Annotated in this window: 103 protein-coding genes, 1 tRNA gene and 1 other RNA gene (1 of these 105 running past the window's edge); 50 read left to right on the top strand and 55 right to left on the bottom strand. The window is 40.7% G+C overall.

The genetic code is table 11. The annotated features are described in order from the left end of the window. Positions 1 to 407: 407 nt before the first annotated feature. The 4 genes from IE056_RS09145 to IE056_RS09160 all read right to left on the bottom strand — a co-directional run bounded on the left by IE056_RS09145 (position 408) and on the right by IE056_RS09160 (position 4,750). Positions 408 to 1,373 (bottom strand): bile acid:sodium symporter family protein, encoded by a 966-nt coding sequence (locus IE056_RS09145; protein ID WP_189604411.1) that lies wholly within the window; start codon positions 1,371 to 1,373, stop codon positions 408 to 410. A gap of 1 nt (position 1,374) precedes the next feature. Beyond that, positions 1,375 to 1,914: an acyl-CoA thioesterase gene (locus tag IE056_RS09150; RefSeq protein ID WP_189604412.1), complete on the bottom strand. Its 540-nt coding sequence runs from the start codon at positions 1,912 to 1,914 to the stop codon at positions 1,375 to 1,377. Positions 1,915 to 2,118: 204 nt separating this feature from the next. Next, the gene (locus tag IE056_RS09155) at positions 2,119 to 3,270 is read right to left on the bottom strand and encodes a serine hydrolase domain-containing protein (protein WP_189604413.1); all 1,152 of its coding nucleotides are present in this window, start codon (positions 3,268 to 3,270) and stop codon (positions 2,119 to 2,121) included. A gap of 76 nt (positions 3,271 to 3,346) precedes the next feature. Continuing rightward, entirely contained in the window at positions 3,347 to 4,750 is a 1,404-nt protein-coding gene (locus IE056_RS09160; protein WP_189604414.1) for a DNA recombination protein RmuC, read from the bottom strand. Positions 4,751 to 4,892: 142 nt separating this feature from the next. On the opposite strand from IE056_RS09160, the gene IE056_RS18615 reads away from it, so the two are divergent. From IE056_RS18615 to IE056_RS09200, 9 genes are all read left to right on the top strand, one after another. Then, the gene (locus tag IE056_RS18615; protein WP_262891447.1) at positions 4,893 to 5,021 is read left to right on the top strand and encodes a hypothetical protein; all 129 of its coding nucleotides are present in this window, start codon (positions 4,893 to 4,895) and stop codon (positions 5,019 to 5,021) included. A gap of 78 nt (positions 5,022 to 5,099) precedes the next feature. Then, positions 5,100 to 6,752, top strand: a complete 1,653-nt coding sequence (gene recN / locus IE056_RS09165) for a DNA repair protein RecN (protein ID WP_189604415.1) — start codon at positions 5,100 to 5,102, stop codon at positions 6,750 to 6,752. Positions 6,753 to 6,798: 46 nt separating this feature from the next. Next, positions 6,799 to 7,626, top strand: a complete 828-nt coding sequence (locus IE056_RS09170) for an enoyl-ACP reductase FabI (protein WP_189604416.1) — start codon at positions 6,799 to 6,801, stop codon at positions 7,624 to 7,626. A 325-nt stretch (positions 7,627 to 7,951) separates the two neighbouring features. Next, positions 7,952 to 8,992 (top strand): glycosyltransferase family 2 protein, encoded by a 1,041-nt coding sequence (locus IE056_RS09175; RefSeq protein ID WP_189604417.1) that lies wholly within the window; start codon positions 7,952 to 7,954, stop codon positions 8,990 to 8,992. Continuing rightward, positions 8,952 to 9,911, top strand: coding sequence for a CdaR family protein (locus IE056_RS09180; RefSeq protein ID WP_189604418.1), 960 nt, complete (start codon positions 8,952 to 8,954; stop codon positions 9,909 to 9,911). The genes IE056_RS09175 and IE056_RS09180 overlap by 41 nt, the downstream gene beginning before the upstream one ends. Beyond that, complete coding sequence (gene coaE, locus IE056_RS09185; RefSeq protein WP_189604419.1) at positions 9,908 to 10,492, top strand: dephospho-CoA kinase; 585 nt, start codon at positions 9,908 to 9,910, stop codon at positions 10,490 to 10,492. The genes IE056_RS09180 and coaE overlap by 4 nt, the downstream gene beginning before the upstream one ends. Before the next feature lie 73 nt (positions 10,493 to 10,565). Further along, entirely contained in the window at positions 10,566 to 12,137 is a 1,572-nt protein-coding gene (locus tag IE056_RS09190) for a sensor histidine kinase (RefSeq protein ID WP_189604420.1), read from the top strand. A gap of 2 nt (positions 12,138 to 12,139) precedes the next feature. Beyond that, on the top strand, positions 12,140 to 12,862 hold the full coding sequence (locus tag IE056_RS09195; protein WP_189604421.1) for a response regulator transcription factor: 723 nt from the start codon (positions 12,140 to 12,142) through the stop codon (positions 12,860 to 12,862). A 138-nt stretch (positions 12,863 to 13,000) separates the two neighbouring features. Beyond that, entirely contained in the window at positions 13,001 to 17,230 is a 4,230-nt protein-coding gene (locus IE056_RS09200; protein WP_189604422.1) for an HYR domain-containing protein, read from the top strand. Here the strand turns inward: IE056_RS09200 and miaA are convergent. The 8 genes from miaA to IE056_RS09240 form a co-directional block, all read right to left on the bottom strand. Continuing rightward, entirely contained in the window at positions 17,227 to 18,135 is a 909-nt protein-coding gene (gene miaA, locus IE056_RS09205; RefSeq protein ID WP_189604423.1) for a tRNA (adenosine(37)-N6)-dimethylallyltransferase MiaA, read from the bottom strand. The two genes, IE056_RS09200 and miaA, sit on opposite strands and share 4 nt — an antisense overlap. Then, positions 18,128 to 18,964 (bottom strand): ion transporter, encoded by an 837-nt coding sequence (locus IE056_RS09210; RefSeq protein ID WP_189604424.1) that lies wholly within the window; start codon positions 18,962 to 18,964, stop codon positions 18,128 to 18,130. The genes miaA and IE056_RS09210 overlap by 8 nt, the downstream gene beginning before the upstream one ends. Positions 18,965 to 18,994: 30 nt before the next feature. Next, positions 18,995 to 20,968, bottom strand: coding sequence for a DUF3858 domain-containing protein (locus tag IE056_RS09215; protein WP_189604425.1), 1,974 nt, complete (start codon positions 20,966 to 20,968; stop codon positions 18,995 to 18,997). After that, entirely contained in the window at positions 20,961 to 22,334 is a 1,374-nt protein-coding gene (locus IE056_RS09220) for an exonuclease domain-containing protein (protein WP_189604426.1), read from the bottom strand. Before IE056_RS09220 ends, IE056_RS09215 begins: the two co-directional genes overlap by 8 nt. A gap of 15 nt (positions 22,335 to 22,349) precedes the next feature. Further along, positions 22,350 to 23,009 carry a YggS family pyridoxal phosphate-dependent enzyme gene (locus IE056_RS09225; protein ID WP_229793720.1) on the bottom strand — a complete coding sequence of 220 codons (660 nt, stop codon included), beginning with the start codon at positions 23,007 to 23,009 and terminating at the stop codon, positions 22,350 to 22,352. A 50-nt stretch (positions 23,010 to 23,059) separates the two neighbouring features. Beyond that, positions 23,060 to 24,295 carry a DUF1015 domain-containing protein gene (locus tag IE056_RS09230; RefSeq protein WP_189604427.1) on the bottom strand — a complete coding sequence of 412 codons (1,236 nt, stop codon included), beginning with the start codon at positions 24,293 to 24,295 and terminating at the stop codon, positions 23,060 to 23,062. 379 nt (positions 24,296 to 24,674) lie between these two features. Continuing rightward, on the bottom strand, positions 24,675 to 25,562 hold the full coding sequence (locus tag IE056_RS09235) for a 3-hydroxyacyl-CoA dehydrogenase family protein (RefSeq protein WP_189604554.1): 888 nt from the start codon (positions 25,560 to 25,562) through the stop codon (positions 24,675 to 24,677). A gap of 7 nt (positions 25,563 to 25,569) precedes the next feature. Then, positions 25,570 to 26,535: a Gfo/Idh/MocA family protein gene (locus IE056_RS09240; RefSeq protein ID WP_189604428.1), complete on the bottom strand. Its 966-nt coding sequence runs from the start codon at positions 26,533 to 26,535 to the stop codon at positions 25,570 to 25,572. 134 nt (positions 26,536 to 26,669) lie between these two features. Here IE056_RS09240 and IE056_RS09245 point away from each other — a divergent pair, with 134 nt between their 5' ends. Then, positions 26,670 to 27,320: a protein-L-isoaspartate(D-aspartate) O-methyltransferase gene (locus IE056_RS09245; protein WP_373297305.1), complete on the top strand. Its 651-nt coding sequence runs from the start codon at positions 26,670 to 26,672 to the stop codon at positions 27,318 to 27,320. Positions 27,321 to 27,445: 125 nt separating this feature from the next. On the opposite strand, the gene IE056_RS09250 is transcribed toward IE056_RS09245, so the two are convergent. Next, positions 27,446 to 29,926, bottom strand: a complete 2,481-nt coding sequence (locus tag IE056_RS09250) for a DUF5686 and carboxypeptidase regulatory-like domain-containing protein (RefSeq protein ID WP_189604430.1) — start codon at positions 29,924 to 29,926, stop codon at positions 27,446 to 27,448. Positions 29,927 to 29,940: 14 nt separating this feature from the next. Then, positions 29,941 to 30,396 (bottom strand): SsrA-binding protein SmpB, encoded by a 456-nt coding sequence (smpB, locus tag IE056_RS09255; protein ID WP_189604431.1) that lies wholly within the window; start codon positions 30,394 to 30,396, stop codon positions 29,941 to 29,943. 173 nt (positions 30,397 to 30,569) lie between these two features. Here smpB and IE056_RS09260 point away from each other — a divergent pair, with 173 nt between their 5' ends. Continuing rightward, positions 30,570 to 31,319, top strand: a complete 750-nt coding sequence (locus tag IE056_RS09260; protein ID WP_189604432.1) for a DUF6503 family protein — start codon at positions 30,570 to 30,572, stop codon at positions 31,317 to 31,319. A gap of 9 nt (positions 31,320 to 31,328) precedes the next feature. Here the strand turns inward: IE056_RS09260 and IE056_RS09265 are convergent, their stop codons facing one another. From IE056_RS09265 to IE056_RS09275, 3 genes are all read right to left on the bottom strand, one after another. Beyond that, on the bottom strand, positions 31,329 to 31,853 hold the full coding sequence (locus IE056_RS09265) for a glycosyl-4,4'-diaponeurosporenoate acyltransferase CrtO family protein (RefSeq protein WP_189604433.1): 525 nt from the start codon (positions 31,851 to 31,853) through the stop codon (positions 31,329 to 31,331). Positions 31,854 to 31,992: 139 nt separating this feature from the next. Continuing rightward, entirely contained in the window at positions 31,993 to 32,496 is a 504-nt protein-coding gene (locus IE056_RS09270; protein ID WP_189604434.1) for a SixA phosphatase family protein, read from the bottom strand. Positions 32,497 to 32,500: 4 nt separating this feature from the next. Next, on the bottom strand, positions 32,501 to 33,601 hold the full coding sequence (locus IE056_RS09275; RefSeq protein ID WP_189604435.1) for an esterase-like activity of phytase family protein: 1,101 nt from the start codon (positions 33,599 to 33,601) through the stop codon (positions 32,501 to 32,503). A 103-nt stretch (positions 33,602 to 33,704) separates the two neighbouring features. Between IE056_RS09275 and IE056_RS09280 the strand changes: the two genes are divergently transcribed. Then, complete coding sequence (locus tag IE056_RS09280; RefSeq protein WP_189604436.1) at positions 33,705 to 33,890, top strand: CsbD family protein; 186 nt, start codon at positions 33,705 to 33,707, stop codon at positions 33,888 to 33,890. Positions 33,891 to 34,002: 112 nt separating this feature from the next. On the opposite strand, the gene clpB is transcribed toward IE056_RS09280, so the two are convergent. After that, positions 34,003 to 36,603 (bottom strand): ATP-dependent chaperone ClpB, encoded by a 2,601-nt coding sequence (gene clpB / locus IE056_RS09285; protein ID WP_189604437.1) that lies wholly within the window; start codon positions 36,601 to 36,603, stop codon positions 34,003 to 34,005. 203 nt (positions 36,604 to 36,806) lie between these two features. Here clpB and ytxJ point away from each other — a divergent pair, with 203 nt between their 5' ends. Together ytxJ and IE056_RS09295 are read left to right on the top strand one after the other, a co-directional pair. Beyond that, complete coding sequence (gene ytxJ / locus IE056_RS09290; protein ID WP_189604438.1) at positions 36,807 to 37,205, top strand: bacillithiol system redox-active protein YtxJ; 399 nt, start codon at positions 36,807 to 36,809, stop codon at positions 37,203 to 37,205. A 143-nt stretch (positions 37,206 to 37,348) separates the two neighbouring features. Beyond that, positions 37,349 to 37,507, top strand: coding sequence for a hypothetical protein (locus IE056_RS09295; protein WP_189604439.1), 159 nt, complete (start codon positions 37,349 to 37,351; stop codon positions 37,505 to 37,507). A gap of 71 nt (positions 37,508 to 37,578) precedes the next feature. Here IE056_RS09295 and fahA read toward each other — a convergent pair whose 3' ends face one another. Then, on the bottom strand, positions 37,579 to 38,871 hold the full coding sequence (gene fahA / locus IE056_RS09300) for a fumarylacetoacetase (RefSeq protein ID WP_189604440.1): 1,293 nt from the start codon (positions 38,869 to 38,871) through the stop codon (positions 37,579 to 37,581). A 112-nt stretch (positions 38,872 to 38,983) separates the two neighbouring features. Between fahA and glyA the strand changes: the two genes are divergently transcribed. Beyond that, a complete protein-coding gene (glyA, locus tag IE056_RS09305; RefSeq protein WP_189604441.1) occupies positions 38,984 to 40,258 on the top strand; it encodes a serine hydroxymethyltransferase in 1,275 nt (424 codons plus the stop codon). A 131-nt stretch (positions 40,259 to 40,389) separates the two neighbouring features. On the opposite strand, the gene IE056_RS09310 is transcribed toward glyA, so the two are convergent. Genes IE056_RS09310 through IE056_RS09320 form a run of 3 tightly spaced genes read right to left on the bottom strand, consistent with a single transcriptional unit; the run spans position 40,390 to position 43,405 of the window. Then, the gene (locus IE056_RS09310; RefSeq protein WP_189604442.1) at positions 40,390 to 41,928 is read right to left on the bottom strand and encodes a right-handed parallel beta-helix repeat-containing protein; all 1,539 of its coding nucleotides are present in this window, start codon (positions 41,926 to 41,928) and stop codon (positions 40,390 to 40,392) included. Next, positions 41,925 to 42,341: an acyl-CoA thioesterase gene (locus IE056_RS09315; RefSeq protein ID WP_189604443.1), complete on the bottom strand. Its 417-nt coding sequence runs from the start codon at positions 42,339 to 42,341 to the stop codon at positions 41,925 to 41,927. The genes IE056_RS09310 and IE056_RS09315 overlap by 4 nt, the downstream gene beginning before the upstream one ends. Further along, positions 42,338 to 43,405 carry a glutaminyl-peptide cyclotransferase gene (locus tag IE056_RS09320; RefSeq protein ID WP_189604444.1) on the bottom strand — a complete coding sequence of 356 codons (1,068 nt, stop codon included), beginning with the start codon at positions 43,403 to 43,405 and terminating at the stop codon, positions 42,338 to 42,340. Before IE056_RS09320 ends, IE056_RS09315 begins: the two co-directional genes overlap by 4 nt. 87 nt (positions 43,406 to 43,492) lie before the next feature. On the opposite strand from IE056_RS09320, the gene ffs reads away from it, so the two are divergent. From ffs to fsa, 3 genes are all read left to right on the top strand, one after another. Further along, positions 43,493 to 43,591: signal recognition particle sRNA small type (ffs, locus tag IE056_RS09325), an RNA gene on the top strand. A 41-nt stretch (positions 43,592 to 43,632) separates the two neighbouring features. After that, the gene (locus tag IE056_RS09330) at positions 43,633 to 44,451 is read left to right on the top strand and encodes an SDR family oxidoreductase (RefSeq protein ID WP_189604445.1); all 819 of its coding nucleotides are present in this window, start codon (positions 43,633 to 43,635) and stop codon (positions 44,449 to 44,451) included. A gap of 65 nt (positions 44,452 to 44,516) precedes the next feature. Then, positions 44,517 to 45,173: a fructose-6-phosphate aldolase gene (gene fsa, locus IE056_RS09335; RefSeq protein WP_189604446.1), complete on the top strand. Its 657-nt coding sequence runs from the start codon at positions 44,517 to 44,519 to the stop codon at positions 45,171 to 45,173. A gap of 54 nt (positions 45,174 to 45,227) precedes the next feature. Here fsa and IE056_RS09340 read toward each other — a convergent pair whose 3' ends face one another. After that, entirely contained in the window at positions 45,228 to 46,631 is a 1,404-nt protein-coding gene (locus IE056_RS09340; RefSeq protein WP_189604447.1) for a TlpA family protein disulfide reductase, read from the bottom strand. A 178-nt stretch (positions 46,632 to 46,809) separates the two neighbouring features. On the opposite strand from IE056_RS09340, the gene IE056_RS09345 reads away from it, so the two are divergent. Next, positions 46,810 to 48,444 carry an ABC-F family ATP-binding cassette domain-containing protein gene (locus IE056_RS09345; RefSeq protein ID WP_189604448.1) on the top strand — a complete coding sequence of 545 codons (1,635 nt, stop codon included), beginning with the start codon at positions 46,810 to 46,812 and terminating at the stop codon, positions 48,442 to 48,444. 163 nt (positions 48,445 to 48,607) lie between these two features. Here the strand turns inward: IE056_RS09345 and IE056_RS09350 are convergent, their stop codons facing one another. The 3 genes from IE056_RS09350 to IE056_RS09360 form a co-directional block, all read right to left on the bottom strand. Next, positions 48,608 to 48,832, bottom strand: coding sequence for a hypothetical protein (locus tag IE056_RS09350; protein WP_189604449.1), 225 nt, complete (start codon positions 48,830 to 48,832; stop codon positions 48,608 to 48,610). After that, a complete protein-coding gene (locus IE056_RS09355; RefSeq protein ID WP_189604450.1) occupies positions 48,819 to 49,064 on the bottom strand; it encodes a putative signal transducing protein in 246 nt (81 codons plus the stop codon). The genes IE056_RS09350 and IE056_RS09355 overlap by 14 nt, the downstream gene beginning before the upstream one ends. A gap of 75 nt (positions 49,065 to 49,139) precedes the next feature. Beyond that, positions 49,140 to 49,859, bottom strand: coding sequence for a hypothetical protein (locus tag IE056_RS09360; protein ID WP_189604451.1), 720 nt, complete (start codon positions 49,857 to 49,859; stop codon positions 49,140 to 49,142). A 185-nt stretch (positions 49,860 to 50,044) separates the two neighbouring features. Between IE056_RS09360 and IE056_RS09365 the strand changes: the two genes are divergently transcribed. Then, complete coding sequence (locus tag IE056_RS09365) at positions 50,045 to 50,632, top strand: DUF4136 domain-containing protein (RefSeq protein ID WP_189604452.1); 588 nt, start codon at positions 50,045 to 50,047, stop codon at positions 50,630 to 50,632. An 82-nt stretch (positions 50,633 to 50,714) separates the two neighbouring features. Here IE056_RS09365 and pheT read toward each other — a convergent pair whose 3' ends face one another. Beyond that, positions 50,715 to 53,141 (bottom strand): phenylalanine--tRNA ligase subunit beta, encoded by a 2,427-nt coding sequence (gene pheT, locus IE056_RS09370; protein WP_189604453.1) that lies wholly within the window; start codon positions 53,139 to 53,141, stop codon positions 50,715 to 50,717. 394 nt (positions 53,142 to 53,535) lie between these two features. Here pheT and IE056_RS09375 point away from each other — a divergent pair, with 394 nt between their 5' ends. From IE056_RS09375 to IE056_RS09385, 3 genes are all read left to right on the top strand, one after another. Next, positions 53,536 to 54,603 carry a hypothetical protein gene (locus tag IE056_RS09375; RefSeq protein WP_189604454.1) on the top strand — a complete coding sequence of 356 codons (1,068 nt, stop codon included), beginning with the start codon at positions 53,536 to 53,538 and terminating at the stop codon, positions 54,601 to 54,603. 160 nt (positions 54,604 to 54,763) lie between these two features. After that, a complete protein-coding gene (gene dinB / locus IE056_RS09380) occupies positions 54,764 to 55,981 on the top strand; it encodes a DNA polymerase IV (protein ID WP_189604455.1) in 1,218 nt (405 codons plus the stop codon). Between the two features lie 104 nt (positions 55,982 to 56,085). Beyond that, positions 56,086 to 59,064 carry a DNA polymerase III subunit alpha gene (locus tag IE056_RS09385; protein WP_189604456.1) on the top strand — a complete coding sequence of 993 codons (2,979 nt, stop codon included), beginning with the start codon at positions 56,086 to 56,088 and terminating at the stop codon, positions 59,062 to 59,064. A gap of 10 nt (positions 59,065 to 59,074) precedes the next feature. Here IE056_RS09385 and IE056_RS09390 read toward each other — a convergent pair whose 3' ends face one another. Further along, positions 59,075 to 59,977 carry an AEC family transporter gene (locus tag IE056_RS09390; protein WP_189604457.1) on the bottom strand — a complete coding sequence of 301 codons (903 nt, stop codon included), beginning with the start codon at positions 59,975 to 59,977 and terminating at the stop codon, positions 59,075 to 59,077. A gap of 3 nt (positions 59,978 to 59,980) precedes the next feature. Next, complete coding sequence (gene recG, locus IE056_RS09395; protein WP_189604458.1) at positions 59,981 to 62,086, bottom strand: ATP-dependent DNA helicase RecG; 2,106 nt, start codon at positions 62,084 to 62,086, stop codon at positions 59,981 to 59,983. A 106-nt stretch (positions 62,087 to 62,192) separates the two neighbouring features. On the opposite strand from recG, the gene IE056_RS09400 reads away from it, so the two are divergent. Next, positions 62,193 to 64,313 (top strand): M1 family metallopeptidase, encoded by a 2,121-nt coding sequence (locus IE056_RS09400; RefSeq protein ID WP_189604459.1) that lies wholly within the window; start codon positions 62,193 to 62,195, stop codon positions 64,311 to 64,313. A gap of 6 nt (positions 64,314 to 64,319) precedes the next feature. On the opposite strand, the gene IE056_RS09405 is transcribed toward IE056_RS09400, so the two are convergent. The 3 genes from IE056_RS09405 to IE056_RS09415 are packed head-to-tail and all read right to left on the bottom strand — an operon-like array spanning position 64,320 to position 67,745. Continuing rightward, positions 64,320 to 64,841 carry a DUF7935 family protein gene (locus IE056_RS09405; protein WP_189604460.1) on the bottom strand — a complete coding sequence of 174 codons (522 nt, stop codon included), beginning with the start codon at positions 64,839 to 64,841 and terminating at the stop codon, positions 64,320 to 64,322. Further along, complete coding sequence (locus tag IE056_RS09410; protein WP_189604461.1) at positions 64,838 to 66,463, bottom strand: FMN-binding glutamate synthase family protein; 1,626 nt, start codon at positions 66,461 to 66,463, stop codon at positions 64,838 to 64,840. The genes IE056_RS09405 and IE056_RS09410 overlap by 4 nt, the downstream gene beginning before the upstream one ends. A gap of 1 nt (position 66,464) precedes the next feature. Then, entirely contained in the window at positions 66,465 to 67,745 is a 1,281-nt protein-coding gene (locus IE056_RS09415; protein WP_189604462.1) for an amidohydrolase, read from the bottom strand. Positions 67,746 to 67,914: 169 nt separating this feature from the next. Here IE056_RS09415 and IE056_RS09420 point away from each other — a divergent pair, with 169 nt between their 5' ends. From IE056_RS09420 to IE056_RS09430, 3 genes are all read left to right on the top strand, one after another. Further along, on the top strand, positions 67,915 to 70,242 hold the full coding sequence (locus IE056_RS09420) for an ATP-dependent helicase (protein ID WP_189604463.1): 2,328 nt from the start codon (positions 67,915 to 67,917) through the stop codon (positions 70,240 to 70,242). Between the two features lie 73 nt (positions 70,243 to 70,315). Next, positions 70,316 to 70,528, top strand: coding sequence for a hypervirulence associated TUDOR domain-containing protein (locus IE056_RS09425; RefSeq protein ID WP_189604464.1), 213 nt, complete (start codon positions 70,316 to 70,318; stop codon positions 70,526 to 70,528). A 69-nt stretch (positions 70,529 to 70,597) separates the two neighbouring features. Beyond that, positions 70,598 to 71,218 (top strand): L-threonylcarbamoyladenylate synthase, encoded by a 621-nt coding sequence (locus tag IE056_RS09430; protein ID WP_189604465.1) that lies wholly within the window; start codon positions 70,598 to 70,600, stop codon positions 71,216 to 71,218. A gap of 106 nt (positions 71,219 to 71,324) precedes the next feature. On the opposite strand, the gene IE056_RS09435 is transcribed toward IE056_RS09430, so the two are convergent. The 3 genes from IE056_RS09435 to IE056_RS09445 form a co-directional block, all read right to left on the bottom strand. Beyond that, positions 71,325 to 72,158 carry an OmpA family protein gene (locus IE056_RS09435; RefSeq protein WP_189604466.1) on the bottom strand — a complete coding sequence of 278 codons (834 nt, stop codon included), beginning with the start codon at positions 72,156 to 72,158 and terminating at the stop codon, positions 71,325 to 71,327. A gap of 99 nt (positions 72,159 to 72,257) precedes the next feature. Continuing rightward, positions 72,258 to 73,250, bottom strand: a complete 993-nt coding sequence (locus tag IE056_RS09440) for a glycosyltransferase family 2 protein (RefSeq protein WP_189604467.1) — start codon at positions 73,248 to 73,250, stop codon at positions 72,258 to 72,260. Between the two features lie 176 nt (positions 73,251 to 73,426). Then, positions 73,427 to 73,870, bottom strand: coding sequence for a type I restriction enzyme HsdR N-terminal domain-containing protein (locus tag IE056_RS09445; RefSeq protein ID WP_189604468.1), 444 nt, complete (start codon positions 73,868 to 73,870; stop codon positions 73,427 to 73,429). 89 nt (positions 73,871 to 73,959) lie between these two features. Here IE056_RS09445 and holA point away from each other — a divergent pair, with 89 nt between their 5' ends. The 6 genes from holA to IE056_RS09475 all read left to right on the top strand — a co-directional run bounded on the left by holA (position 73,960) and on the right by IE056_RS09475 (position 79,781). Then, positions 73,960 to 74,964, top strand: a complete 1,005-nt coding sequence (gene holA, locus IE056_RS09450) for a DNA polymerase III subunit delta (RefSeq protein ID WP_189604469.1) — start codon at positions 73,960 to 73,962, stop codon at positions 74,962 to 74,964. Then, positions 74,964 to 75,866: a 1,4-dihydroxy-2-naphthoate octaprenyltransferase gene (gene menA, locus IE056_RS09455; protein WP_189604470.1), complete on the top strand. Its 903-nt coding sequence runs from the start codon at positions 74,964 to 74,966 to the stop codon at positions 75,864 to 75,866. The genes holA and menA overlap by 1 nt, the downstream gene beginning before the upstream one ends. Positions 75,867 to 75,938: 72 nt before the next feature. Next, positions 75,939 to 76,619 carry a metal-dependent hydrolase gene (locus IE056_RS09460; RefSeq protein WP_189604471.1) on the top strand — a complete coding sequence of 227 codons (681 nt, stop codon included), beginning with the start codon at positions 75,939 to 75,941 and terminating at the stop codon, positions 76,617 to 76,619. Positions 76,620 to 76,633: 14 nt separating this feature from the next. Next, on the top strand, positions 76,634 to 77,668 hold the full coding sequence (locus IE056_RS09465; RefSeq protein ID WP_189604472.1) for an o-succinylbenzoate synthase: 1,035 nt from the start codon (positions 76,634 to 76,636) through the stop codon (positions 77,666 to 77,668). Positions 77,669 to 77,673: 5 nt separating this feature from the next. Continuing rightward, positions 77,674 to 78,627, top strand: coding sequence for a CPBP family intramembrane glutamic endopeptidase (locus tag IE056_RS09470; protein WP_189604473.1), 954 nt, complete (start codon positions 77,674 to 77,676; stop codon positions 78,625 to 78,627). Positions 78,628 to 78,683: 56 nt separating this feature from the next. Then, on the top strand, positions 78,684 to 79,781 hold the full coding sequence (locus IE056_RS09475) for an AMP-binding protein (protein WP_189604474.1): 1,098 nt from the start codon (positions 78,684 to 78,686) through the stop codon (positions 79,779 to 79,781). Between the two features lies 1 nt (position 79,782). Here the strand turns inward: IE056_RS09475 and IE056_RS09480 are convergent, their stop codons facing one another. Further along, positions 79,783 to 81,420, bottom strand: coding sequence for a M1 family metallopeptidase (locus tag IE056_RS09480; RefSeq protein ID WP_189604475.1), 1,638 nt, complete (start codon positions 81,418 to 81,420; stop codon positions 79,783 to 79,785). Positions 81,421 to 81,481: 61 nt separating this feature from the next. Next, positions 81,482 to 83,110, bottom strand: coding sequence for an acyl-CoA carboxylase subunit beta (locus IE056_RS09485; protein ID WP_189604476.1), 1,629 nt, complete (start codon positions 83,108 to 83,110; stop codon positions 81,482 to 81,484). A 215-nt stretch (positions 83,111 to 83,325) separates the two neighbouring features. Between IE056_RS09485 and IE056_RS09490 the strand changes: the two genes are divergently transcribed. From IE056_RS09490 to ettA, 3 genes are all read left to right on the top strand, one after another. Beyond that, positions 83,326 to 83,505, top strand: coding sequence for a CAL67264 family membrane protein (locus IE056_RS09490; protein ID WP_189604477.1), 180 nt, complete (start codon positions 83,326 to 83,328; stop codon positions 83,503 to 83,505). Positions 83,506 to 83,606: 101 nt separating this feature from the next. Beyond that, positions 83,607 to 84,077: a DinB family protein gene (locus tag IE056_RS09495; protein ID WP_189604478.1), complete on the top strand. Its 471-nt coding sequence runs from the start codon at positions 83,607 to 83,609 to the stop codon at positions 84,075 to 84,077. A gap of 119 nt (positions 84,078 to 84,196) precedes the next feature. Next, a complete protein-coding gene (ettA, locus tag IE056_RS09500; RefSeq protein ID WP_189604479.1) occupies positions 84,197 to 85,888 on the top strand; it encodes an energy-dependent translational throttle protein EttA in 1,692 nt (563 codons plus the stop codon). A 175-nt stretch (positions 85,889 to 86,063) separates the two neighbouring features. Here the strand turns inward: ettA and IE056_RS09505 are convergent, their stop codons facing one another. The 5 genes from IE056_RS09505 to hutI all read right to left on the bottom strand — a co-directional run bounded on the left by IE056_RS09505 (position 86,064) and on the right by hutI (position 89,979). Then, positions 86,064 to 86,876 carry an MBL fold metallo-hydrolase gene (locus IE056_RS09505; protein WP_189604480.1) on the bottom strand — a complete coding sequence of 271 codons (813 nt, stop codon included), beginning with the start codon at positions 86,874 to 86,876 and terminating at the stop codon, positions 86,064 to 86,066. A 64-nt stretch (positions 86,877 to 86,940) separates the two neighbouring features. Next, on the bottom strand, positions 86,941 to 87,399 hold the full coding sequence (locus IE056_RS09510; protein WP_189604481.1) for a GNAT family N-acetyltransferase: 459 nt from the start codon (positions 87,397 to 87,399) through the stop codon (positions 86,941 to 86,943). Further along, the gene (locus IE056_RS09515) at positions 87,400 to 87,753 is read right to left on the bottom strand and encodes a DUF1622 domain-containing protein (protein WP_189604482.1); all 354 of its coding nucleotides are present in this window, start codon (positions 87,751 to 87,753) and stop codon (positions 87,400 to 87,402) included. Beyond that, on the bottom strand, positions 87,746 to 88,741 hold the full coding sequence (locus IE056_RS09520) for a formimidoylglutamase (protein WP_189604483.1): 996 nt from the start codon (positions 88,739 to 88,741) through the stop codon (positions 87,746 to 87,748). The genes IE056_RS09515 and IE056_RS09520 overlap by 8 nt, the downstream gene beginning before the upstream one ends. 2 nt (positions 88,742 to 88,743) lie before the next feature. Then, positions 88,744 to 89,979: an imidazolonepropionase gene (gene hutI, locus IE056_RS09525; RefSeq protein ID WP_189604484.1), complete on the bottom strand. Its 1,236-nt coding sequence runs from the start codon at positions 89,977 to 89,979 to the stop codon at positions 88,744 to 88,746. A 151-nt stretch (positions 89,980 to 90,130) separates the two neighbouring features. Between hutI and IE056_RS09530 the strand changes: the two genes are divergently transcribed. The 3 genes from IE056_RS09530 to IE056_RS09540 all read left to right on the top strand — a co-directional run bounded on the left by IE056_RS09530 (position 90,131) and on the right by IE056_RS09540 (position 92,252). Beyond that, the gene (locus IE056_RS09530; protein WP_189604485.1) at positions 90,131 to 91,282 is read left to right on the top strand and encodes a trans-sulfuration enzyme family protein; all 1,152 of its coding nucleotides are present in this window, start codon (positions 90,131 to 90,133) and stop codon (positions 91,280 to 91,282) included. Between the two features lie 116 nt (positions 91,283 to 91,398). After that, complete coding sequence (gene bshB1 / locus IE056_RS09535) at positions 91,399 to 92,115, top strand: bacillithiol biosynthesis deacetylase BshB1 (protein ID WP_189604486.1); 717 nt, start codon at positions 91,399 to 91,401, stop codon at positions 92,113 to 92,115. Positions 92,116 to 92,176: 61 nt separating this feature from the next. Next, positions 92,177 to 92,252: transfer RNA gene (locus IE056_RS09540), tRNA-His, on the top strand. A gap of 452 nt (positions 92,253 to 92,704) precedes the next feature. Here IE056_RS09540 and IE056_RS09545 read toward each other — a convergent pair. From IE056_RS09545 to IE056_RS09555, 3 genes are all read right to left on the bottom strand, one after another. Continuing rightward, positions 92,705 to 93,730: a M28 family metallopeptidase gene (locus tag IE056_RS09545; RefSeq protein WP_189604487.1), complete on the bottom strand. Its 1,026-nt coding sequence runs from the start codon at positions 93,728 to 93,730 to the stop codon at positions 92,705 to 92,707. A 117-nt stretch (positions 93,731 to 93,847) separates the two neighbouring features. Beyond that, on the bottom strand, positions 93,848 to 94,942 hold the full coding sequence (gene namA / locus IE056_RS09550) for an NADPH dehydrogenase NamA (protein ID WP_189604488.1): 1,095 nt from the start codon (positions 94,940 to 94,942) through the stop codon (positions 93,848 to 93,850). Positions 94,943 to 95,194: 252 nt separating this feature from the next. Then, positions 95,195 to 95,503: a hypothetical protein gene (locus tag IE056_RS09555; protein WP_189604489.1), complete on the bottom strand. Its 309-nt coding sequence runs from the start codon at positions 95,501 to 95,503 to the stop codon at positions 95,195 to 95,197. A gap of 331 nt (positions 95,504 to 95,834) precedes the next feature. On the opposite strand from IE056_RS09555, the gene IE056_RS09560 reads away from it, so the two are divergent. The 3 genes from IE056_RS09560 (at position 95,835) to IE056_RS09570 (ending at position 97,404) form a co-directional block, all read left to right on the top strand. Continuing rightward, positions 95,835 to 96,467 carry a Crp/Fnr family transcriptional regulator gene (locus IE056_RS09560; protein ID WP_189604490.1) on the top strand — a complete coding sequence of 211 codons (633 nt, stop codon included), beginning with the start codon at positions 95,835 to 95,837 and terminating at the stop codon, positions 96,465 to 96,467. 89 nt (positions 96,468 to 96,556) lie between these two features. Continuing rightward, positions 96,557 to 97,168 carry a class I SAM-dependent methyltransferase gene (locus IE056_RS09565; protein WP_308427622.1) on the top strand — a complete coding sequence of 204 codons (612 nt, stop codon included), beginning with the start codon at positions 96,557 to 96,559 and terminating at the stop codon, positions 97,166 to 97,168. 83 nt (positions 97,169 to 97,251) lie between these two features. Beyond that, complete coding sequence (locus tag IE056_RS09570; protein ID WP_189604491.1) at positions 97,252 to 97,404, top strand: hypothetical protein; 153 nt, start codon at positions 97,252 to 97,254, stop codon at positions 97,402 to 97,404. 67 nt (positions 97,405 to 97,471) lie between these two features. On the opposite strand, the gene IE056_RS09575 is transcribed toward IE056_RS09570, so the two are convergent. Continuing rightward, entirely contained in the window at positions 97,472 to 97,906 is a 435-nt protein-coding gene (locus IE056_RS09575; RefSeq protein ID WP_189604492.1) for a PepSY-like domain-containing protein, read from the bottom strand. Between the two features lie 342 nt (positions 97,907 to 98,248). Here IE056_RS09575 and IE056_RS09580 point away from each other — a divergent pair, with 342 nt between their 5' ends. Together IE056_RS09580 and IE056_RS09585 are read left to right on the top strand one after the other, a co-directional pair. Further along, positions 98,249 to 98,698, top strand: coding sequence for an OsmC family protein (locus tag IE056_RS09580; RefSeq protein ID WP_189604493.1), 450 nt, complete (start codon positions 98,249 to 98,251; stop codon positions 98,696 to 98,698). Between the two features lie 256 nt (positions 98,699 to 98,954). Then, complete coding sequence (locus IE056_RS09585; protein WP_189604494.1) at positions 98,955 to 99,479, top strand: O-acetyl-ADP-ribose deacetylase; 525 nt, start codon at positions 98,955 to 98,957, stop codon at positions 99,477 to 99,479. 41 nt (positions 99,480 to 99,520) lie between these two features. Here IE056_RS09585 and IE056_RS09590 read toward each other — a convergent pair whose 3' ends face one another. The 7 genes from IE056_RS09590 to IE056_RS09620 form a co-directional block, all read right to left on the bottom strand. Further along, positions 99,521 to 99,904: a DUF3037 domain-containing protein gene (locus IE056_RS09590; RefSeq protein ID WP_189604495.1), complete on the bottom strand. Its 384-nt coding sequence runs from the start codon at positions 99,902 to 99,904 to the stop codon at positions 99,521 to 99,523. Further along, positions 99,882 to 100,673: a HipA family kinase gene (locus tag IE056_RS09595; RefSeq protein ID WP_189604496.1), complete on the bottom strand. Its 792-nt coding sequence runs from the start codon at positions 100,671 to 100,673 to the stop codon at positions 99,882 to 99,884. The genes IE056_RS09590 and IE056_RS09595 overlap by 23 nt, the downstream gene beginning before the upstream one ends. A gap of 130 nt (positions 100,674 to 100,803) precedes the next feature. Further along, complete coding sequence (locus tag IE056_RS09600; protein WP_189604497.1) at positions 100,804 to 101,877, bottom strand: ArsO family NAD(P)H-dependent flavin-containing monooxygenase; 1,074 nt, start codon at positions 101,875 to 101,877, stop codon at positions 100,804 to 100,806. 77 nt (positions 101,878 to 101,954) lie between these two features. Then, positions 101,955 to 103,034 carry an ACR3 family arsenite efflux transporter gene (gene arsB, locus IE056_RS09605; RefSeq protein WP_229793721.1) on the bottom strand — a complete coding sequence of 360 codons (1,080 nt, stop codon included), beginning with the start codon at positions 103,032 to 103,034 and terminating at the stop codon, positions 101,955 to 101,957. A gap of 5 nt (positions 103,035 to 103,039) precedes the next feature. Beyond that, on the bottom strand, positions 103,040 to 103,663 hold the full coding sequence (locus IE056_RS09610; RefSeq protein ID WP_189604498.1) for a low molecular weight phosphatase family protein: 624 nt from the start codon (positions 103,661 to 103,663) through the stop codon (positions 103,040 to 103,042). 10 nt (positions 103,664 to 103,673) lie between these two features. Further along, positions 103,674 to 104,555 (bottom strand): arsenite methyltransferase, encoded by an 882-nt coding sequence (locus IE056_RS09615; protein ID WP_189604499.1) that lies wholly within the window; start codon positions 104,553 to 104,555, stop codon positions 103,674 to 103,676. Between the two features lie 68 nt (positions 104,556 to 104,623). Then, a complete protein-coding gene (locus IE056_RS09620) occupies positions 104,624 to 104,959 on the bottom strand; it encodes an ArsR/SmtB family transcription factor (protein ID WP_189604500.1) in 336 nt (111 codons plus the stop codon). A 313-nt stretch (positions 104,960 to 105,272) separates the two neighbouring features. Here IE056_RS09620 and serA point away from each other — a divergent pair, with 313 nt between their 5' ends. Then, positions 105,273 to 107,165: a phosphoglycerate dehydrogenase gene (gene serA, locus IE056_RS09625; RefSeq protein ID WP_189604501.1), complete on the top strand. Its 1,893-nt coding sequence runs from the start codon at positions 105,273 to 105,275 to the stop codon at positions 107,163 to 107,165. Between the two features lie 170 nt (positions 107,166 to 107,335). Beyond that, positions 107,336 to 109,459, top strand: a complete 2,124-nt coding sequence (locus IE056_RS09630; protein WP_189604557.1) for a glycoside hydrolase family 97 protein — start codon at positions 107,336 to 107,338, stop codon at positions 109,457 to 109,459. Positions 109,460 to 109,580: 121 nt separating this feature from the next. On the opposite strand, the gene IE056_RS09635 is transcribed toward IE056_RS09630, so the two are convergent. After that, complete coding sequence (locus IE056_RS09635; RefSeq protein ID WP_189604502.1) at positions 109,581 to 110,435, bottom strand: universal stress protein; 855 nt, start codon at positions 110,433 to 110,435, stop codon at positions 109,581 to 109,583. 383 nt (positions 110,436 to 110,818) lie between these two features. Further along, positions 110,819 to 111,862, bottom strand: a complete 1,044-nt coding sequence (locus tag IE056_RS09640; RefSeq protein ID WP_189604503.1) for a response regulator — start codon at positions 111,860 to 111,862, stop codon at positions 110,819 to 110,821. 340 nt (positions 111,863 to 112,202) lie between these two features. Between IE056_RS09640 and IE056_RS18485 the strand changes: the two genes are divergently transcribed. The 4 genes from IE056_RS18485 to otsB all read left to right on the top strand — a co-directional run. Further along, a complete protein-coding gene (locus IE056_RS18485) occupies positions 112,203 to 112,880 on the top strand; it encodes a zinc ribbon domain-containing protein (RefSeq protein ID WP_229793722.1) in 678 nt (225 codons plus the stop codon). A gap of 169 nt (positions 112,881 to 113,049) precedes the next feature. Then, positions 113,050 to 113,613: an azurin gene (gene azu, locus IE056_RS09650; RefSeq protein WP_189604504.1), complete on the top strand. Its 564-nt coding sequence runs from the start codon at positions 113,050 to 113,052 to the stop codon at positions 113,611 to 113,613. A gap of 185 nt (positions 113,614 to 113,798) precedes the next feature. Next, positions 113,799 to 114,728: a 1-phosphofructokinase family hexose kinase gene (locus IE056_RS09655; protein ID WP_189604505.1), complete on the top strand. Its 930-nt coding sequence runs from the start codon at positions 113,799 to 113,801 to the stop codon at positions 114,726 to 114,728. A gap of 32 nt (positions 114,729 to 114,760) precedes the next feature. After that, positions 114,761 to 115,343, top strand: partial view of a trehalose-phosphatase gene (otsB, locus tag IE056_RS09660; protein WP_189604506.1) — the 5' portion only. The gene runs 218 nt beyond the window's last position; the window shows 583 of its 801 coding nt (coding positions 1–583); the start codon lies at positions 114,761 to 114,763; its stop codon lies off the right edge, out of view.

Below are 115,343 nucleotides of genomic sequence, written 5' to 3' on the forward strand. Positions count from 1 at the left end.
TAAAACCCCTATAAACGAGCTTTTTATGAATATAGATTATAGTAATGTCAAAGAACTTGATTATAACCAACTGTCACTCAGTCTCTTTTAACTGGACAGTACTGAAATCAGGATTATTATAATTCATACTGCCATAGTGTAAGGTGGTATCATAGCCTAATGATTCGGCAATAACGATGTGTCCGTATTCATGGCTTATAGTTCCTATTGCAGTGAATAATACAAATGTGAGTGACAGAAAAATGAGGGGCTTTATTCTAACTGAGAAATCCATTTAAAACTGGCTGAAGTCGTGAGTAATATCCTGCAACTGATTCTGTATTAAAGCTATATGAATTTTGTAAACTTAACAATATATTCAATATAGTAGCCAGTCCTTCAGATAAGCTTTTTCTTTAGACTTAACTTTAATTCCCCGATTCCTCCCTCAACTCCCTTTTCCTGTATTTTTCAGCAAATATGGCAATGACCAGTAACTGAGTCGTATGGTAGAGCATGATAGGGAGAAGGAGCAATCCTGTATTTGCTGCATTTCCAAAGATGATGTTTACCATGACTGATGCGTGTACCAAAGATTTTTTGGTTCCGCAGAATTTTGCGGTGATGGTATCTTCAATGCTGAAGCCGAATATTTTACAGATATAACCTATTCCGTAGTAAACAACGAAAAACAGAACGATCACAGCGGCGAATAATTTTATTAGGTTTAACGCACTCACCGATGCAAAAAAGTCGGACGCGAAGGAGGTGCTAAAGCTGGAATACACGATCAACAGGATGATGCTTTTGTCAAACAAGCTAAGTTGTTTGCTGTATCGTTTGGCCAGTTCGCCCAGGAAGCGCTGTAGAAATAAACCTATCACCAGGGGCAGTACAATTTGTATAAAGAGCTTTAAAATAACATCTCCAAAATGAAATTCCGATGAATTTCCCAAAAAGAAACTCAGCCACAAGGGAGTGGCTACAATACCAATTAATCCCGATAAACTGGCATTAAAAATGGCAGTTGGCAGGTTTCCTCGGGCCAGGGAAACCATAACGATCGAGGAGGAAACTGTAGATGGCAGAGCTCCCAGGAAAAACAAAGCAATCCAGAAATCTGATGCTGTTCCACCCTCAAAAAGCGGAATAAATAACAGGATCAATAACGGAAAAACAATAAATGTGGTAACCTGTATGAGGATGTGTGATTTGTAGTTCAGGAAACCCAACCGGAATTCTGCCGGAGATAATTTTAATCCGTAGAAAAAGAAAATGAAGCCTATCCCGATATCAGTGATGGTTTTTAGCGGGAGCAGGTCGTTTCCCTGCGGAAAGAAATAGGCAACCACAATGGCCAGCAGCAGCGAAGCTATAAATCCGTTGAACTTCAAATTACATCTCTATTTTCACGTTATCAAGCTCCTGAATATGCAGGTATTCTTCCGAAATAAAATCGGTGTCATTGAATTCTTTCCGGCGCTTTACCTTGTTTTCAAGACGTTTCAGGCTTTTGGCAAAACGTCTTAGCTCTTCCCTGGATTTTAACATGAGTCCGGGTACGGGAACAGATTTTCCTTCCTCGTTCTTTGCCACCATCGTAAAATAGGATGAATTACAATGTTTTTTCTCACCTGTCCTGATGTTCTCGGCCTCCACCCGAATCCCAATTACCATGGAGCTGGAACCAATCGAATTAACCGATGCTTTCATCGTAACCAGTTCCCCGATTTCGATAGGTTTCAAAAAATCCACCGTATCCACGCTTGCAGTAACGCAATAAGCGCCCGAATGTTTGGAGGCGCAGGCGAATGCAATCTGATCCAGAAGCGATAAAATATATCCTCCGTGGATCTTTCCGTTAAAGTTGGAATGGGAGGGAAGCATTAATTCTGAAATGGTTACCTGGGAATCTTCTACTTTTTTAAATGTCATTGTTCGTTGTGTTTTTTTATTGAGGACTTGCCCCCAAACCACCTGAAGGTGCTGTAATTGTTGGTTTTATTTTCATGCAAAAGGTCAGAGATTTTTGCAAAGGGAGCAAAGGAAGAAATTCCAATTAGAAAATTCTAAATTTCCAGGACAATATTGAAATTGAAATAACTTTTCTCTTTCCTCTTTTTCTTTTCCCTCTAACCTCTAACCTCTAACCTCAGAATATATTCTGTTAAGGAACTCCTCGATCTTTGAAGGTTCCAGCCAGCGCGTTACGATCACCAGGCCGTTTTCCTGGTCTACAATGATGAAATTACCACCAAATCCTGCAGCATAGAAAACGTGTTCCGGAACATTTTCCCAGTTTCTTGATCCCTGCCGATTCAGCCACCACATATATCCGTAATTTGGATTTACTTCTGAAGGAACCATCGCTTGCTTCACTAATTCCTCAGGAATTAGCTGATTTCCGTTCCAGTTTCCGTTGTTCAGGAAGAGAAGTCCGAAGCGTGCCATGTCTTCGGTATTAATAAACATTCCGCCGCCCGAATGTCCGCCGCCGCTTACCGACTGCATTTTGAGTCCGTCGATGGTCACCCATGAATTTTCATAGCCGTACCAGCGCCAGGTTGAGGAACCACCGATGGGATCCATAATTTCCTCTTGTAATACTTGCGGAAGAGGTTTTCTGAAAACATTCAGCAGCGAATACGCCAGCACGTTCACGCGGACATCGTTATATTTGTAATGAGTTCCTGGTTCATTCAGTTCCCGAGCCCTCCAGCTGTCAATCGTTCCCGAAGAAGGTGGACGGTCGGCCCAGTCGAACGAATTCCAAAGTTCTCCACTCCAGTCAGAAGTCTGGTGCAGTAAATGTTCCCAGGTAATTCTGCCGTTGTGCTCTCCCTCAAAAGTATCATCCCAAATGTATTTTGCCACCGGCTCATTGACTTCAAAAAGTCCTTCTTCCATGGCTAAAAGTGCTGTTGTGGAAAGAAAACTTTTGGTGACGCTAAAAGTCATATCCACCCTTTTCGTATCTCCCCAACTAGAGATGAGGTATCCGTTTTTAAGGATCATTCCGGCAGGTCCGCCGCGCCTCTTCGTTGGTCCTAAAATTTCGTGGAAAGGTTCATTTTGAAAACCTTTCAGGATAGCCTGTCGCAGGTCCCTGGATTCTGAATATTCGTTTTCCTCTGCAAACTGAATGGCTCCAGAAAAATCAAGATCATAGGTAGATGCCGCTCTTTCTTCCCAGGTTCCTTCTGAAGGAAAGTAAATTTCCTGTGCCGAAAGGTTCAGCATTAAAAAGAAAATCAGAATTACAGAAAAAAGGTTCTTATAAGTAGTGCTCATCTTTACTTTTGATTTAGTTGTTTATTAACCTACGGATGCACTTATATTCAAGTTGCTGCCGCGGTATGTAAAAATATTAATTCAAAGTCTTTTCCTCATTTTCTTCACTAGCTCTTCTCACCACAGATTCCGGAAGGGATTTTTTGGCTTTTGCACCCATTCTTTTCAGTTTTTCTACACGGGTGATGAGGTTTCCGGTACCGTCAAAAAGTTTGTTCATGGCAGATTTATAGCCGTCTTTGGCTTCATCTATTTTCTTTCCAACGGTGGTAAGATCGGTCATTAATCCGTGGAATTTATCGTACAGGGCGCCTGCCTGTCGGGCAATCTCCAAGGCATTCCGTTGTTGCTTTTCATTGGTCCACATACTGTCAATCGTCCGCAGGGTGGCCAGCAGCGTCGCCGGAGTCACAATAACGATATTTTTCTCAAAAGCCCAGTTGTAAAAGCTGTTGTCGTGGTTGATAGCCACGGCAAAAGCCGGTTCTATTGGCACGAAAAGCAGGACAAACGACGGACTTTCGATTTTGTACAGGTCGTGATAATTTTTGGAGCTGAGTTGCTCAATGTGGCGCTTCAGGGAATTGATATGATCTCTTAAGTGCTTTGCCCGCAGATCCTCGTCCTCCTCATTCACAAAACGCTCGTAAGCACTTAAAGAAACTTTGGAATCAATGATCATTTTCTTGTTGTCGGGCAGGTGGATCACCACATCGGGAAGCACTCTTTTTCCATCTTCGGTGGTAAATCCTGTTTGAACAAAATATTCCCGGTCCTTCTCGAGTCCCGATTTCTCCAGAACCCGTTCCAGCACCAGTTCGCCCCAGTTTCCCTGCATTTTGCTGTCGCCTTTCAGGGCTTTGGTGAGGTTTACAGCCTCCTTGCTCATTTGCTCATTCAGCTCTTTAAGTCCGCGAATTTGCTCCTGAAGCTGGGAATTCCTGCCTATACTGTCTTTATGAGTGTCTTCCACGCGTTTCTCGAAACTCAGGATCTTCTCCTGCAACGGCGTCAGGATATTCTGAAGGTTTTCTTTATTCTGAAGGGTGAATTTTTCTGATTTCTGGTCCAGGATCTTGTTTGCCAGATTCTCAAATTCTTTAGTGAATTTCTCCTGAAGCTTTTCCACTTCAGCTTTCTGCTCCTGATTTCTTTGGTAAAGATTCTCGAATTCGGAATTTCTGCGGGTGAGTTCGTTGTTCAGAAAGTCTTTTTCTTTCCTGATCTCTTCCCGCTCGCCGCAAACATCATCCAGCTGTTTCTCTACAGATTTTTTTGCTTCCTGCGATTGCAGCCTAAGTTCTTCCAGCTGCTGCTGCACCTGATGCTTATAATTTTCAAACTGAATATTAAGCTGACTGTTTCTTTCCTCTAACGCACTCTGGGCACTTTTACTTTTCAAATTGGCAATAAAAATCCCAATAAAGGCACCGACTGCAAAGACAATTAAAAAGCCGGCAATTAATATAAGTTCATTCATTCATAACAGTTTTTTCAAAGATAATTATTTTTGGGAAGGAGGTTTGTTGAAAAGGTAGAAGTACGAGGGACGAAATGAGAGGTGTGAGAATAAATTCTTTTTGGAATATCAATTTAATTGGTGTTGGGCTAAAGCCCCATATATGTACGATATTGACCCTCTGGCTAAAGCCGGAGGCAATGAACGCTACCGTGATGACTTTTTCAATTTGGTTTTCAGCCCAAATCACAAAGGAGCAAAACTTCCCTCTTTGGGTGCCAGGAGGCTTTAACCTTTTAAACAACAAACAGAAAACGATCTTTGATTCAGAAAAAAATCTCACGTATCTTTATCCAAAATTTTAAATCCATTGCTTACAACGCTTTCTATAAAGAATTACGCTCTCATTGAGGATATAAAAATCGATCTTCAGGAGGGGTTTACTATTATAACCGGGGAAACCGGTGCCGGGAAATCTATTATGCTGGGTGCTCTTTCCCTTTTATTGGGGAAAAGGGCAGATTACAGCGCGATTCGTGATAATGAGAAGAAATGTGTGATAGAAGGAACTTTTAATGTGTCTGCCTACCAGTTACAGCCACTTTTTACTTCCGAAGATCTGGATTACGAAGAGCAAACCATCATTAGAAGGGAGATTTTACCTTCCGGAAAATCCCGGGCTTTTGTCAATGACACGCCGGCAAACCTGAATTCACTTCAAGCACTGGGGGAGCATCTTCTTGATATTCACAGTCAGCATGAAACCCAGAGTCTTGGGGATAATGACTATCAATTTATGGTGGTAGACGTGCTTGCGAAAAATGCTGCACATTTAAAGAAATACCGGAAATCTTTACTGGAATACAAAGCTTTTCAAAAGGAGCTGGAGGTTTTAAAAGAGGCCCAGGCGCAGGCTACCAAAGAATATGATTACAATCTGTTTCTTCTGAATGAGATACGCTCAGCAAAACTGGAAGACGGAATGCAGGAGGAGCTGGAAGAACGTTATGAGGAGCTCAGCAATGTGGAAGAACTGAAGGAGCAGTTGGGCGCAGCAGTGAATTCGATTCAACAGGAAGAAATTGGGACGGTAAATACGTTGAAAGAAGCCAAAAACAGTCTTCAGAAAATATCTCTGATTTCGGCGTCTTACCAGCAGTTGTTTGAGCGGCTGCAAAGCGTGTTCATTGAACTGGATGACATTGCGGTAGAACTGGAAAATGCATTAGAAAAAGTAGAAGCAAATCCCGAGGAGCTGGAGCAGGTAAATGCAAGACTTCAGTTGTTATACAACCTTCAGAAGAAGCACATGGTCTCTACAGTTTCAGAATTAAAGGAGATCGAAAAAGAGCTTTCTGAAAAAGTAGCAGTTTCAGAAAATGCAGAAGAAGAGATCGCAAAAGCCGAAAAAAATATTTCAGCTAAGAAAAAGGAGCTGGAAGAACTGGCGAAGGTGCTACACGACAATCGAAAAGCTGTTATTCCGGAGTTTATTAAAAAGATCGAAACTATCCTGGCAGATCTTGGCATGCCTAATGCCAACCTTAAGATTCAGCTGGAACGGCAGCAGGAAGTCTATACCAATGGGCAGGACAAACTTTCCTGGCTGCTGGCGGCCAACAAAGGCGGCAGTTTTAATGAGATGAAAAAAGCAGCTTCGGGCGGGGAAATGTCCCGGATCATGCTGGCTGTAAAAAGCATCCTGGCCACGTACAGCAATTTACCGACTATTATTTTTGATGAGATCGACACCGGGGTTTCGGGGGATATCGCACAGAAAATGGCGGGAATTCTTCAGAAAATGGGTAATGTGATGCAGGTGATCGCCATTACACATTTACCGCAAATTGCCGGGAAAGGAGCTAGTCATTTCAAGATCTATAAAGAGGATGCGGTGAACAGCACCATCACTAACATTAAAGAGCTCAAAGGAGAGGATAGGATACAGGAGCTAGCTATGATGCTGGGCGGTAACAACATGAGCGAATCGGCGGTTGCGCACGCAAAAGCTTTACTAAATTAAAATGTTTGCTATCTTTACACGCTTATAATAAATCAAATAATCAACCATGTCATATAATCTACTAAAAGGAAAAAAAGGAATTATTTTCGGGGCTTTAGATGAAAACTCCATCGCCTGGAAAACAGCCGAACGTGTTCACGAAGAGGGTGGACAATTTGTTTTAACCAATGCTCCTATCGCTATGAGAATGGGAAATATCAAAGAACTTGCTGAAAAGACAGGTGCCGAGATTATTCCTGCAGATGCCACCAAAGTAGAGGATCTGGACAACCTTGTAGAAAAGGCTATGGAAATTTTAGGTGGAAAACTTGATTTTGTGCTTCACTCCATCGGGATGTCTGTAAACGTTCGTAAAGGGAATCATTATACCGATATGAACTACGATTTCACCGCTAAAGGATGGGACGTTTCTGCGGTTTCTTTCCATAAAACCATGCAAAGCCTTTATAAAAAGGATGCCATGAACGAGTGGGGAAGCATTATGGCGCTTTCTTATATTGCCGCTCAAAAAGTTTTTCCAGATTATAATGATATGGCAGATAACAAAGCTTATCTGGAATCTATCGCCCGCAGTTTCGGATATTTCTTCGGGAAAGAAAAGAATGTTCGTGTGAACACCATTTCCCAGTCTCCAACGCCAACCACTGCCGGAACCGGAGTGAAAGGTTTCGACGGATTCATCGCTTATGCAGATAAGATGTCTCCGCTTGGGAATGCTACGGGAATGGACTGTGCCAATTATATTATTACACTTTTCTCTGATCTTACCAAAAGAGTTACCCTTCAAAACCTGTACAACGACGGCGGATTCTCTAACATGGGAGTAAGTCAGCAGGTGATGGAAGCCTTTATTGACGGGCAGAAAGAAGAGTAGTTTCTTTAAAAATTGCTTCGGAAGGAATTCTTCTGAAAAAAGTAAGGCTGTTTAGAAAAAATGTCGAAGCTGCCTGAAAAGCTCTTAATCGTCCTTCTGAATTTATTCCGGAACTAACTAGAACCTGAAACAAGTTCAGGTGGACATGAAAAGTGCTTTTCAGACAGTTTCATTGCACTTGAAAAATTTCAATTTGTGCTATCCTGAAACAAGTTCAGGTTGACGTGTGAAGTTCTTTCTAAACAGCCTCATTTCATGCTCTTTCTTTGTTACAAACTGTAGCTTCTCTCCACCTTCCAACGAAATTTCTTTCTACATTTACTACATGGAAATCTCTTTTTCTTTTATAATTCCTGTGCTCAACAGGCCGGATGAGATCAGGGAATTGCTGCTGAGTATGGAGCAACTGGATTTTAAAAAGCCGTTCGAAGTAGTGATCATTGAAGATGGCTCTTCCATTAATTCCAGGGATGTGGCGAATTGTTTTTCAGGGAATCTCAATGTTAGCTACTATGAAAAAGATAATTCTGGTCCCGGGGATTCCCGGAACTACGGAATGCAGATGGCTAAGGGAAACTACTTCCTGATACTTGATTCCGACGTGATCCTGCCACCCGATTACCTTAAAATTGTTGAAACGGAATTAAACCGAAGCTTCACTCATTGTTTTGGTGGCCCTGATGCTGCACACGAGAGTTTTTCATCGGTACAGAAAGCCATCAATTATGCCATGACTTCTTTTTTTACCACAGGAGGCATCAGGGGAAATAAGAAAACGGTGGATAAATTTCAGCCGCGGAGTTTCAATATGGGACTTTCGGCCGAAGCTTTCAAAACCAGCGGCGGTTTTGGCAACATCCATCCCGGTGAAGACCCCGATCTCGCCCTTAGGTTACAAAAAGCCGGATATGATACAAGATTATTTCCGGAGGCTGAGGTGTTCCACAAACGAAGAATCGATTGGGTAAAATTTTACCGGCAGGTCTATAAATTTGGACTTGTACGTCCTATACTTAACAGCTGGCATCCGGAATCCAACAAAATTACTTACTGGTTCCCAACGCTTTTTTCAGCAGGATTGGTAGTGGCAGTGATCCTCAGTTTTTTGGGGTATATGCCGTTCCTGTGCCTTTACGTAGCTTACTTTATTGTAATTTTTATAGATGCTTCGGTACAGAATAAAAGTGTAGGAATCGGGTTTAAAGCAGTTTGGGCCACTCTTATCCAGTTTTTGGGGTATGGGTTTGGTTTCTGCCGTTCTACCTGCTATATTAGGCTATTGAATAAAAACCCCCGCGAAGGATTTCCGAAGTTATTTTTTAAAAATGCTAGATACTCTAACAGCCCTCACCAGGACACGATTTAAGAAGACGAATTTTAATGCCTTCCTGTTTTTTCTCTTTTTTGCAGTCATTGTCTGGATATTTGTTCAATTTTCTAAAGAGTATAACCAGATCATTGAGATCCCCGTGGAATATGTCAATGTACCACCTAATAAAGTGATTGCAGAAGATAATCCCGAAGAACTCCAGTTAAGAATGATCGAAAATGGTTTCAGGATTGCCTGGTTTTCCATGTTTGCGCCCACACTTTCCATTGATGTGGCAGGACTCACAGAAGAGGAGGAGCGGCTGGTATATGTGATCGATGAACACAGAACTGAAATTCAGCAACAACTCAATATTAATTTTGAAGATAGTCGGTTTTTGCGGGATGTGCTATATATTGATTACCGCCAGCGAAAAGAGAAGACAATTCCCGTTTTCTCCAGGATCAATGTAGATTTTGGAGCAGGATATGCTGCAACCAATGATTTTCAATTAGAGCCCGATTCTATTACGGTGAGCGGGCCCGATAATATCCTTGATACACTTAATCAATTGCAAACCATTCCGCTAAACATAGACAATGTTAAATATGACCTTTCGGGTACGGTAGGGATTGATACTTCCCGGTTGAAAAAGGTACATGTATATCAAAACCGGGTTACTTACTTCCTGGATGTAGAAAAATTTACAGAAGGAAGTGTGGAGGTGCCCGTGGAGATGATCAATGTACCTGCCGGATTGAATGTGGTGATCTTTCCCAAGGAGATTCTGGTGTTTTACCAGGTGAACCTTAAAGATTTCAGCAAGGTGGAGGCATCAGATTTTAAGGTGGTCGGAGATTTCAGCCGGGTGAGTGGAAATCAGGATTTCGTCATTCCGCGCATCGTGGAACAGCCCGATTTTGTGAAGAACCTGCGCCTCAATGAAAAGAAAATCCAGTTTATTATAAAAAAATGAAAGTAGTAGGACTTACCGGCGGAATAGGAAGCGGAAAGACCACCGTTGCAAATTTTTTTGCAGAGCTGGGGGTACCGGTCTACATTGCCGATGTGGAGGCAAAGAAACTTCAGAATGAATCTGAAATTATTAAGGAACAAATCACTGCTCTTTTTGGCCCTGAAGCTTATAAAAACGGAATTTTAGACCGAAAGTTTGTCTCCGGAAAAGTATTCAATGATCCCGAAAAACTAGAAGCGCTTAATAATATAGTACATCCACAGGTTGCTCTTCATTTCGACCGCTGGAAAGAACATCAGCATTCTGAGTATGTACTCTATGAAGCTGCTATTCTTTTTGAAAAGGGCGGCTACAGGAAATGCGATTATACCATTCTCGTGGTTGCAGACCATGAAGCAAAAATTGACCGGCTCAAAAAAAGAGATAAGTCAGAAATTTCTGAAATAAAAGCCCGGATGGATACTCAGTGGCCCGATGAAAAAAAGCTAAACCTTGCCGATTTTGTTATTGAAAATAGAGATCTCGCAGATACCCGTCGGGAAGTTGTGAGAATTCATCAAATTCTTCTTAAGACCTCGTAAAATCTACCTTTCTTTTGTTAACTTTTGGTTAAAGGGTTTAAGATGTAAATGTTAAAATCATACTTTTGACGATATGAACAAAAGGTTGTTTTTTCTTCTGGTGGTTCTCATGAGCCTCTCTCTTATAGGAATTATATTTGTTCAGGGATACTGGATTAAAAACACTGTTGAAACAAAGGAGGAGCAGTTTTCTTTTAATGCAAAACAGATATTACGAAAGGTTTCAAGTGAGCTTCAGCAAAAGGAATTAGAAAGTTATTATTTCGCGCTTCAGGATATGATTGACAGCCTGGGTGTAACCACAGATACAACTTCTGTTAGCGAGATCTTTAGGGTTGAACAGGATGAATATTCAGGGGAAATATTTATCTTTTCTAATGGAATTATTGAAGAAAATCACAAGCTTTCAACAGCTTTTCTCGATGCTACCAACGATACCGTAAAGTTTAAAGAATTGATAAACAGCAAGGCTGCAGAGTTCGTGAAGAATGATAGTGTTAGTGAAAGCTCCAGTGTCTCTCAAAATCGGTTGCAGAATATGTTCCAGATGAATGAGATGGAGAAGGAGTTAATCCGGGAAACCGTGATGAACTACACCGGAAAAATGCCAATCCATCAACGAATTTCTGAACCTTTCCTGGAGGAGCTGCTTACAACCGAACTTAAAAGAAGAGAATTAAATACCTCTTTTGAATACGGAATTTATGATGACGGACTGGCTACGAAAGTAAGATCAGAAGATTTTGATCTTGATTCGCCTGCCACCTATCGGGTTTCCATTTTCTCTGATGACCAGGGCACGAACAATTATCAATTATTCGTGAATTTCACCGGAAAGAAACAGGTAGTACTGTCTTCCATTACATTAATGGCGGCACTTTCTATTATTTTTACGCTCATTATAGTGATCGCATATTCCAGCGCATTGTCGCAGTTAATACGCCAAAGACAGATATCTGAAATTAAAACAGATTTTATAAATAACATGACCCACGAGTTCAAAACACCCATAGCTACTATTAATTTAGCTCTGGATGCTATCAAGAACCCTAAGGTTTCGGGTAATCCCGAAAAAGTTGCACATTATCATAAGATGATACGCGACGAGAACAGGAGAATGCACGCACAGGTAGAAAATGTGCTTCGTATTTCACGGCTGGAGAAGAATGAACTAGACCTTAACAAGGAACGACTCGACCTTCATGATCTTATCATGGAAGCAATCACACACATTGAATTGATTGTTGAAGACAACGGCGGATATGTAAAAACGCATCTAGGGGCGCTTAAAGCTTCTGTACTGGCAAACCAGACCCATTTTACCAATGTGATTGTAAACATTCTTGATAATGCAGTAAAATATTCTCCCGGGGAGCCGAAGATCGATATTTATACCGAAAACGTACGGAATAATATTGTGATGAAAGTGCGGGACCAGGGTAGCGGAATGAGCAAAGTAGTTCAGAAAAAAGTTTTTGAAAAATTTTACCGGGAACATACCGGCGATATACATAACGTAAAAGGGCACGGCCTCGGTCTTGCTTACGTAAAAAGAATTGTTGACGATCACCACGGGCAAATTAGCGTGGTGAGCGAAAAAGGAAAAGGAAGTACATTTATAATTAAATTACCACTAATATCTTAAATATGGAAACTGAAAATAAAAAGATTTTACTTGTAGAAGACGATCCAAACTTTGGAACTGTGCTTAAAGATTACCTGGCGATGAACGACTATGAAGTGACGCACGCCAAAAACGGAATGGAAGGTTTTGAAAAATTCAAAAAAGATGATTTTGATCTTTGTATTCTGGATGTGATGATGCCGTATAAAGATGGGTTCACCCTGGCGAAGGAGATCCGGGAAAAGAATGAAGAAATCCCTATTATTTTCCTTACGGCCAAAGCCATGAAAGAAGATGTGCTTAAAGGTTATAAGGTTGGGGCAGATGATTACCTGAACAAACCTTTTGACAGTGAGGTGCTGTTGATGAAGATTAAAGCCATCATGCAACGCAAAGCGACCGATAGTGTTGCAGATAGCAAACAATTTGAATTCCAGATTGGTGGTTTCCACCTGAATTCTAAATTAAGGTTCTTAACCTTTAGAGATGAGGAACCATCCAAACTTTCTCCAAAAGAGAACGAATTACTGCGCCTTTTGGCTCTTCATGAAAATGACCTGATGCCAAGAGAGCTTGCGCTTACTAAGATATGGAGAGATGACAACTATTTCACCTCCCGTAGTATGGACGTGTATATCGCCAAACTTCGTAAGTACCTTAAAAAGGATGAAAATGTGGAGATCCTCAACATTCACGGGGAAGGTTTCCGACTTGTGATTAGAAATAAAGAAGAAGCGGAAAGCTAGAACCTAAGTTTTTCAGTTTCTACAAAATATTACCACAATAAATCTGTTATTGTGGTAATGTTTTGTATTACTATGTTAACACTTCATTTTAAGAGTCTTCCATTACTATCTCTATCTTTGTAAGATAACCTACGTTTAATGAGAGGACCCCACGCCCTACCAGGATCTTTCTTATGTGCCCGTTCATGTCGGCACTCTAGTCGTGTGGGCAAAAATGCCTTTTCGGCGGTTTTATTTCTTGTTCTTTTCTTCTTTTTCTCTATTCAGAAGGTTGCCGGGCAGAATCGGGAGGATGAGATTCCCGAGTATGAATGGATTGATGATCAAGCTTTACCAAATGTTAGTTTACTCTCAGGATTAAATACTGATGTTATTACAATAGCTGTTGCCACAGATCCTGATAATTTTGTTTATACACTTACATTTGGAGAGGGAGTAACAAAAAGGAACCCTGATGGAACTGTGGTTGAAGCAGGATTTATCACTGGATTAAGTAGTCCACTAGACATGGCAATTGACGATGAAGGTTATTTTTACATCGCCGACTATCTCGCAAGCGGGAATACTTCTGCTGATAATGGAAAGATTAAAATTTTTGATCCACAAGGGAATCCTGTTTCTGAAAGGACAATTTTAACTGGGTTTTATCGTCCTATTGGTTTAGATGTTGATCAAGAGAATGTTTATGTCGCAGAATATAATGATGGAAGTCAAGGTCCTGAAAGAGATCAATTAAGTAGACTAAGCATTTATAATAAATTTAGTGGCAATCGCAATGCCCATACCGACAAAGTGGATGGACCTTTCCGGATTGCAGTTAATTCCCAAAAGAAAATATATGTAAGTCAAGCAGGGGATGGACAGAATATTTCACCTGCCCTAAAAGTTTTTAGTCAAAATTTACAATTAATTGATGAATTAGAAGATATAGAATCCCCTGGCAGTATCGTAATAGATGCCTTTGATTATATTCATGTAATTGAATATTCGGGCAGAGTAAATTTCGGGGAATTTATAAATTTCGAATCATTAGGAATTAGTGAAATTCAAGATTTAGCAGAAGATATTGATAATGGCATTGAGGCAGGGTCAAAAACTTTTAAATTAAAAGTTTTTGACCCTCAAGGTAATTATAAATATTCTTATGAGGAAAGAATCGAATTTCCTGTTGATATAGCACTGAATTATTGTAATAAAATGTATATCAACGATGCAGATGTAATTGGTGAAAGATACCCATTTGTTGGTTATTTACCTGAAAGGATAACCTTCAACCTCGAAATCTATGAAAGAACGCCTTCCGCAGATGTTACCCCTCCAGTAGCAATTTGTGTAGGAGATTATGAGATTACCTTAAAAGCTAGTGAAGGAGCGGTAGCAATAACAGCAGAGGATATTGATGATGGTTCGTATGATCTATGTGGGGAGGAGATAGAACTTGATATAGATATTACAGAATTCACTGCGGAAGATGAAGGAGATAATAACGTGACCTTAACAGTCACAGACGAATTTGGGTATAAAAGCACCTGTGAAGTTACAATTACTATTATTGTTGAAGAAGAGGAGGAAACCGATACAGAAGATCCTCAAATCTTTTGTCCATCTAATATTAACCAAAATGTAAATCCGGAAAGCTGTAACACGATTGTGACTTATGCACTTCCGACTGTTTCAGACAATTCCGGTGAAGAAATAACACCTGTACTTACTGAAGGTTTTGCTTCTGGAGAAGTTTTTCCGATAGGGGAAACGACAGTAACATATAGAGCAACGGACGGGGCAGGAAATTTTGATGAATGCAGTTTTACGGTAACCGTTGATGACAATGAAGATCCTGAAATAATTTGTCCATCCAATATTACGACCACCACAGATCCTGGAGAGAATTATGCCACTGTAACTTTTCCAAATGCGACCGCTACAGATAATTGTTCAGCCAGTGTTGCTCAAACCGGTGGATCTACTTCAGGAAGTCAGTTTCCTGTTGGTACACATACCATCACGTTTACAGCCACAGACCCATCTGGTAACAGCTTTGATTGTAGTTTTGAAATTACTGTAACAGAGGAAGAAACTGCTTCTTTTGAAGATTGTCCTTCGAACATCAGGATGAACAATGACGCCGGAGTTTGTGGTTCAGAAGTTGTTTTTGCCACACCGACAGCTTCAGATGGAAGCGGAAATCTGCAGGTTACTCAAACTCAAGGTCCGGAATCAGGTGAAGTGTTTCCCGTAGGAGCCACCACAGTAACTTTTGAAGCTGTTGGTTCCAATGGTGAAACGATTGAATGTAGTTTTACGGTAACCGTTGATGACAATGAAGATCCTGAAATAATTTGTCCATCAAATATTACGACCACCACAGATCCTGGAGAGAATTATGCCACGGTAACTTTTCCGGATGCGACCGCTACGGATAATTGTTCAGCCAGTGTTGCCCAAACCGGTGGATCTACTTCAGGAAGTCAGTTTCCTGTTGGTACACATACCATCACGTTTACAGCCACAGACCCATCTGGTAACAGCTTTGATTGTAGTTTTGAAATTACTGTAACAGAGGAAGAAACTGCTTCTTTTGAAGATTGTCCTTCGAACTTCAGGATGAACAATGACGCCGGAGTTTGTGGTGCAGAAGTTATTTTTGCCACTCCAACAGCTTCAGATGAAAGCGGAAATCTGCAGGTTTCTCAAACCGAAGGTCCGGAATCAGGTGAAGTATTTCCTTTAGGGTCCACAACAGTAACTTTTGAAGCTGCCGGTTCCAATGGTGAAACGATTGAATGTAGTTTTACGGTAACGGTTGATGACCAGGAATCGCCTCAGGCTAAATGTCTGGCTCCTTTTTCGGTTGAACTTGATGAAAACGGGAATGCCTCTATTACTATAGCTGAAGTAGACAATAACTCCACAGATAATTGCGAAATCGAAAGTATGTCTTTAAGCAAAACCCAATTTACAACTGCAGATATTGGAGAACAGGATGTCACCCTTACAGTTAGAGATGCTTTTGGAAATTCAGATGATTGTACAACTACAATCACGGTAAGACCCTATGTTGGTCCTGGTGAAAACACTCCGCCCCAGGCACGACAGGATTCCTATTTCACCCAGGTAAATGTTCCGCTTAACGTACCGGAGGAGGAGGGGTTGCTGTTAAATGACAGTGATATTGACGATGATGAACTGGAAGTCCGACTAATTTCTGATGTTTCCTATGGTACCCTTACATTAGCATCAGATGGATCATTTACCTATACTCCCAACGAGGATTATGTAGGACAGGATACTTTTCTCTATAAAGTTTTTGACGGACAGGATGTTTCCAATAATGCATTGGTAACCATAAACGTATTGGCCGATATTAATTGTCCGGCCCCCGAAACCTTTGCTTTAGATGAAAATGGAGAGGTAAACCTATCTCTATCCTGGCGGGAAGAATATGACGTGACGTTTAATGTAGAGAAAGAATATTTTACTTGTGCAGATATAGGCACGCATACCTTAAGAGTAGATTATTCCGGGGATTTTAACGGTACCTGTTTTGTAGAGGTAACTATTGTTGATGATTTACCCCCGCAGGTAAATTGTGTTTCCGGTTTCGATCTTGAGCTGGATGAGGATGGCAATGCCACTCTTACTGCCGAAGATCTCGGTATAGTCGCCACCGATAATTGTAGGGTAGATGAAATTTCCCTAAGCAGGACGAATTTCGGACCTGCCGACATAGGGGAGCAGGAAGTGACGGTCACTGTAAGCGATAGTTCGGGTAATGAAGCGACCTGTCTCACTACAATAAATGTCACTTCAAATGATTTCCCGGCGCCCGGCTTATCTTGTGTCGGTTCTGTTACATTGCCACTTAATAATGATGGCGAAGCTTATTTACAGCCCGAAGATATCCTTACCTCTAATGGGGAGGTTCCGGAAAATCTGGAATTAAGCCGGTCCTTTTTTACCTGTGAAGACATTGGGGTGACAGAGATAACTCTTACAGCAAACAATACAGGCGGGTACAATGAAAGCTGTACTATTCTTGTAACCATTACAGATCCTGAAGAATACTGTGCCTCTATTCCGGTAGATCCCAATCCTTCTGAAGACGGGGAGTATGTGATCATTTATCCAAACCCCGGAAAAGGCATTGTTAACGTGAAAACATCTGAAGGTATAAACCTTCTAAGGGCTGAGGTTTTTGATATGCGTGGCAGGTTCATTTTTGATAAGGATTTTTTTGCTCCTTTGAACAATTCACAAATTGATACCGCACTGGATCTTCGAAGCTACGAATCGGGCGTGTACACCATCATTTATTATTCAGATGAAGAAGAGCAGTATATAAGAAGGGCAATTATCAATCCCGATTAAGCAGAAATTTTTTCCTGCAGGAATGCAATGATTTCTGAAGAAGGGGTAGTATGGTCAAACCAGTGGATTTCGGGATCTTTTCTAAACCAGGTAAGCTGGCGTTTGGCAAAGCGGCGGGTATTTTTCTGGATTTCGAATATGGCTTCTTCCAGGCTCCATTTTCCTTCCAAAAATTGAAAAAGTTCTTTATAGCCCACGGTATTTAGTGCATTCAGGTGTTTTTTGGGAAGTAGCTTTTCTGCCTCTTCCAGTAAACCTTCTTGCATCATAAGGTCCACTCTTCGGTTGATCCTGTCATAGATAACTTCCCTTTGGGCCGTTAGTCCAATAGAAATGGTTTTGAAGCCACGTGGTTCTTTTTTCCGGTTTTTGAAGGCGGAGTAAGGTTTTCCTGTACCAATGCAAATTTCCAGCGCCCTGATGAGCCTGTGCGGATTCTCCTTATCTACTTCTGAAAAATACTCCGGATCCAGCTTTTTCAGCTTCTCCTGAAGCGGATTTATTCCCGAGGTCTCCAGGTCTGTGTTCAGCTGTTTTCTTATTTCGCGATCAACTTCCGGAAAATCATCCAAACCTTCAGTAACCGCTTTTACGTAAAGTCCGCTGCCGCCCACCATCACTACAGGATCATGGACTTGAAATAAATGCTTCAGTTTATGTAAAGCCTCTCTTTCAAAATCCCCCACAGAATAATTTTCCTCTATAGACCTGTGCTGAATGAAATGATGGGGTGCCGCAGCCAGTTCAGCTTCCGAAGGAACAGCAGTTCCAATTGACATTTCTTTAAAAAACTGCCTGGAATCGGCAGAAATTATTTCTGTATTAAAATGCTGTGCAATGGCAACAGCCAGTGAGGTTTTACCAATTGCAGTAGGCCCAACAACGCTTATCAGGTACTTACTCATTCAGTTTATTTCCGCAGTTATGGCAAAATTCGGCCTTATCCAGATGTTTTGTTTCGTTGCAGTAACGGCACACCTGGGTATTGGTGGGAATAGGTTTACTGCCGCCCATGCTTCTTGAATATTCTGCACTTACAATTCCGGTAGGTACTGCAATGATGCCATAACCCGTGATCATGATGATAGAAGCAATGAACTGTCCCAGCGGGGTTACTGGATGAATGTCCCCAAAACCCACTGTTGTAAGGGTTACAATACACCAATAGATCCCAATGGGAATGCTTGTATATCCATTTTCGGGCCCTTCCACAAGATACATTACAGTGCCCATAATAATACAAAGTACAAAAACCGCAAAAAGAAACACCAGGATCTTGGCCTTGCTGTCCCGTAAAGCTCTTAGAAGTTTGTTGGATTCCCCAATATAGCGGGTGATCTTCAGGATCCTGAAAACCCTCAGCAATCGCAAAGAACGTACAGCAAATAACAGGTTATGGCCACCTCCCAAAAAGGCTAGGTAAGTAGGAATCGTGGAAAGTAGATCTACTATCCCGTAGAAACTAAAAATGTACCTGAAAGGCTTATTTATGGCAATGATCCTTAAAAAATATTCTATGCTGAAGATGATCGTGATGATCCATTCTGCCGTATAAAACTGCCAGTAGTATCTTTCATTCACATGCGGAATGCTTTCCAGCATCACGAGGATGATACTCAGGACGATCACAAATAGCAGAGCAACATCAAAGAATTTACCTGCAGGAGTATCTGCTTCGTAAATGATCTCGTGCAGTTTATTTCTCCAGCCAGATGTTGATCCTGTTGTCTTCAAACTTAAGATAAATTTTATTGTTCCTGCAATTTAGCTTTTTTGCCTGATTACAATAAGAGATTGCTTCTGAATATCAATCATCTCATTAAAAAATTCTTTTAAATAAGGGTAGTAGCCCGCAGCATACACAGCCTTTGGAAAAGTAACGCGGCAATGGATATTCACAATGTTTTCATCTAGCTGTTGTACTACAAAATTAAGTGTACCTCCGTTTTCCGGCAACCTTAACAGCTTCTGTTCCGGTAGCTCGATCACTTCGTGTCCTTCAGGGATCTCCAAATGAATACTGTAGGAATAGGCATCCTTATAGCCAAAATCAATAGGGTAGTGGCGTTCCTTCAGCTGGAAAGGATTCTCTCCAAAAAAGGCAAAACTGAAAGGGTTTACGTAAATAAGATCATTGATCTTCTGTGATTCATTGTTCAGGTCAAAATTAAGGTCCAAAGCTTCTGCAGTGTAATTTTTAAGCAGGTATTTTACATTTTTGCTCCTTGTATGGGGATTAGGAGTGGTAAGGGTGTTGAAAATTTCTGCATTGGAAAGGTCATCCAGCTTTTCCCGGGCTATGATAGCGTGATATCCCGAAAAAGAATGCTGTGATATTCCTGTGGAGGTACCATCGCTGTTGACAATGATGGAATCCCTCACTGCAATCACTGAAAAATTATCTGGTTCAATATCTACCCAGGAACTTTCGTCTTTGAAATCCAGAAGTCGGGCATAAGAGTTGAGGCAGCGGTAAGGCAGGTTTCCAAAATCAAGATATTTTTCGGTTGCATCCAGGAAGTACTTTTCACCTTCTACTTCCAGCTGTACAGTGAGGTAATTGAATTCGCTTAAAACCGGATAAAGTTTGGTAGGCAATCCATTGGCACGGGTAGAATTTAATACCGGCCATACCTTGTATCCCTGCTCCTGGTAAATATTATGCAACAGTCCATTAATACCTGACACATTTCCAGATTGCTCTTTCAAAACATCTTTTATGCTCATGTCACCAAAGATCTTATAGTCGCCGTTCCACTTGTAGTTGTCTTTGACGAAAGCGTAGATTTTTTGGGCTTTTTCCAGATTGTTGGGCATATTCTGGATATCCTCCGGAAGGACATTTTTTACTGCAGAAGTTTTTTTAAGTTGCCGGCCAAGATCTCCATCTGTACGTATTTCTTTATCGACATCTTTCCAGGTCTTGGTGTATTTTGTCACCCGGCCGTCAAGTGCAGTGACTTCCATAAGCTCATATTCAATACGGGTAATGAAGTTGTACCGGGAGGTAAGGTAATTTTCTTCCACAAAGGCAGGAATATGTTCCATTAAATATACCGTATTCACGCAGGATCCGGGATTTGTAGCGTCTTTAAAGAAACAGTTCTTTACAAGTTCTGCATCGTGTTTGGTGAATTGCTGTGTACCTACTTTTTTAATGTTGTAGTTAAAATTCCCCGGAATCTCACTCACGAATTTGCTGTAGATCTTAGGAATATCTTCCTGAAACCACCAGGTTTGGAACTTATAGAAAAAAGGAGATTCCAGTTCGTAGGAGTAGACGATCACAGCTCCCGGACGTAGTGCGGGGAAGGTGAATTTTACGAGATCATAATCGGGATTTTCTTCCGTATAGATCTTAGAGGCTTCGAGGATTTCCTGCTTTATGCTCCCGTTCTCCATATAATAGGTGGCGGCCTGGAGTTTATTTAATTTTTCCTTTGTCTGGCTGTTCTTTGAAAGCCTGATTTTAATATCGGCATGTTCGTAGCCTTCTGTATTAAGGATCTTCACCTTTGCAGTGTAATCTGTAATAAGTTTTAGAGTATTTCCTTCACGAAACCTGGTAAAACCTTCTTCATAGATGTAAAAGGCATTTGCAGTAGAATCTTTGGAGTAGCTGTTGGAGTTTAAGTCTCCGGCAGTTACGATGGCATCCTGTATTCTGAAGTTTTCTTCCTGTGCCTGCAGAAGTGTAAATGAGAAGAAAAGCAGTAGGAGAGGTAAAAATTTATTCATTTGCAGAGAGTTCTATGATCTTTAATTTGTTGTTTTTTCTCAGGTAACTTTGAATAATGTGTTGCGCATCCCTGTCACTTTTCATTGGGGTGATGATGGACTTGATGATGTCAATATTATTAAGCTGATAATTAAGGTTGAAATAACCAATACCTTTGAACTCTCCTTCTTCTACAAGCAATGCGCTTTTTTCATCGATATCCCGTCCCCGGTCAATTACGAGCATGTTTTTGTTTTCATAGCTGTATCTCGCTATAACTTCTTCCACTCTTTGGTTATAATCTTCGGGAGTTTCTTTTTCTGCACAGGCTCCCTTACATTCCTGTATACTGTAATTAAAACAGGCTCCGTTACCCGAATATAATCCGGTGTATCGCTGGCACAAATTATAATTGCTTACAATTTCGGTCAAAACAGCTTTTGCCTGCTGAAGATTGGTAAAAGTGGTAATGTTTTTTTTACGTCCGTCTGCTTTTCCTATTTTCAAATGAATGTAACCATTGGTATCAACAGTTTTGTAAAGCGCGTAACTAAATATCGTTTTGGTAAGGGATTTATTGAATTTAGGTTTGTTCCGTTTAATCTCTTCGTTTTCCTTTAAAAGAGCATTAAGTTCATTTCCAGTAGCTTCATAAGTGATGGAAACCACCTCTTTCTGAATTTCCAGAGATTTGCGGTTGTCACTTGTAAAATGCTGATTAACCCGTTTTTTGATGTTCCTGCTTTTTCCAATGTAAATGATATCCCCTTCAGAGTTATGGAGATAATATACTCCTGTAATCGACGGAAGGTCCTCCAGCAAATGCACCAGTTTCGTATCCATTGTATTTTTGGGAGTGCTCCTTACCATGCTGCGAAGGATCTCTTTTTCGGTATCCTTAGCCAGTAGCATTTTAAAAAGCTTCACGGTTGCCTGTGCATCCCCATTCGCCCGGTGACGGTCACTCAGCGGAATTCCCAGCGCTCGAACCAGTTTTCCAAGGCTATAGGATTTTTGCCCGGGAATCAGTTTTTTAGATAATTCCACCGTACAAAGGCTTTGTCGCTCGTAATCGAAGCCAAGGCGCATGTACTCTGTCCTTAAGATCCGGTAATCGAATTTGGCGTTATGGGCCACCAGAATGCAGTCTCGGGTAATTTCCACAATTCTCCTGGCCACCTCAAAAAATTTGGGAGCATTACGGAGCATTTCATTATTGATCCCCGTAAGTCCAACCACGAATGGCTGAATGGGTATTTCGGGATTGATAAGGCTTATATACTGGTCTACGACCTTATGGCCGTCAAATTTATAAATGGCAATTTCTGTGATCCCCTCTTCATTATACTTCCCGCCGGTAGTTTCTATGTCTAAAATTGCGTACAAAAGTGTGGTTCGATATTAATTATAATTCCTTTCTCCAAAAATGGAACTCCCTACCCGTATCATCGTGCTTCCACATTCCAGGGCTATTTTATAGTCCCCGCTCATGCCCATAGAAAGGGTAGTGAAATCTTCCTGTTCTTGCTTAAAAGCCTCAAATGTAGTCCTTAAAAACGAAAATTCAGATTTTATCTTGTCTTCGTTTTCTGTTAAAGTAGCCATCCCCATCAATCCGGTGATCTTTACATGAGGAAGTTTGCGTAATTCTTCAGATTGAAGGATTTCTTTAGCAGCTGCAACATCCAGGCCATATTTGCTATCTTCTTCTGCTATTTTTATCTGTAATAGGCATTTAATGAGTCGGTTATGTTTTTCTGCCTGTTTGTTTATTTCTTTCAGAAGTTTCAGACTGTCTACTGCATGAATTAGCTCCACAAATTCTGCCATATATTTCACCTTGTTCCGCTGAACGTGACCCACCATGTGCCATTCAATATCCTTTGGGAGGTCTTCCCATTTTTGGGTCATTTCCTGGATCTTATTCTCCCCAAAAATGCGCTGGCCGGCATCGTATGCCTCCATCAGGTCTTCATTGGGTTTGGTTTTTGAAATAGCAACCAGGGATACTTCTGAAGGAATTTCAGCTTTGATTTTCTTTATGTTTTCTGAAATACTCATTTTTATCTTCTTTTGAATTTCTTCTGAAAAATTTCTTTTTCCTGAAATTATTAAAATTCATATACAGTTAATCCGCTTCTTAATTTTGGTTCAATATAAGTGCTTTTAGGGGGCATGATCGAACCTTCGTCAGAGATCTGTTTGACTTCTTCGATGGTTGGCGGAAGCATCCCGAAACCAACTATGAAATCACCTTCATCCACAGCTTTTTTTACCTCAAAAGGCTCATTTTTACCTGGAAGATAGGCTATCCTGCGGTCATTTTTCAAATCTGAAATGCCGAGCAAAGGCTGCAATATTTTAATGTAGAGGATATAAGGATCCAATTCGCTGAGGGAATTAGTAAACTCGTAATTGGTTTTTCTAAGATACAACGAATAAAATTCTCCGTCAAGATACATGGAAAAATGATGTTTTTTGGAAGGTTTGTACAAATCTTCCCCACGGTTCTCAATCCTGAACCATTCATCCAGTAACATTAAAAATTCCTTTTTTGAAAGTCCGTTGAGATCCCGCACCAGTCGGTTGAATTCGTAAAGTTTAAGGCTGCTTTCTGCAATTAGATAGCTTAAAAAATAATTGTAAGGCTCTTCTCCGGTATGGTTGGGATTATTTTCTTTAGATTCTTTGGCAAGCAGGGAGGAGGAAGCGCTGCGATGATGCCCGTCTGCAATATAAACCGCTTTCATTTTTTCAAACTCCGATTTTATCTGGGCTGCGGTTTTGGGATCATTTACCACCCATAAACGATTGGTTTCTTTATTGAGCGAAGTAAATTCATATTCCGGACGCTGCTGCATTGTTTCAGAAATGATCTGGTTCACCAGCTCGCTGTCGGGATACGTCAAAAGAACGGGTTCGGTATTAAAACCAACAATCTTGAGGTAATCTTTAAAAAGCCTTTCCCGGTGGGAAATCGTGTCTTCGTGCTTTTTTATAATGTCATTTTCGTAATCTTCCACACTGGCAGCCGCTATAATTCCGCAGTATTTCTGGTGACGGGACTGGGTTTCATAGATGTAGTAACACGGAAGTTCATCCTGAATAAAAATGCCTTCTTCCTTAAATTCGGAATAGCGGTTTTTTACCAATCTAAATTTCTTTTCGCCCGTAATATCTTCATGAAATTTGTATCCCGGATTGATAATATGCAAAAATGAATACGGATTGTGATCCAGCTGAAACTTTAGTTCTTCCACCGAATACTCCTGATAGGGACGGGATGACACCAGCCCCACTTTGTCCCTGGAAGGCCTGACTGCTTTAAACGGAATTATTTTTGCCAATATTTGTAGTTAAAATTCAATATTTCTGGTTTTCTTGAAAAAAGGTTGCAGGTTGTAAATTCCAAAAGGCCAGGCTGCAATTAAATCCGCTTTTCCTGTTTTGTGAAATTTGAAGGGATCAGAAAAAAGTAGTAAGATCCAATTCTCAACCCCAATACTTTTATAAGTTCAGGAATTCCTTTTTTTTTATGAAATGTCTTGCTATTAGTCTATGCCATCCACGCAAAGGCGCAGTGATTTTCGCTAATTTCGCAAAGAAAAAATCCAGTATTAAAAATCGCAAATCCCAAATTCCAGAAAAGGTTTTCTTATCTCTCTTCTCTTTCTTCTGGTTCCTCACAAACCAAAAATCTCTAATCTCACATCTAAGATTTCAAATCTAAATAAACTGCTTCGAAACCTTTTCAGCTTTTCTGCTTTCGGAATAATCATAAAAACCTTCACCCGATTTCACACCGAATTTTCCTGCCTGCACCATGTTTACCAATAGTGGAGAAGGGGCGTATTTCGGATTTTTGAATCCGTTGTACATCACTTCCAGGATGGACAGGCATACATCCAGTCCGATGAAATCTGCCAGCTGAAGGGGACCCATAGGATGTGCCATTCCGAGTTTCATTACGGTGTCGATCTCCTGAACTCCTGCAACTCCGTTATAAAGAGTTTCAATCGATTCATTGATCATTGGCATCAGGATACGGTTGGCTACAAAGCCGGGATAGTCATTTACTTCTACAGGAACTTTATTCAGTTTTTCTGAAAGACTCATAATAGATTTTGTAATCTCATCACTGGTATTATAACCGCGAATGATTTCCACGAGCTTCATTACCGGCACCGGATTCATAAAATGCATCCCAATCACCCGCTGCGGATTCGAAACCACAGAAGCTATTTTAGTAATAGAAATAGAAGAGGTGTTGGAAGCTAGCACGGTATCTTCAGAACAAATGTCATCCAGCTCCTTGAAAATGGACAGTTTAAGATCCACATTTTCAGTGGCTGCTTCCACCACAAGATCCACATTTTTGGCTCCTTCAGGAATGCTGGTAAACGTGGTAATATTGTTGAGGGTGTTGTTTTTATCTTCTTCAGAAATTTTTTCTTTAGCCACCATTCTATCCAGATTTTTGGAAATGGTTTGCATTCCTTTTTCTAAAGATTTTTCTGAAATGTCAATTAAATGTGTTTTGTATCCAAATTGAGCAAAAGTGTGGGCGATTCCGTTACCCATAGTTCCTGCTCCAATGACTGCAATATTTTTCATAGTTGATTTACTCATTAAATGCGTTTATAACTTGTTTGGCAACCTTTAAAGCTTCTGTTCCCTGTTCCAGGCTAACCACCGGTGTGGTATTGTTCCTTATTGCATCTGCAAAAGAGTTCAATTCGTCAAGAATGGCATTATTGGGACTCACAGTAGGATTGTCAAAATAGATCTGTTTTTTGATGCCCTCTGCGTTTTGCAGGATCATGTCAAAATCTCCCGCCTCTTTGGGAGCATCTTTCATTTTTACCACCTCACATTTTTTCTCCAGGTAATCTACCGAGATATACGCATCCCGCTGAAAAAATCTTGATTTCCGCATATTCTTCAGGGAAATCCTGCTGGCTGTAAGGTTAGCGACACACCCGTTTTCAAACTCAATACGGGCATTCGCAATATCGGGGGTTTCACTTATTACTGAAACTCCGCTGGCACTAATCTTTTTTACCTTGGATTTTACCACACTCAGAATAGCATCAATATCGTGGATCATCAAATCCAGCACCACGGGAACGTCTGTTCCCCGGGGATTAAATTCTGCCAGCCTGTGGGCTTCAATGAACATGGGGTTTTCAATTTTAGAGCTAACTGCGCTAAAAGCAGGATTGAACCGTTCCACATGTCCTACCTGACCTTTAACTCCATATTCTTTTGCGAGCGCCACAAGTTGATCTGCTTCCTCCACTGTGTTGGTGATAGGTTTTTCAATAAAAAGGTGCTTCCCGGCGGTGATTGCTTTTTTTCCTGCTTCAAAATGAGACATGGTGGGAGTGACCACATCTACAACATCTACAGCCTTTATAAGTTCATCTATGTTTTTGAAGTAAGTATATCCGAATTCTTTTTCGATCTCTTTGCCGTAGTCTTCATTGATATCATGAAATCCAATAAGATCATATTCTGTCGATTCCTGTAGTAGGCGAAGATGGATTTTCCCCAAATGTCCCGCGCCCAATACGCCTGCCTTTAGCATAATTTACGTTTTCAACAAAAATAAGATTTCTTAGCTTAAAGCCAATGAGAGTTTTATGATAAAAGCTTTTTTACTGTGGCTTTTTTTCTTCATCAATTGTTAAGGTTTGCTTAATTTTGGTCCTTTCAAAAACAGTGAAGGTGCGAAGTGATACGTTAAAACATCAGGGAAAAAGACAGCAGCTGGCAAATATTGTTGCCGGAAAAGGTATAAAGGATGATCGCGTTTTGGCGGCGATCAAAAAGATCCCCAGACATCTTTTTATGGACAGCAGTTTTGAAGATCATGCTTACCAGGATAAAGCCTTTCCTATTGCTGCAGATCAAACCATTTCGCAGCCCTATACTGTGGCGTACCAAACGGAACTTTTGCAGGTTTCCAAAGGGGAAACTGTACTGGAAATAGGGACGGGGAGCGGATACCAGACTGCCGTACTGTGTGAAATGGGCGCTAAAGTTTACAGCATCGAGCGGCAGCAGGAACTTTTCCGGAAAACGAAGATGTTTCTTTCTAAAATCGGTTACCGGCCAAGGTACCTGGGATTCGGAGACGGTTATAAAGGTCTTCCCGACTATGCACCCTTCGACAGGATCATCGTCACCGCTGGAGCGCCTTATGTTCCGAATCCATTGCTGAGTCAGTTGAAAGTAGGTGGAAGAATGGTGATTCCCGTAGGTAAAGACGTGCAGGTAATGACCTTGTTTGAACGCAAATCTGCCAACGAATTCCAAAAAAGCGAATACGATGATTTTAGGTTTGTGCCTTTGTTGGAAGACAGAAACTGAATTCAGCATTCAGGTTTTTAGTATTCCAGTATTCAGTCCAATGTCACCCTGAGCCCGACCGTGGGGAGGAAAAATCGAAGCGCTTTTAAAAACAGACGCTGGTCTGATATAAAAATTTTATTTAATTAAAGAATATTCAAAAACTTCAGCCCAAAAATAAAAGCTCCTTCCCGATTTCCTTCATATTCCGAAACCACATAATCCAATCGTAAAAAACGGAATTTTCCGAAGCCAAGATTATCAAGTCCTACAGAATATTCATTATAAGGCTGTCTTCCTTCAGTAGTAAGGGCGTGTGCTCCAATCACCAGGTTATAATTTAGTCGGTTTATCAAGGGGATTTTTCCTAGGATCCAGCCCTGGAAATCATGTTCCACGTGAGCTTCGGCATAATTATTACTGGTGCTTAGCGCGTAATAAGGCAGTAAATTAAACTTTCCGAGGTAATTGGAAGAAGTGCCTATTCTTGTTTGGTTTCCGTTAAAATGCCGGTAATCTACATAAGAAACCTCTTCATCATTAAAAAAGGTGCCTCCGGTAAGGCTGTAACCAAGTTCTCCTTTATTTCCAACGGTAATTTCCTGTTGCAGGCCAGCTCTTAAGTGGTCATAATTATATGCAGAGATGTCTGAGCCAAAACCTTTGTCATAGACTATGGTAAGGCTGGGATATTTCTCGTTGGGGACATTGTATTTTCCGTCGGGATAACTAATATATTTTTGTCCGAATTTTATGCTGGCCGCAAGAGAGAATTTAAAGATCTCGTGTTCAGAAAACGGAGCTGAATTCTCATTTTCTGGTTGCAACGGATTGTTGGAAGTGAATTCCCGGTCATCCCAATTGATGAGAAATGCTTTGTCGCGGTGATTAAATAACGGACTTCTATTCTCATAACTTATAGAGGATTTTGCTGAAAATCCATTAAAAATTTCCTGTTGATAAGCGACTTTTGCGAAATCCAGTTCGTAAAGCTTCAGGTAATTGCGCTCGAAAAAAGCAGTGGTAATATTGTTTAAAGTAGCAGTAATTGGCTGCCGACTATTAATCTGTTCCACCGTACTTCCCCCTGAAACCGTTAAAACTGGGTTGGAAGTATTGTTGAATTTCTGCTGAAAACCTCCGGAGAATCTGAATTTCTCTTCTGCAAGTCCATAATTCATTTTACTGAAGATCCTCCAGTAAGTTCCGTAGTTTTCGTCGGTGTTTTGGCGGAAAGAAGCTTTAAGGGACGTATTATAACCCTGCACTGTATTGATGTTGGTATTGAAAACAGGAGAACCAATGTTCAGCGACCATTTTTCATAAGAATTGCTGTAGGTATAACCGGTGATCAAGTTGCCCAGGCTAAATTTATTGTAGACGTTGTCCAGGGAATCGAGATAAGGTTTAGAATTTCTCAATTCCTGAAGACTATCTTTCCTTATATAATCATTCTGTTCTTCCTGTGTGAGCGGAACAGGTCGAAAATTTCTCCAGAAAGTTGAATCTTTCTTGTTGGCTTCAGGAGCAAAAGAAACGATTTCATTGGTAAAGGATTTTCTGTTTAGCTGTGGAGAAAAGTCGTAATTGGTGTAAGCAGCGGTGAACCTGCCATCACCCTTGATCCCAAACATGTTGAAAGCAAAATCGATGGTCTGGGAAATTGGCACCCAAAGCTGCTCTTCTTCTGAAAAATTGAAGTTCTGGCGAAACACCAGTTCTTCAATAGGCGGCACCTGAATGGCTTCTCCGGTAGTTTTTAGTTCGATCCCGTAAAGCTGCCAGGTATCTTCGGTGATGTATACAAATCCGTTAAATGCTTTGTCTTTAGGTCGTTTGGGAGTCACCTTTATCTTGTTAATAAGGTTTCCGCGGTCATTGTAAAATATACCTTCCAGCTTGAAATTATAGTAGTTGAAAGCGTAATCGGCAAGAGGAGAGATCAGTTGAGTGTTGAGGCTGATGGTATTGTTGTAAAAGGAAATAGTCGCTTCCTGGGCACTGTTAAGACTAAAACCATTATCATCTCCACTCACTTTTGAGGCAATGATCTTTTCCTTGAAATTATCGGGAGCTTTATAGGTGATTTCTGAAATTGTCTCGCTCAGATAAACTATTCCGCTGCGGGTGGAATCGAGTCCGCCGCCAAGATCTCCAATCTCCTGACCCAGAATTTTTTCAGGGGCATTTTTTATCCGCCAAAGTCCTCGGGAATAGAAATCGGCAGTATATTCCTGAATTTTAGCCTTATGAAAATCGCGTTTTTCGATGGCATTTCTCATGATCCTGTTCGCTGGATTATCCCCGGAATTCACCACCACTTCATCCAACGTGGTAGATTCTTCAGTTAATTCGGCATTCAGGGTGTGCGGCAAAGAAGAAATGGAAATTGCCTTTTTCTGTGTCTTATAACCTAAAAACTGAAAAACCACCGAATAATTTCCGGGTTTGGAAATATCAAGTTCATAAACACCATTTTCATTGGTGGTGGTTCCCGAAAAACTGCCTTCGAGGTATATATTTACATACGCTAAAGGTTCGGCATCTTTGTTGGTGACTTTTCCGGTGATTTGTGCTAGTCCTGAAAAAGAACAGAACAGTAGCAGGAGGAGATAAAACTTGTTCAAAAGTAGTTTTTAAATTATCGGTAATCTTTTTGAATCCTGTCAAGGCGGCGTTTGCTTTCCCTGTCTTTGATGGTCTCACGTTTGTCGTACAGTTTCTTCCCTTTTGCCAGGGCAATCTGCATTTTTGCTAGTCCGCGGTCATTGATGAACACCCGCAACGGAACAATGGTTAATCCGGAATTTTTAACTTCCTTCTCCAGTTTACGGAGTTCCCGGCGCTGCAGTAAAAGCTTACGTGCACTTTTAGGGTTGTGGTTAAAATGCGTGGCATGAGAATATTCCTGCACCGTCATATTAATAACAAAAAGCTCACCATTGTTAAACTCACAAAAACTTTCGGCAATAGAAGCTTTCCCTTCGCGAATGGATTTGATCTCGGTACCCGCCAGCTTAATTCCGGCGACATACTTGTCCAGGATCTCGTATTCAAACTTAGCCTTTTTGTTCTTTATATTAATGCTGTTTTTCATAGTCCAACAAAAATAGGAAGCTTTATGAATTTAAAACAGTAAATATTGGAAAGAAAATGAAATTATTCGTTAAACAGATAAAAAAGAATAAATCTTTAAAAATAAAGGCGTGCAAGAGTAGAAGACTGGTACTGTTTTAATTGATTTGTATCTTTGCAGGAAATTTGCTCCCTATGAAATTTTTTTACGCTTTCGTTCTTTTGATCATCTTCTCTTCCTGTAACAATGAAAAAGAGAAAACCCCGGCTGAAAATATTATTTCCAAAGCCATTGAAAAGGCCGGAGGCGAGAAATATGAGAAAGCAGAAATTCACTTTAAATTCCGGAAAAACACGTTTAGCAGCAGGAGGGACGGCGGACTATTTGAATATACCCGTACCATTACAGATACCTTGGGGGAGGCCAGAGATGTACTTACCAATGAAGGTTTCCGGCGATTTCGGGAAGAGCAGGAAGAGACCTTGCACGATACTTTAAAATCAGCTTTTTCTAACAGTGTTAACTCAGTTCATTATTTTGTGCAGTTGCCATATGGCCTCAACGCTCCTGCAGTTCAGGAAGAGCTGGTGGGGGAGGATACCATTTCCGGAGAGCCTTACTTTGAGATCAAAGTTACTTTTGCGCAGGAAGGTGGCGGGACAGACCATGAGGATGAGTACATGTACTGGATCCATCAGGAAGATTATACAGTGGATTATCTCGCCTACCGTTTTTATGTAAATGAAGGCGGCATTAGATTTAGAAAAGCTATCAATCCGCGAAAAATCGAAGGCTTACGTTTTGTGGATTACGAAAATTATAAATTACAGGATAATTGGGAAAATATCGATCTAAAAGACCTGGATGAGCTTTTTGAAGCTGGAAAACTTCCGTTGCTGTCCTTGATCGAAACGCAGATTGAAAAAGTGGAAATTCAAGAATAATTTTTTCATCTAATTCATCTTCTGAAGAATCCTTCTGTACCTCGGCCTGTTGTACCGCTGTACCATGATAGGGTACACATTCAGCAGTAGATTCAGGATGATTAACCATAGTGCTTCTTGCAGATTTTCAGCCACGAGAATGGTGACGAAGCCAACTATCAAAAATATGATGGTATGACCGGCTTCAGAACTTCGGGATTTATTTTCAGCTAATTCCAGGGAATTTCTTTTGCTGGAGATTTTCATATCTTTCCGGCTTATCTTCTCCCAGCCTGTCCAGACCAGGAGTTTGCGGAAAAAATGAACTCCGAAGAATTTATATACAGTACCTCCTTTTTCAAACGCTTGTGAATCGAAGTAGGAGGATTCATATTTCCAGTTGACCAGGGAATCCATGAATGTGTACCAGGCCATTAGAACGAAATTAAGGATCCAGGCAAAAGAGAAACCGGTAAAGCCTGAAAATTTTCCCCAATAATAACAAACCAGGAATGAAACAGCGGTGGCCAGGATTACTTTAGTCCATTTGATCATGTTCCTGAAGTTTAAAAACTTTTTAGCAGGTTAAAGGATTGGTCATTCTGAATTTAGTCAGAATCCTGCAAATTTAATTTTCCATATTTAACCCAAAACTCCGAACTTAGGGATAGGTGGACGCAAAGTAAATACAGCTTTAATTTATATAAAGCACGTGACTCTGCTTCTCACCCGAAGGCGTTACGGTAACAATGAAAAGGCTTCCGCTTTCAGACTCAGGGATGTCCTCGTATTTTTCTTCTTCAATGATGTAATTGACAAATTCCGGATTCAAATTGCTATGCCCAACAACCAAAACGGTTTTCCCTTTGGTTTCCTGCTGAAAATCTTTATCGTGCAGTTTTTCGGTGTTGTAAAGGGAAACAGGAAGGTCGTGATCATCGGCCACAGGTTTGGCAGTTTGATGCGCACGCTTGTATTTGGAACTGTACACCATGTCCAACGGAACTTCTTTAAAGACTTCTTTCCATTTTTCGGCCCTTATCCTACCTTCTTCAATAAGATCGGGATCATGATTGTCGGGATCTGAAAGGTCTTTTTCCGCATGTCTTATAAAATAATAGGTGGTCATTTCATCTGATGTATTTTGTTCACAGGAAGCCAGGCTAAAAAAGATTAAAAACAGGAGGGCAAAACGCATAACTTTAATTTTTTAGGTTAATTTCCATCAGGATGACTTGATTAAGTTGTCTCCCAAGGCTGTTGAAATTATTATCTGAAATTAAAATTAAACTTTTATTTCCATTCGGCAGCGTAGGGCCAAAGGTCATGCCTTCAATATTATCTATGATTTCTTCAGTGAGGAAATTTTTAGCCCATTTAAAGTCATAGATCAGTTCTTTCTTTGCAGGATTGTAGAAATTCACCCGCAGGTTGGTTTTGTCCAGCGTGTTTGTTGCAAGAGTAGCATCCACATCAAAAATTCTCACCGTATTTCCTTTACTGCCATGACCTGCTGCAAATCCTCGTTCCAGAACAAGGAATTTATTGGGCGCATATTCCAGAATATCGGTCACTCCGTTTACCGCGAAATACAACCACGGAATCTTCGCGATGGGTTCCAAGCGATAGGGAAATTGCATGGTGGCCTGCTGTGTTTCCTTGTCGAAATATGTAATTCTCACCGGGGATTTCGTCCGAATCAATTTGGGTTTGGGACCATCGGCCTTAAGCGGAAGTTCCATGGCGGCCCAATATCCTTTTTTATCGAATGCTTCGGCTAAGCCTTCAAACATTCCGTTGTTGCGGGGTTCCCTATCACTAATAGCTTTGAAATACTCGGGAAGTATAAACTTATCGAGAAATTCACCTTCAGAAGTAACAGTGAAAACTGCGGGATCCTGAAGGTTGTTAATAGAGCCTTCACTGCTCAGGATGAAGCTACTGTCTTGCGGAATGTACCTGATACCTTCCAGGTCCAGGTGCTCATTTTTTAGCTTTGGATGGGAAGTTTTTAATCGTATTACTTCTGAAAATGTCACGGTATCAATACTTTCTCCACTTAGCTGAATATCTGCTTTGTAAAACCTTGGATTTCCTGGATGATCACATACCAGATAAAAAGCGCCCTCGTGATAATCAATACCCGATAATCCGCCCACTTTTGTTCCCTGCACTTCCAGATCCTGAGGGATTACGTAATCATCAAGAAACCTTACATCCAGGTTTCGGGTGGCACCGGTTCTTGTGGATTTACATCCAACCAGCGAAATACATAGGGCAGCTAAAAAGAGGATTTTTTTCATATGGTAAAAATAACAATTCATTAAGATTAATATGGGAGAAAAATGGCAGAAAAAGGGAAATCTGATCTGTACTTTTAATCAACGAATTTTAAAACTTAAAATTATGAATAATGACCAGTTAGAAGGAAAATGGAAGCAAATTAAAGGTAGCTTTAAACAAAAATATGGTGACCTTACAGACGATGACACCACTTACACCGAAGGAAAATTTGATGAGCTTCTGGGCCGTTTACAGGAAAAAACCGGTCGCGGAAAAGAGGAACTGAAAAGAGAAATCGATAATTGGTAAGATCCAATTAATATCAGATCAATAAAAACGGCCGGAAATTTTTTCCGGCCGTTCTATTTTTACAATAGCTAAAATAGATTCAAAACTACTGAATAAACCACTTCCTGCTGAATTACTGCACAATCTCCTCCTGATTTCTGAAAACCAGTTCTCCGTCAAAGGAATCCAGCAGGATGATACTGTCGGTTTCTATTTTTCCGGCGAGGATCTCTTTGGAAAGCTTATTTAAAACTTCCCGTTGAATTACCCTTTTTACAGGTCTTGCCCCAAACTGCGGATCAAATCCTCTCTCGGCAAGGTGTGCAATCGCTTCTTCTGTTGCATCCAGCGTGATTCCCTGTTGCGCGAGCATCCTGGTGATCCCTTTCAGCTGAAGCCCCACAATTCTTGAAATATCCTTGTGGGTGAGCGGAGTAAACATCACGATGTCATCAATTCTGTTAATAAACTCTGGCCGTACGCTTTGTTTTAGCAGCGCCAGCACTTCCTCTTTGGCACTATCCATGGCGGTATCCATATCTTTTACAGTTTCAAATTTCTCCTGAATAAGATGTGATCCCAGGTTGGAAGTCATCACTATAATTGTATTCCTAAAATCTGCAAGTCTACCTTTACTATCTGTCAGCCTGCCTTCGTCCAGTACCTGTAACAGGATGTTAAAAGTATCCGGATGGGCTTTTTCGATCTCGTCTAAAAGAACTACCGAATATGGTTTTCTTCTTACCGCTTCTGTTAATTGACCGCCTTCATCATAACCAACATATCCCGGAGGTGCTCCCACAAGCCTGCTCACCGAATGTCGCTCCTGATATTCACTCATATCAATCCTTGTCATGGCGCTTTCGTCATCAAACAGGTATTCTGCCAGGGCTTTAGCAAGCTCGGTTTTACCAACTCCGGTGGTCCCGAGGAAAAGGAAAGAACCAATCGGTCTTTTCTGATCCTGAAGTCCGGCGCGGCTTCTTCGCACCGCATCACTTACCGCCACGATTGCCTCTTCCTGTCCCACAACTCTTTTGTGGAGTTCGTCTTCGAGTTTCAGCAGTTTTTCTCGCTCGCTTTGCAGCATTTTTGTCACCGGAATTCCGGTCCATTTTGCTACTACTTCCGCGATATCTTCATTGGTAACTTCCTCCTTGATGAGGCTTTTCCCCTGCTGATTCACTTCCAGTTGTTTCTGAAGATCAGCTAGCTTTTCCTGCTCATCTTTTATTTTTCCATAACGGAGTTCGGCCACTTTTCCATAATCTCCTTCACGTTCGGCTCTTTCTGCTTCCAGCCTGAATTCTTCAATGTTAGATTTAGTAGTCTGGATATTGTCTACTACATCTTTTTCATTTTTCCACTGGGCGTGAAGTTCGTTTCGCTCGTCTTTATAGTTGGCAAGGTCGGCGCGTAAAGATTTCAGTTTTGTTTCATCTTTTTCACGTTTAATTGCTTCTATTTCAATTTCCAGCTGCATGATCTTGCGGTCCAGAACATCCAGTTCTTCAGGCTTTGAGTTGATTTCCATTCGTAGTCTGGAAGCAGCTTCGTCCATTAAATCAATAGCTTTATCCGGTAAAAATCGGTTTGTGATGTAACGCTGAGAAAGTTCCACAGCTGCAATGATCGCTTCATCCTTGATCCTCACCTTATGATGGGTTTCATATTTCTCTTTGATCCCCCGAAGAATGGAAATGGCACTTTCGGTATCAGGCTCATCCACCATCACCTTCTGGAACCTTCTTTCCAAAGCTTTGTCCTTTTCGAAATATTTCTGATACTCATCTAATGTTGTGGCACCAATGGCACGTAGCTCTCCTCTGGCAAGTGCAGGTTTTAAAATGTTTGCTGCATCCATAGCACCCTGGCCACCACCGGCTCCAACCAGCGTGTGGATCTCATCAATAAAAAGGACGATGTTTCCTTCACTGGATGTCACTTCCTTGATCACGGCTTTGAGTCTTTCCTCAAATTCCCCTTTGAATTTTGCGCCTGCGATCAATGCTCCCATGTCCAGGGAAAAGATCTGTTTATCCTGAAGGTTTTCAGGAATATCACCAGCAATGATCCTGTGGGCCAGTCCTTCGGCAATGGCAGTTTTTCCCACTCCGGGTTCTCCCACCAACATAGGGTTGTTTTTGGTTCTCCTCGAAAGAATTTGAAGCACCCTTCTTATTTCTTCATCCCGCCCAATTACAGGATCCAGTTTCCCTTCCTCAGCCAGTTTGTTGAGGTTGTTGGCATACTTGTTCAGTGAATTGTAGGTCTCTTCGGCACTTTGAGAAGTCACACGATCGCCTTTTCTCAATTCATCAATGGCTGCTTTTAATCCTTTTTCTGTGGCTCCCTGGTCTTTAAGGATCTGGGCTACCTTACTTGAGGATTTAAAAATTGCCAGAATGAGGTGTTCTACGGAAACATATTCGTCGCTCATCTTCTTTGCAATGGTAGAAGCTTCATTCAATGTTCTGGAAGCTTCCCTCGAGAGCATAAGGTCCGCGCCGCTTACCTTCGGAAAACTTTGTAAAGTATTATCCAGGATCTGCCCGAAAAGGTTCACGTTAATGTTAAGCTTCTTCAGTATAAATGGTGTAACGTTCTCATCAACGGTAGTGATCGCTTTGAAAATGTGTTCATTTTCAATTTGCTGATGGCCAAGCTCCTGCGCTAACTGCTGTGCTTGCTGAATGGCCTCCTGCGATTTTATTGTAAAATTGTTTAAATTCATAGTTGTAGTTTTTCTGATGAATAGCAATTCATATACCAGTGAAAATCAGCAGACAAAATGTCTTTTCGAAATGATAATCTTCTGACTTTTTGACATCTATAAGGTACTGATTTTTGTATAAATTTATCGGGATTAAAACAATTTTAATATTTACAGCAGGAGTTTCCGCGCTATAAATCGTATTTTTATAAAAAACAATAACTATGGGATTTTTTGATAAATTTAAAAGTGAAAGAGATGTAGCAAAGGAGGAGATAAAGGAGGTGCCCTGGCATCTAATAACCGAATCTGAGCAACTGAATGAGATAGAGAAGGAATCTGAAAAGAAAACAATCGCCATTTTCAAACATTCCACCACTTGCGGGATCAGTAAGATGGTGTTGAGAAATTTTGAATCTGAGTTCAGAACCGGGAAGGAAGAGGACAACCTTAAACTCTATTTTCTTGATCTTCGGGAATACAGAGGGGTTTCTAATGAAATTGCAGAAAGATTCAATGTGCGACACGAAAGTCCGCAGTTGCTAGTCTTAAAAGAGCGAAAAGTAGTGCACCATTCCTCGCATCATTCCATCGAAGCACAAAAAGTGAAGGAACTAGCTTAATACATTGATTTTTAGTTGCGAAAAGTCCCGGAGCGCTTTAAGACTTACTGTAAAATCCTGTTAAAAATTATATAAGCAGTTATTTATCCTTTTTTCAATTACTTATCTTAGGATGAAAGGAATGCTAATTCAAATTTAAAATTATGGATCATAAAGAAACTGATAGAAGAGAAAACGGGAATAAACAAAAAGACAACACCCGTGAAATGGATAATGACGCTAACCGCAAGAAGCAGCGGGAAGAGGATCAGGAGCGTTATGAGAAATTCAAGGAAGAAAAAAATCCGAAGAATAATAAGTGAGGATTTTACTAAAAATATGATGCACAAAAAAGCCACTTTCGAGTGGCTTTTTTATGCATTTTTCTGATTTCTTATTTTTTCTTAGGTTGGAAAACGGGAAGTAATTTTGTTTTTACCTCTCCAAATCCTATTCGGTACGCAGTATCTTTCTGGCAATATCCGCGCATGATCACAGTATCATTATCTTCAATAAACTTACGTTCACTACCATCATTTAATTTTACAGGTTTCTCGCCTTTCCAGGAAAGCTCCAGCATACTTCCGTAAGAATCGGGAGTTGGTCCCGAAATAGTACCAGATCCCATCATATCTCCTGAAAGAACAGGGCATCCATTGACGGTATGGTGAGCTAGCTGCTGACTCATATTCCAGTACATGTGTTTGAAATTTGATTTTGAGATCACGGTTTCTTCTGAATTTTCGGGCTGTATAGCAACTTCAAGGTTAATATCAAAACTTTTCTTCCCTTTAGAACGCAGGTAGGGAAGAGGTTCTATTTCCGGTTTCGGACTTTCGGTCCTGTAAGGATCCAGAGCATCTAATGTAACGATCCATGGGGAAATAGAAGAAGCGAAATTCTTTGCCAGGAATGGTCCTAAAGGAACATATTCCCAGGTTTGAATATCACGTGCACTCCAGTCATTAAACAGTACCAGTCCAAAAATATAATCTTCTGCTTCTTCAATAGGGATTGGTTCTCCCAAATGATTGGCATCTGTAGTAATAAAAGCCATTTCCAGTTCAAAATCTACCCTTTTGGAAGGTCCGAAAACCGGTTCTTTTGCTCCCGGAGGCAGGGTTTGTCCTTTTGGGCGGTGCACAGGAATTTCACTAGGAATTATGGAAGAGCTTCTTCCGTGATAACCTACAGGAATGTGAAGCCAGTTGGGTAACAACGCATTATCTGGATCCCGAAACATGGTTCCTACATTGGTAGCATGTTCTTTGCTAGAGTAAAAATCTGTATAATCACCTACCTGTACCGGCATTTGCATTTCAATTTCGTCAAGTCCAAAAAGCACTACCGTACGATGATCTTCATTATCCCGAAGCTGAGAATTTTCAGCATCAAAAATTTCGGCAATCCTGTTTCTTACCAGGCGCCATGTTTTTTTTCCGTCAGAAATAAAATCGTTCAGGGTGTCTTGAAGAAAAATGTCGTCGGTTAGTGGAATTCCTTCAAAATAACCTAACTGGTGTAATGCCCCCAGATCAATGGCAGTATTTCCTATTCTTGTTCCGATGGTAACGATATCGTCTCTGGTAAGAAAAACGCCAAACGGAATGTTCTGAATAGGAAAGTCTGAATCATGGGGGACTTCCAGCCAGGTCTTTCTATCTGGATTATTTGCTGTAATTGGCATAATTGAAATGTTGGTAATTTGTTAAAATGAATTCGAACCAAATATATTATTTTCCCTGTAAGAACCGAATGTATTTGCTATTTTTGAGGAATATTTAACGAAAAAAAATCTTATGCAACGGGATAAACAAATTTTTGATCTAATCGAAGCTGAAAAAGAGAGGCAACTAAATGGCTTAGAGTTAATTGCGAGTGAAAATTTCGTAAGTGAGCAGGTGCTGGAAGCAGCAGGATCTGTGCTTACTAATAAATATGCCGAAGGCTATCCGGGCAAACGCTATTACGGAGGTTGTGATGTGGTTGACCAGGTGGAACAACTGGCTATTGACCGGGCAAAAGAACTTTTTGGAGCCGAATATGCAAACGTGCAGCCACATTCAGGTTCGCAGGCCAATACCGCTGTTTATCACGCTTGTTTAACGCCGGGAGATAAAATCCTCGGATTTGACCTTTCTCATGGCGGACATTTAACCCACGGTTCTCCGGTTAATTTCTCCGGAAAATTATACGATCCTGTGTTTTATGGAGTGGAAAAAGAAAGCGGCCTTATCGATTATGATGCCATGGAAAAAGTGGCTGTGGAAGAAAAGCCGAAAATGATCATAGCCGGGGCTTCTGCTTATTCACAAGAATTTGATTATAAAAGAATGCGTGAAATAGCCGACAAAGTGGGTGCTATTTTGATGGCAGATATTTCTCACCCTGCAGGATTGATCGCCAAAGGACTTTTAGGAGATCCAATTCCGCATTGTCATATTGTTACGACTACTACTCATAAAACCTTAAGAGGTCCAAGAGGCGGACTTATCCTTATGGGGAAAGACTTTGATAATCCATTTGGACAAAAACTCAAGAACGGAAATCTGAAGAAAATGTCTTCATTGCTGGATAGCGGAGTGTTCCCAGGAAATCAGGGTGGGCCATTGGAGCACATCATTGCGGCAAAAGCAGTGGCTTTTGGTGAAGCTCTTACAGATGAATTCCTGCACTATACGGTACAGGTGAAAAAAAATGCAAAAGCAATGGCCGCTGCATTTCTGAAAAAGGATTATCACGTTATTTCCGGCGGAACAGATAACCATATGATGTTGATCGATCTTCGGAATAAAAATATCTCCGGAAAAGAAGCTGAAGAGGCGTTGGGAAAAGCAGATATCACTGTAAACAAGAACATGGTGCCGTTTGATGATAAATCTCCGTTTGTAACCTCGGGAATCAGGATCGGGACTCCGGCTGTTACTACCCGCGGACTTGTAGAAAGTGATATGGCTAAAATCGTTGAGCTTATGGACAGAGCAATCACCAATGCTGAAAATGAAGAAGAACTGGAAGCAGTTAAAAAAGAAGTGATTTCCATGATGAAAGAAAGGCCGCTTTTTAATGCTTAATTTCAGATTTTAGATATAGGAAAATGTAAATTGAAATTTTCCTTAAAGTAATAAAGACTGTCTGAATAGAGCTTTTTAGACAGTCTTTTTTTTTGTTTTAAATGCTGCCTAAAGATTCTTGGGGGGCGATGCTATTCCCCTTCATTATCTTCACTTTCTTCTGAAGGTGTCCATTCGTAAGCCCCAATGTCTGGCTGAAGAGCTCGGTTAACCTTAAGGATATCCCGCGGAACTTCCAGGGCCGTTGCAGGATTCCCCATATTTCTTGCCGGCGATTCTTCTGAAAGCTGCAGATCATTCTGAGCCGGATTCCGGAAAAGCGGATCCTCATAGAAAATGACATTATCGAATTCGGCAAGATCTGAGAAAACAGCAGCACCAGATCTCAGGAGGCAGTGATCAAAGCTTAAACTAGCTTCGGGCGCTTCCTGGAGATTAATCAGCAGTTCCTGAGTTTGATTTCCATAAATAATACAGTTCGAAAAATGTGCTTTTAGGGATTCTTTATAAGAGGTTTGTTCTGGTGTCTGCCAGGCGTTGGAAATGTAAACTGCAGGATAATTCCGGTAGCCGTTGTTCCAGTAGTTGGCAAAAGTGGAATGTTTAAAGCGGTAACTTCCTCCCAAAGCCAGGTGTAAAGAAGCCTGTCCGCTGTTGTTGATCACCAGGTTTTCACCCACAATGTTCGCATTTCTGGCAAGGATTCCGCTGGTGGAAGAATTGTAGATTTGAGTGTTAGCAATAAGTAGAGGAGAGGAAGGTTCTTCGTCTTTGTTATCTAATAATAGTCCTACCGTAGCATTTCTAATGATGGTGTGGTTCAAAAAGCTGTTTCCGCCTGCTTCTCGAAACCAGATCGTGCCCCACTGGCCCGGAATATTATTAAACTCAGGCTGCAGGCGGTCACCTTCAAAAATGATTTGTTTTTCCGTAGTACCTGGATCTGTGTTGGCTTCGCCTTTTGCCTGTATAGCGGCTCCTTCAGAAATAATGATTCCGCTGTTAGCGTGAAAATGAATTCTTGCACCGGCTTCGATCTCCAAAACTTTATTGGGTGGTACCGCAGCATATCCGTAGATCACATAAGGTTTTTCATGGGTGAACCGGAGTTCTTCGTCTTCAAGGAAAAAGCCCTGGATGCTGACTTCTTCTCCGGCAGGATCTCTTCCTAAATCAATAGTCTCAATAATTCCTTCTGAATCCTTTGTTGGGTAAAGGAAAACAGCATCTTTAACCAGGGTGATAAGAGGAATCTTTTGCTGGTGCACTTCCGAAGAAAATTCAATGGCATCTGAATATAAAAACTGATTTTCAGCAGTATTTAATTCCTGAAAATCCACCGTGGTTTCAATAAAAACATAGAGGCTGTCCTTCGCGAGGATCTCAATATCTTCAAAAGATTTTCCGGACAAGCCATCTACATTCAACCGATAGCCGGAGGTTTCCCCCAGGCTCAACCGGATTTTCGGGATCAAAAGATCTTCATTAGTGCGGTTATACACCTTTAGGCTGTAAGTCGCAGAACCAATATTTGAAAATACGGTATCGAGGTAAACGGTGTCTTTAGAGAATTCAAGATTTCCGGAGCTTTCAATAGTTTCGAAATCAGATCTGCAGGAACTCCACAGTACCGGGATCAAAAAAAGCCACAGGAGACCCCGCCATTTCATTGTTTGTGAAAGACGTTGCTGAGTTCTTCAGTTATTTTGGTAGGTTTTTTCGTGCTGGTATCTAACAGGCACCAGTTGGATTTTGCGGCCACCAAAACTTCGCCCGATTCGGCATTTTTTATGTTCACAAATCTTTCGGAAGTTACAAACGTGGTGTCACCTACAAAGGTTTCGATCGAAAGTTCATCTCCCAGAAAAGCCTGTTTTTTGTAGTCGATCTCATGTCGAATCACTACCCAGAAAAACTCTTTTTTTAGCTTTTCGGTGGCACGCACTTCCCAGTGTTCTTTTGCGATATCCTGTATCCATTGTACGTAACGTACATTGTTTACGTGTTCAAATTCATCCAGGTCATCTTTAGAAACTGTCCTTTTATGGCTATATGTTTCTGCGGGGATATTTTTCTTTTTCATCTTTTTACAATTTCAACCTCAAATAATTTGTCCCAGTTTTTTCCGGTAACATAGATTTTGTTGGTGTTTTGGTTATAGGCGATCCCATTGAGAACGTCATTTACAGGATCAAGATCATCCACGTTTGTGAGGTTGTCCCGTAAGCCTTTGAAATTAATAAGACCCTCGATCGCTCCGTTTTCCGGATTTATAATAGCTACCCCATCTTTTTGATAGGTGTTGGCATAGATTTTTCCGTTGATATATTCCAGTTCATTTAACTGCGTGGAGATCGTCCTGTGGGTAACAGTTTGTATGAAATCCTCTTCCCGAAGCGTTTCAGGATTCAGGATCCAGATCTTTTCTGTACCGTCACTTTTATAAAGTTTTTCCCCGTCATTGGCCAGTCCCCAGCCTTCTTTACTCTGATTGTAAGCAAAACTTCCTGTTTTTTCCAGGGTATTGGCATCATAGATAAAACCTTCTCCTTCTTTCCAGGTCAGTTGATAGATTTTTCCGTCAAGTATGGTCAGTCCTTCCGCAAAATACGATCTGTCCAGCTCTTTTGAGTCCAGGATATTTCCGGTTTGCAGGTCTACTTTCCGGAGAGAGGAATTTCCGTATTGTCCCGTGCTTTCGTATAAAGTGTCGTTGTGGAATTCCAGCCCCTGAGTATACGCATCGGGTGAATGGGGATAGGTCGCAATGATGCGGTAAGTGTAGGAAGAAGGGGGTTCATTGTTGTAAAGTGTAAATTCCTCCTGAATTTCTTCCTGTTCTCCTTCGGAATATACGCTGGCAGTAAGATTCCATTTCCCCAGTTTTTCATTCTGGAACGTGTGGTTAAAAGTTTCTTCGGAAGAAGCTTTTTGGAGACGTTTCCCCTGAAGGTAATAAATAACCGAATCTACTGTGCGTTCTTTTTTGTTTTCAAAGTTCACCTGAATGGCATCTCCAAGCTGAAATTCGCGGTTTTGACTGTTAAAATTCAGACTAAAATCGGAAGTTTTTTCACCTGATTTATCTCCGCAGGAGAAGAGGGCGGTTCCTAAAAAGAACAACAACAGGCAGTTGTGTATTTTCATTTTTTATATCAATTTCTAAGCAAGATAAATTATTTAATTCGGTTTAAAAAATACTTGCAAAAAGTATGAAAGGTTGTATATTTGCACCGGCAAGTCCCACACAACCAGCTCCTGCTGAATCCCCCAGGGCGGGAACGCAGCAAGGGTAAGTGGTCGTAGCGGTGTGATGTGGGTCGCTTGCCATTTTTTGTTTCCGGTATCTAAATTTAATCGCATCTTTGCAGGATATGGAAAAACAAACTGCTGCAAAAGTAGTACTCATCACAGGCGCTTCTTCCGGCATTGGAAAAGCTATCGCAGAACACCTTCTCACAAAAAATTTTAGGGTATTTGGTACCAGTAGAAATCCGGCGAAACAATCAGACAGTAAATTTCCGCTGGTTGCACTGGATGTTACCAAAAAAGACACTATTACAACAGCTGTTTCAAAAGTAATTTCAGAAGCAGGCAAAATTGATATTCTTATTAATAATGCCGGCGTGGGAATTACAGGCCCTATTGAGGAAACTCCCGATGAAGAGATCAAAAAAGCGTTTGATACCAACTATTTCGGACCTCTCAATGTCATCAAAGCTGTTCTGCCGGAAATGCGAAAAAACAACGGTGGACTCATCATTAACATCACCTCTATTGCCGGTTACATGGGGCTTCCTTACCGCGGAATTTATTCCGCTTCTAAAGGTGCGCTCGAATTAACTACCGAAGCTTTTAGAATGGAACTGAGAGATTTCAATATTCACATGACCAATGTGGCTCCGGGCGATTTCGCCACCAATATAGCCGCCGGTAGATATCACGCACCGGTTTTAGAAGACAGTCCTTATAAAAGACCTTATGGGAATACGCTTAAATTAATGAACCAGCATGTGGATGAAGGGGAGAGCCCTACCATAATGGCAGAGGCTATTTATCGCATTATTATTACAAAACAACCCAGGGGGCATTATAAAGTAGGAGACGCAATGCAGAAATTTTCTATTGCGCTTAAACGAATTCTGCCCGATAAAATGTATGAGAGATTACTTCTTAAACATTATAAATTGTAGATTTGCAGAAATGGAATCAAATCTTATTAAAGGGTTCTCTTTTAAACAACTAAAACTATATAAATATGAAATTTTTTATTGATACTGCAAACCTTGAGCAAATTAGAGAAGCTCAGGAATTAGGTGTTCTTGATGGGGTGACTACCAATCCATCTTTAATGGCAAAAGAAGGAATTACAGGAAAAGAGAACATCCTGGAGCATTATAAAAAGATTTGTGAGATCGTAACCGGTGATGTAAGTGCAGAGGTTATTGCCACCACTTTTGATGAAATAGTAAAAGAAGGGGAGGAGCTTGCGAAACTTCACGACCAGATTATTGTGAAAGTTCCAATGATCAAAGAAGGTATTAAGGCAATTAAATATTTTAGCGATAAAGGGATTAAAACCAACTGTACATTAGTATTCTCTGCGGGACAGGCATTATTGGCTGCAAAAGCCGGTGCGACCTATGTATCTCCTTTCCTTGGAAGACTTGATGATATTTCTACAGACGGACTTAACCTTATTGCTGAAATAAGACTGATCTATGATAACTATGGTTTTGAAACCGAGATTCTTGCGGCTTCTATAAGACACACTATGCACGTAATTGACTGTGCTAAGATTGGTGCAGATGTGATGACCGGTCCTTTATCTTCTATTACAGGATTGCTTAATCACCCGTTAACCGATATTGGTCTTGAAAAATTCCTTTCAGATCACCAGAAAGGAAACAATTAGTTTCTACTTATAAAAGTTAAGGAAGAAAACCCGGAAGTAAAATTTCGGGTTTTTTTATTGATTCAGGAATTCTACGATCCTGGATTCGAAATCGGGAGAATGAATGAAAGCATCCCCTGTTACAACTACATTGTTCTTGTCAATGAAAAGGCTTTTGTTCAGGTAATTCTGAAAGATATCTTTCTCCAGGTTGTAGTTCAGCTGAAATTCGTATTTCTTTTCGTAACCAGATTCACCTATAGTGCTAATCCACTTATCATATTCCCCTGTATCAATATTTACTCCTATAAAATCAATTTCCGGATATCTTTTTCTCAGCTCGGCCATCTTACGATGGTTTTTTTTATGATTTTGAGGGGAATAAATGGACCAGAGGAAAATAATGCTAGGTTTAGAAGTGATTTGGCTGTACTTCTTTTCTTCTCCGGAGGTATTTAAGATTGTAATATCAGTCACATTCATTCCCGGAAGATATGCCAGCTGTAAATTACCCGTCTGCACCATTTTTTCCAGCATTTCTTCGGGATAACTTTTTTCTTTCAGTAAATCAAGAATATTGACAATTTCCTGGCGCTCTTTTGCCATGATGATACCAAGAGCACCAAACTTTGAGTAGAAATGTTCCTTCACCAGGGGAAGATTGGTAAGGGTGTCAATAATATTTATACGGGAGGTGATATTGCCATGGTCGTAAAGATCATAACAATCGTTATGGTCTTTGTTTGCCACAGCGCATTCCGCCATGGCCATATTTATCAGGTAATTTTCAATAAATCTGATGTAATTCGTACAGGTTTGCAGCATCCCGTCGTTAAAGTTTACTTCCTTTCTGTAGCCGTGGAAATCGGCAGGCATTTGTCTGGAGAATTTCTTGTAATATTTATTTACCATGTAAGTATAACGCTCCTTTAGATCATAAGAATCATATAGGATCGATTTTTCGGCAAATTCGAGAAATTCTTTAGAGAACTTGTTTTTCCTGTCGGAATGTTTTAAAAGATCCAGTTGCTGGCATTTTATAGAATCTGTTTTAGTTTTAAATTCTTCAGGAGTAATTTTATAGTAGGATAATACAAGATCTATGTTGTTTTCGGTTTCAAGAAAGGTTTGAATCAACAGGTTGTTCTTCTCGCTTCCGGTGCCGCTAAAATGAAGAGATTCATCAAAGTCAATGGAATTTGCCCTGATAAGCAAACTGTCTCCGGGCTGAAGAAAAAATGTCTGGCTGTGTGGATTGTGTTTAAAAACATACAATCCGGTCTCGGCATTTTTTACAGTGTAGCTAAAGCGTTTTCTTTTGTCGAGTGGAATGGTATCTAAAGGAACATTATCCTTTAAAATGATCACATTATTTGAGGTTGGATTGACGACCTGTCCACCCACAAAAGCGTCTTTTTCTTTTTCTTTATTTTCATTACAGCCTGTTGCAGTAAGTATTACTGTAAGAAGAAGTAACAAATAAATTCTTAGATGATACACGGAAAAATCAGTTGGGGGTATATTTTAATGCAACAGCAAATGTAGGTTTAGAGACCGTCCTGTATTGTTAAGCATGAGTTAAAAAGAAATTTATAAAAGTTAATGTTTCAGGATTTTGCGTTAAATGGCTACTTTTGCAAAAATTATAAAATATACTATGCTATCAGTTTCAAATCTATCAGTACAATTTGGTAAGAGAGTATTGTTTGATGAAGTTAATACCACCTTTACTCAGGGGAATATCTACGGAGTTATAGGTGCCAACGGAGCAGGGAAATCAACTTTCTTGAATATTATTAGTGGAAAGTCCGATCCTACTTCAGGACACGTTCACCTGGAGCCGGGAAAACGTATGTCGGTTTTGGAGCAAAACCACAATTTATACGATGAATACAATGTTCTTGAAACTGTCATAATGGGAAATAAGCCCCTTTATGAGATCAAGAAAGAAATGGATGAGATCTACGCCAAGGAGGACTTTAACGATGCCGATGGGGAAAGAGTGGGTGTTTTACAGGTTGAATTTGAAGAAATGAACGGCTGGAATGCAGACAGTGAAGCTGCGGCACTGCTTTCCAACCTGGGGATAAAAGAAGATAACCATTATACTTTAATGGGAGATCTCGACAATAAGCTCAAGGTAAGGGTACTGCTTGCCCAGGCGCTTTTCGGGAATCCCGATGTGCTTATTATGGATGAGCCAACCAACGACCTGGATTATGAAACAATTACCTGGTTGGAGAACTTCCTGGCGAACTATGAAAACACAGTAATTGTGGTTTCTCACGACCGTCACTTCCTGGATTCGGTTTGTACTCATATTTCGGATATTGACTTCGGAAAAATAAACCATTACAGTGGTAACTACACGTTTTGGTACGAATCGTCTCAATTGGCAGCACGTCAACGTTCACAGCAGAACAAAAAAGCTGAAGAAAAGAAAAAGGAGCTTGAAGAATTCATCAGAAGGTTTAGTGCCAACGTAGCTAAATCCAAACAGGCTACTTCTCGTAAAAAGATGATTGAAAAGCTGAATATTGATGATATTAGACCTTCCAGCCGAAGATATCCTGCCATTATTTTTGAAAGGGAAAGAGAGGCCGGGGACCAGATTCTGAATGTAGAAAATCTTGAGGCTTCCATTGAAGGAGAAACTTTGTTTAAAGGAGTGAATATTAACCTTGCAAAGGGAGACAAGGTAGTGGTGTATTCCAAAGATTCACGTGCTACCACTGCTTTTTATGAAATACTTAATAGCAATGAGAAACCTGTGGCAGGTAAATTTGAATGGGGAGTAACTACCAATCAATCCTATTTGCCACTCGATAATTCAGCCTTTTTTGATAATGAGTTTACGCTTGTAGATTGGCTTAGACAATGGGCAAAGACAGAAGAGGAGCGGGAAGAAGTTTATATAAGAGGCTTTCTAGGAAAGATGATCTTTAGTGGAGAAGAAGCATTAAAAACTTCCAATGTACTTTCGGGAGGTGAAAAAGTGCGATGTATGTTAAGTCGAATGATGATGATGAGGGCCAATGTACTGATGCTTGATGAGCCCACCAACCACCTGGATCTTGAATCTATTACAGCTTTCAACAACTCCCTGAAGAATTTTAAGGGAACCATACTTTTTACCACCCATGACCATGAATTTGCTCAGACGGTAGCAAACCGTGTAATTGAACTTACTCCGGGCGGTGCAATAGACCGTTACCTGAGCTTTGATGAGTATATGAGCGATAAGAAGATAAAAGAGCAGCGAGAGAAGATGTACGCCGGTAAGGTAATGTAGAGTAGAGAGAATATTTCTAAATATATCCAAAAGTGGCTGTCTAAAAAGCACTTTTACGTCAACCAGAATGTGTTTCAGGTTCTTAAAATCTGGAAAAACAGACTAAAAGATTCTGAGATAAATTCAGAATGACGATTTGAAAGCTTTTTAATCAGCCTCTTTTTTAATTTCCGGGCCTAAAAAATTTGTACAGGTCTACAGCTCCAAGAGTGATAAAACCTATGGCAATGATTAGCCGGAAGTTGGAATATTCGGCTCCGTTGTAGTACGTGAAAATTCTGTAGGAACCATAACCAGAAAAAGCCAGCCCAATAATCAGGTTGAAATAGTTTCTTTTTTTTGGAGGATTCCTGTCATTCATAAGAAGTGTAAACCTATTCTTTTTCATTTTCTTCCGGAAAGGTTTCCTCTACTATTTTTCGGGCTTTTTCAAAATGTTCAGAATCGGCAAATAAAAGTACCTGTCCGGGAAGTCCGCCACCGAATCCGGCACGTAATCCGGAGTCAAAATCATTTCTTACCCGTGACGATATATTTTCTTTCTCAAAAAGCTCTTGCAGATATTGAACATTTACTTCAGAACCTGTATAAACCCGCTTAAAATTTTCTTCTATATCCATGTTTGTATCTTTAACTACGAAAGTTAACAATAGAAGGCAAATCTTCCTTTTCCTTTAATTAAGGTTTAACATATTTCAGCCATTAAAATATTTGCTGTTCCAGATTCCTGAACTAAAATTTTTCCCCAGAGCGACTCCATAGAATATCATCAGGCCAACCATAGATTTGAAGGAAAATAGAAAAAGCATAATAAATTCTGAAGTTGCCTGGTAATGAGAGAAGAAAACAGCTCTAAGAAGAAAAGTGAGTGAAAAGCTGAAGATGACGGTAAAAACAAGCAGGTTTTCAATATTTTTCAAAGGCCACATCAATATTTTCCGAAATGGATTAAGGTCATTTCCCCATTTATGGATGAGATAGTAATACCCATTGCCTATAGGCGCAAAAAGAAGAGGGTCATCTGCATTTTTGAGCCTGAAGTTTTTTGAAGGAGCTACTATTTGAAATCCGTGAAGAGGGGTATTGTGTATTTTTTCAAGGTCTTTTATTTCCGACAAAGCTTCCGGCGGAAAACCGGCCTTAAAATATTTGGTGTCCAAAAACCGCAGGCGGTAATTCACACAAATATTTTTAATATGAGAAATGTGGAAAACCTTTCCCGGGATAAGGAGATTGGGATCAAAACCATTTCCTTCAGAAAAACCACCTTGGTGAATTCTCTCCATGATTTCCCTTTCTTTGTCTTCTTCAGCTTGTAAAAAGTATTTTACCTGTTCCAGGATATCTTCTTCAGAAATGTCTTTTTTCCGATATTTCTCTAGCTCCCGCTGCAGGTTGATTTTTTCTAACAACATCATCTTTGGCTTTAATCAGGTTTTAAAAATAAGGAAATGGGACAGAACAAGCAAAATGCTTTAACTTAAAGGAAAGGTTAATTTGTTGATTTTTAGGTTAAAATCTAATTAAACTGAGGGGGCGATAAGAGTCATTAGTGGAGAAATGTTTAAATTAAAAATGTATAATTAAAACACGAAAACAAATGAAGATTAAAAATTATTTTTTTGGGTTAAGTTTTATCTTTACCCTCTTACTTATTGGTTGTGGCCCAAAGGTGGACACTGATAAGAAGACCAGCAGGGATTTGAGCAATTATTCCAGTTATTCCTTTTTACCAAACCAGGATACCATAAAGAACAGCGATTATGACAACGCTTATGTGAATGAAATAGTGATTGACGAGATCAATCAAAATATGAAGGAGGAAAATTACAGGCTGGAAAGAAATCAACCCGACCTGCTGGTGTATTACCACCTTATGTTTGATGAAGAGATGGCAGTGAATGCATCTCCGGTTTATACCAACTACAGCTATTACAGACCGGGTTATTATGTAGGTCCTTATTACCGTAATTATGCCTATAATAACTATTTTACCGTACCACGTGTGGCCGGTACAGGAATTGAACAAATACCATATAGAGAGGGAACTATTGTTATTGACCTTATAGACCGCCGGACCAATGAGATCGTTTGGCGTGGAAAAGCAAATGATGTAGTGGATCCTGCAAATCTTGATGGAGAGCTAAGATCCTATATTGATGCTATTTTTGAGCAATATCCCCAATAGGTCACATTACAAATAATGAAAGAGGCTGCCTAAATGTTTTTTAGACAGCCTCTTTTTTTTACGGTAACCAGTGATGATTCCCTTATCTCAATTCGGCTCCGAGTTGCTTTTCAAAATTTTGTTGCAGCTTGCTCATGATCTTGTCAACTTGCTTATCGGTAAGGGTTTTGTGTTCATCCTGAATGGTGAAACTCACGGCGTAACTTTTCTTTCCCTCCGGAAGATTTTTTCCTTCATAAACGTCGAAAAGATTAATTCCTTTCAGGAACTTTTTCTCGGTTTGACTTGCAATAGTGTAAATGTCTTCAAATTTAACTGAAGAATCCAGTAACAGCGCAAAATCCCTTCTTACCGCCTGAAATTTTGAAATTGAGGTAAACTCCCTTTTTTGATTTTTTGCTGTTTGCAGCACTTGCTCCCATTGAAAATCGGCAAAGAGAACCTCCTGATTGATTCCGAATTCTTTCAGGATCTTCTTTTTTACGATTCCGAATTCAACAAGTTTGATTTTACCGGAACTGAAAGAAATTCCTTCAGAAAAGATATCATTTTTTACAGGGCCGGATTTAAGATCTGAAATCCCCAGTCTCTCCAACACTGAAGTTGTTACACCTTTAAGATAGAAGAAATCCCCTTTTTGAAGCGGATTGCTCCAGCTTTCTGCAGAGCGGTTTCCGGAAACAAATAGCGTAAGATGCTTGGTTTCTGTTTTTCCGCCTTCAAAGTTGTGATAGGTTTTTCCGAATTCAAATAGCTTCAGGTCGCTGCGTTTTCTGTTGAGGTTATAACTAACAGCCTCCAATCCCGAAAACAACAGAGATTGCCGTAAAACCGACAAATCCTGACTCAAAGGATTCAGCATGGTTACGTTGTACTCTTCTTTTAACTGCTCACTTAATTTCGTGTAGGCAGGTGTGGTAAGAGAATTGGCCATGGTTTCAAAAAAGCCCTGTCCAGTTAACTGGTTCGCTATAACATTCTGAATTTTATAATCATCAAATTTGGAAGAATTAGCCACAGAAGCATTCAGTTTATCTCCAAATTCAATATTGTTGTATCCATATACACGAAGGATTTCTTCGATCACATCTGCTTCCCGTTTTACATCCACCCTGTAAGGCGGAATAGTAAGTCCCATCCCTGTTTCGGTCACATTGTTAACTCTAATTTCAAGGGAAGCGAGAATGGATTTGATAGTTTCCTGAGATAAATTCTGTCCTATTAGCGTATTGATCTTATCGAAAGTAAGGAACACAGGAAAGTCTTCGATCTTGTTCGAGTAGTAATCATCGATGTCACTGGTCACAGTGCCACCCGCAAATTCCTGGATCAAAAGCGCTGCCCGTTTTAGAGCATATTCAGTAATATTTGGGTCTATTCCTCTTTCATACCTAAAGGAGGCATCGGTATTCAGACCGTGCCTTTTTGCTGACTTTCGTACGCTTACGGGGTTAAAATAAGCACTTTCAATAAAAATGCTAGTAGTGTCAGCGCTTACCCCGCTGCCAAGTCCGCCAAAAACTCCGGCTAATGCAAGGGGCTTTTCAGCGTCACAAATCATAAGGTCCTCTTCATGCAGTTCTCTTTCCACTTCGTCTAAAGTGACAAATTTGGTTCCTGCAGGCAGTGTTTTTACGTTTATCTCATTTCCGGTAATTTTTGCAGCATCAAAAGCATGAAGCGGTTGTCCCAGCTCATGCATTACATAATTGGTAACATCTACCACATTATTCTTCGGAGTGATCCCAATAGCTTTAAGTCGGTTTTGCAACCATTTTGGAGATGCGGCTATTTTAATATCAGATACAGTAACACCGCAGTAGCGGGGCACCAGATCTGAATTTTTAATCTTTACGGGAATTCTAAGGCTTCTGCTGTCCACGTGAAAACTGCTAACAGAAGGGGTGATTAACTCCAGCGTATCTCCCTGTTGCTGAAAACCCGCTTTTAGATCGCGGGCTACTCCCCAGTGGCTCATGGCATCTGCACGGTTTGGGGTAAGTCCAATCTCAAATACCAGATCATTTTCTACTTCAAAAATTTCTGAAACGGAAGTCCCGGGTTTGAGGTCATCTTTAAGCACCATAATCCCGTCATGGCTTTTTCCTAGTCCCAGCTCATCTTCCGCACAAATCATCCCGTGGCTGCTTTCGCCTCTTATTTTACTTTTTTTAATTTCCCAGGCTTCTCCTTTTTCATCATATAAAGTAGTTCCTACAGTAGCCACCGGAACTTTTTGTCCTTCGGCGACATTTGGCGCACCACACACAATTTGCACAGGGTTTTCTCTTCCAATATCTACTTTTGTAACTTTTAACCTGTCTGCATTTTCATGCGGTACACAAGAAAGCACGTGACCAACAACTACTCCTTCAAGTCCTCCCTTTACACTCTGAAAAGTTTCAATTCCCTCCACTTCAAGCCCGAGGTCTGTGAGCAATTCTCCGGTTTTTTCGGCGTCCTGCTTTAGTTGAATGAATTGTTGTAACCAGTTATAAGAAATCCTCATTTGAATCTGAATTTAAAGCCGCAAAGATAGTATTACGAATGGTTTTGGCATAATTTGATTTTGAATTAAATGCGGTAATTACATTGGTTTCTTTCTTAAATCAAATTCAATAACCTGGGAAAGTAGCGATGTGGTGTAGGAAATAATTTACAGTGAAAGAAAAATGTTGGTATTTGGTCTTTTTTAACATTTCTTGCTTTCTGTAGGCTTTTTCTGAGATTCCGACAGAAAACGATCTTTTTCTTCCTACACTTCATCGAAAGTTTGAAAATCAGCATTTTACGGGTGATCTTTTTATATACCTTAGCGTGCATTGGGAAGAGAATGTGAGTAGGGAAAGAAGCTTCTCATTTTTAAATTCATAATTAATTAACCATTTTAAATATATCAATTTATGAAAAAAGTAGTATTAAGCGTAGCAGCGCTTATGTGTGGAGCAGTAGTTTTTGCCCAGAGTAATGTTAGTGAGGTGTCTCAGGAAGGTACTTCTAACCAGGCAGAGGTTGAACAAACAGGTGAGTCCAACACCTCTGATGTGGATCAAACAGGTACAGGAAATGATGCCACAATAATGCAATCGGGATCTTTTAATGGTTCCCTGGCATTTCAGGATGGCACCGGAAATATTATAAGTGTAGATCAGGTAGGTAGCTTAAATGAATCTGATGTATGGCAGGAGGGAAATGGTAACTCTTCTTCTGTGTCTCAAAATGGTTCATCAAACTGGGCTTATGTAACTCAGGTAGGAGATAATAACACCGCAGAGGCTTATCAGGGAGGAGCTTTGTTTACCTCTCGTAATGGTGAAATTGAACAATACCAGGAAGGAAATGACAACACCGCATTGGCTTATATGGAAGAAGATAATAACTCAGCAGAACAGGAGCAGGTGGGAAGTGAAAATGCTGCCTTAGTCGAACAAAATCTTTATGACTTTGGAGGAGACAATTACGCTTTTCAGTCTCAGTTAGGTAACGGGAATGCTGCCGTTGCTTTTCAGGATGGTTCTTATAATGAAATAGACCAGGTGCAGGAAGGGGATGATCATTCTGCTTATGCGGAGCAGTACGGAGACGATAACATTGTTGATCAATATCAGTTTGGTGGTTCAGGGAATATTGCAGAGGCTGTGCAATCAGGAGATTATAACTATAATTCACAATGGCAGGAAGGTTCTTCTAATGTAGCTATTGGTTATCAGTCAGGTGATGACAATGACATTTACCATTACCAAAGTGGAGATGATAACACTGCAGATTCTTATCAGGTAGGATCTTTAAACACCAGTGACATATTCCAGGTGGGTTCATCTAACCTTGCCATCGATACTCAATTGGGGACTAATAATCAAACTCTTGTTACCCAAAATGGTTCATCTCATTATAGCAGCATATTACAGAATGGAACCGGAAATTCTGCTACCGTTACTCAAACAGGTGGTGCTGCGGGCATACCTCAGTAGTTTTATCTAATCTTAAATAATTAGGCAGCCCATATGGGCTGCTTTTTTATTTTTGCTCTCTGATGTTTCTGTTTCTTTTTTTTAACTCTTTTCTTTCTTCTACCTAAAGCTTATTTTATAAATTTGGAAAAATTCCTATAAAAAGGAATAATTCCTATTTATGAAAGAGAAATCAATTTTACACCTTGATCTGGATGCGTTTTTTGTATCGGTAGAGCGTAAGCTTAATTCAGAACTGGAGAACAAACCACTACTGGTAGGAGGAATGGGAGATCGTGGGGTGGTGGCAGCCTGTAGTTATGAAACCCGCAAATTTGGGGTGCATTCGGGTATGGCTATGAAAGTAGCACGTCAACTTTGTCCGCAGGCTATAGTCATAAAAGGAAATGCCGGTACCTACACCAGGCACTCCCATGAAATTACCGAAATCATTAAAAGTAAAGTTCCTGCTTTTGAAAAAGCCAGTGTGGATGAATTTTATGCAGATCTCAGCGGGATGGATAGGTTTTTTGGGATCAATCAATTTGCGAAAGAGCTTCGCAATACCATTATCAAAGAAAGCGGATTGCCAATTTCCTTCGGACTGTCTCAAAACAAAATAGTTTCAAAAATTGCTACCGGAGTAGCAAAACCCAATGCAGAAAAAGTTATTCAAATGGGGACCGAAAAGCCCTTTTTGGCACCTCTCCCTGTTAGCAGGATCCCTATGGTTGGGAGCAAAACTTTCCAAACTCTATTAAATCTTGGAATACGAGAGATAAGAACACTCCAGGAAATGCCGGTGGAAATGCTGGAAAGTGTGCTGGGCAAAAACGGAAGAACGATCTGGAAAAGGGCCAATGGAATAGATTATTCACCTATTATTCCTTTTCGCGAACGCAAATCCATTTCTAACGAACGCACATTTGGCCGTGATACGATAGACATGGTACGACTCCGTACTACATTGACCGCAATGACCGAGAGTCTGGCGTACCAGTTAAGGCGCGGCAACAAGTTAACATGCAATGTGAGTGTGAAAATCAGGTATTCAGATTATCAGACGTACACCAAGCAGGCTAAAGTCCCTTATACCAGCGCCGATCATCTTCTGCTCCCAAAGGTGGAAGAGCTTTTCAGGCAGCTTTATAACCGCCGACTTTTGATCAGGCTGATTGGGGTGAAGTTCAGCGGACTGGTAGGCGGGAATTATCAGATCAATTTATTTGATGATTCTGAACAAATGCTGAATTTATACAATTCCATTGATAAGGTGCGCAACCGGTTTGGAGAACATAGCGTGATGCGGGCAGTAAGTCTGGGTGCAAAAACCATAGGCAGGATGGATAATCCTTTTAATGGTGAACCACCTATTGTACTGGCGCACAGGAATCAGTAGTGGGTCGGAATGTTTTCAGTGTTCAGTTTTCAACAGCGAACAAAAGACAACAATTTCACAACTCACAACTCACAACTCACAACTGAAGAACCCACAACCCTAAAATGTACCTGAACTGCCATACATATTATTCTTTGCGGTACGGAACTTTTTCTGTAGAAGAGTTGTGCCTTTTGGCTAATAAACATGGAGTGCAGAGTGTGGCCGTTACAGATATCAATAACACTTCGGCCTGTCTTGAGTTTCTGAAAATTGCTTCAAGATTTAATATCAATCCGTTGGTGGGGATCGATTTCAGAAATAGGGTGCAGCAGCAATACGTGGGGATTGCTCGGAACAACGCAGGTTTCCGGCAGCTGAATGAGCATTTGTCAGCTCATCTTCACCAGGAAAAAAGTTTTGAAAACAATGCTCCCGATTTGCCTGATTGTTACCTGATCTATCCATTTGAAAAAGTGGTAGCCGATAAAAAGATCAATTTTAAGGAAAATGAATTCATCGGAATTTCGGTGGAGACTTTGCGGAAATTAAAATTTTCAGAATACCTGAAATTTTCAGAAAAACTGGTGCTGTTGCAAACAGTCAGCTTCCGGAGTAAAAGAGATTATAATGCACACAGACTTTTGCGTGCGATAGACAACAACACGCTGCTGAGTAAGCTTCCGAAGAGTGAACAGGGAGCTTTTTCACACCAAATGATCTCTCCTGAAGAAATTCAGAGAGAGTTTGAAGATTATCTGCATGTCCTTCAAAATACCCAAAACATCCTGAAAACCTGTAAAGTAAACTTTGGTTTTGGAGAGGATCGTGAAAATCAAAATTTACAGGTGTTTGGGAAAAGCAGGGAAGAAGACGAAAAGGAGCTAAGGAGGTTGTGCTTTCAGAATATCTCAAAACGATATCCCGATGCTTCAGAAGAAGTTTACTTTAGATTGGAAAAGGAACTGGAAGCGATCATACGGCTGGGATTTGTCTCATTTTTTCTCATTAATTACGATATTGTTCAGTATGCAAAATCAAAAAACTATCCCTTTATCGGTCGGGGTAGTGGCGCGAATTCGATAGTGGCATATATCATTGGGCTTACCAATGTAGACCCTATAGAGCTTAATCTTTATTTTGAACGGTTTATTAATGCGAACCGAAAAGCCCCGCCCGATTTTGATATAGATTTTTCCTGGAAAGATCGCAATGAAGTCACCCGGTACATTTTTGAGAAGTTCGAAAACACGGCGCTGTTGGGTACGTATGTTACTTTTAAACGAAAGGCCGTGGCCCGGGAGCTGGGAAAAGTTTTTGGCCTGCCTAAGGAGAATATCGATAAGCTCTCCTCCGGATTTTTTAGTTTCAGGGAGCTGGATGAGTTGGAGAAACTGGTGTTGAGGTATAGCTCATTGATTGAAGGTTTTCCAAATTATCTGAGTGTACATTCCGGCGGAATCCTTATTCTGGAGCGGCCAGTTTCCAATTTCGCCGCCACTTTTTTACCGCCCAAAGGATTTGCTACCGTCCAGATCGATATGAATATAAGCGAGGATGTCGGGATCCATAAATTCGATATCCTTTCCCAACGCGGACTTTCAAAAATCACCGACGCCATTGAGATCATTAAAGAGAATCAGCCCGATACCAAAATAGAAGACATTGAAAACATCTGGATTTTCAAAAATGATCCTGAAATTAATAACCTTTTGAAAGTAGGGGATTGTATAGGGGTGTTTTACGTGGAATCTCCCGCCATGCGTGGTTTAATGACCAAACTTCAAACCGATAGTTATCTGAATCTTGTAGCAGCAAGTTCGGTAATAAGACCTGGGGTGTCACAGGGAAAAATGAAAGATGAGTACATTAAACGACACCGGGATCCTGAAAGGCGAAAACGGGCGCACCCTGTTATGAACAAGATCATGCCCGATACCTACGGAATTATGATCTATCAGGAAGACGTGATGAAGGTGGCACATCATTTTGCAGGCCTGAGTTTTGATGATGCCGATGTGTTACGGAGGGGAATGAGCGGAAAGAAAACTTCTAAAGGACAAATTGAGGGGATTGAATCAAAATTCCGGAGTAACTGCAAAGAAAAGGGATATGAGCAATCCCTTGTGGATGAAGTCTGGGAACAGATCTCTTCTTTTGCAGGCTATGCTTTTCCGAAGGGACATTCGGCTTCTTATGCGGTGGAAAGCTACCAAAGCCTGTATCTAAAACGCTACTTTCCGCTGGAATTTATGGTGGCAGCCATCAATAATGGCGGCGGATTTTATGATGTGGAGACCTATGTGCAGGAAATACGAAAATGCGGGGGAACTGTGCATGCGCCCTGTATCAACAAAAGTGATCATCCAAATGTGATTTATGGCAAAGATATTTACCTGGGGCTGGGATATATCAAAGACCTGGAAACAAAGGTAGTGCAGCAAATCCTTGAAAACCGGCAGTTTTTTGGCTCTTTTAAATCTTTGGATGATTTTGTGGACCGTATCCATATTTCCATTGAGCAGCTAAGTATTCTATTGAAGATAGATGCCTTCAGGTTTACTGGTGTGGATAAACATCACCTGCTCTGGAAAGCCCATTTTAAACTGAATAACACAAAACCAAAATCCACTCAGGCGGTTTTGTTTAAAACTCCGCATAAAGATTTTAATCTTCCGGAACTGGAATACTCAAAGCTGGTAGAGGTTTACGACCAGATTGAGCTGCTGGGATTCTCACTATCCAGCCATTTTGAATTACTGAAAAATCCGATGAAAGCTTCGGTTAAAGCAAAACATCTAAAGCATTTAGTTGGACAGGAAGTGGAAATTTATGGTAATCTTGTAAACGCCCGAAAAACCAGTACTGTCAATAGAAAATACATGTACTTCGGAACTTTTTTTGATAGTGACGGAGCCATTTTTGATATTGTAGAATTTCCGGATGTTGCCGAAAAATATCCGTTACGGAGCAAAGGTATTTACCTTTGCAAAGGAACAGTGGTAAACGATCTTGGCTATATTTCAATTGATATTAAATGGATTGCCAGGCAGGAAACCGCGGGAGATCCAAGACTCGAGACCAGTTATAGAAAAATAGGATAGGTTATAATCATCAAATCAATTCCAGGATCAGGGACCATAAAAACGTGGTGATGAGGGATGCCGGAATTCCCACACTCAGGATTATATTTGCCAGTTTCGGATTCAGATTATAATCGGTTGCAATGATGGCTCCCGTCACCATCGGGGCCATGGCTGCTTCAAAAATGGTGATTTTTTGTGTAAATTCAGTAAGTCCGAAAGCCAGGCATAAAACAAGGATGAGCAGGGGAGCCAGAAGTAATTTATAGGAAAGTGCCACAGAAATTAACTTTACATCGGCTTTCCAGGTCCTGAGTTTTAACTGCATCCCCACGGAAAATAAGGCCAGCGGAATTAAGGTGTGTGCCAGTTCGTTCAGTAAAGGTACTATCGGTTGAAGGGAAACAAGCAACGGAAGAATAAAAGCAAGGCAAAAAGCTATAAAAGGCGGAAACAGCAGGATTTTTTTAAGCACAGGTTTAAATTCAAAAGTTCCTCCATTGGAAGCTTTGGTGGCTGTGATAATACCAAAAGTAGCCATTACAATAAAGGTTGCCTGGTCACACAAAATAGCAATTTGCAACCCCTCTTGTCCGTAGTAGGCTTCGGTTAACGGAAAGCCCAAAAAAGAAGTATTTCCCAGTCCAGCCGTTAAAAACAAAGCAGCTCTTGTTCCGGGGGACATTTTTATGTACCTACTAATCAGGTTGATAAATAAATAACTCCCAGTCCAGACCAGCAGAGGCATCAAAAAAGGTACAATGAGGTTGTAACTCCACTGGATCTCCGGAATGTACCGTAAGGCCATTGCCGGTAATGCAATGTTGATCACCCAGGCGTTTACGGCTTTATAACTGTCCGTAGGAAGGGCTTTGTATTTTTTAACTAAAAATCCGGCGAGGAGACAAACACCAATGAGTATAAAATTTAGCATAGATCAACTGATGTAGTTCCAGATGTTTTTGTGTTTTGCCAGTTGGCCGTAGGTGTAGCGAATCACTTTGTTCTTTTCATGTGCGAGGTCTGGGTCTTCTTTTAAAACCTGAAGCGCATAAGAACGTGCTAATTTCAAAATGTCATTGTCTTTTACAATATCTGCTATTTTAAGGTTGAGCACTCCACTTTGCTGGGTTCCCATAATATCACCGGGGCCACGTAATTTTAGGTCGACTTCGGCGATCTCGAATCCGTCGTTGGTGCTTACCATCGTTTCCAGCCTGGTTTTGCTGTCGGCAGAAAGTTTGTGTCCGGTCATCAAAATACAGTAACTCTGCTCCGCACCACGTCCCACACGTCCGCGTAACTGGTGCAGCTGTGAAAGACCGAATCTTTCGGCACTTTCAATAATCATCACACTGGCGTTCGGTACATTCACGCCCACTTCAATTACCGTAGTGGCCACCATAATCTGGGTTTCGCCCTTTACAAACCGGTTCATCTCGTAATCTTTATCGGCGGGTTTCATTTGTCCGTGGACTATGGAGATCTGAAAATCGGGCATGGGAAATTCCCGTACGATGCTTTCGTAGCCATCCATAAGATCTTTATAATCCATTTTTTCTGATTCCTGAATCAAAGGATACACCACATAGACCTGCCGGCCTTTCTTTACTTCATCCTTGATAAACCTGAAAACCTTTAATCGGTTACTGTCATAGCGGTGTACCGTTTTGATACTTTTTCTTCCCGGTGGAAGCTCGTCAATGACCGAAATATCCAAATCGCCGTACAAACTCATTGCCAGCGTACGCGGAATTGGCGTTGCCGTCATCACCAGAATATGTGGCGGCAGCGTGTTTTTTCGCCACAACTTCGCTCGCTGCGCCACTCCAAACCTGTGCTGCTCATCAATAATGGCCAGCCCCAGATTTTTAAACTTTACTTTGTCTTCCAATAAAGCGTGGGTGCCAATGAGGAGGTCGAGTTCGCCACTTTCCAGGGCAGCGTGAATTTCCCTTCTTTCTGAAGTCTTTGAGGATCCGGTCAATAAGCGAATGTTGATGTCCAGATCTGCAGTTAATTCTTTGATGCCGTTGTAATGCTGAATTGCCAGGATCTCTGTTGGCGCCATTAAACAAGCCTGGAAATCATTGTCGAATGCCAGTAGTGCCGTCATCAAAGCCACAATGGTTTTTCCGGAGCCTACGTCTCCCTGCAGCAACCGGTTCATCTGGGCACTGCTACCCAGATCCTGCCGAATTTCCTTGATCACCCTTTTCTGAGCATTTGTAAGGTCAAAAGGCAAATGATTCTCATAAAATTCCTGAAAATATTCTCCTACCTGATCAAATGGAAAACCTTTGATCTTGTTCTTCCGAAGCATGTTTTTCATCAGCAACTGCAGCTGAATGTAAAACAGTTCCTCAAACTTCAACCGAAATTGTGCTTTTGCCAGTAACTCCTGACTTTTTGGGAAATGCACATTGAACATGGCCTCGGCCTTGGGAATCAATTTCAGTTCTTCTTTAATGCTCTCAGGAAGCGTATCGTAAAATTTAGCTCCGGTTTCCAGGAACAGCTGTTGCATCATCTTGTTTACAGCTCTGTTGGTTATGCCCGATTTTGTGAGCTTTTCAGTCGAGGGATACACCGGCTGCATCGCCGTCCTCAGGTTCTTTTTATATTCTTCTACCAGTTCCATTTCAGGATGCGGCATACTGAAAAGTCCGCTGAACCAGTTGGTTTTTCCGAAGATGACGTAAGGCGTATTCAGTTTTAGATTTTCCCTGATCCATTTGTGGCCGCGAAACCATACCAGTTCCATTTTTCCGGTGTCATCAATGAAATCTGCTACCAGACGTTTTCCGCGTTTTTGATCCACGGTTTTCAGGTGAACAATTTTCCCTACTACCTGCACTTCCGAATTGTTTCGTTCCAGATCTTTTATCTTGTAAAATCTGGTTTTGTCCAGGTAGCGGTTTGGAAAGAAATTCAGAAGGTCCTGATAGGTATGAATTCCCAGCTCTGTCCGTAGCAAACCTGCACGATTTGGGCCTACACCTTTGAGGTAATCTATAGGGGTTTGCAGCTGATTCTGATTCATAGAACGAAGATAGGAAAAAAGGCAAAAGCCTCCTTCAAATCTGCCATAGAAGCTCCTTTTTTGCTTTTTATTTCTACTATTTTCAGGAGAGGCTTATATTTGATAAATGAAACGACTTTTTGCCATTTTTATATTCTTTCTGCTGATTTCCTTCGGAAGTTATGGACAGCAGACTTCCTTAGTAGATTTTCAACGTGTAAAAGCCGAACTGGCTGTTTTTCCTTCTGAAAAAAAAGTGGAAGGAAGGGTGACTTTCAGGTTTGATGTGCTGGAAACAACAGATTCTGTTTTTATTGATGCCCGAAAAATGGATTTCCGGGAAGTCAAATTAAACGGAAAAGAAGTTGATTTCTCCAAAGATGAACAGCGATTATGGATTGTTGCTGATTTTACGCCTACTTCAGATAATGTATTAGAGTTTAATTATACTGCGACACCTTCACAGGGTATGTACTTCGAGGACTGGGATATTTCCGAAGAAGAAAAAGAGACGGCTTCTGAAAATTCTGCACCCCAGGTCTGGACGCAGGGACAGGGGAGATATACTTCCAACTGGCTACCCAGTTTTGATGACACTACCGAAAAACTGGAATTTGATCTTACGGTAGATTTTCAAAAAGGTTTTGAAGTGATCGCAAATGGAAAACTTCAAAAGTCAGCTGCGGTCAACGATTCTGTGGTGAGGTGGGAGTATGATATGGAGCAGCCAATGAGCAGTTATCTGGTCGCTTTGGCTGCGGGAAAATATCAGAAAAAGGAAATTTCTTCTTCCAGCGGAGTGCCCATTCAGCTTTATTATTATCCCGGCGATGAAGGAAAAGTAGAACCCACCTACAGGCATACGAAACAGATCTTTGATTTCCTTGAAAAACAAACAGGAGTGGCCTATCCCTGGCAGAATTATAAACAAATCCCGGTGCGTGATTTTCTGTACGCCGGAATGGAAAATACCGGAACAACCATTTTCTCAGATCTTTTTGTGGTCGATTCCACCGCTTTTAAAGATCGTAATTATGTAAACGTCAACGCACATGAACTGGCACACCAGTGGTTTGGTGATCTTGTGACTGCAGCCTCTGGGGAGCATCACTGGCTTCAGGAAGGATTTTCAACCTATTACGCTTTACTGGCAGAAAGAGAGGTTTTTGGCGATGACTATTATTATTGGAAACTTTTTGAAAGTGCCGAGGAGCTTAAGGAGTTAAGTGATTCCGGAAAAGGGGAAGCTTTGATCAATTCTAAAGCGAGTTCTCTCACGTATTATCAAAAAGGAGCCTGGGCTTTGCATATTCTGAAGGAGAGAGTGGGAGAGGAAGCATTTAATTTGGCTGTGAAAAATTACCTGAACAAGTACAAATTCAAAAATGTTACTACAGCCGATTTTATTGCGGAAGTAGAAAATACCAGTGGAAAAGATCTTTCTGCCTATGTTTTACAGTGGCTGGAACAATCTGCTTTTCCTGCAACGGTGGCTTTAAACTCTCTGAAAGAATCGAAATTCATTACCGATTATCTTCAAATAGCAGCTTTAAAAGAATTTCCGCTTCAGGAGAAAAAAGAATTACTGAATGCGGCTCTCAATTTTCCGGTGAACCAGTATGTGGGTCAGGAAGTGATATATCAACTGGCTTTGACAGATCCTTTGGAAGCAATCGAGCTGTATGAAAAAGCTTTTGAAACCAATGACATTTACGTGCGGCAGGCGATTGCGGCATCCCTCAGGCAAATTCCGCAGGAGTTGAAATCTTATTATGAATCGCTATTAAAAGATGATTCTTATGTGACCAAAGAAATGGCATTTTATAACCTCTGGTTTAATTTTCCGGAGGAAAGGAGTGAATACCTGGACCGGTTAAAAGAAGTTGAAGGTTTTAATGATAAGAATGTGGAGACGCTTTGGCTGGCGCTCAATCTGGCCACTGCGGGTTATCAAATGGACGATAAACAATCCACTTATGCACAACTTTCGGGATATACTTCTCCTTATTATCCTTACCAGATACGGCAGAATGCGTTCAATTATTTGTTTCAGCTGAATTCTTTTTCTGATGAAAATCTTTTTGATCTGGTAGAGGCCAGTCAACATCAGGTAGGAAGGTTTAGGGAGTCTTCGAGACAACTTCTTCGGGAACTGGTACAATCCGAAGAATACCAGCAGCGGTTTTCTCAGCTGAAGCCGTCACTTTCAGCTAAAGAATCGGGATTTTTAGAGCAAATATTACCTTAAAAAATATTACCATAGCGCGGAAACTTCCCTTTTGATGTAGGAGAGCCCGGTTTCGCTGGGCGGTTCCTGTTCCATGAGGCTGGTCAATACCTGCTGACGAAACTCTGAGGCATCTTTGATACCTTCCTTTGCGGCAGTTTTCCGGAGGTTTGTAATAGTAGCATTCTTGGAGGCTTTGATCACATTCCAACATTCTTCCGAAACATATATTTGTTGTGCCAGGTTGTGCTCAAATTCCTGTTCAATTGTACGGATTAGCAGAGAAGCGTAATCATTTTTATCTTCATTCAATGGCTTTGTCCTTACCAACAGGTTTCCGGGGGCGATCCTTTCCAGGAACAGAGTCATACGCTCATATGCCTGCAGCCTCACCGGAAAAGAATGTTTCTGATTTTCTTTGTGGAGCAAAAATCTTCTTCTTTGCTCTTCATTTTTTGTGTGCATACTAAAGAAATAATATGCGATCACTGCCACGATCACGGCAGGTAATAGGTATAATAACAGCTGTAAAATATTATTTTCTATCATGCTTTTTTATCTTCAACAGAGGTTTCTTCAGTCTCTACTTCTTTAACTTCGGTTTCTTCTCCTTTTCGGTAAGAGCCGCCTAAGTTAGGACATCCCAGTAAAGTTTCGGTAGTATCAAACGGAACTTTTGTTTTGTGGTAGGTAAATGTCTGAGCCAGAGTCTTTGCAATAAAGCGGTCCCCAAGATTTATTTCCACATCGTCCATCGTAAACTGGCAGGGGTGCTCATAACCACAGGCATGGGTGATCTCCAGGAGTTCTTTTCTGAAATTGGTAAAGTAGTAATTTACCCTTTCGGTCTTGTCTTTCACATTCACTCCTGCCTGTAACCATCGATTCTGAGTAGCTATTCCTGTGGGGCAGGTATTGGTATGACAGGATTGAGCCTGTATACAGCCAATACTCAGCATCGCTTCCCGCGCCACATTAATAACATCTGCGCCCATCGCAAATGCCATCGCTGCTTTTGCAGGGAAACCTAATTTTCCACTTCCTATAAATACAATTCTTTCGGTGAGGGCTTTCTCCTGGAAGATCTTGTAAACATCTGTAAAACCATACACCCACGGCAGGGCAACATGATCTGCAAAACTTGGCGGGGCAGCTCCGGTACCACCTTCTCCGCCATCAATCTGGATAAAATCTGGACCTCTGTTGGTCTTTTTCATAATATCTGCAAGTTCTTTCCATTCATCCAGTTTTCCTATGGCCGCTTTTATTCCTACTGGTAAGCCGGTTTCATGGGCAATTTCTTCAATAAAATCTACCATCTCCTGCATGTTACCAAAAGTGCTGTGGTTAGGAGGGGAAAGTACATCTTTACCCATAGGCACATGTCTTATTTCTGAAATTTCCCGGGTGATCTTTGAGGCCGGTAATACCCCTCCCTTTCCTGGTTTTGCTCCCTGGGAAAGTTTGATCTCAATAGCCCTTATTTGCGGAAAATCCTGCGTTAATCTTACCAGCTTTTCCATAGAAAAAGAACCGTCGTCATTCCGGATTCCGAAGTACCCGGTACCAATTTGAAAAACAACGTCGGCACCTTTTTGATGGTAAGGGGAAAGTCCGCCCTCGCCGGTGTTATGGTAGGCATAAGCTTTCTTACACCCCTGATTAAGTGCCTCGATAGCCCTCGCGGAAAGGGAACCAAAGCTCATAGCCGAAACGTTAATGACAGACGCGGGCCGGTATGGCCTTTTTCTTTTATTGAAATCGCCCATAACCTTGGCACATGCCAGGAAATAAGGATCTTTATTATAATAATGATTGTCAGGTACTTTGAAGGGGATGAGGGCATTATTGATAAATATGTAATTTACCTCATAGATATCCTGATCTGTTCCGAAACCTTCGTAATTGTTTTCATTTTTCGAAGAAGCATACACCCAGCTGCGTTCAACTCTGTTAAAGGGTAATTCCTCCCGATTTCCCGCGACTATATATTGTCTAAGCTCCGGACCGATGCTTTCCAGCAGGTAACGCAAGTGGCCCACTACGGGAAAATTATGTAAGATTATGTGCTTTTTGTTGAAGAAGATGTCGCGTAGGGTGATGAGGGCCAGAATGATCAGGATCCACATCCACCAGCTTATTTCTCCTAGAAAATCAAATATTCCTTCCATTTTATTGGTTTAAATAATCAATTGCTAATTGAGACATAACTTTCACTCCTAATGTTAATCCGCTGTCATCAATGAAAAAATCCGGAGTGTGATGAGGAGCGGGTTCTGTCGTTCCTTCAGGCTGGCCGCCGAGGAAAAAATAAAATCCCGGTACTTTCTCCTGAAAAAAGGAAAAATCTTCTCCACCCGTAGTGGGTTTCACCAGTTCTACTTTTTCGGCTCCTGCAATATATTGCAAAGTAGGTAACATCTGGCCGGTTAATTGGGGATCATTATAGGTAATAGCCGTTTTATTTTCAATTTCTATGGTTGCAGTCCCGCCGTAAGCCTCAGCAATGGCAGGAACCATTTCTTGCATACGTTTCAGAATTAATTCTTTCATATCGGGATCAAGAGTCCTGATGGTTCCAATCATTTCTGCACTTTCCGGAATTATATTAAAACGCACGCCACTGGTAATTTTTCCGACGGAAATAACCGCGGCACCATCCACAAGACTGGATTCCCGGCTAATGATCGTCTGTAATCCATCTATAATTTTTGCTGAAATAAGGATGGGGTCGACTCCGCTCCAGGGAGCAGATCCGTGGGTTTGCTTCCCCTGTACATTTATGACAAAACGTTCCACGGCTGCCATGGTGCCTTCAGGTTTATATCTGATCGTACCTACCGGTGTGGCCGAGTTGATATGTAATCCAAAAATAGCATCCACATCGGGATTTTCTAAAACTCCTTCTTTGATCATTAAGGCAGCTCCACCTTCTTCTCCCGGGGGTGCACCCTCTTCGGCAGGTTGGAAAATGAATTTCACGGTTCCGTTTATTTTATCTTTGTTTTTTGAAAGTACCTCGGCAGCTCCCATTAAAATTGCGATGTGGGTATCATGTCCGCAGGCATGCATGACGCCGGTTTCAGTGCCGAGAAATTGTGTGGTGACTTCAGATTTAAAAGGAAGGTCATTTCGTTCGGTTACCGGCAGGGCATCAATATCGGCTCTTAGGGCAACGACTTTATCGGAGTTATTTCCTTTCAGAATACCAACGACTCCGGTTTTAGCTACTTTCGTTTGGACCTCCATTCCGAGGTTTTTTAAATGTTCAGCAATTTTTTCAGCAGTTTTAAATTCCCGGTTTGATAATTCTGGATTCTGATGAAAGTTACGGCGCCATTCGATCACCTGTCCTTCTATTTCTTCTGCAGCAGCAACTATTTCGGGATCCCTTTCCTGCGCATTCAAGGTCAAACTGAACATACAGAAAAGGATCAAATAAATGTTTTTCATCTAAGTAAATTGAAGAATGCCAGTATTACCGGCGGTTTAATTCTCTAAGATATTTAAAAATTAAAGCTTCTCATAATCTGACTTCTTAATTGTTTCAAAAGTAACTAGCTCCATGATTTTGTATTAAGCCGTTTTTGGTTAATTTCACGGCTTTAAAAGAAGGAGGAAATTGGAATCTTATTTAGCTGAATTAAATGATGCTCAAAGAGCGCCGGTACTGCAAAAAGACGGCGCCATGATTGTAATTGCAGGTGCAGGATCTGGAAAAACCCGGGTATTGACCTATAGAATTGCGTACCTTATGAGCAAGGGAGTTGATGCTTTTAACATACTCTCCCTTACTTTTACAAATAAGGCTGCGCGGGAAATGAAAAAAAGGATTGCCCAAATTGTGGGTAACAGTGAGGCGAAGAACCTGTGGATGGGGACTTTCCACTCCATTTTTGCAAAAATGCTTCGTTTTGAAGCAGATAAATTAGGGTATCCTTCCAATTTTACTATTTATGATACGCAGGATTCCCAAAGGTTAATTTCGGCTATTATTAAAGAAATGGGACTGGATAAGGATGTATATAAATACAAGCAGGTGTATTCGAGGATCTCGTCCTATAAGAACAGCCTCGTTACCGTAAAGGCATATTTTCAAGATCCAGAATTAATGGAGGCCGATGCCATGTCAAAAAAACCTCGGCTGGGAGAAATCTACAAGAATTATGTAGACCGTTGTTTTAAAGCCGGGGCCATGGATTTTGACGACCTGCTGCTCAAAACAAACGAACTCTTAAACCGGTTTCCGGAAGTACTTCAGAAATATCAGAACCGTTTCAAATACATTCTGGTAGATGAGTACCAGGATACTAACCATTCCCAGTATTTGATTGTAAAGGCTTTATCAGATAAATTTCAGAATATTTGTGTGGTAGGGGACGATGCCCAGAGTATTTATGCTTTTCGGGGCGCGAATATCAACAACATCCTTAACTTCCAGAAGGATTACGACAATGTGCAGATGTACAGGCTGGAGCAAAATTACCGCTCTACCCGAAACATTGTGGAAGCAGCCAACTCCATTATTGAAAAGAACAAGACCAAACTTGATAAAGTAGTTTGGACGGCCAATGATGAAGGTCCAAAGATCGTGGTTAACCGATTGCTTACCGATGGGGAAGAAGGACGTTTTGTGGCGGGATCTATTTTCGAGAACCGAATGGAGCATCAAATGAACAATGGGGATTTTGCCATTCTTTATCGTACAAACGCCCAGAGTAGGGCTATGGAAGATGCACTTCGGAAAAAAGATATTCCGTATCGTATTTACGGCGGACTTTCATTTTACCAGCGAAAAGAAATCAAGGATGTACTTTCTTATTTAAGGCTGGTGATCAATCCGAAGGATGAAGAGGCGCTGAAAAGAGTCGTCAATTACCCAGCCCGCGGGATTGGGCAAACGACTATAGACCGGTTGACCATTGCTGCCAATCACTACGGAAGATCAATATTTGAAGTGATTGAAAATATTGACAAGATTGACCTGAAGATCAATAGCGGAACCAGAAATAAACTGACGAATTTTGCCAACATGATCAAAAGCTTTCAGATCATGAACGAAACGGCAGATGCCTTTATGCTTGCTGAAACCGTTGCAAAGAAAACAGGATTGCTTCAGGAACTGAAAAAAGACGGAACTCCTGAAGGAATTGCACGAATAGAGAACATTGAAGAGCTGTTAAACGGGATCAGGGATTTCGTGGAAGGACAGAAAGAACTCGCCGATGCCACAGGCTCTCTTACGGAATTTTTGGAAGATGTTGCCCTGGCTACAGATATGGATAAGGATACGGGAGATGAAGACCGGGTGGCTTTGATGACGATTCACCTGGCAAAGGGACTGGAGTTTCCATACGTGTACATTGTGGGGATGGAAGAGGATCTTTTCCCTTCTGCCATGAGTATGAACACGCGTTCTGAACTGGAAGAAGAACGAAGATTGTTCTATGTGGCGCTTACCCGTGCCGAAAAGAAAGCCTATCTCACGTATACCCAGTCGAGATACCGCTGGGGGAAACTGGTCGATGCAGAGCCCAGTAGATTTATAGAAGAAATTGACGACAAGTTCAAGGATTATATGATTCCGCAGGATGATTATAAGTATAAACCTTTGATTGATACAGATATTTTCGGAGAGGTAGATAAGAGCAAATTCCGTCAAACGAAACCTTCCAACGGAACTCCGCCGCCATCGCATAAGCCTACCGATGAGCAGCTGCGAAAACTCCGAAAACTCAGGCCTGCGTCTTCCCCGTCAATTTCCAACAGTGATCCTTCAGAAGTAGTGAAACTGCAGGAAGGCGATCGGGTAGAACACATGCGCTTCGGAAAAGGTACGGTGTTGAAGATCGAAGGAATTGGTCAGGATAAAAAAGCGGAAATAGATTTTGAAACCGGGGGCATTAAAAAGCTGCTATTAAAATTTGCCAAGCTGAAGGTGTTGGATTAACAGCTTTATAAGTTGTTAAGTTTCTGTTATTCTTTGGGTTAGCTTCTGTGGTTGTTGTAATTTTTAATAAAAAATGATCAGGGAAGGAACTAAAGTGAAATGGAAGTGGGGGAAAGGAGTGGCCGAAGGAAAAGTTAAGGATACTTTTGACAGGGATATCACCACTACCATCAAAGGAACAAAAGTGACCAGGAAAGGAACGCCGGGTAATAAAGCCCTCTTTATCCAGCAGGAAAATGGCAATGAAGTTTTGAAACTGGAAAGTGAAGTAGAAAGAATCGACTAATTTTTCTAAATATTCTATTAGAACCACTCGAAAATTCGTAAATTCTCAGTTCTTTAAACAATATAAAGTATGGCAGAATTAATAAGAATCTACGAAGAAAATCCAAATCCAAAGGACATTAAACGTGTTGTGGATGTATTGAAAAATGGTGGCCTTGTAATTTATCCAACAGATACTGTCTATGGCCTTGGATGTGATATCACCAACAATGCTGCGCTGGAAAAGATTGCACAGGCAAGAGGCGTAAAGCTGGAAAAGGCTAATTTCTCCTTTATTTGTGAAAGCTTAAGTAATCTCTCAGATTACGTAAAGCAAATCGATAACCAGACCTTTAAGATATTAAAACGGAATCTTCCCGGGCCTTACACCTTTGTGCTTCCGGGGAACAACAATCTTCCAAGCGTATTTAAAAAGAAAAAAACAGTAGGAATCCGGGTACCGGATAATAATATTTGCCGGGCACTCGTGGCAGGTTTGGGAAATCCAATTATATCCACTTCCATTAAGGATGACGATGAGGTAATTGAATATACTACAGATCCTGAGTTAATTCTGGAGAAATGGGATAACATTGTAGACATAGTAATCGACGGCGGATATGGCGATAATATCCCTTCTACGGTGATTGATCTCACTACAGCCGAGCCTGAAGTCATCAGGGAAGGAAAAGGAAGCCTGCAGATTCTATAATATATTTTTTCGGATTTTAATTAGTTGAAAATATTTTCATAACCCATTATAATAAAAATGCCCGGTCACTGACCGGGCATTTCTATAAAATATATTGCGATAACTTTTATTTTGCGCTTTCCATTCCTTCTTCAATCAGGTTGTAGAACTGATCGATCTTAGGAAGAATAACAATTCTTGTTCTTCTGTTCTTAGCTCTTCCTTCCGCTGTATCGTTGCTCGCTACAGGAACATAGTAACTTCTTCCGGCAGCAGTCATTCTTTGTGGCTCTACACCAAAATCTTCCTGAAGGATACGTACTACAGAAGTAGCTCGTTTAACAGAAAGGTCCCAGTTGTCCTGAAGCACTGCATTTCTTATTGACTGATCATCTGTATGACCTTCAACCATAAATTCAATGTCTGGTCTGTTTTTTACAACAGTTGCAACTTTTCCAAGAACTTCTTTTGCACGGTTAGTAACGTTGTATCTACCACTTTCAAATAACAGTTTATCTGAAATAGATACATATACTACACCTTTTTCAACATTGATCTCAATATCCTCGTCGTTCATGTTTCCAAGCACACCTTTTAGGCTGGTAACAAGAGCAAGGGTAACAGAATCCTTCTTGTTGATAGCATCCTGCATACGCTGAATTTTCATGTCTTTTTCTTTGATGCTTTCCAATGAACGCTCAAGGTTTTCAGCTTCTTTCTTAGATAGTGTTGCTAAATCTCCAACATTATTTAAAAGTGCTGTATTTTGGTTACTCAAGGTATTTATTTGTCGATCCAGACCTTCTTTCTCGTCAAGACAAGAATTAAGTTTAACGGTAGCGGTGTTCAGCTTATCCTGGGTTTCCCTTTGTTGAGCTTCAAGCTCAGCATATTTCTTCTGCGAAACACAAGAAGAAAGAAGGATGGCAGCTGTGGCCGATAAAAGCATGATTTTCTTCATAATCGTAAATTGTTAAAATTTTAATTTAATGTTAAACGTTCCAAAAATACAAAAACTAATCTCCTGGCGAAACATTTGTTTGGTTTAAAAGCGTTTTTTTTAAAGTTCTGAAAACGCCTTCTTCCCCAGAATATAGTATGAGAAGACAACGGAGATTTGGTGGAAATATTTCTTCTTCTTCGGAAGATTTTTTCTCTTTTTTACAATCTGTTTAAAATGAGCATAAAAACTAAAATGTGCTTTTAAAATAGCTGAAAAATGCGCCGGTTTTCCTTCTGCTAAAAACTTAAATCCTGCGGCTCCGTCCAATACCATTCTTGTAAAAATGAGTAAAAATACTTTATTCCCCGGGGCATTTTTTAATAGAGCAAAAAGGCTGTTCCTAAAATTGTAAAATGTCTTTTTGGGATGCATGGTATCGAGAGTGGCTCCTCCCAAATGAAATATGGTTGAATTTCCCAGGTATTTCACCTTGTACCCCAGATTGTATAAACGCCAGCAAAGATCAATTTCCTCCTGATGGGCAAAGAAATGCTCATCTAGTTTTCCGGCTTTGTAAAAAGCATCTTTTCGGATAGCCAGGCAGGCACCACTGGCCCAGAAAATTTCAACCGAATCATCATACTGCCCCACATCTTTTTCAAGATGATCAAAAATGCGTCCGCGGCAGTAGGGATATCCAAACTGGTCAATATATCCGCCGGCTGCCCCGGCATATTCAAAGCATTCCCTTTTCCGAAAATCCATGATCTTTGGTTGCAGCGCTGCTGTGTCAGGATTGGTTTTAAACTCCGTTAGCATGGGGAGCAACCAATTTGCGGTAACTTCTACATCACTGTTCAACAAAACGAAAATTTCTTCAGAAAGATGTGCAAGGGCATCATTGTAGCCTTTGGCGTATCCTCCGTTAGTTTTATTCTGAATGATCTTTACTTCCGGATATTGTGCTTTAACGAATGCAACAGATTCATCTGTAGATGCATTGTCTGCCACATAAATAGTAGCTTCTTTTGAATGTTGGGTAACCGATGGCAGGAATTGCTCCAGCAGAGCTCTTCCGTTCCAGTTCAATATGACGACAGCTATTTTCACAGCTGCAAATTAACGGAATTTGAAATTAGAAACCGAAAGGTAAAAGTGCGGAAGGGGTTGAGCAAAGAGGCTGAAAAGAGATTACGGCTTTTTCCTTATTTTTATAGGAGTACATCCTTCATGATTAAATAGTGGAATTTGGAATTTTCATTTTGAATGTTTGCTCAGCTGAAAGTTTATTTCCACTCCGGAATATCCTTTAAAAAATGATATTTTTCCTGCTCATAATCCAGCTGACAAAAGTAATGTTCGAGTCCGTTGGTGACCATTAAAAAGGTTGCTTTCAGGGCGAGGTTATACCGGGCGATTTGATCAAAGGTTTCCTGGGTAATGGGGACAGAAGCTGCTTTGCATTCTACAATAAGATGAATGGAGCCATCGGGTTTATAAACAATGGCGTCATATCTTTTTATGAGTCCGTGGACCTTCAGTTGTTTTTCAACATTCAGGAGGCTTTGGGGTATGTTTTTCTCTTTCAGAAGAAATTGTACAACATGTTGTCTTACCCATTCTTCGGGAGTGAGCACGACAAACTTTTTCCGGAGCACATCAAAAACAGCTACTTTATTTTCGCTATTTTTGAACCGAAATGAATATTTGGGGAAATTTAGTGCAAGCATGGCTTAAAATAACAGCTTTTTCAGAAATTAATAAGAAAAGAATTTCAGCTAAATTTTTCAAAATCGAGTAGCTGCATAGAAACGGGATAATGGACGAAGTAAAACAAATAGCATTAGATATCAAAAAAGGGGATATAAAACCGGTTTATTTCCTGATGGGGGAAGAGCCTTATTATATTGATAAACTGGGAGATTATATCGAGGATAATGTATTGCAGGAAGAAGAAAGAGGTTTTAACCAAATGGTGCTTTATGGCCGGGATGTAACGATTGAAGATATTGCCAGTAATGCCAAGCGTTACCCCATGATGGCCGAGCGGCAGGTAATTATAGTAAAAGAAGCGCAGGACCTTTCCCGTACGATCGAGAAATTAGTGGATTATGTGGAGAATCCGCAGCCTACCACGGTTCTGGTAATTTGCTATAAATATAAAAAAATAGACAAGCGAAAGAAGTTATATAAAGCGGTTGCAAAGAGCGGCGTGATATTCGACAGCAAGCGATTATATGAAAATCAGGTAGGGGACTGGATTCGAAAAGAGATGCAGGGCAGGGGCTATCAAATTGCTCCCAAGGCTGCACAAATGCTGGTGGAATTTCTGGGAACAGATTTAAGTAAGATTGATAACGAACTACAGAAACTTCAGCTTATTTGCCCAAAAGGAACTTCCATCACTCCCGAGGTCATTGAGGAAAACATCGGGATAAGCAAAGACTTCAATAATTTTGAGTTGCGAAAAGCGATTGGGATGAAAGATTCTTTAAAGGCACACCGCATCATTAATTATTTTTCCCAGAACCCTAAGGATAATCCTATGGTGGTGACGGTTTCCCTGCTGTTTAGCTTTTTCTCTCAATTGTTGCAATACCATGCCCTCACCGATAAATCTAAGGGCAATGTGGCAAAGGTACTCAAAGTAAATCCGTATTTTGTGAGTGACTACTCTGTTGCCGCAGGAAATTATCCAATGAAAAAAGTAAGTGAGGTGGTTTCTCTTTTACGGGATGCCGATGTAAAAAGCAAAGGTGTGGGAGCTGCAAATGTTCCCCAGGGAGACCTCTTAAAGGAATTGCTGGTAAAAGTGATGAGGTAATGGTAAAAATCAGATCCTGGGTAAACGCCGCACGGTTACGAACCCTTCCTTTGTCTGTGTCCGGTATTTTGGTAGGTTCGGCCATTGCTGCAGGGGAGGGAGCATTTAACGCTGCTGTTTTTAGTCTGGCGTTGGCAACTACCCTTGGCCTGCAAATACTATCCAACTTCGCAAATGATTATGGAGATTTTGTGAAAGGAACAGATAATGAGGACAGAGTAGGGCCACAGCGGGCAATGCAAAGCGGACTCATTTCCCGAAAGGAGATGCTATACGGAATGATGATTACCGGGATTCTTACTTTTTTAATTGCCATCGCTCTTATTTATATCTCCTTCGGAACAGAAAATTTTCTGTATGCCTTGCTGTTTTTAGTTCTGGGAATTGCAGCAATATCTGCAGCTGTAAAATACACCGTAGGGGATTCTGCTTACGGCTATAGAGGCCTGGGAGATATTTTCGTTTTTATCTTCTTCGGAATTGTAGGGGTTTATGGCTGTTATTTTCTTTATACGACAGAATGGAACTGGCAGGTTTTACTTCCTGCATTTGCTATTGGCGCTTTAAGCGCAGGTGTGCTTAACCTGAATAATATGAGAGATCGCCTGTCTGACGAACGCGCCGGAAAAAATACACTGGTGGTCAAAATGGGCGCTGCGAAAGCCAAAAATTATCATTATTTCCTGGTGCTCTCGGCTATGTTTTTCATGCTCATTTTTTCGGCGGTTTCTTTTGAAGCCTTAGATGACCTGCTGTATGTAATAGCTTTTGTACCTCTGGGAATGCATTTAAGGAGAGTCATAGAAAATGAAAATCCGGTACTGTTGGATCCTGAGTTAAAGAAGCTGGCTATCAGTACATTTTTACTGGCTGTTCTCTTCAGTTTGGGACAGGTTATTTAATCAGTTGATCCCAACTTTGAATCAACTATTTTTTCCTAAGTTTTTTGTATTTTGTGACTAAAACCAGCAACTATGAAAATAACACATTACGCACATAGTACTTTCAGTATTGAGATCAACGGAATTCATATTTTGGTGGATCCTTTTATCAGTGGAAATGAAGCTGTTAAAGATAAAGTAGACATCAACGAACTTAAAGCAGATTATATTCTGGTGACGCATGCACACCAGGACCATACGCTGGACGTGGAGGCAATTGCCAAAAATACCGGCGCCGTAATTGTTAGCAATTTTGAGATCGCTACTTACTATGAAAATAAAGGTTTGGAGGTACACCCAATGAACCACGGCGGAAACTGGAGTTTTGAATTCGGAAATGTAAAATATGTCAACGCCATACATACCAGCTCTTTTCCTGACGGAAGCTATGGAGGTCAGCCCGGCGGATTTGTGATCGAAGGCGAACACAAGAATATTTATATTGCCGGTGATACTGCACTAACCATGGATATGAAATTGATCCCGTTGCACACCAAACTCGATCTTGCCATTTTACCTATTGGCGACAATTTTACCATGGGAGTGGAAGATGCCATTATTGCCAGTGATTTTGTGGAATGCGACAAGGTGTTGGGTTGCCATTATGATACCTTTGGCTATATTGAAATAGATCATGAAGAGGCGAAAAGAAAGTTTTACGAAAAAGGAAAAGACTTAATGCTTTTGGAAGTGGGAGAGAGTATTGAATTATAAAAACATACGAATACGTGCAGGCAAGTTACAAGCAGTATTTTTTAAAATTTAGACGCCCCAGCGGAACTTCCCGGGGCGTTCTTACTGAAAAGGAGTCCTGGTTTCTTTTTGTTGAAGAAAACGGAAAACGCGGAATAGGGGAATGCGGATTATTACGCAGTCTTAGTGTTGATGACCGTCCTGATTATGAGGAGAAACTGAAATGGGTTTGCGCAAACATCCAATTGGGAAAGGACAGGCTTTGGGAGCAGCTCAGGGAATTTCCCAGCATCCAGTTTGGGGTGGAAATGGCTTTTGAATCCTTAGAGGCTCAAGATCCTTTTCTTTTGTTTCCTTCAGAATTTACCCGCGGAAAAAAGGCCATTCCCATCAACGGACTCGTCTGGATGGGGGACAAAGCCTTTATGAAGGAACAGATCGTTCAGAAGATAGAAGATGGTTTCCGATGTATTAAACTGAAAATTGGAGCCATTGATTTTGATACAGAAATTGAACTTCTGAAATACATCCGGAGTGAATTTTCTTCCGAAGAAATGGAAATAAGGGTAGATGCCAACGGCGCCTTTTCACCTTCGGAAGCACTGGCAAAACTGAAGCGGCTGAGCGATTTCAGTCTTCACAGTATAGAACAACCCATTAAGCAGGGGCAGTATGGGGAGATGGCAAAATTATGCGCACAAACACCCCTACCCATAGCTTTAGACGAAGATCTCATCGGGGTAGTAAATGTAACAAAGAAGCGGGAAATGCTACAAACCATTCGGCCGCAGTACATTATTTTTAAGCCAAGTCTAATTGGTGGTTTAAAAGGTACAAAGGAATGGCGGGAGCTGGCGGAAAATCACCATATTGGCTGGTGGATCACCAGTGCGCTGGAAAGTAATGTAGGGTTAAATGCTATTTCACAGTTTACCTATACGCTGCATAGCGAAATGCCACAGGGACTTGGAACAGGAGGTTTATATACCAACAATTTTGAAGCTCCCCTGCAGGTAAAAAATGGCAATTTGTATCATGACCCTAGGATTAACTGGAAATTTAATTTATAGAACGAATGTATATAGAACAGGCGTATAAGGCCAAGACCGATTGGTGGCGATATTTAATTGGCATAGTGACCATTTTTTTCGGCTGGCAGGTTTTAGGAGTCATTCCGCTTACGGTAGTAGCTTTCCTAAAAGCAGGCAATACCGGTACGTTCATTGCTGCCGCAGAAGATAATTTTTCATCGCTGGGAATTGATCCTAACCTACTTTTTTTTCTTTTCCTGGTCACTTTTACCTGTGGACTTCTCGGCTTATGGTTTGCGGTTAAATATGTTCATGACCAACCTTTTAAGGAAGTAACTACTTCAAGAAAAAAGGTGGACTGGGGAAGGATTCGTTTTGCTTTTTTCCTGGTGTTTGGGGTGAACCTTGTTTTATTTGCAATTGGATATGTACTCGAGCCGGAAACTTTTGAATGGAATTTTCAACCTGTCCCTTTTCTTATTCTTTTCTTTGTTGCTTTTTTGGTTATGCCTCTGCAAACCAGCTTTGAGGAATATCTTTTTAGAGGATATTTAATGCAGGGCCTGGGAGTATTAGCCAAAAATAGATGGTTTCCATTAATTTTCACATCGGTTTGCTTTGGACTCCTTCACAGCCTTAACCCCGAAGTTGAGAAACTTGGATACATCATGATGGTCTTCTATATTGGAACAGGATTTCTTTTAGGGATCATGACGTTGATGGATGAGGGAATGGAATTGGCACTTGGTTTTCATGCCGGAAATAACATTTTTGCCGCGCTCATGGTGACTGCCGATTGGACTGCCATACAGGTACCATCCCTTTTTCTTGATACCTCAGATCCTTCTGCCGGTTTTGATGTAGTCACTCCTGTGATCGTTTTATATCCCATTTACCTTTTTATTTTGGCTAAAAAATACAACTGGAGCAACTGGAAGCAAAAGCTATCCGGAAAGGTTAACCCGCCGGTAACAGTTAATTATTCAGAAGAAATATGATTTAATTAACTTTTTTAAGTATTTTATTCCGCAGTTAATTAAAACATTAACGAATAATGGAAAAGACCTTCACTTTACCTGAAATCCATCCTGATTTTAAATTAAATAAAAAGCATTATAACAATCAGGATCTGGCTGCTGTAGCTTATAATCTTATAAAGGAAGGGGAGCCTTATGAGGGGAGAATCGGAACATTTCTGCTCGACTGGCTAAATGATCAGGAGTATATTGCAGTGAAGACATCAGGCTCTACCGGAACCCCAAAAAAAATAAGGATCAAAAAGGAATTTATGGTCAACAGTGCTTTGGCAACCGGGAAATTTTTTGATCTGCCTTCGAAAAGCACTGCCCTTCATTGTTTACCAGCAGATTATATCGCGGGGAAAATGATGCTGGTGAGGGCGATGGTTCTGGGCTGGGATATTGATACGGTGCCGCCTAAGGCAAATGCACTGGATCAGGTTTTCAAGATCTATGATTTCTGCGCTATGACTCCTTTTCAGCTGGATAATTCACTTAGCAGGCTACATTTGATCCGGAAGCTCATTGTTGGCGGAGGTTCGGTTTCAGCAAACCTCAAAAAATTGGTGCAGGGGCTTGAAACCAAAATCTACGAAACTTACGGAATGACAGAAACCGTTACACACATCGCTGCACGTAGAATAAATCCGAAAAAGGAAAAAGAACATCCAATTCCTTTTAAAGTTTTACCAAATGTGTCTATCTCTACAAATGAAAGGGGTTGTCTTATTATAGAAGCTCCAAAAGTAGCCGAGGGAAAGCTGGTTACGAATGATGTGGCGGAAATAGTTAAAAAGAAGAAGTTTTTGCTAAAAGGCAGGTATGATAACGTGATCAATTCCGGCGGAATCAAACTTCATCCCGAGCAGATCGAAGCCAAACTGGAAGCGATCATTGCACATCGTTTTTTTGTTACCTCCTTACCCGATGATGCATTGGGGGAAAAACTGATTTTAATGGTGGAAAGTGACTTTTCTGAAGAAGCATTACGGGCCCTGGAGCGTGAGATTCGGGACTTCAGGATGTTGGAAAAATATGAGGTGCCAAAGAAAATCTATTTTGTGGGAAAATTTGAAGAAACCCCCAATGGAAAGATCCACAGGGGGAATACTTTAAAAAGCAGGATTTCCTGATCTAATTCAGTTTCCTTACCTCCACATAAAACTCTTCTGCCACGATATCAATGTCTTGCGAAGAAAGATTGTTATTTGGTAATGTCTTCCAATCTGTGGTTGGTTTTAACCTGATTTCTTCTCCTTTAATTTTTACATCTACCGGCATTTCAAAATTTTCTACATCTGCTTTCCAGCGGTACTGAATTTTGTTTTTATCCTTTTTCAGCTGAAGCTGAGGTATGCTTGCTTGTCTTAGATATTGATCAAAAACAGGTTCGAGATCTACCGGTGTTGCTGCATTGAAGTAGTTTTCCGTGGTTTTGGTGTCAATGACCTGGTGTTTATACGTTTCGGTATAATCTTTCAGGGTTTTCCACCATAGTTCGTCATTATCGTAAATGCTTCTAATGGTATTCAAAAGATTTGCTCCTTTGGAATACATATCTCCCGATCCTTCACTATTTACTCCGTAGTTACCGATAATGGGTGAAAAATTTCTTATGCCTCTGCGAAGGCCTTTCAAATATTCCAGGGCTTCTTCTTTTCCCCAGCGGCATTCCACGTAAACAGCTTCTGTGTAACTGGTGAAACCTTCGTGGATCCACATATCTGCAATATCGGCAGCCGTAATGCTGTTGCCATACCATTCATGACCGGTTTCATGGATGATGATATAATCCCATTTTAATCCGATGCCGGTGCCGCTTAGGTCATTTCCAAGGTAACCCATTTTGTATTCATTTCCGTAGGCAACGGCGCTTTGATGTTCCATCCCGAGGTACGGGGTTTCCACCAGCTTGAAACCATCTTCAACGAAAGGATATTCCCCGAATTTTTCATAGAAGCAGTCCATCATCAGTTTTACTTCTTCAAATTGTGTTTTCGCTTTTTTTAAATTATATGGTAAAACATAATAATCCAGGTCAAGATTTTTGTACCGATCGCTGAAATGAGCGTAATTCCCAATATTCAAAATGACATTGTAGTTGTTAATGGGGCTATTGACGCCCCAGCTCCATTGGGTATAGCCGTTACCCAGGTCCTTTTCTCCCAGGAACCTTCCGTTGGAAACATTGATTAAACCGTTAGGAACAGCTACATCCAGCCTTACAGATTCTGGTTCATCGCTTTGGTGGTCTTTGTTCGGGTACCATAAACTTGCACCCGTACCCTGCACAGCTACACCAATCCACGGATTGCCTTCGCGGTCTTCTTCCCATACAAATCCGCCGTCCCAGGGTGCATTTTCGGCCACTACAGGATTTCCGGAGTAATAAAAATGAATGGAATCAACTGAATTTGCCACAATCGGATTTCCGAGGTCAATAAATACTGCGTTATATTTTCTTTGGTATTTAAGGCTTTGTCCTTGCTGCACAATGGAATCTACCTGCATGTTTTCAAAAAGATCTACCTGCATCACCGGAAGATCTTCTTCAGCTTTAAAAGTGATGGTATTGGAGCCTGATATGAATTGATCTTCGGGAACAACTTTTAGCTTTAAATGATACTTTAGCACATCATAGTTTCGCTCCGGCCTGAGGGAGCCACGCAGTGTATCTGCTTCGGTATAAGTTGTCTTATCACCCAAAACCTGGGCGCAGGATTGTATGGTGAAGGAAAGCATCAATATTAAAGCAAGAATGGAATAACGCATTGGAAGCATATTCTGAAAATTTAAAATTATTTCAATTGAGAAGCCTGAGGAAATTCTTGTTTTATGTCTGAATAACCCCAAGATTAAAATCTTTCGTAATAGGTGAATGGTTGGCGGCTTCAATCCCGGTAGAGATCCATTTGCGGGTGTCTAACGGATTTATTACTGCATCTGTCCACAATCTTGCTGCTGCGTAATATGGGGAGGTTTGTTTGTCATATCTTGCCTTTATTTCATCAAAAACAGCTTTTTCTTTTTCAGCGTCTACTTTTTCCCCTTTTTTCTCCATTGAGGCTGTTTCAATTTGTGCTAGCACTTTTGCTGCCTGAGTTCCACCCATTACGGCCAGCTCGGCACTTGGCCAGGCAAAAATAAGACGTGGATCATAGGCTTTTCCGCACATGGCGTAATTGCCGGCGCCGTAGGAATTGCCGATCACTACCGTAAATTTCGGAACCACACTATTGCTCACTGCATTTACCATTTTAGCGCCATCTTTAATGATACCGCCGTGTTCACTTTTACTTCCCACCATGAAGCCGGTGACGTCCTGAAGAAAAACCAACGGAATTTTTTTCTGGTTACAGTTGGCAATAAAGCGGGTAGCTTTATCGGCAGAATCTGAATAGATCACTCCGCCGAACTGCATTTCCTTTTTTGTTGTTTTTACAATTTTTCGCTGGTTCGCCACGATTCCCACGGCCCATCCGTCAATCCGGGCGTAGCCGGTTATGATCGTTTTTCCGTAACCTTCTTTGTATTCCTGGAATTCAGACCTGTCCACAAGCCTTTCAATGATCTCTCTCATATCGTACTGCTCATTCCGTAGCTTCGGAAGGATTCCGAAGATCTCATCAGGGTCTTTCGCAGGTTTTGCGGCGGGTTTACGATTGTATCCAGCTTTATCGAAATCTCCGATCTTGTCCATGATGTTTTTGATCGTATCCAGCGCATCCTTGTCATCTTTGGCTTTATAATCTGTAACACCGCTTATCTCGCTGTGAGTGGTAGCTCCGCCCAGCGTTTCATTGTCGATAGATTCTCCAATGGCAGCCTTTACAAGGTAACTTCCTGCAAGGAAAATACTTCCGGTTTTTTCCACGATCAGGGCTTCATCACTCATAATAGGAAGATAAGCTCCCCCGGCGACACAGCTTCCCATAACCGCAGAAATCTGAGTAATTCCCATGCTGCTCATTACAGCGTTGTTTCGGAAAATTCTTCCGAAGTGTTCCTTATCGGGAAAAATTTCATCCTGCATGGGGAGATAAACTCCGGCAGAATCCACCAGGTATATAATAGGCAGTCTGTTCTCAATGGAAATTTCCTGCGCCCTAAGATTTTTTTTTGCAGTGATGGGAAACCAGGCTCCCGCTTTTACCGTGGCATCGTTTGCAACCACGATACATTGTTTTCCCGAAACCTTTCCAATCTTCACGACCACGCCACCACTTGGGCAGCCGCCATGTTCTTGGTACATTTCATCTCCTGCAAAAGCACCTATTTCTATGGCAGCTTCTTTGTCATCAAACAAATAGTTGATACGTTCGCGGGCGGTCATTTTGCCTTTTTGATGATGCTTTTCAATCCGTTTTTCGCCGCCCCCCAATTTAATGGTCTTTAGCCGACTATTTAAATCTGAAACCAGAAGTTTATTATGGTCTTCGTTTTTATTAAATTCAATATTCATCAGTCTGTTTTTTAAATACTTTTACACTTCTTTCAGGTAACCGAAATGTATTAAAATGAGTGTGAGCACCGCAATTAGATGCTTTCAACAATCGCTAAAATACAAAAAGCAAACTATTATTTATCTTTATTAAAAATTGCGATATTTGCTCCAAACATCCCTGTCCCAAAATAAGGGAAATCCGAACAAACAAGACAGGCTTTTAGAGAGAACGTATGGGAATGAATAAGAATTCGGTTTGTGCATGGGCTTCTTTTTTAATGTTCCTTATTGGAACTGCGCTTGTGCTTTTGGGTGTGCTAAAATATGAAGATTATGCAATTGGATTTTCTACAGTAGGAATCGGATTTTTTGCTATCTCATGGGCTTTTAATGCATTAAAGGGGCGGGTTTAGATCTCTTTTGAAATACTTCGAAAATTTTACTATTCAAATTTCTTTCCGCATAAGCCGGAAACCTAATTGCTTTTGATTAATTTACTGCTAAAATGAATGCTATGGAAGCCTTAAAGAAGCAGCTTGTAAAGCACCTTAATGGTGGAGAAGCCTTTATGCCTTTAGAGGAAATGCTGAAGGAGATCTCTTTTCAAAAACTGGGAGAGCGGCCAAAGAACCTGCCTTATTCCTTCTATGAACTCTTTTACCATATTTGTTTTACTCAAAATGATATCCTGAATTATTGTACTGAAATACAATATAAGGCGCCGAACTGGCCAAAGGATTATTGGCCGGCTCACCGGGAGCCGCAGAATGAGAAAGACTGGAGAAACCTGGTGGAAAATTATCGTAAAGACAGAGAAGAGCTTACAAAGGTGATTATGGATCCTGAAATTGAATTAACTGAAACTGTTCCTTCAAATTCCAGTCATACTTTTTTGCGGGAAATACTGCTGGTTATTGAGCACAGTGCATATCACAGCGGACAGATGTTGATCGTTTTACGGCATCTAGGTCTTCATACCACATAAAGACCGGAATCTTACTGAAGGTAAACAGAAATTTAAGATATTTGCCTGTGATTTGAAGAGGTATGAACTTTAATTTTTTATAGGCTTACTTCAGTTACAAACTTTAAAAAAATACATGTATGGCAGACGATAAGAAAGTAATTTTCTCCATGTCGGGTTTGACAAAAACCTACCAGGGAGCAAATACTCCGGTACTAAAGAATATTTATTTAAGCTTTTTCTACGGAGCAAAAATTGGGATCCTTGGACTCAATGGATCTGGGAAATCTACTTTGCTGAGCATAATCGCCGGAAAAGAAAAGAATTATCAGGGAGATGTTGTCTTTGCACCCGGGTATTCTGTTGGACTTTTAGAACAGGAGCCTCAGCTGGATGAAGATAAAACCGTGTTGGAAATAGTAAAGGAAGGTGCAGCGGAAACTGTGGCCATCCTCGATGAATACAACAAGATCAACGATATGTTTGGCTTGCCGGAAGTTTACGAAGATGCCGATAAGATGCAGAAGTTGATGGACAAACAGGCAGAACTTCAGGATAAGATCGATGCCAGCAATGCCTGGGAACTTGATACCAAACTGGAAATTGCCATGGACGCGCTGCGTACCCCGGAGCCGGATAAGAAAATCAGTGTACTTTCAGGAGGAGAGCGCCGTCGGGTTGCTCTTTGTAGGTTACTGCTTCAGGAGCCAGATGTATTGCTGCTGGATGAGCCTACCAACCACCTTGATGCCGAATCGGTACACTGGCTGGAACATCATTTGCAACAATACAAAGGAACTGTAATTGCCGTAACGCACGACCGTTATTTTCTTGATAACGTAGCAGGTTGGATCCTGGAACTGGACAGGGGAGAAGGTATTCCATGGAAAGGAAACTATTCTTCCTGGTTAGATCAAAAATCAAAACGTCTTGCACAGGAACAAAAGCAGGCCAGCAAGCGTCAAAAAACATTGGAGCGTGAGCTTGAATGGTCCAGAATGGCACCAAAAGGAAGACAGGCGAAACAGAAAGCGCGTTTGAACAACTATGATAAATTGCTGAGTCAGGATCAAAAGCAAATGGATGAGCAGTTGGAGATCTACATCCCGAACGGGCCACGGCTTGGAACGAATGTGATCGAAGCCAAAGGAGTGAGTAAAGCTTTTGGTGATAAACTGCTGTACGAAGATCTTAATTTTAAACTTCCGCAAGCGGGAATCGTTGGAATAATAGGTCCTAATGGTGCAGGTAAAACCACTATATTCAAAATGATCATGGGAGAAGAAACACCCGATAAAGGTTCTTTTGAAGTAGGGGAGACTGCAAAGATCTCTTATGTAGATCAAAGCCATACTAATATAGATCCTGAAAAGACCATCTGGCAGAACTTCAGCGATGAGCAGGAATTGATCCTGATGGGCGGAAGACAGGTGAATTCAAGGGCATATTTAAGCCGGTTCAATTTCAGCGGAAGCGAACAGAATAAAAAAGTCAGCAAATTATCTGGTGGGGAAAGGAACCGACTGCACCTTGCCATGACTTTAAAAGAGGAAGGAAACGTATTGCTTCTGGATGAGCCTACAAACGACCTTGATGTGAATACCCTTCGTGCCCTTGAGGAAGGTCTTGATAGTTTTGCAGGTTGTGCGGTGATCATTTCTCACGACCGTTGGTTCCTGGACAGGGTTTGTACGCACATCCTTTCGTTTGAAGGGGATTCGCAGGTGTATTTCTTTGAAGGAAGCTTCTCAGATTACGAAGAGAACAAGAAGAAACGTCTTGGTGGAGATCTAATGCCGAAGCGTATCAAGTACAAAAAACTTGTAAGATAACCTGACTGAGATTTCGGATCTTCACCAGGGAAAAAAGTGGTAAAAGAAGAGGCTGTCTAAAAAAGAATTTTTTCGTCTACCTGAACTGTTTAAGGTTCTAACAAATTCTGGAAATCAGAATGACGATATAAAAAGTTTTTTGACAGCCTCTTTTTATGTTTAAAAAATTTCCAACTTATTCATTCGGATACCATTCTGCCAGGACCACTTCAATGTCTTTGTTTCCTTCGTTGACCAATTCTTTGAATCTCTCAACATCGGCTTTTCCATCCTGCCCCCGGAAGTGGTACGGGTACACCTGCTTCGGAGCAAATTCCAACACTCCTTCAGCCGCCGCGTCTACCGGCATGGTATATGGTAAATTCATGGGTACCAGTGCAATATCGATATTTTCCAGATTCCTCATCTCCGGAATATCTTCTGTGTCGCCGGCTATGTAAAGTCGTTTTCCATCTTTCTCAAGAACGTATCCGTTTCCACGCCCTTTTTCATGGTATTGTTTCGCTTCCTCCCTAAGATTATACATGGGGATGGCTTCGATTGAAAAATCTTGCTCCTCTATAGTTTCGCCATTATTCATTATCACAAAATCCGCATTCAGATCATCCGGCAGCTGGTCTTTTACTGCCTGTGGAACTATAATTCGCGTGTTTTGAAGATTAAGATCCCGAAGCGTTTCCGCATCCATGTGATCTCCGTGAATATCTGTTATCAAAACCAGATCGGGTTCGTCCATCCCTTCAAATGCATCTGCGCCACCTGTAGGATCCAGATAGATCGTGGTTTCTCCCCAGTTTATCACAGCCGTAGCATGAGAAATGGGTTCAATTTGAATATCTTCTGTTTCAGTAGAATCTGCATCTTCGGAATCACCATTCATGAAAGATTCCTCTTCCAGTTCTTTAGCCAATTCCATGTTCTTTTCACTTTCAGATTTGCAACCCACTATCAGTAAACAGCAGGCAAAAATTAAAGTCAGTTTTTTCATAATCAGTTAGTTTTCATTAAAACTAAACAATATGCTGACTTTCATCAATTTATTTAATAAAGTTTTATGAAAGCAGAAGTTGCATTTTTATGTCGCCCCGGGCATAAGGATTGTTTCCTTCAATAGGGATTTCCTCAAACCCATATTTTTTATAAATATGAATGGCGTTTTCCAGTTTCCGATTTGAGTAAATAATTATTTTATTCCAACCTTCTTTTTTGGCAAAATCCAGGGCGTATTCCATTAATTTTTGTCCAATTCTTTTTCCGCGGGCTGCGGGAGTTATTGCCATTTTGGTAAGCTCGAAAATACCTTCTTCAATTTTCATGAGGGCTACCGTCCCAATGATTTTCTTTTCGTCCTTCACAAAAAAGATGTTGCCACCCGGTTCAATGATGTACCTTTCCGGATTTCCAAGCACTTCCTCGTCGTGCGGTTCCACATAAAAAAATTCTTCCAGCCATTGAATATTCAGGTTTTTAAAATCACGGGCGTATGTGGGATCAAATCGTATTAATTCCATTTATTTTTCTCCTATAGTTCGTTTTTGCCACGGCCATCTTCCTTCGAGTTCCACCTGTAGCGATAAGCTTAAAAATGTTCTTATAAGTACAATTATACCTAGAACCAGTACATTATCCATGGTAGGATCCGTGCTCACGGTTGCAATAATATCCCCGGCCACCAAAAACTCAAGCCCCAGTAAAATTGCCTTTCCCAGGTCATGTCGAAAGGTCCTGTATGAGCTGCCATCCTCATGTTTATCAAAGAAGTAGCGCCATAAGGCGAAAACGGGACCAAAGATCATAACCAGAACTCCCGCAACTTCAATAGCGAGTGCAGTATATTGGATGTACTCCTGAATCATTTCATGCATGGGAATAATTCTTTAGAAAATCGGTTATTAAATAAGACAGCGTTTTTCCTGTGGGGAAATCCTCTGTCGCTATTGCTTCACAAAGATGAAGATAAGTACAATTCTTATTTTTTGCTACAATGGCTATAAAATTCCTGACTTCATCTACGGTAAACCCGCTGGGGGAAATGGCGCTGCTGGGGAGGTTTGCAATTGAATCACAATCTATTTCAACCCCAAATCTATCATCTGAGACAAATTTCAGGTGCTTTTCAAGTTCTGAAATCCTGTCTTCGGAAAAAATATCTTCGAAAAGGCTGTATTGAATCTCTTCTGAAGCATCCATTTTTTGAAAAATGTATTGTGGCGTATAATTTTGTTGCAGTCCGAAAACGGAATATTTCTTCAGAAATCCTTTTTCAAGAGCATAACTGAATCCGTTGCCACTGTGGCGGTGTTCCAGTTGCCGCAGATCTGTATGAGCATCGATGTTAAGAACATTTACAGGCTTCTGAAAAGCTTCTGAAGCACCTTTAATGTTCCCGAAAGCATTGTTGTGCCCGCCTCCAATGATTACGGGAATCTTTCCTGCAGAAATGATCTTCTTAACCACCCCACTTACGACTTCATCAATACTTTCTACAAGTTCGCCCATTTTAGGGTAGTAGTTAGGGTCTGAAACTTCAAGGTTTGAAGCTTTTTTCATTTCTGCAGTACAATCTATTTCTCCCAGGAGAAGCAGTTTCTCTGAAGAAAAAAACCGGTTGTGCTGAATGTTCAATAATGCCTTTAGACCCGCCTGCCAGGCATTGGCGGTCCCGGCTTTACCGTAGTTTGCTCGTACACCGATGTCTTCAGGGATTCCAAAAAGAACGAATTCGGCATCATTTTCCTGAAGTTTTTCAACTTTAGAAATAAACTGAATTCTTTCCCCTAGCCTGGTCTCTCCGGGCCGTAGATTAATATAAGCCGCAATGGATTTCTGATTGTAAACCTTCAGTTTTGGCATTTTCAGATCTTTTTTCCGTTGATGAAAACTGAATCGATATGGTTGGCGCCAAATGAGTAGGGAAGAAACCCAAAAGATGGAATTTCTTCGGTAAGGATCAAATTAGCAGCTTTTCCTTTGGTAATACTTCCGTGGGTTTCGCTCAGGCCAATCGCATAGGCTGCGTTAATAGTGGCAGCGTTGATCGCTTCTTCGGGGGTCATTTTCATCTTGATACAAGCCAGCGAAACCACTAAATTCATGTTTCCGTTTGGAGTGCTGCCGGGATTATAGTCCGTTGCCAGCGCCAGTGGGAGTCCGGCATCCAGAATATCCCGTGCAGGCGTGTAGGGAATTCCGAGGAAAAGCGAGCAGGAGGGAAGTGCCACCGGCATTGTTCCGGAACCTTTCAGCTGCTCAATATCTTCAGGATTCATCACTTCCAAATGGTCAACAGATAAAGCTTCGTGCTCCACTCCGGCTTTAATACCTCCAATGGAGTTAAATTGGTTTACGTGGATCTTTGGAATTAAATTATATTTTTTTGCTGCAGAAAGTAACCTGTTGGTGTCTTCCACAGTGAAATAACCTTTTTCGCAAAAGATATCAACATACTCCGCCAGATTTTCTTCGGCAACCTTCGGAAGCATTTCGTCTATAATTAGGTTGAGGTAACCTTCTTTGTTGTCTTTATATTCCTTCGGAAGCGCGTGTGCTCCAAGGAAGGTGCTCTTCACCGGAAGATCATAATTCTCTCTTAATTTTTTGATCACCCGAAGCATTTTGAGTTCTGCTTGTGTGGTTAATCCGTAACCCGATTTAATTTCAATGGCCGTGGTTCCCATCTTCATCACCTCCTGCAGGCGTTTTTCCGATTGGTTATAAAGATCTTCTTCAGAAGTCTGCTGTAATTTTTCAGCAGAGTTCGGGATTCCGCCGCCTTTATTGGCAATTTCTTCATAGGTAAGGCCATTGATCCTGTCTACAAATTCCTGCTCCCGGTTTCCGGCATAGACGATGTGGGTGTGTGAATCTATCCAGCCCGGCATCAGGATCTTTCCGGAGGCATTAATAGTTTCATCTGCATTAATTTGAGGGAAATCTTCCATTTTTCCAAAGTCGGCTATTTTGCCATTTTCAGTTAGAAGCCATGCATTTTTGAGAGAAGGAAGTTCTTTCATTTCGGCTCCTGATAGTTTTGTGACTCCATTGTCCCTTACCTGTAGTAATTCCTTGATGTTTTTGAAGAGTAGTTTCATATCGTAAAGATAGAAAAGTGCTCTAGAAATTTAACTTAAAATAAGGCTAAACCTTAAATCCACCAGTTGGGTTGATAGCTGAGAACACTGCGATTTCTAAAATAATTCTGTACTTTAGTGCGCAATTCTAACCTTATATATCAGCACCATTATGGCGAAGAAAAATCGTGGAATAAATACTATTTGTACGCATTCGGGAGAGCTAAAAGATAATGAGTTTAAAGGAGCGGTTTCTCCTTTGTATATGTCCACTTCCTATGCTTTTGAAGATGTAGAGGTAAAAAGGTACCCTCGTTATTTCAATACGCCAAACCAGCAAGCCCTTTCCATTAAAATGGCAGCACTCGAAAATGGGGAGGCTGCGCTTATTTTTGGTAGTGGAATGGCTGCTGTGAGCACGGCTTTACTGGCTTTTCTGCACAAGGGCGATCATGTGGTTTTACAGCAAACCTTGTATGGCGGGACCAGTAACCTGGTGGTGGAAGAATTTGAAAAATTCGGAATTGAATACTCCTTTACTAAAGATCTTGCTCCTTCCAGTTTTGAATCTGAAGTGAGAGAGAATACTAAAGTCATTTATATTGAAACTCCATCAAATCCTCTGTTAACGATCACCGATATTACAGCGGTTGCTGAAATAGCAAAACAACACGGGCTGGTGAGTATGATCGACAATACCTTTGCCTCTCCGGTTAATCAAAATCCTATTGACCTGGGAATTGATATTGTTCTGCATTCGGCTACCAAATATATGGGTGGGCACAGCGATATTCTTGCGGGAACCGCTATTGCTTCGGAAAAGCATATTGACACTATATTTCAGTTAGCCAAAAACCTTGGCGGAAGCTTAAGTGATTATACCGTTTGGCTTCTCGAGCGAAGTTTAAAAACCATGGGAATACGGGTGAAGGCACAGAATGAGAATGCCCAAAAACTGGCTGAATTTTTAGAAGCTCATCCTGATGTTTCAAAAGTGTATTACCCAGGATTAAAATCCCATCCCGATCATGAACTGGCAAAAACCCAGATGAAAGGTTTTGGCGGGATGCTTTCTTTTGAATTAAGGGAAGAACTGGATTTTTCAAAATTTCAGAAGAAACTTAATTTAATAAAACCCTCCATGAGCCTTGCGGGAGTGGAATCTACCATTTTATCTCCATCGCTCACTTCCCATGGATTATTAACTCCTGAAGAGCGAGAAAAGCAGGGGATAAAAGATGGATTATTAAGGTTTTCTGTAGGAATAGAAGAAGCTGAAGATCTAATGGAAGATATCGAGCAGGCAATTTCGCAAATAGTTTAAACTATTGCTGAAAAGTTGCTGTGGAGCCGACTATGAAGGCTGATGAAAAAGCATACGATAAGTAGGAGTATCTGTAAAAGAATGAATCCTCCGTACTAACTATTTAATAGAAACAAATGAAATTAGATATACTGGCTATTGGGGCACATCCTGATGATGTTGAACTGAGTTGCGCTGCCACCTTGGCAAAAGAAATCTCCCGCGGAAAAAAAGTAGGGATCTTAGACCTTACGAGGGGAGAATTGGGTACCAGGGGTTCTGCCGAATTGAGAGATCAGGAGGCAAAGGCTGCCGCCGAGATCCTTGGAGTAAAAGTAAGACATAATTTAGAGTTCAGCGACGGATTTTTTGTCAATAACGTAGCACATCAACTGGAGATCATTAAAATGATCCGGAAATATCGACCCGATGTGGTGCTGTGTAATGCCATAGAAGATCGCCATATCGACCACGGAAAAGGGGCACAGCTGGTAGCCGATTCCTGCTTCCTGAGCGGATTGCGCAAAATTGAAACGATTTGTAAAGGCCACAATCAGCACGCCTGGAGGCCAAAACATGTGTATCATTATATTCAATGGAAAAATCTTGATCCCGACGTGATTGTGGATGTCACAGGATTTATGGATAAAAAGATTGAAGCTGTAAAAGCATATAAAAGTCAGTTTTTTAATGAAGAAAGTAAAGAGCCGGAAACACCTATTTCCAGTAATAACTTTTTTGAAAGTATCACGTACAGAGCCAAAGACTTAGGTAGGTTAACGGGGGTGGAATATGGTGAAGGGTATACGGTGAACCGCCATGTAGCAGTAGATTCGCTGTTTGATCTGAAATAAAAAAACGAATTTTTCTTTTGTAGAAGAAAGGAATTATATTACATTTGCATCCGATTAAAATGGTGGTTGTAGCTCAGCTGGTTAGAGCGCCTGATTGTGGTTCAGGAGGTCGCCGGTTCGAACCCGGTCTTCCACCCTTTTTAAACTCCTTAGGAAACTAAGGAGTTTTTTTTGTGCCAAATTTTTCTGAAGAGGTCATTGATAAAATTAAAATCCTTTCTGAATCTTAGACCTTGCTGAAGTTACACTCCGCCGAAGGTAGCCGGTTTTATTTGTAGTTATTTTTCCAAAGTTTTGAACTTTGGAAGAGAGGGGGGATATCTAACCCTTTCAGCGGTTTCAAACCCTGAAATAATCTTAGAAAAAAATTTAAGCTAATCGAAAGAGTTCCCACCTGCCCTGCGGGTACCCTCGGGAAGGAGGGAATAGGATTCGGAAGTTATTTTTCAGAGTATCAAATGTTGGTAAAGCAGGGGAATGAGGAGGCGATTATGACGTAGTGGAGAGATTATAAATCAACGTTAAAGGAAAAGGCCTCAGAATTTCACTGGAATTCTGAGGCCTTTTTTGGATTTAAAGGATCTTTCGGTTATTCTCCTTCAGTCAGGGTAGGTTTGTCAACAAATGGACGTTCGTCTCTGTTTGCTACTTCCCATGCAGTTAAGAATACCAGTTTGGTTCTTTTTTCCAATAAATCGTATTCAATTTTATCGGGAGTATCTGTTGGTTTATGATAATCTTCGTGAACTCCGTTAAAGTAAAAAATAATTGGAATATCGTGTTTTGCGAAGTTGTAATGATCACTTCTGTAATAAAAACGGTTTGGATCATTTTCATCGTTAAATGTGTAATCCAGGTTAAGGTTCAGGTACTTATTATTCACCTCTTCGCTCAATTCGTGTAGTTCTGTGCTTAATTTGTCACTTCCTATCAGGTAAACATAGTCCCCACTGTTTTCCATATCAGTACCAATTCTTCCTATCATATCGATGTTCAGGTTGGTTACGGTGTTTTCTAGTGGGAAAACAGGATTTTCGGTATAATATCTGGAACCTACCAAACCTTTTTCTTCACCTGTAACATTCAGGAAAAGAATAGAGCGTTTTGGAGTATATCCATCTTTTTTAGCCTGAACAAAAGCTTCGGCAATTTCCAGGATAGCAACTGTTCCAGATCCGTCATCATCTGCTCCGTTGTAAATATTTCCTTCATCATCAATTCCTTCATGGTCATAATGGGAAGAGATCACAAGGATTTCTTCGGGCATGGTGCTTCCCTCGATATAGGCCAGCACGTTTTCAGTATCTTTGATATTTCCTCTTCTAAATGCACTTGAAGGTACTTCCTGATAATAATCGTCTCCTCCAAGTGGGGAAGGGATTCCCAGCTGCTGGTATTCCTTTTTCAGGTATTCTGCTGCCATTTTTTGTCCGGGTTCTCCTGTTTCACGACCCTGGAATTCATCACTTGCAAAGGTGTAAAGATGATCTTTTAACTCATTTGCCGTAATGGTATTTGCATAATCCATTACGTTGGCAGATTCGATGCTTTTTGACTGCTGGGCTTTGCAGCCGACAAGGCTCACTGCAACAGCCAAAAACAAAACTTTTTTCATAAATAGTTATATTTTTATTGATGGGCAGCAAGATAATAGATTTAACCGAATTTCCTTTACAGCCCTGAGTTAAAACCGCATTTTGATATTTTTAATACCCATCTTTGACCCTGGAAACTAACTTGATACATTCTTTTTTCTTGGCTTAGATCGTTCATACTGTGAGGGCCAGGAAACTTCTTCACCAAGGCTTTGTGCTGCTTCCAGAGGGAAATATGGATTGCGTAATAATTCCCTCGCCAGTAAAACCAGATCTGCCTGATCTTTTTCCAGAATCTCTTCTGCTTCTTCAGGTGTGGTGATGAGCCCTACTGCACCGGTCATTATATTTGCTTCAGATTTGATCTTTTCGGCAAACCCAACCTGATATCCTTTCTTAACCGGAATCTCCGCATGTGGCACCAATCCTCCAGAAGAACAATCGATAAGGTCCACGCCCTTTTCCTTCAGGAACTTTGATAATTCAACTGACTCCTCTTCGTTCCAGCCACCCTTCACCCAATCTGTTGCAGAAATTCTCACAAACAATGGCAGGTCCTGAGGCCAGACTTCCTGTACAGCTGCGGTTACCTCCAGAAGCATTCTGGTTCTGTTTTCGAAAGAACCTCCGTAATTATCAGTTCGTTCATTACTGAGAGGGGAAAGGAATTCGTGCAGTAAATATCCATGAGCAGCATGAATCTCTACTACTTTAAAACCTGCCTTTAATGCTCTTTTTGCTGCAGATCTAAACTCGTCTATAACTTTATTTATTCCTGATTCCTCCAGTTGCAGCGGAACAGTATCTTTTTCATTGAATGGTATCGGACTTGGAGCGACGGTTTGCCAGCCGCCTTTTTCTTCAGTAATACTGGTTCCTCCTTTCCAGGGGCTGGTGGTGCTGGCTTTTCTTCCGGCGTGTGCCAGTTGGATTCCCATAACAGCACCCTGTGCTTCAGCAAAGGAGACAATTTCCTTTAATCCGGTGATATGTTCATCTTTCCAGATCCCCAGATCATCGGGGGTGATCCTGGCTTCCGGAGAAACCGCGGCAGCTTCAGAAATTATTAAACCAGCGCCACCAACAGCACGGCTGGCAAGATGAACCAGGTGCCAGTTATTTGAAAAACCATCTTCACTACTGTACATGCACATGGGCGAAACAACGATTCGGTTCCTTAATTTAACAGATTTTATTTTTAACGGGGAAAATAACCGCGATTTCGTACTCATAGATTTATTTTTTTGGAAATCAAAAGTAACGAAAGTCTGCAGGGATAGAAAGGAACAGCTATAGATACAGTATATGGTATGATTCGATTTTACATACCGGCTGACTGAAAGTGTGGATGAATTATGAGAATATGAAATGCTAATACACATTTCAGGAAAGTGAATAGATGAGGAAACTTCGCACATGAAGTCCGAAGTTTCAGGAGAGTGATGGTTGCCCCCCAGTAACGACTACTCTCTTCTCATCTTTCACTAAACATTTAGCCTTTTTCTATGTTTTACACATTTTTCTACTGTAGACGAAGGAAGTTCCTCATTATACAATGTCTGGTAGTACAGGTCAATATTTTCCTTTTCTCTTGTGAAACATTTTTCCCATCTGGAATTCAAGAATGTCTGGTAGGCAAGTTTTTCAAGTTTCAGGAAAAGAGGTAAGTATTCCAAAAGTAGCGTGCATATAGTAGCAGGGAGAATATTGTTTTTAATTCTGAAGAGGTGACACTTTAATTTTATTTTTAGTTTCTCCCGTATTTCTTCCAAGGTTGAAATATTCTCAAGCATTTTTTTTTCAGCCTTTGGTAAATTACAGTAAAGGCAGGAATACATCTTTAGTAACCGGTCATTGGACCGGTCCAGATGTGTGAGCTGGGAAAGTAGTCGAAACTGCATGAATTTGAATGATTTATAGCCTATACAAATTACTGGATTGTCTTTGATTTTTAAGGTTTAAAAACCTGATTAACTGATTTTTAACACCTTGTTGTTCTGTATTGCGAATTATTGCAGACGAAAAGCATTAACGTTGTCCGAAGCTAATGTTGACATTTGGTATTTCTGAAGAAATTAAAATTAAGATTTCAGAAATGCTGTAACTTTAGCAAAAAATCAAGAGATGCTTACTGAAGTCAGAGAAGCCTATCATTTTATTTTTGAAGAGGCTCTTCTTAAAGAGATTGCAGATTGTGGAAATCTGAAAGAATATGCAGAAGGGGATAAAATCATTGAAATTGGTGAATACGTCACCGCCATGCCTTTACTCCTGGACGGAGCCATAAAAATCTTGCGAGAAGACAAGGACGGCGATGAGTTGTTGCTGTATTTCCTGGAACGTGGGGATACTTGTGCTATGACCCTTTCGTGTTGCCTGGGCCAAACAAAAAGCGGGATAAGGGCAGTAGCAGAAAGGGACACGAAGCTTATAATGATACCTATTGAAAAAATGGAGGAATGGACTTCAAAGTACAAGAGCTGGAGGAATTTTGTTTTTGAAAGTTACCATACAAGGCTTTCAGAAATGTTGGATACGATTGATACCATTGCCTTTATGAACATGGATCAACGTCTTATGAGATACCTTCAAGATAAGGCAAAAATAAATCAGTCAGAGGCGCTTTCTGTCACCCATCAGGAAATATCCTATGATCTTCATACCTCCAGAGTTGTGATCTCAAGGTTACTCAAAAAGCTGGAATTGGAGGGAAAGATCCAGTTACAACGGAATAATATTATAGTGCTCGATCTGTAATTCCAAATCGTTGCTTCGGAAATTTAAAGCTGATAAGAATTGAGACTGAAATTGCAGAAAAATCTGTAAATTGAAGTAAAATTTCAGAAATGGATAGACAAGAACACTGGGAAAATATCTACAGGACCAAGAAACTAACGGAAGTAAGCTGGTACGAACCAATTCCCGAAACTTCCCTTGAATTCATTAAGGGAATGAACCTGGCAAAAGACGCTGCTATTATTGATGTAGGCGGCGGCGATAGTTTTCTCTCCGATTTTCTATTGATGGAAGGTTATACCAATGTAAGTGTTCTTGACATTTCTGAAGAAGCTTTGAACCGGGTCAAAAAAAGACTGGGGGAAAGAGCGGAAGAGATCCACTGGATTGTAGAAGATATTACTCGATTTCGACCTGAAGGAACGTACGATTTATGGCACGACCGGGCTGCTTTTCATTTTCTAACGGAAGAAGATCAGGTTCAGCAATATGTAGATACTCTGAAAAAGGCTGTTAAACCCGGAGGTTTGGTAGTGATTGCAACCTTTTCTGAAAAAGGGCCTACCAAATGCAGCGGAATAGAAATAAAACAATATTCTATAAATGGCCTGGCAGAGCTTCTTTCAGAAGATTTTAATATGGTTTCCTGCAAAAATGTTTCTCACGAGACACCATCGGGAGCCGCGCAGGATTTTAATTTCTGCAGTTTCAAGAGAAACTGAGATTTAGCATTTTGAAAAAGTATTAGTGGTGAAATAGTTCCAGGATATTTTACCCCTTTAGCAAGTAATTAAAAAGAAATAACATGGATAAGAATATTTATGATCAAATCGCAAAAGAGATCTCGAGTGATGAGAGTCCGGTGGGGATAGATGCAAAAAAAACACACATTATAATTATTGAAAAGCTCATGCAAATAGAAGAACGGTTAAGCCAACTGGAGAAAAAAATGCAATAAAAAAGGCTGTCTAAAAATTGCTTTTAGACAGCCTCTCGAATTTAATCTATTGGCTCAAAACAGGGGGTTAATCTATACGTAAAAATTTCCCGGAACCATCAAATTCAAGTTCGGTTCCATTTGCAAGTTTCACTTCCTGTTCATCATCCTCTTTTTCCCAGCTTACAATTTGTGCATTGCTGTAATTGCTTTCTATATAGGTTCTCACCTGGTTGGGAAGTGCTTCTTTAGGAATTGAAGTTCCATTTTCAGTTTCAATTTCTGTCACTTCACCATTTTCATCAATATCTATTGAGGTACCATTGGTGAATTCCACTTCATATAATTCATCATTAAAGTATCCCTCTATACCATCTTTTTTGTCTATTTCCTTGATGGTTTCAGAAGAAAAATGCTGACTGATAAAATTTGATGCATTTTTAGGGAGATCGTTCGCAGACTGTGCAAAGGAAATTCCCGTAAAAGCGGCAAAAAATATACCTGATAAAATCATCTTTTTCATAATCATTCAATTTTAAGATTTACCCAAAGGTAAGTGTGAAGGCTTTTTCTGAAAAATGTATAGTTATAAGATTCTGTGAATTGACGTAGGATTAAGAAATCGGGTGCTTTTCTTAAAATCTTCAAAATCTGGATTGAATTTATGATTTGGATACTTTGTCAGAGTCTGGCATTTGGGATAAATATGAGGCAGGCCTTGCGCTACGTTTTGTAACAAAAGTAGCTGTAAAGCCAGAGGCCCTGTCTTAATTTTGGTTCCGGAGAAAAGAAAAATAGCTCCTGATTAAAATCATAAAATTTATTATAAACCGATCCTACCTTTGGATCAACTAAAATTCAACAAATGGAACCACATTATTATAACGTAGCATTAGACTGGAAAGCAGACAGAAAAGGAGAGATTTTTTCTCCAGAACTGGATCAAACAATAGAAGTTGCAACCCCACCAGAGTTTCCGAAGGGAATCGCCGGGATCTGGTCTCCCGAACATTTGTACACAGCCTCTGTAAACAGCTGTTTTATGACCACTTTTCTTGCTATTGCAGAAAATTCAAAACTGGACTTCCTCAGCCTTAGCTGTCCGGCGAAAGGAAAACTCGATAAAAAAGACGGAAAATTTGCCATGACCGAAATTCTTTTAGAACCGGTATTGGTGATTCCTAACGAAGAGGATAGGGAGAAAGCCGAAAAGATCCTGCATAAGGCAGAAAAAGCCTGTTTAATTTCCAATTCAATCACTGCTGAAGTGATTCTTAAAACTGAAATAAGAATTAAAGAAGTGACAGCTGTCTAATCCCTTTTCAAAAAAGAATCAATCCGCATCATCTTAATGAAAAACTGTAAAGGCTGTTTAAAGTTGTTTGAATAAGATTCTGACATAAGTTCGGCTTGACAATTCTACAGCTTTTTAGGCAGCCTCTTTTAATGGATTGAGAAATGAGGTTTAGGCCATGATTTAGCTTCTTGCTTTTATAAACGCGATTATATATTTTGGTATTTTTCACTACTTTAGAGTAAACGGAAGAAGATTCGAAAAAAAATCAGGATGTATGATAGCGCTAATAAAAGGAGATATTACCAAAGTGGAAACAGATGCCATTGTTAATGCAGCCAACAGTTCTTTGCTGGGCGGTGGTGGTGTAGACGGCGCAATACATCGTGCCGGTGGTCCAGAAATTCTGGAGGAATGTAAAAAGATCGTGGCGAAACAGGGAAGATGTGAAGTTGGGGAGGCTGTGATCACCACCGCTGGAAACTTGCCTTCGCAAAATGTCATCCATACCGTTGGCCCGATTTGGAGTGGCGGGAGTAAAGGAGAACCTGAAAAACTCGCCAGTTGCTATATAAATTCACTAAAGCTCGCTGGGGAAAATAACTGTCGCAGCATCGCTTTCCCGAACATTAGTACAGGAGTGTATGGTTATCCTAAAAAGGCAGCCGCCGAAGTGGCCGTGAAAGCAGTTTCAGAATTTCTTTCAGAAACAACTCTAATGGAGAAAGTTATGTTCGTTTGCTTTGATGAGGAAAATGAGCAGTTTATCAGGCAGGAACTGGAAAAAGCCGGCAAGATCTGATTTCTTTTCCTGAGTGGATACTTCCTTGATAAATTTCCAGATTAAAGCACCATTTCAGAATATAGTCGTTTCAGGGTATTATTGAGATCATGGCACAATCCGGGATGTGGTCGTGAGGTCTGGATCACCGAGCTGCGAACAGCTGTTAGCCATCTAAACCTGGAAGGGATGTCCATTTGGGCGATAGGTCCGCCGTCTATGTCTCCTCTGCAGATTTTTTCAAAAGACTGTAAGTTTAATTTCAGTTGTTCAATATCAAGATCTTCACAAATCATTTTTAACTTGTTTTCGTCAATGTGATAAAGTACCTCCAGGTATTTCTCTTTTTTGCAAAACAAAACAATCCCCACATTCAGGAATTCTTCCCGTTCTACACGTGGCAACACCCGTATTACTGCATATTCATATAAGTGCTTGTCTTGCATTCTGTGCTTCTTTTATAAAAATTTCTGAATGTTCCAGCCTTACCAGTAAAAACTGAATATAAGCTTCCTTGATTTCTTCGGGCTTGTCATCTGTTTCCTGCCAGTGCAGCCAGTCTTCCGGGATGGCTTCTATGATACCGCGAATCTTTTCTCCCGTAAGTATTTTTTTAAATTCAGTATCCACTTCTGTTAAAAGGCTGGCCTGCGGCAATAACACGTGATCCTTGATCAGGGCAAACGGACTTTTAGCATGTTTTTCCCTGTTGGTCCAGGAATGGTGAAAATAAAAAGAGGCTCCGTGATCGATTAACCACAATTTTTTATGCCAGATAAGCATATTGGTGTTTCTGAAGGTGCGATCAACGTTGGTGATAAGGGCATCCAACCAAACGATCTGTGAAGCGAGTTTTGCTTCCACGGTAGTCACTACCGGATCAAAATTTATTGCTCCGGAAAGAAAATGTAAAGCAAGATTCAATCCCTGACTTCCCTGTAGCAGATCCTGAATTTCCTCATCTCCTTCGGTCCTTCCAAAAGCCTCATCCAGATTGGCAAAAACAAGTTCCGGAATTTTCAATCCCAGCACCCGTGCGATCTCTCCTCCAATAAATTCCGCTATCAGGGCTTTTACTCCATGTCCGGCTCCTTTGAACTTTAATACGTACTTAAAATCATCATCGGCTTCCGAAAGGGCAGGTAAAGACCCGCCTTCCCGCAAAGGAGTAATATACCGGGTGACCGTAACGGTCCTTAGATATTCCTTGTTCATAGCTTTTAAAATAGGAAATGACAATTTTAAGTATCATTTCAAAATACAAATTTAGGATTCAGAAATTAAAATTAATCCTTTCTGAAGGTTTAGTTTAAGGAAGCGAGAGGATTAGTCATTGCCAGAAAGTTTACTGTTGATTATCAGCTTCTGAAGTTTTCAGATGTTCCTGAATTTCTTCTGTTGTCTTTTTAGCCGATCTGCCAATACCTATGAGGGTAGCAGAAGCATAACCTGTCCAGCCTCCGTAGCCTACCATCCATAAGCCGGGGATTTCAAGTGCACGGGTGCCGTTGGTTTTGATCTTTCCCTTTGCATCTGCATGAGCAAGGCTTTGTAAATGCCTGGTGGCATAATGAAATCCGGTGCACCAAATGATGCTATCGAATTGCTCTTTTTCACCATTTTCCCAAATTACCCCATGTTCATAAAGGCTTAGGAATTTACCTTTAGAGTTTAAAACTCCGCGTTCCCTGGCATCTTTTACAGATGGCACCATCACGATGTCTCCAAGATTGAATTTTGAAGCATCAAATTTTTCACCTTTTTGCTTGGCATAATATTTTGCTGAAGCAATGTTAAAAAGTACTCTTCCATCCACATCATCGGGCAAGAAATCGGGTGTTTTTAACGTGGCCCAGGTGGTTTCTGTTGCCTTCGAGACATCGGCGAGGATTTGTGCTCCGGAATTTCCTTCCCCAACAACCAGGACCTTTTGACCGTCAAACTCGTCCGGATTTTTATATTCTGAAGCATGTAATTGTTCACCTTGAAAAACAGCTCCTCCCTTAACTTCCGGAATAAATGGTGCTTCCCAGATCCCTGTAGCCGAAATTACCGCTTTGCTGTAGAAATCTTCCTGATTGGTTTTCAACTTAAAAAGGTCATCTTCTTTTGTGACCTCCAATACCTCTACTGGACGTTCCACAGCTAATTTATATCGCTGTTCATACTTGCAGAGATAGTGAATCACTTCATCACGATGGGGAAAATTATTTTTTGATTTTGGCATAAGCCAGCCGGGAAGGGAGCTTTGTTCGGCAGGAGAAAAGAGGGTGAGGGAATCCCAGCCTTCCTGCCAGGATCCGCCGCAGTTTTCCTGCTTGTCCAGGATCAGGAAATCGAGTCCGGTGCGGCGGAGATAATATCCACAGGCCAGGGCACTTTGTCCTCCTCCAATAATGATGACATCTTTGATGTACATTTTGATTATGTTAATTTTTTACTTTGGAGACGCACTGGTAATGGGTCTCTCCTTACAGCGCAATGAAAAATCCACTGCTATGAATTCATGCTCTTTGCCTGTTCTTTCGTTTTTTCGGTTCCATAATACTTTTTGCGGAGCCAGAAAGAAACCCGGACCAGCAAGATCAACGCCGGGACTTCCACCAGCGGCCCCACCACACCTGCAAAAGCCTGGCCAGAATTAAGTCCGAAGACAGCAATGGCAACTGCAATCGCCAGTTCAAAATTGTTCCCGGCAGCTGTAAATGAAATAGAGGCATTCTTATCATATTCAGTTCCCATGGCTTTGCTGAAGAAAAATCCGATAAGGAACATGATGGTGAAATAGATTAATAGCGGAATAGCAATGATCACCACATCTAGCGGAATTCTAATGATCATTTCCCCTTTTAGGCTGAACATTACTACGATCGTGAACAAAAGCGCAATTAATGTGAAAGGGGAGATGAACGCAAGAAATTTTTCCCTGTACCATTCTTCTCCTTTGGTTTTTACCATTATAAGCCTGCTTAATAGCCCTGCCGCAAAAGGAATTCCCAGGTAAATGGCTACACTCTCTGCAATAGTACCGATAGAGATATCTACAATCGCACCTTCAAAACCGAAGAGCGGCGGCAATTTGGTGATAAACAACCATGCGTAAAAACTATAGGCGAAAACCTGGAAAATGCTGTTTAAAGCCACAAGTCCCGCGCCGTATTCACTGCTTCCTTCAGCCAAGTCGTTCCACACCAGCACCATCGCGATACAACGGGCGAGGCCAATCAGGATCAAGCCCACCATATATTCAGGATAATCCTGCAGGAAGATCAAAGCCAGGGTAAACATAAGCAGCGGGCCTATAATCCAGTTCAGGATGAGAGATATGGAAAGGATCTTCACATTTTTAAAAACCTTTGGCAGGAGCCTGTAGTTCACTTTTGCCAAAGGCGGGTACATCATTAAAATGAGTCCGATCGCAATAGGAATATTGGTTGATCCGCTACTCATCGATTCAATATAGCCCGCGCCTGAAGGAAATAAATAACCAAGGCTTACGCCCAAAAACATTGCCAGAAAGATCCAAAGGGTAAGGTAGCGGTCGAGGTAGTTCAGTTTTTTCACATTTTCGGCCATAATAATCAGCAGGTTTTGAGTTGGGAGAAGATGTAAAGCATTTCTGAAGCAATCTGCCCGTTCCGTTCGCTATACGTTTGGCGCTCCAGTTCAGTTCCATCAGCTTTTTTCGGATCTTCATATTTTACCGAAAAACGCGCTTCTGCCTCCGGAATAAAAGGGCAGTTGGCTTCAGCATCTGAGCAGGTAAGGATTGCAGCAAATATTTTCCCATGCGGAAGGGCTTCAGAATATATTTTAGAGTAACATTTTAATGGTTCAGATTCTTCGGAAAAAAAGATGAGGTACACCGGATTTTCTCCACCACTTTCTTTGATGATCCTGAATCCGCTGTCATTTAAAGCACGAACAGCATTGGGATGAAAAGCAGTGGCTTCTGTTCCGCCGGAAAAAGCCTGGAGATTCTTGATTCCTAAGTGATACCCGAAGGTTTGCGCCCACACCTGGCAAAGCTGACTTCGCCGGGAGTTGTGGGTGCAAATAAAATTTAGGTAAATTGGCTCGTCTTTATTCAGTTTTTCCTGAAGAAAAGAAATCGGTTTTTGCAATGCCTGTATTCTTTCATGAGGAATTTCTGAATTTTTAATATTCTCAATATAAGAAGTAACTTTTGGTAAAAGAGTTTTCATTCTATAATTTTTAGCAACATCCGGATCCCGGTGCGCAAGTGGCCCCGCTTTCAAGTTCCTTCAGCTGGATTTTCTGCTTTTTCTTTCCCGGTTTCTGTGCAAAAACAGTGATGCTGAAGATGCCTGTTTTTCCGGAGTTGAATTCGTTGATCTCTTCAGCAGAAAGATATTTACCAAGGATATCATTGGGGATCTCGATGGCTTTTTCCTTTTGCAGCGTAATTTCCTCAAAACCTGATTCTTTGATAAAACCAAGATATTCTTTCTTTTGAATGGCTCCCGAAATACATCCTGCATACATCTCTGCGTCCTCCTGCAATGCCTGTGGCAGATCACCCACCAGAACAATATCTGAAATACTGAAGTGACCTCCCGATTTTAAAACCCGGAAAATTTCAGAGATAACTTTTTGCTTGTTGGGAACGAGGTTTAAAACGCAGTTGCTCACCACGACATCGGCCATGTTATCTGAAACCGGTATTTCTTCAATGTCTCCCTCGCGGAATTCTACATTATTAAATCCTAATTTGTCTGCGTTGATCCGTGCTTTTTGGATCATGGCACTGGTAAAGTCGATGCCAATTACTTTACCTGTTTCGCCGGTTTCATGACGTGCAATAAAACAGTCATTTCCGGCACCCGATCCCAGATCAATCACCGTATCACCCGGCTGAATGTGGGCGAATTTTGTTGGTAAGCCGCAGCCAAGCCCTAGATCGGCGTCTGTGTTATAGCCCTGGATATCCGAATAATCGTCGGTCATGATATTATAGACTTCTGTAGAGGCAGCGCCACTTCCACAGCAGGAAGATTGATTGAGCGCCTTATCCTGTTCGGCTATCTGGCTATATTTTTCGCGAACGATGTTTTTTAACTCTTCTGAAGTTTTCATAAGTACAGTAATTAAAAGTTGGTATTCAAGTGAATGATAATTTAATAGTTGTTACAGCTTAGCGGCTATTAACAACATTCTCCCGTTGAAGGATCAACGTATCCGTCAAATAATCCGTTGAAAAGTGCTTTGATCTCTGCCCATTTCTTCGGATTTATACAATAGCTTACCGAAACTCCTTCGATGGTGCCCTGGATGATTCCAATTTCTTTAAGTTCCCGTAAATGCTGACTAATTGTTGCCTGTGCAAGTCCCAGTTCCTGAACAAGGTCTCCGTTTATACATGCATTTGTTTTTAGTAAATGCTGGAGAATGGCCAGTCGCGCCGGGTGTGCCATTGCTTTAGCAACTTTTGCAAGTTCATTTTGTTCCTGCGTAAAAAGATCTGATCTGGTAACGCCCATGTAGTTATATTTGTTTATTGCAATATTACGATTAATTCTGAATTTAAGGAATAAATTTGAAAAATTTATTTTCCGAAGTAGATGCTACGTATCATCATATTCGTAATGCTACTGCTGGATATTTCAGATTTCTAAAACGAATTTTGCGTGAAGGTCAGGTATTTTGCCATATTCTCAATGAACCTTTAGAAATGCTGTTTCCGAAGATTATTTAAGAAAAATAATTTTGAGCAAACCTTAATAATTTTGAATTCCTGAAATGATTTAGTCTTACAAAAACCTTAGTTTTGATATTCATTTTATTCAGCAAAGCATGGAAGATAACAGGTATTTTGTAATTGATTTTGACAGCACATTTACCCAGGTAGAAGCCCTTGACGTTTTAGGCGAAATTTCCCTGGCAAACGATAAAGACCGGGAGAAAAATCTGGAAGAGGTGAAAGACCTTACCGATCAGGGAATGAAAGGAGATCTTTCCTTTCGGGAATCCCTCGAAAAAAGGCTGGCACTTCTAAAAGCAAACAAAGAACACCTGGCGCCTTTAGTGGAAGCCCTGAGTAAAAGGATCTCCTCTTCATTTATAAGAAACAAATCTTTTTTCCAGGAGAACCGTGATAATATTTATATTATTTCCAATGGGTTCAAGGAATTTATTGTGCCTATAGTTCAGGAATATGGCGTGAAGGAAGAAAATGTTTTTGCAAATACGTTCGAATTTGATGCCAATGGAAACATTACTGGTTTTGATATGGAAAACGGACTTTCCTTCAATAATGGAAAAGTAGAACAACTTAAAACACTGGACCTTAAAGGAGATGTGTACGTTATTGGAGACGGGTACACAGATTATGAGATCAAAGCTGCGGGGCTGGCCAATAAATTCTATGCATTTACCGAAAATGTGGAAAGAGCCAATATTCTTGAAAAAGCAGATCATATCACTCCAAGCCTTGATGAATTTTTATTTTTACACAACATGAATAAAGCCATTTCTTATCCCAAAAACAGGATAAATGTATTATTGCTGGAAAACGTCCACCCTGATGCTTTCAAGATAATGAAAGAAGAAGGATACAATATCACCACCCATTCCGGTGCTATGGATGAAGAAGAACTGGCAGAAAAGATTAAAGATGTATCTGTGATCGGGATCAGGTCCAAGACACAGCTTACCAAAAAAGTGCTTAAAAATGCTAATAGATTGATTGCTGTAGGAGCCTTTTGTATAGGAACCAATCAAATTGACCTGGACGAATGTCTTAGAAGAGGGATCGCTGTTTTTAATGCACCTTACAGCAACACCAGGTCTGTGGTAGAGCTGGCCATTGGGGAAATTATTCTGCTTATGCGCAACCTGCCCGATAAGATCATGAAAATGCATGAAGGTACCTGGAATAAATCTTCCGATAATAGTTTCGAAACCCGCGGGAAGAAACTCGGGATCGTTGGATATGGAAATATTGGAGCCCAGCTTTCTGTAGTGGCAGAATCTATAGGTTTTGATGTTTATTTTTATGATGTGGTGGAAAAACTAGCGCTGGGAAATGCCACAAAATGTAATTCCCTCGAAGAGTTGTTTGAGAAAGTAGATATTGTAACCCTGCACGTGGACGGAAGAAAATCCAATAAAAACCTGATTGGGGATAAAGAATTTGAGCAAATGAAGGATGGGGTGATATTCCTCAACCTTAGCCGTGGACATGTAGTAGACATTGATGCACTTCAGAAGCATATTACCTCCGGAAAAATTCAGGGAGCGGGAATCGATGTTTTTCCTGAAGAGCCTAAGACCAATAATGAAACTTTTGGATCTGCACTTCGGAATTTACCAAATGTCATTCTTACGCCGCATATTGGTGGAAGTACACAGGAAGCTCAGGAAAACATCGGAAATTTTGTTCCAGGTAAGATCATTGATTACATCAACACCGGAAGCACCACCAACAGTGTCAACTTCCCGAACCTGCAGTTACCGGTTCTTGAAAATGCTCACAGGCTTATCCATATTCACCACAATGTACCGGGAATCCTTGCGAAAATCAATGAGATCCTGGCAAAACACAACATCAATATTGTAGGCCAATATTTAAAGACCAATGAAACCATTGGTTATGTGATTACAGACATTAACAAGGCGTACGATAAAGGGCTTATCAAAGACCTAAAAGAAATAAAAGACACCGTAAAATTCCGGATCTTATATTAAACATTCTCTCTAAGAGACCCGTACATTAGTTTTAGAAAAGGGGTTTTTGATGTATCTTTGAATGGTATAAAAAGTGTGAACTTTTTAGCAGAATGAACATTAAAAACCCTTACTATATGTATACGCAAACAAGAGATTTTCTCTTACAATTTTCAAGGAGAACCCTTATAATGGTTTTCTTTCTCGCCACTACTGTGACTCTTTCTGCACAGCAAATTTCATCACCCGATGAAAATTTAACTTTAGAGTTTGAGCTTCAGGAAAATGGAGTTCCTGCATATCAGCTTACCTATAAAGGTAGGGAGGTGATTAAACCAAGTAGCCTTGGATTGGAGCTAAAGGACGATGAAGTTTCCCTGGTAGATGGTTTTAGTATTGCAGATACCGTAACTTCTTCTTTCGATGAGACCTGGGAACCGGTTTGGGGAGAAGAGAAGGAGATCAGGAATCAGTACAATGAACTGGAAGTTATTCTAAACCAAAATGATACAGATCGCAGTATCGTGTTGCGTTTCAGGTTGTTTAACGACGGACTTGGATTTAGGTATGAATTTCCACAACAGGAAAACCTTGGCCATTTTATAATTTCAGATGAAAAAACCCAATTTGCCATGACCGGAGACCACACGGCTTTCTGGATTCCTGGTGATTATGATACTCAGGAATATGATTATATGGAATCCCGTCTATCTGAAATTCGCCAGCATATGGAGAATGCTGTGACAGAAAACCTGTCGCAAACCTCTTTTTCTCCAACCGGGGTACAGACTTCCCTGATGATGAAAAGTGATGACGGACTTTATATTAATTTACACGAGGCTGCATTGATCGACTATTCTGCAATGCACCTGGACCTTGATGACGAGAATATGATCTTTGAATCATGGTTGACGCCCGATGTAAAGGGGAACAAAGCGTATATGATCGCTCCTTCAAATACGCCCTGGAGAACCGTTATAGTTAGCGATGACGCCCGTGAGATCCTTGCTTCAAAAATGACTTACAACTTAAATGATCCTATTGCCATTGATGATGCTTCATGGATCAAGCCCATCAAATATGTGGGTGTATGGTGGGAAATGATCACCGGAAAAAGCTCCTGGAATTACACCGATGAATATTCTGCTGTAAAACTGGGAGAAACCGATTTTGAAGCGGCAACACCAAATGATACGCATGGAGCTACTACAGAAAATGTAAAAAAATATATTGACTTTGCTTCTGAACACGGATTTGACGGAGTTTTAGTAGAAGGCTGGAATATAGGTTGGGAAGACTGGTTTGGGAATTCAAAAGATTATGTTTTTGATTTCGTGACTCCATACCCTGATTTTGATCTTGAAGAAATTCAGAAATATGCTGAAGGAAAAAATGTAAAAATGATCATGCACCATGAGACTTCATCTTCGGTACGTAATTATGAGAGGCATCTGGATACTGCCTATCAGTTTATGAAAAAATACGGCTACGATGCTGTAAAAAGCGGTTATGTGGGCGATATTCTTCCAAGAGGAGACAACCACTATAGCCAGTGGATCGTAAATCATTATCAATATGCCATTGAAAAAGCTGCAGATTACGAGATCATGGTAAATGCACATGAGGCTGTGCGCCCCACGGGAATAGGCCGTACCTGGCCAAACCTCATTAGTAATGAATCTGCCAGAGGTCAGGAATACCAGGCGTTTGGAGGATCGAAGCCAAACCATGTAACGGTGCTACCGTTTACACGTTTGATTGGTGGTCCAATGGATTATACACCCGGGATCTTTGAAATGGATATCAGTAAACTTAATCCTAACAACGATTCTCATGTAAACAGCACTATTGCAAATCAGTTAGCCCTGTATGTGACTTTATACAGTCCGTTGCAAATGGCTGCCGATCTGCCGGAGAATTATATGAGATTCATGGATGCATTTCAGTTTATCAAGGATGTAGGAGTAGACTGGGATGAAAGTATCTACCTGGAAGCAGAACCTGGAGATTACGTGACTGTAGCCCGTAAAGAAAAAGGAACCAATGACTGGTTTGTAGGAAACGTAAACGGAGAAACTCCCCGTACTTCAAAAATAAGTTTTGATTTCCTGGAAAAAGGTAAAACGTATGTTGCCACTATATATTCCGATGCAAAAGATGCTCACTACAAGGATAATCCGCAGGCATATAAAATAAGAAAAGTGGTTGTGAATAACAGGTCAGAACTCTCTCAAAGGTCTGTTCCCGGTGGAGGATATGCTATAAGTATTCTTGAAGCAGAAAAATCCGAAACCAGGGGCATTAAAAAGCTTTAATATCAATTAATAATTTAAAAAAAAGATCCAGTTTTCCAATCGGAGAAACTGGATCTTTTTTTATTTCTAACCTGAAAAAATGATCTGCAGGTTTTAATCAGACGAAAAAGAGGTAGCTTTTTTAATCCTGATTCTTTGTCTGATGTAAAACCAATACAGGAATGGTGGAATAATGACCCAGATTTTTATATAGTGGACTCATTAATAAATTCTGAAAGAAATTATGTTTCTTGTTGATAAAGGCAATCATATCGCTGTCCCGGCTCTCTGTAAAGCAATAAATACCTATGGGCAGACTAACGTGTTCAAGCGAGTGGAAACTGTGGGATACGTCCCTTAGATAAAGTCCAATGTGTTTCTTGTTGGCTTCCTGGGAACTGCTGAGTTCTCCATCTTCTACCACGTGCAGCACTCTTATGGCGGCATTGAATTTTTCGGTGAGCTGCGTGATGAAATCAAAGTCTTTTTTATGGTGTCGCATTTTATATCCGTTTGGCAGTACAATTTCCCTTATTTCTTTAAAAGTTATGTGAGAAGGTACCGCCAGTATAGGGCAATTCTGGACCTCTTCCATAATATTTTTCGTGTTACTGCCATACAGTACATCATAATCACCTGTACTTCCCTGTGTGCCAATAATGATGATTTCAAAAGAATTTTCTGCTATGATTTTTTTAATGGCTTCTGTTAAGGAATCGTTGCTGGTAATGCCTATAAATTCATGATTTTTTAATTTCTTTTGAGTAGTAATTTTGAGGATAAATTCTTTTAGGTTTTTCTCAGCATCTGCTTTTGCTTTTTCTGCAGTGGCATTTCCGGGAATGGCCGATAATTTACTTTCAGAATCATATCCGTTGACCTTATAAGTATTCAGGAGTGTAAATTGGCAGGAATCCTTCCGGTACATATCTATGGCATAAAAAATGGCATTTAAGGAATTCTCTGAAAAATCGGTAGGTAGAAGGATGTTTTTCATGATTGCAGAAATAAAATTAAGTTCTAATATATCTATTTTTCAATGAAAAAGAAATGATAATGATCAGACATCTTGTGATGTGAAGATGTTTTTCAGGCAGATATTATTGTTGGACTAGAAAGCTTGCACAGCGATTAATCCCTCAAAATCCAACAGTGGATGGTTATGGCTAATGAGAAGGTGGGAACGGAAAAGCTTGTAAAAAGCTTTTAATCCTAAATCCGGAATCTATTTCTGAATCTTGTGGTACTATTTTCAGGTATTCCTAAAAATCGGGTAAACCCAAAGCTTCGGAACAGGTTGTTATAAACCTAATTTTTCAGAAAGGCTTTTCTTCAGAAGCATTGATATTTTTGAAATTCTTTTGAGGAATAGCAAGCAGGTTATCTAATACTTTGAAGTTTATCCATGTTCAGGATCTTTATGCTTCTTCCTTCAATATCAATTACCCCGTCTTTCTTTAGACTCGACAGGCTTCTTATAAAACTTTCTGTAGAGATGCCTGCTACACTGGCCAGGTCACTGCGTGAAATTTTAATCTCGTCCTGACTTTTATCTTTCATAAGTTCTGCAAACTGTAAAATGGTGTTGGTGGTTTTCTTTAAAACCGATCCATACGCCATTTCCAGCAGGTGCTCTTTTAGAGTAGATAAATTATCTGAAAGTAACTGGGCCAGCTCAATTGTCAACTGATGATTTTTGGAAAGGATTCCATTGAATTCTGTGTGTGGGATCCTGTAGAGCATTGATTTTTCAAGAGCAGTTGCAGTTTCAGGGTACGAAGACATATTTTTGAAACAGTAATATCCGAAGAAATTACCTTTATTATAAACCCCTGTAATCAATTCCTTTCCATACTCATCCATCCTATGCGTTTTAACCAGGCCTTTATCCAGCAGGTAAACATAATCGGCATTTTTATTCTCCTCATAGATGATCTTGTTTTTTGCACATTTGCAGATCTCACCTTTTTTCTGAAAATAGTCCAGCAATTGGTTCATGGAGGAAATGGCAGCAGTTTTTTCTTCCTTGATCTTTTCTCTTTTCACTTTTAGAATAAAGTACTTTGCAAGTCTGCTTTCAATGGCATCAATTAGATCCTTTTCAAGGAAAGGCTTTGTGAGGTAATCATCTGCGCCAAGGTTCATTCCTTTGCGCACATCGGCAGCTTCAGCTTTGGCCGATAAAAATATAAAAGGGATTAAACTGGTAGAGTCAATTTGATGCAGAGCTTCAAATACGCCGTATCCATCAAGTTCCGGCATCAAGATATCGCACAAAATAAGGTCTGGCTGGTATCTTACTGCAAGCTCTACACCCATTTTACCGTTGGCTGCATCCAGCACCAGATAATTGAGCATCTCCAATAGTTCCTTGGTATTTTCTCTTAAAGTTTGATCATCTTCTATGAGCAGTATTTTTTTCATAGTGCCTCATTATAAATAGTTTTTTCCTGAAAAAGTTCTGGTGAAATTAGTCGACATAGAAGAAATTATCGGGTGCTTTTTCCCTGGACTTATTTTCTTTTTCAAGAAATCAAAATTACCTCAGGTTACATTGTAACTGTCAGGTTCACAATAGATTTTCAGTTTTATTGCTTTCTGAAATCTGATATAAATATACTAAAATTTTCTTAAATTATTCGAGGATAAATTGTAAATTTAAATAGAGATGCTCTCGTATTACAAGCGAAAAATATGACATATGTCATAGTAATTTCTGTAGCATCCTGTTAACTTGATTAGTGTAAAATAAAAAGCAGAAACAATGGTACATTCAATACAGTCTAATGCGGCACGGGAATTATATGAAAACCTCGGAAAACTCTTTTATGCTATTGCGGCTGCCGATAAAGTAGTGAGTAGAGAAGAAATTCGTGTTCTTTACGAGATAGTGGAAAAAGAGTGGGTTCCTGTAGAAGATTCCAGCGATGAATATGGAACCGATCTCAGCTTTCAAATAGAAGTGATCTTCGACTGGTATAAAGACAATGACTTTTCAGCAGAAGCAGCTTATGAAAAATTTGAAACCTACCAGAAGGAACATACCGGCTTATTTGATGCTGATTTAAATGATCTTATCTGGAAAACAGCCAACAGTATCGCTCAGGCTTTCCCAGGGAAAAACAGAAGTGAGATCCTAATGCTCATAAGGCTTAAATCCCTGCTGCACATACATAATATGGTGTCTCATGTATGCCAGAGCTGTGGTTTACCCTTACAGGAAGAAAATTATGGCACGAATCGCAATGATACATTTAATGATGATTATTGTAACGTCTGCTTCCGGGATGGGGAATTTACGGACCATTCCCTCACTTTGCATAAGCTGGAGACACAATTAGAGGAGAGTGTAAAACATCATAATACCATTTCCTTTGAAGAGGCCGAAAGGCTTAAAAAAGTTCTTCCTACTTTAAAAAGATGGCGAATGAGCAGGATTTGATCCTAATTAAAACCAGCAGCTTAAATTTTAAATATTCCAAGGTCTTAAGACTCTCATAAAAGCCTTTGGAATATAAGGTTTTCAGGCCGATTTCTTTTATCTTTGGCTTATAAAATGGAAAACCATTTTTCAACGATAAATTTAATTTTTAAACTTTAACTAATTAATAATGAGAAATTTGAATAGGATTTTAGCCATTTTTGTAACCGTGATAATGATAAGTTGCGGTAATAATCAAAAAGAAGAAGAGGAGAGAATTACTATTGGCGATAACAACCAGTTGGAATCTACTGAAACTTCTGAAGGAACCACATCAACTACAGACACAGGTTCTGAAGCTTCTGAAACCAGTGAAGATGGAGTAGTGGAAGTAAGCATAACAGGAAATGACCAAATGCAGTTCAATAAGAATGAATTACGTGTTAAGGCGGGACAAACGGTACGTTTGACCCTTAACCACTCTGGTCAGTTAGCTGAAAATGTGATGGGGCACAATGTAGTGATCCTTAAACAGGGAACAGATGTGACAGATTTTGGAACTCGTGCAGCATCAGCCAGGGATAATGATTACATTCCGGCAGATTCAGATGAAGTTATAGCGCATACAGAAATGATTGGAGGAGGAGAAAGTACCACCATCGAATTTGAAGCTCCCGAAGCAGGAACCTACACTTTTATTTGTAGTTTTCCGGGACATTATGTTCAAATGCAGGGAGAATTTATCGTAGAATAAATTCTGAAAACTTCAAGAATATAAATCCTGAGCCCGGCTCAGGATTTTTTTTTGCTTCAACTTCTCCTTACAACCTGGTTTAACAGAAGAAAAAGAAAAAATAACGTGGATTTAGCTTTTCATTCAATAATTATTTAAATCTTTAATAGGCACAATAAAGAACAGTATTTAAAAAATTCCAGAATATGATATTAACACTTACCGTGAATCCCGCACTGGATATTTATACCACTGTAGAACACATAGAATCTAATGAGAAATTAAGATGTAAAGCTCCAAAAAATGATCCTGGTGGTGGTGGCGTAAATGTATCTCGAGTGATCAAACGACTTGGAGGGGATTCTACGGCAGTTTATACCAAAGGGGGCTATACCGGTGATATGTTCCATGATCTTCTAGAGCAGGAAGGTATTCGCCAGGACACGGTACAGGTGAAAAATAATCTAAGACAGAACTTTGCGGTCACCGAAACTTCTACGGGCAAACTTTATCGCTTCGGAATGCCGGGAGCACCTTTAGCAGCTTCGGAATATGAAGCGATCCTGGAAAAGATCGATGCCTATCCGGAAGCAGAATTCCTGGTGGCAAGCGGAAGTCTGCCACCCGGTGCGCCTGAAGATTTTTATGCCAGGGTAGCAAAAAGAGCTAAAAAGAATAACATTAAATTTATCCTTGATACCTCAGGAAAAGCTTTTTCGGAAGTTCTTAAGGAGGGAGCTTATCTTTTAAAACCCAATATGAGAGAGCTGCGAGATCTTACCGGCCAAAGTGCAGAAAGTGAACAGGAACAGAAAGAACTCCTACTGGAGGTACTCGAAAAACATGATATTGAAGTGATCGTGGCTTCCCTGGGAGCCAACGGTGCTTATCTGGCAAAAGACGGGAAGGTGCAGCATTTCCCTGCCCCTTCTGTAGAACATATAAGTTCAATTGGAGCAGGGGATAGTATGGTGGCAGGAATTGTTTACAGTCTTTCCCGGGGGAACCCAGTAGATAAAGCTGTTCTTTACGGACTTGCCTGTGGAAGTGCAACCATAAAATCTCCGGGAACGGAACTACTGCAAAAAGAAGATGTAGTACAGCTTTACAGTCAGATGACGGGCGATAACAAATAAATTTTATTCAATAAATACAGCTAAACCAACCCATGGAAACGAAAAAAGAGAAATTTCCCGCAGATCTACCTTCAGCTTTAAATAATTTTCAAAAAGTAAAGGAAGCTTTTCCGGAGTCGGGTCCGTTGTTGTTTCTGGATTTTGACGGTACCCTGGCACCTATTGTGGATCATCATGATGATGCTGCCATTTCAGAAGAAATGAAATCATTGGTTAAAAAGTTATCTCAAAGATTTCCGCTTGCCGTAGTAAGTGGAAGGGGACTTTCAGATGTTCGCAAAAGGGTCGATCTTCCGGAATTATATTATGCTGGCAGCCATGGATTTGAAATCTCCGGACCCAATGGATTTTCCAAAGATCATGAAGAGGCAGTAAAAGTGATTCCGGTTTTTAATGAAATAGAACCTATTTTAAAGGATAAACTTAAAGACATTCCCGGAGTGGATTTTGAGAGAAAGAAATTCACGCTGGCCATCCATTACCGGCAGGTGCCACAGGCGCAGGAGGAAGAAGTGCATTCTGCAGTTTCAAAGGTGCTGGAAGATCATAAACAGGTAACGAAAGCTGACGGGAAAAAAGTAATTGAGATTAGACCCGCCATTGACTGGCACAAAG

Origin of the sequence: Salinimicrobium marinum (assembly GCF_014651535.1) — a bacterium.
Taxonomy (GTDB): Bacteria; Bacteroidota; Bacteroidia; order Flavobacteriales; family Flavobacteriaceae; genus Salinimicrobium; species Salinimicrobium marinum.

Coding starts and splice junctions, on each gene's coding strand:
- miaA (WP_189604423.1), bottom strand. CDS start 18,135: ATGAGTAAGTACCTGATAAGCGTTGTTGGGCCTACTGCAATTGGTAAA.
- IE056_RS09445 (WP_189604468.1), bottom strand. CDS start 73,870: ATGCTTGCACTAAATTTCCCCAAATATTCATTTCGGTTCAAAAATAGC.
- IE056_RS09170 (WP_189604416.1), top strand. CDS start 6,799: ATGTCATATAATCTACTAAAAGGAAAAAAAGGAATTATTTTCGGGGCT.
- IE056_RS09235 (WP_189604554.1), bottom strand. CDS start 25,562: ATGAAAAATATTGCAGTCATTGGAGCAGGAACTATGGGTAACGGAATC.
- glyA (WP_189604441.1), top strand. CDS start 38,984: ATGCAACGGGATAAACAAATTTTTGATCTAATCGAAGCTGAAAAAGAG.
- IE056_RS09160 (WP_189604414.1), bottom strand. CDS start 4,750: ATGAATGAACTTATATTAATTGCCGGCTTTTTAATTGTCTTTGCAGTC.
- IE056_RS09620 (WP_189604500.1), bottom strand. CDS start 104,959: ATGGGCGTTACCAGATCAGATCTTTTTACGCAGGAACAAAATGAACTT.
- IE056_RS09320 (WP_189604444.1), bottom strand. CDS start 43,405: ATGAAAATACACAACTGCCTGTTGTTGTTCTTTTTAGGAACCGCCCTC.
- IE056_RS09360 (WP_189604451.1), bottom strand. CDS start 49,859: ATGTTGTTAGAAAAAATCAACCTGCAGCGGGAGCTAGAGAAATATCGG.
- IE056_RS09515 (WP_189604482.1), bottom strand. CDS start 87,753: ATGCATGAAATGATTCAGGAGTACATCCAATATACTGCACTCGCTATT.
- IE056_RS09400 (WP_189604459.1), top strand. CDS start 62,193: ATGAAACGACTTTTTGCCATTTTTATATTCTTTCTGCTGATTTCCTTC.
- IE056_RS09190 (WP_189604420.1), top strand. CDS start 10,566: ATGAACAAAAGGTTGTTTTTTCTTCTGGTGGTTCTCATGAGCCTCTCT.
- IE056_RS09345 (WP_189604448.1), top strand. CDS start 46,810: ATGCTATCAGTTTCAAATCTATCAGTACAATTTGGTAAGAGAGTATTG.
- IE056_RS09405 (WP_189604460.1), bottom strand. CDS start 64,841: ATGATAGAAAATAATATTTTACAGCTGTTATTATACCTATTACCTGCC.
- IE056_RS09375 (WP_189604454.1), top strand. CDS start 53,536: ATGAAAAAAGTAGTATTAAGCGTAGCAGCGCTTATGTGTGGAGCAGTA.
- IE056_RS09495 (WP_189604478.1), top strand. CDS start 83,607: ATGGAAGCCTTAAAGAAGCAGCTTGTAAAGCACCTTAATGGTGGAGAA.
- IE056_RS09365 (WP_189604452.1), top strand. CDS start 50,045: ATGAAGATTAAAAATTATTTTTTTGGGTTAAGTTTTATCTTTACCCTC.
- clpB (WP_189604437.1), bottom strand. CDS start 36,603: ATGAATTTAAACAATTTTACAATAAAATCGCAGGAGGCCATTCAGCAA.
- IE056_RS09150 (WP_189604412.1), bottom strand. CDS start 1,914: ATGACATTTAAAAAAGTAGAAGATTCCCAGGTAACCATTTCAGAATTA.
- pheT (WP_189604453.1), bottom strand. CDS start 53,141: ATGAGGATTTCTTATAACTGGTTACAACAATTCATTCAACTAAAGCAG.
- IE056_RS09175 (WP_189604417.1), top strand. CDS start 7,952: ATGGAAATCTCTTTTTCTTTTATAATTCCTGTGCTCAACAGGCCGGAT.
- bshB1 (WP_189604486.1), top strand. CDS start 91,399: ATGAAATTAGATATACTGGCTATTGGGGCACATCCTGATGATGTTGAA.
- IE056_RS09480 (WP_189604475.1), bottom strand. CDS start 81,420: ATGCGTTATTCCATTCTTGCTTTAATATTGATGCTTTCCTTCACCATA.
- IE056_RS09630 (WP_189604557.1), top strand. CDS start 107,336: ATGGTTTTCTTTCTCGCCACTACTGTGACTCTTTCTGCACAGCAAATT.
- IE056_RS09545 (WP_189604487.1), bottom strand. CDS start 93,730: ATGAAAAAAGTTTTGTTTTTGGCTGTTGCAGTGAGCCTTGTCGGCTGC.
- IE056_RS09260 (WP_189604432.1), top strand. CDS start 30,570: ATGAAATTTTTTTACGCTTTCGTTCTTTTGATCATCTTCTCTTCCTGT.
- recG (WP_189604458.1), bottom strand. CDS start 62,086: ATGAATCAGAATCAGCTGCAAACCCCTATAGATTACCTCAAAGGTGTA.
- IE056_RS09225 (WP_229793720.1), bottom strand. CDS start 23,009: ATGAGTATTTCAGAAAACATAAAGAAAATCAAAGCTGAAATTCCTTCA.
- IE056_RS18615 (WP_262891447.1), top strand. CDS start 4,893: ATGTACGATATTGACCCTCTGGCTAAAGCCGGAGGCAATGAACGCTAC.
- IE056_RS09275 (WP_189604435.1), bottom strand. CDS start 33,601: ATGAAAAAAATCCTCTTTTTAGCTGCCCTATGTATTTCGCTGGTTGGA.
- IE056_RS09180 (WP_189604418.1), top strand. CDS start 8,952: ATGCTAGATACTCTAACAGCCCTCACCAGGACACGATTTAAGAAGACG.
- IE056_RS09600 (WP_189604497.1), bottom strand. CDS start 101,877: ATGTACATCAAAGATGTCATCATTATTGGAGGAGGACAAAGTGCCCTG.
- hutI (WP_189604484.1), bottom strand. CDS start 89,979: ATGAAACTACTCTTCAAAAACATCAAGGAATTACTACAGGTAAGGGAC.
- IE056_RS09315 (WP_189604443.1), bottom strand. CDS start 42,341: ATGAAAAAGAAAAATATCCCCGCAGAAACATATAGCCATAAAAGGACA.
- IE056_RS09590 (WP_189604495.1), bottom strand. CDS start 99,904: ATGCAAGACAAGCACTTATATGAATATGCAGTAATACGGGTGTTGCCA.
- IE056_RS09560 (WP_189604490.1), top strand. CDS start 95,835: ATGCTTACTGAAGTCAGAGAAGCCTATCATTTTATTTTTGAAGAGGCT.
- IE056_RS09310 (WP_189604442.1), bottom strand. CDS start 41,928: ATGAAATGGCGGGGTCTCCTGTGGCTTTTTTTGATCCCGGTACTGTGG.
- IE056_RS09355 (WP_189604450.1), bottom strand. CDS start 49,064: ATGGATATAGAAGAAAATTTTAAGCGGGTTTATACAGGTTCTGAAGTA.
- IE056_RS09610 (WP_189604498.1), bottom strand. CDS start 103,663: ATGAAAACTCTTTTACCAAAAGTTACTTCTTATATTGAGAATATTAAA.
- IE056_RS09430 (WP_189604465.1), top strand. CDS start 70,598: ATGGCAGAATTAATAAGAATCTACGAAGAAAATCCAAATCCAAAGGAC.
- IE056_RS18485 (WP_229793722.1), top strand. CDS start 112,203: ATGGTACATTCAATACAGTCTAATGCGGCACGGGAATTATATGAAAAC.
- coaE (WP_189604419.1), top strand. CDS start 9,908: ATGAAAGTAGTAGGACTTACCGGCGGAATAGGAAGCGGAAAGACCACC.
- IE056_RS09510 (WP_189604481.1), bottom strand. CDS start 87,399: ATGGAATTAATACGATTTGATCCCACATACGCCCGTGATTTTAAAAAC.
- IE056_RS09485 (WP_189604476.1), bottom strand. CDS start 83,110: ATGAATATTGAATTTAATAAAAACGAAGACCATAATAAACTTCTGGTT.
- IE056_RS09330 (WP_189604445.1), top strand. CDS start 43,633: ATGGAAAAACAAACTGCTGCAAAAGTAGTACTCATCACAGGCGCTTCT.
- IE056_RS09580 (WP_189604493.1), top strand. CDS start 98,249: ATGGAACCACATTATTATAACGTAGCATTAGACTGGAAAGCAGACAGA.
- IE056_RS09570 (WP_189604491.1), top strand. CDS start 97,252: ATGGATAAGAATATTTATGATCAAATCGCAAAAGAGATCTCGAGTGAT.
- ettA (WP_189604479.1), top strand. CDS start 84,197: ATGGCAGACGATAAGAAAGTAATTTTCTCCATGTCGGGTTTGACAAAA.
- IE056_RS09475 (WP_189604474.1), top strand. CDS start 78,684: ATGGAAAAGACCTTCACTTTACCTGAAATCCATCCTGATTTTAAATTA.
- IE056_RS09565 (WP_308427622.1), top strand. CDS start 96,557: ATGGATAGACAAGAACACTGGGAAAATATCTACAGGACCAAGAAACTA.
- IE056_RS09505 (WP_189604480.1), bottom strand. CDS start 86,876: ATGAAAAAACTGACTTTAATTTTTGCCTGCTGTTTACTGATAGTGGGT.
- IE056_RS09460 (WP_189604471.1), top strand. CDS start 75,939: ATGAAAATAACACATTACGCACATAGTACTTTCAGTATTGAGATCAAC.
- IE056_RS09410 (WP_189604461.1), bottom strand. CDS start 66,463: ATGGAAGGAATATTTGATTTTCTAGGAGAAATAAGCTGGTGGATGTGG.
- arsB (WP_229793721.1), bottom strand. CDS start 103,034: ATGGCCGAAAATGTGAAAAAACTGAACTACCTCGACCGCTACCTTACC.
- IE056_RS09655 (WP_189604505.1), top strand. CDS start 113,799: ATGATATTAACACTTACCGTGAATCCCGCACTGGATATTTATACCACT.
- IE056_RS09530 (WP_189604485.1), top strand. CDS start 90,131: ATGGCGAAGAAAAATCGTGGAATAAATACTATTTGTACGCATTCGGGA.
- IE056_RS09240 (WP_189604428.1), bottom strand. CDS start 26,535: ATGCTAAAGGCAGGCGTATTGGGCGCGGGACATTTGGGGAAAATCCAT.
- fsa (WP_189604446.1), top strand. CDS start 44,517: ATGAAATTTTTTATTGATACTGCAAACCTTGAGCAAATTAGAGAAGCT.
- IE056_RS09585 (WP_189604494.1), top strand. CDS start 98,955: ATGATAGCGCTAATAAAAGGAGATATTACCAAAGTGGAAACAGATGCC.
- IE056_RS09195 (WP_189604421.1), top strand. CDS start 12,140: ATGGAAACTGAAAATAAAAAGATTTTACTTGTAGAAGACGATCCAAAC.
- IE056_RS09640 (WP_189604503.1), bottom strand. CDS start 111,862: ATGAAAAAAATACTGCTCATAGAAGATGATCAAACTTTAAGAGAAAAT.
- IE056_RS09555 (WP_189604489.1), bottom strand. CDS start 95,503: ATGCTTGAGAATATTTCAACCTTGGAAGAAATACGGGAGAAACTAAAA.
- IE056_RS09615 (WP_189604499.1), bottom strand. CDS start 104,555: ATGAAAACTTCAGAAGAGTTAAAAAACATCGTTCGCGAAAAATATAGC.
- IE056_RS09595 (WP_189604496.1), bottom strand. CDS start 100,673: ATGAACAAGGAATATCTAAGGACCGTTACGGTCACCCGGTATATTACT.
- IE056_RS09385 (WP_189604456.1), top strand. CDS start 56,086: ATGTACCTGAACTGCCATACATATTATTCTTTGCGGTACGGAACTTTT.
- menA (WP_189604470.1), top strand. CDS start 74,964: ATGGTAAAAATCAGATCCTGGGTAAACGCCGCACGGTTACGAACCCTT.
- IE056_RS09390 (WP_189604457.1), bottom strand. CDS start 59,977: ATGCTAAATTTTATACTCATTGGTGTTTGTCTCCTCGCCGGATTTTTA.
- IE056_RS09635 (WP_189604502.1), bottom strand. CDS start 110,435: ATGAAAAACATCCTTCTACCTACCGATTTTTCAGAGAATTCCTTAAAT.
- IE056_RS09295 (WP_189604439.1), top strand. CDS start 37,349: ATGGATCATAAAGAAACTGATAGAAGAGAAAACGGGAATAAACAAAAA.
- ytxJ (WP_189604438.1), top strand. CDS start 36,807: ATGGGATTTTTTGATAAATTTAAAAGTGAAAGAGATGTAGCAAAGGAG.
- IE056_RS09425 (WP_189604464.1), top strand. CDS start 70,316: ATGATCAGGGAAGGAACTAAAGTGAAATGGAAGTGGGGGAAAGGAGTG.
- IE056_RS09215 (WP_189604425.1), bottom strand. CDS start 20,968: ATGAATAAATTTTTACCTCTCCTACTGCTTTTCTTCTCATTTACACTT.
- holA (WP_189604469.1), top strand. CDS start 73,960: ATGGACGAAGTAAAACAAATAGCATTAGATATCAAAAAAGGGGATATA.
- IE056_RS09350 (WP_189604449.1), bottom strand. CDS start 48,832: ATGAAAAAGAATAGGTTTACACTTCTTATGAATGACAGGAATCCTCCA.
- IE056_RS09490 (WP_189604477.1), top strand. CDS start 83,326: ATGGGAATGAATAAGAATTCGGTTTGTGCATGGGCTTCTTTTTTAATG.
- IE056_RS09200 (WP_189604422.1), top strand. CDS start 13,001: ATGAGAGGACCCCACGCCCTACCAGGATCTTTCTTATGTGCCCGTTCA.
- IE056_RS09520 (WP_189604483.1), bottom strand. CDS start 88,741: ATGCCAAAACTGAAGGTTTACAATCAGAAATCCATTGCGGCTTATATT.
- IE056_RS09575 (WP_189604492.1), bottom strand. CDS start 97,906: ATGAAAAAGATGATTTTATCAGGTATATTTTTTGCCGCTTTTACGGGA.
- IE056_RS09415 (WP_189604462.1), bottom strand. CDS start 67,745: ATGAAAAACATTTATTTGATCCTTTTCTGTATGTTCAGTTTGACCTTG.
- IE056_RS09435 (WP_189604466.1), bottom strand. CDS start 72,158: ATGAAGAAAATCATGCTTTTATCGGCCACAGCTGCCATCCTTCTTTCT.
- IE056_RS09270 (WP_189604434.1), bottom strand. CDS start 32,496: ATGCGTTTTGCCCTCCTGTTTTTAATCTTTTTTAGCCTGGCTTCCTGT.
- IE056_RS09155 (WP_189604413.1), bottom strand. CDS start 3,270: ATGAGCACTACTTATAAGAACCTTTTTTCTGTAATTCTGATTTTCTTT.
- IE056_RS09470 (WP_189604473.1), top strand. CDS start 77,674: ATGTATATAGAACAGGCGTATAAGGCCAAGACCGATTGGTGGCGATAT.
- azu (WP_189604504.1), top strand. CDS start 113,050: ATGAGAAATTTGAATAGGATTTTAGCCATTTTTGTAACCGTGATAATG.
- smpB (WP_189604431.1), bottom strand. CDS start 30,396: ATGAAAAACAGCATTAATATAAAGAACAAAAAGGCTAAGTTTGAATAC.
- dinB (WP_189604455.1), top strand. CDS start 54,764: ATGAAAGAGAAATCAATTTTACACCTTGATCTGGATGCGTTTTTTGTA.
- fahA (WP_189604440.1), bottom strand. CDS start 38,871: ATGCCAATTACAGCAAATAATCCAGATAGAAAGACCTGGCTGGAAGTC.
- namA (WP_189604488.1), bottom strand. CDS start 94,942: ATGAGTACGAAATCGCGGTTATTTTCCCCGTTAAAAATAAAATCTGTT.
- serA (WP_189604501.1), top strand. CDS start 105,273: ATGGAAGATAACAGGTATTTTGTAATTGATTTTGACAGCACATTTACC.
- IE056_RS09265 (WP_189604433.1), bottom strand. CDS start 31,853: ATGATCAAATGGACTAAAGTAATCCTGGCCACCGCTGTTTCATTCCTG.
- IE056_RS09280 (WP_189604436.1), top strand. CDS start 33,705: ATGAATAATGACCAGTTAGAAGGAAAATGGAAGCAAATTAAAGGTAGC.